Below are 115,343 nucleotides of genomic sequence, written 5' to 3'. Positions count from 1 at the left end.
GTTAAATCGGCCAGGCCTTGTCAATCATAAGGACATAGAAGTTGTGTTTGCCTTTAGCGATCGCCCATGGTGCCAACTACTCTTCTACCCAATTGAGTAACCCAAGAGAAGTAACAGCTCCAAAAAAGTGAGCGCCAATCAGATTGACGTTGGCCATCGTCACAAAAATATCTAGAGAACGAATCACATTTTCTGGCGTATAAGCTGCGAGCGCTTGCGGTTGACTCAGAGTTTTTGCTAGGACTACAGCCACTGTTTCTTCAGATGCGACAAACGCGATTAATACCCCCACCAAACTAGAAACTAATCCAATCCGTAAGGTGTGAGTAATATGTTCTTTGCTGGGATATACCTGGGAATTTTCGGCGTGCAAAAGTCGGCCTAAAAGCCGATAGCGAAAATCCCAAAATATTCTAAACGCCAGCAATAACAGGCCCACTATTGCTAAAACTACCCCGAAACCAATACCTGCATTATTGGTTTGTTCGCCCATGTTGCGACCCAACATAGCAAATAATAAAACAATGCCGGAAACAGCACCCAAGAATAACTGTATCCAGAAGCTAAATCTACTAAACAAGCGAAAAGTTGCGACGAATTCGCTTTGGGTCAGCGGTTGCGGCACGGATTCTGGTTGATTCATTATATCCACCTTATTGCTGAATTGAGCATCAAAATAAACGAGGTAAGAAAGAGGTTCTGCTTGTCTTCCTGTCGCAAGCGATCGCCTGGTGGTTAGCTATTAGACTTCTGCAGAAAACTCGGTTAAGGGCAGGACAGGATGCCTAACCCCTACTCCCCGCAGTAGTTATGAGAGAGGTGTATTGGTTACTGAGGAATGGCTGACGGATATACTCCTGTAGCAACTAAGACAGGTTTGTTGGTATACTCGGCTTCTAGCTTCTGCTTCAAGGTCAAATCCCATTGCAGATCGTAGTCCCGCTCAAGTTCAGCGACGACAAACGAACGCAACTCGCCGGTTACGGCAACCTTCTCACCTTCTTGCACGGTTGGTTTTGGAACTGTGTGTATCACTAACAAGTCTTGTCCGCCAATTAATTTGTCTTCATCCAAAGTGAACGAGTTTGGACTTCTGAGGCTTTCGACTTCACCGCTCACCGCCAGTGTCTTGCCGTAGTATTTTTGGGGGTTTGAGGTGAGTTCACCCGGTGTGGGGGCTAGCGCCATCGATTGTGCAACGATCGCAGGTTTACTTTCGTACTCAGCGTACAAGTTTGGCTCTAAGCCTAATTTGTACTCGCGCTCAATATCTGCAAGGACAAAATTGCGAACTGTTCCTGTTACTTGAACTTCTTGATCTGATTCAGTCGGCAGCACAAAGGGCTTGCCGGTGGCATTGACAACCAAAATCGATTCGGTGCTAAAAAACTCCTTATCGCTAACTGTAAAGGTCGATGGCCCCAATTTTTTGACTGGTTCGCTTCTGATGGTCACAGTTTTGCCAAGCAGTTGTGCTGTGTTATCAACCACATTCTCGGTTGTCGTGGGAACCGTACCGGGTGTTGCAGGTGCAGGTGCAGGTGCCGTTGCTTGTCGCTGTGGGGTAGTACAAGCCGGAAGCAGGATAGCTGCTAGTGCGAGGGCGATCGCTCCTCCCTTAGCATTCGAGAGCTTTTGAGTGTAATTGTTCAAACGATTATTAACCATTGAAAAACCTCCTTGATTTTTTCTGTTTATTTTGTTGATGAAGCTACAGAATTTGTGTTTAAAACCGGGTTTTTTTATAGCCTAATTCAAAAACACTTGACCGTCAGGGTGAACTCTTAAAACTCCTTAATTGCCATCCTATTTAGTCGTTTCATCTGAGGAGTTGCTGATGCAACAAGAGGCATGGTTGGCATACCGATTAATAAACTGCCAGAGATGATTTGTAATATCCCTGGCGTTTTTTTTCAGGGATTTTTTAGTTGATACATAGATATCTCCTGATGGAATCTTTCAAATTTAGTCAGGTGTGCCCGATTTTGCGCGGGCAAATAGTCGCGAGTCACCGCTCAATTTTGAAACAGTACCAAAGTTTCTTCGCTGGTGCGATCGCCTCTGCTAGAAGTGAGATTCACCTCGTATCGGGTTCCTGGTAAAGAAATGGTCGGCTTAAAAGCAAAGCTGAATTTACCTTGTTCATCCGCCCGAATTGTGCGTTCGAGGATATTTCGTTCAACTCCAAATAAACCTGCCACAGAAGAGGTAGCCTGAACGTTGACATTAACTGTCGCATTTGGGGCGCTGCGTCCTTCCACTTCAACCGTCCCGCTGACGCGAGCATTTTCTTCGGGAGTGATAATTTCTAGCGGGATTTCGGCAGTGTTGGAACTGCCATCATCGCCAGCAATTAGTTCTCGATCTAAACGGGAACGAATAACTTGATTTCCCGACTGCAAACTAGCAGTAACCGCCGCACCTGCAGGGGGGAAATAATCTTGGCTGCGGATCGTATATTCCCCTGTGTAAACGCCGTTGGATTCTTCCCGCATGGGAATGTTATAAGCAACTCCTTCAATGGAGAAATTAGCTGTAGCGTTGGGAGTGCCGAGCAATTTGAAATTGAGCGTGGTTCCCGGCTCTAACTGCGGTACGGATTGAGCAGTGAAGCGGTTAATAGACAAAGATTGAAAGCGCCGATCGCTATAACCAGCTACTAGAGGTTGTTGCAAGCGGGTGCTACTGATGCGATCGCCTTGTTGCAAATTTGCCCGCACAACAGTATTTTCGGAAATACGATCGCCCTCGCGAATCATGTAGTTTGCCTCGTAAACTCCGGGTTGAACCTCCCGCATCGGCAGATTTTGCACTGCATTTGGGATAGTCAAGGTAGCTCTAGAGTACGGGGTTCCTCGCAGCACGAAAAAGAGTTGAGTTCCCGGATCTAATCGCTGTACAGGATACGCGGTAAAACTGTCTATATCCGAGCCGACTACTCTTCGTTGAGCTACTTGGATAGAGGGTTTGGGACTAGCTAGGGCAATTTCCGGTAAATAAATGGTTGAACCCAACAGAACCAGTCCAATTGCCGTTGAAAATGATTTTATTTTCATAAAATCCTCCTAAATCGCAACAACCAACCTCTTGCAGTAATGTGAAAAGAAAATTTAAATTATTAAAAATTTACTTTGGCTCAAGGTCGATTGTCTGTGTTCTACGTTCTACATTCTTTCAAAATGTTGCTTATATATCCATTTAACCTCAAGTCTCCAAAGCTTGCCATCTGTCGGAGGCAATAAGAAAATATCTATCTGATGAAAGATGATTGAAGAAAAAATGATAATATTCCTTTCAGTTCAGTTAAGTGCGATCGCTCGGACTATTGGCGATAGATGCTTGATTCCCAACTGTCGCACTGGGACGCATCCATTCTTGCAACGTCCATAAGCCCGTTATGGCAGCTATTGCAGCTCCCAAACTATCCATAATCAAATCAATAATCGTATCATCCAGGCTCCCAATCACTTCGGTTGAGAGAACAATACCAGCCGTCCACTCGGTAACTTCCCACAAAGCACCAATCGCAATCCCAAAACTGGTTATTGTTAGCAAGTACAGCAGTTTATGGTTGCGAAAAATAGTCAGCATTGAACTGTATGCTAAAAAACTCAATGCTAAAGTCACGGCAAAAGTCGTGAAAGCATGAACAATTTCATCATAAGGTCCCGGTTGGTAAAACAGTCCGAAAACCCAGCCTCCGGCGTTGAGTAAGGCAGCAAGCACAAACAGGAAATCAAACAGCGTTGGCAAGCGATCGACCATCACCACAAACGCCAGGGATGCTACTAAGAATAAGGCTAACCCCAAGGCATTTTGCCATTTTCCCTGACTCAGAGCAGCTATTACTGCTATTGTTAATAACGCCTGTCCTACCCAAGCTGCAACTCGATAGCCACGCCAGTTTGTAGTCATCATCACTCTCCTTCTATCTTAAGATCGCACATCCCCGACTTCTTAGAGAAATCGGGGTTCTCCATGCCCTTAATGTGGTTTATTTTAGCTCAATTTCTAGAGGTCATCTTGAGCAACTTGGGCATGGTTTAAGGCAGCCACTAAGGTAACTCCGCCTAAAATATTACCAATTAGGGTAGGTATCATGAATTTGCCAAAATATTCGGGCCACGAAACAGCTTTAATTGCCACTGCATAGAAAACTTCCACCGATCCGGCAATAATATGAGGAAATTCACCTAGCCCAACCAGGGAAGTGATGATAACAATTACCCACAGTTGGGAAGACTCAGCGGCGGGGAGAAGCCACACCATTAAAGCAATTAACCAACCCGCAAAGATTGCCCGCAATAAAGTTATCCAAAATCCTCCATCGATAACTCTTAAACCTATTTCGCCAAACGCTGTTTGAATTTCAGGCGGGAAGACTCCAACCTGTGCAACTATTGAGGCAAATATGAATGCACCTAACAAATTGCTTGCTAACACAATTCCCCATAATCGCAGCACTCGCATAAAAACTTTGGGTCTGCGATCGTTTAACAAAGGCAGAATGACAGTCAGGGTATTTTCAGTGAACAACTGCTGACGCCCCATCACCACAATGACAAAGCCGATACTGTACCCAAGGCTGACAATGATGGAACTCCAAGATTGCTGCGGTAAATTTGCTTGGAGTACACCTTGAGCCACTAGGGAAAATCCCATAGATAGTCCTGCAGCTAATCCAGACCAAGCTAGGGCTGAAACTGGACGCAACAACTCACTTTCACCCTCAATCCTAATCGTTTCGTGAATGATTAAGGCAGTGGGACGGATTCGCTCAATGATCTCTTCACGATCGCGATCGCTTAGTTCCAACTTTTGTTGACCCAGCAATTCTATTGCTTGGCTGGCTCGATCGCTATTTTGTGTCATCTCGCTCTTGTTAAATTATATGAACTTCGTAGTTCTCAGCATACAAACTAAACAATAGCGACGCGCCTAACCTGAGAATGAGCTTTGGGTTTTTCTAAAAAGTGTCTGTAGAGAAAAAATAGTTGTGCAACATCTATCTTAAGTTTGGTGATTTTAAAATTGAATGTAAAAGCAATATATCTTAAGTAAGATATTCCGCTATTTGCTTTAATTTTGCACAATCTTTGCCATACAGAGGTGTAGGGTGAAAATGTAAGAGTGGCAGTGTTAGGAGGCATCTTTGTACAAAATTAATTCCTTGAGTACAAGAAAACCTGACCCATTCAAAAATTCAACCACGAATGCGATTGTGGAGGCTTCTAGCTGGTTCGATCGCTGTAATTGGGAAGGAAAACTCCTCTCTCAAATTTGAGAACCTAGTCAAGCCTGAGTGCGATCGCATTCGTCGTGGACATTGCCATTTTTTTGGGACTAGCAGCAATTTTTTTGGCTTTGCGCGTACCCTCATTTGCAATTGGCCAATACCTGCTGTGAGTTTTACGTTGGCACAATCATGCAAGTGGCTTTGACATTCAGTTCAATCTAACGTTTTTGCAGGCGATCGTAGTTGTCTTTGGTTTAATCGGACTTTGGGTAAAAGCCACCAGCAAGCGTCGTTTTAACAAGCTGTGAAGCACCGCAATATGAAAATCCACAATTTCAACCTCACCATAAATCGTGGGTAAACCATCGGTGTTGACCAGTTACTAATCGAGTAATAACAATGAATAGAGATAGCGATGATCGCAGTTCTTCTGCACAAATAACTAACCAACAGGGTGAAAATACCAGTCAACAAATCCCGCAGCCGCCAGAGGGTTGGGACCGCTTTAAATGGTTGGGACCGAGTTTTTTATGGATGCTGTCGGCTGCTGGTTCTGGTGAGTTACTATTTACACCTCGAATTGCAGCACTTTACGGCTACTCGCTGTTGTGGGCGCTGCTAGCCGCTGTTATCCTCAAGTGGTTTATCAACAACGAAGTCGGGCGGTTTTCGGTTTGTACGGGCGCAACGATTTTAGAAGGTTTTAAGCAAATTCCTGGGCCGAAAAATTGGACGATTTGGCTGATTTTATTGCCGCAGGTGGTAGTAGCAATTTCCACCGTTGCCGGACTTGCAGGTGCCGCCGCTACAGCACTGATTCTAGTAACAGGAGGAACAGTTAAACTTTGGACAGTGATCATTATCGCTGTGACGGCAGCAATTGTGTTCATGGGGCAGTATAAAGTTGTTGAGAAAATTTCCTCAATTATCGGCATCGGCCGCACGTTGGCAGTGGTAGCCGCGGCGATTTTTGTTTTTCCCAACCTTCGACAATTCGCAGCAGGGTTAGTGCCTCAAATTCCCCAAAACGTGCAATATCAAGAAATTCTACCTTGGCTGGGTTTTATGCTAGCAGGGGCAGCAGGATTGATGTGGTATTCCTATTGGGTGGAAGCCAGAGGATACGGTGCTGCTTCTCTCAAACAAGAACAACCCCTTGATTTTAATGAAATCGGCCACGAACAAGTAAAAAGGTTGCAGGGGTGGGTGACTTTAATGAGTTTCTCCAACACCTTAGCAGTCGTAGGTGCGCTGTTAGCGGCACTCGCTTTTTTGATTCTCGGTGGCGAGTTGTTGCGTCCCCAAGGATTAGTGCCAAAAGAACAACAAGTAGCCGAAATTTTGGGTAGTTTGCTAGGCGACCTTTGGGGGCCATTTGGCTTTTGGTTTATGGTGGCAATTGTTTTTATTACTTTTTGTAGCACCACGCTTTCAGTCCAAGATGGCTTTGGGCGGATGTTTGCCGATGGCACGCAAATTTTACTGCAAGGATTTGGCGTGCAGGGTCGTTGGACGAATGAAAAATTTTTGCAGCGATTTTATATTATAGTGCTGTTAACTGCGTTACCCATTGCGATTTATCTGATTTTCGGCGAACCCGTTTCCTTGTTACAAATGGCTGGAGGCATTGAAGCAGCTCACATTCCCATTGTGACTGGATTAACGCTTTATGTGAATCATCGAATGCTGCCCAAGGAATTGCGACCCTCGAAGTTTATCTGGGGTGGAACGGTAATTGCAGGGATCTTTTTTGCCTGCTTTGCAGTTATCTATCTTTTACAACTGACCGGGATAATTGGCACGAGTGGAGGAGGAAGTTAAACAGTGTTTTTCTCAGATATTACAGCATTCGTGCCGGATCTGTAGGGGCGGGTTCACCAATAGTCTTAAAGCTTGCAAACAGGTTAAATAAACCCGCCCGACTCCACGAAAAATCCCATTATTGACATTGGTGCAATATCTCAGTTTTTACACTTTACCTGTTTGGGAACTATTTCCCAAAATTGGGAAAATCGCAACTATCAAGTTGCTGTTGTTAGTTAACCTTCACTTTCAAATTGTTATGACTCTCGCAACCAAACCTTTATCTAACTATATCGCCGTCGTGTTTGACTTCGACGATACCCTTGTCCCGGATACCGTCGATAGTCTGTTAGAAAGCCTCAATATTGATGCCCTCGCCTTTCGTCGCGAGCGAATTCAACCTTTAATTGATAGCGGTTGGGACAATATTCTAGCCAGATTTTACGCAATTATCGAGGAATCTAAGCGTCAAGGGAACAAAATAACCCAGGAATATATAGCAAATTTTGGGAAAAAATTAGCGCCTTTTGATGGCGTTGCAGAAATGTTCGATCGCCTACGTCAAAGCGCTTATGCAATCAACCCCAAAGTGGAAGTTGAATTTTATCTAATTAGCTGCGGTATGGTGGAAATTGCCCGTAATAATTGCATCGCCCCCAAGTTTAAGGCGATGTGGGGTTGCGAGTTCCATTATGGTAAAGAGGGCGAGATTGAGTTTGTCAAAAAAATTGTAACTCACACGGAAAAAACTCGCTATTTGTTCCAACTTGCCAAAGGCGTTGACAACGCTCCAAAAGACGATGGCCAGACATTTGTTTATCGGGATGTTCCGGCGGAAGAATTGCACATCCCGCTAACGCAAGTCATTTATGTGGGTGATGGGGCATCAGATATTCCTTGTTTTTCGCTTTTGAATGAACAACAGGGAATAACGATTGGGGTTTATAAAGATAGTACCGCACAAGATTGGAGTCAGGAAATAGAAATTAGCCAAAGTCAGCGGCTGATGAATTTGGCTTCAGCAGAATACAGTGAGGATTCGGAATTGATGCGATCGCTCACTCTCGCTGTAGAAAGTTTAGCCAAAAAAATCTCCCTGCTAGAGTTAAGTGTTGGTGAATAGAGAGAGGCTTTTGTTGTGAGTTTAGGAAAGTGGATCGGTTTTTTGGCTTTGGTAGCCTCGCTCTATATTTTGTGGAAAATTAGAACGATTGTTTTACTGTTTTTTACCGCCGTAATTTTAGCGATCGCTCTCAACCGTTTAGTGCGAAGATTGCAGCAGTCGGGTGCGAAGCGGGGAGTGGCGATCGCCTTAGCAGCGGCGATTCTAGTCACAGCGAGCGCTGTCTTGCTAACTCTCATCGTAACGCGCCTGAGCAATCAATTTCAAGAGTTGTCCGAACTCGTCCCGCTAGGAATAGAACAACTGCGACTTTGGAGCAATTGGTTGCAAGCAAGATTACCCGGACAAATAGTTGATAACCTTCCCAGTATTGACGATTTAACCCAAGAAATTAAAACGCTTTTTCGGTGGACAAGTTCGCATATTTATCTGTGGTTTTCCAACTATCTAACCTTGATTATCAATACCTTATTAATTACCGTTTTGACAATCATGCTTCTGGTAAATCCGATGCCATACCGCCACGCAATTATCAGCCTTTTTCCGGCTTTTTACCGTCAGCGAGCCGATGAAATTCTCTCAAAATGCGAAGAGGGTTTAATGGGTTGGTTGGCCGGCGTTGCATTAAGCATGAGTTTTATTGGTATTACGAGCATTATTGGTTTGTTGGTTTTGCAAGTTCCCCTGCCTTTTGTGAACGGGCTTCTGGCATTCATATTAGCCTTAATTCCCTATATGGGCGCAATTTTAAGCGTAATTCCACCGTTGCTGCTGGCTTTATTAGATTCGCCTTCAAAAGCAGGCGCGGTGTTGTTGCTTTATTTCCTAATTCAACAAATTGAAGGCAACTTGGTCACACCTATCATTATGGAAAAGCAGGTATCTCTGCTTCCCGCTTACACCTTAGCTCTCGTGACAGCATTCGGATTTTTCTTTGGTTTTTTGGGATTATTTTTAGCGCTACCAATTCTAATTGTTATTCAAATTTGGGTTAAAGAAGTTTTAATCAAAGATATACTAGACCGCTGGCAGACTCCTCCATCATGGAAGCCATCTCATAGCCCCTAAAGCTATATTTGTCAAGCCCAATAAATGTGAAATTTATTACTCAATCAACCGATGAGACTCCCGCTCAAGACAGATTTTAAAAAAATCTAAACAAGCTAATCTTTAAATTAATAAATAATCACATAAATTATCTGTTTAAGAACTCAGTTAGCTGGACAGGAATGCACTATTGGGTATGGCAGCAGTCGTTAACAACTAAATTGTCAAAAAATATGAAACGGGACAACTCACCCACCGACAGCATTAAAGACTCAATTGGACAGGCAGCTTCTCATCCCTGGTTTGAGCGACTGGCAAGATTGGGATATGCTTCCAAAGGCTTAGTTTACTTTATTGTCGGTTTTTTAGCAGCACAAGCCGTCTTCAGTATGGGCGGCCGGACAACCGATACTAGCGGTGCATTATCAGAAATTGTTAACCAACCCTTCGGTAAATTTCTGCTATTTCTTGTAACGATTGGCATTATTGGTTATGCCCTTTTGCGTATCGTTCAGGCAATTCTCGACCCAGAAAACCAAGGACAGAAAATGGATGCCAAGCGAATTGCCCAACGCATTGGCTACGCCTTAAGTGCTTTAGCTTACGCAGGTTTAGCTTTAACGGCTGTAAAACTGATAATGGGTTCAGGCGGCGGCGGTAAGAGCGATACAACCGAAGATTTGACAGCCCAAATTTTAGCGCAACCGTTTGGAGAATGGCTGGTAGGATTGGCAGGCTCAATTGTTATTGGTGTCGGTTTTTCTTATTTCTACCAAGCATATAAAGCCAAATTTCGCCGCCATTTCAAGCTAAATGAAATGAGCCAAACCGAGCAAACTTGGGCGACACGGTTGGGTCGATTCGGAATTGCTGCCCGTGGAGTTGTTTTCGTTATAATCGGTTTTTTCTTAATTCAAGCAGCAAGGCTATCGGATGCCAGTCAAACGAAAGGATTGGGCGATGTGTTGGGAATTGTGGCACAACAGCCTTTTAGTCCAGTGATTTTGGCTCTAGTACCTTTGGGTTTAATTGCCTATGGCATCTACTCGGTAATTGAAGCTCGCTATCGGCGAATTTTCGGTTCATAAGCTTGCCCGTTATGCAGAAAGTTATGAATTTTGAGTACAACAATTTTTTTGAATTAAAAACTTATCTAACTCAAAGCTCAAAACTTTTACAAGGCGTCCTGATTAAATCACCTGCTTTTAAGTCTGGATATTTTAACTCAAAACTCAGGGCGGGCACTCTTGGCACCGCCCCTACTGTACTCAAAACTCCTAAAAACTTATGGCAAAAATTGGTTATCATGCTTCCCACGAACAGTTTAAGCCCAGCGAACTGCTGAAATATGTCCAAATGGCAGAACAAGCTGGCTTTACCCATGCCCTTTCTTCCGATCACTTTCATCCTTGGAGTGAAGCGCAAGGACAAAGTGGTTTTGCTTGGTCTTGGTTGGGTGCAGCAATGCAAGCAACGGCGAGGCTTTCCTATCGGGTTGTTTGCGCTCCCGGACAGCGGTATCATCCGGCTATTATTGCCCAAGCTGCGGCAACGTTGGGAGAAATGTTTCCCAATCGTTTTTGGCTAACGGTTGGCAGCGGTCAAGCGTTGAACGAACATATTACTGGGGATAAGTGGCCTACTAAGAGCGATCGCAACGCGCGCCTCAAAGAATGTGTCGATATTATCCGCGCCCTTTGGACAGGAGAAACCGTCACCCATCGCGGTTTAGTGTGCGTAGAAGATGCAAAACTCTATACCCGCCCGGAAATTCTCCCATTAATTATCGGCGCCGCAGTTACGCCAGAAACCGCAGAATGGGTGGGCAGTTGGGCAGATGGATTAATTACTACTTCTCGCCCACCTGAAAAGTTAAAAAAAGTCGTCGATGCGTTTCGTCGCGGTGGCGGAGAAGGGAAACCAATGATTTTGAAAGTGCAGCTTTCCTATAACAGTAATGCAGAGAAAGCACTACAAGGCGCTCATCATCAATGGCGTAGTAATATCTTCAAAAGTAAAATGCTGACAGAACTGATAACACCCGATCAATTTGATGCGGCCGGGGAGTTTGTGCAACCAGAGGAGTTATATCAACACGTCCGCATTTCGGCAGACCAAGAGCAGCATATTGAGTGGTTGCAACAAGATATGGAATTGGGGTTTGATGAACTAATTTTGCACAACGTTAACCGATCGCAAGAGCAGTTTATTGAGGCGTTTGGCGAAAAAGTAGTGCCAGTGCTGACAAAAACTTGATGTTGGCATCTACCTAATTCAAGACTTTGAATTCTGATTTAATAATTGCTGAATCTCAGCCCGCAAGGCAGCAATTTCCGTTTGAAGTGCTGCAATTGATTTCGCTCCTGCTAATTCTGCCTCGTCATCCTCTGCATCGCGACCAATAAAAAATGTGGCGATGGTCGCAGTTACATAACCAAAAACCGCAAACGCATAGAGTGCCAGAACAAGGCAAAGTATGCGACCTTCTGGCGTTTTGGGCCAATATTCCGAACCCATTGTCATCATTAGCATTGCCGTCCACCATAACGCTGTGCCGTAATTATTTAACCCGGAGGAACCATCGGCGACATCTTTTTCAAAAGCATACATCCCTGCTGCACCTACCAAGGTAATAATTATCGTTAGTCCTACGACATAACCAAATCCGCGACGGCTAACACTCGCAGCTAATGCCCGCATCCCTCGATTCGTACCAGTCATAACTCGCAACAACTGCAAACTTCGCACAGCCCGTGCTGTTTTGAATGCTCGCACCACTCGTACAATCCTCAAGGTACGCAAAGCAGGCAACAGCAGAGAAAAAGCCGTTATCCAATGGCTTTTAATATAGGAAATTTTGCGCGGAGCTAAGGCAAATTTAACTAGAAAATCGGCAATAAAGATAATCCAAATAGTAGTGCTAACGACTTCTAGCAGTGGATTTAATCCCCAAGTTAATTCAATAATAAATAGGGCTAGCCACACAAATGCCAGCACCAGCATGGGAGCTTCCAGCCAATCTTCTAGCTGTTGCAAAATTTCGCCTTGCTCTTGTTCTATGGCTTGTTTTTTGGCTAGGTTGGGGTTGTTCATCTACCTACCAAATCATTAAAAGTTTGTCTTTTACGCTGCATTTTAGTATAAGGTTTCGCCAATGGCACAGCAGTAAACCAGTGGGCTATTATTGACACGCAAATAATTAGGCTACCAATGACCCAAGCTGACTCTAACCCCGTTTTACGTAGCGCCAGCATGGCATAGAAAATCGCTGCCACACCCATTGAACCAAACCATCCTAAAAACAAAGTATCCTGCCAGCTTTTTAGCTGACCCAGCTCATGTGGGCGAAGACAGCGCAACTAACTACAAACCCTTGTTAAATTCATTCGCACTCTAACGCCCTTCCCTCTTCACGTCCAACTCTTCACGACGCAGTGTTTCCGTTGCCTCAACGGTCTCCGTTTCAACTTCTTTCCTGATGTTAACTTCTTCGCGCACGAAAGCTTCTTTTTTGATATCAGCACTTTCTTCGTAAACTTCCATACGCATCACCTTTTCCTGCTTGAAGGGAGTATCCAGATTTACTGGCGCACCTGCCTTTTCTGGAGTTATACTCTCAATTACCACTCGCTCTTTTTCTGTTGGAACGGAAACTCGTGCCGTTTCGGTTTCAACTCGCTTGCCAATTGCTACCTCGCCAGTTTTGTGACGGCTTTTTTCTGCAACCAGTCGTTCTTCGTAGAGTCGGAACTTGTGATGCTCGCGATCGTTCATCTGATACAATTGAGGCTCTTGTTCGTAAGTGTATGTGTTGCGGTCATAACCAGCAGCCTTAGCTTGGTTAGAGACAGAACGCGGCATAGAAACTGGTGCAGATGCTTGTACAGGCAATGAGGTTTCTAAAGGCAATGATGCTTCTACAGGTGCAGACCCTTCTACAGTTAGAGTACGATAAACACCCCGAACTTGTTCTTCATAATCGTAATCAACCACCATCCCATCCTCATACCTGGGTAGTCTTTCTGCTTGGTCTTTACTCCTCAAACCCGTCGCGTAGATGCGTTCTGCATCAACCTCAACTCGACAAAGTGCAACTGGAACTAATACCTTCTTGCCAAATATCCAGAAACCCGTGTCAACCACAAAATATCGGAAACGTCCTGTCTCATCAACTAGCGCTGTATCAATTGAGCCAATCTTCTCATCTGTATTTCCAGCATAGATATCCAGACCTTTGATATCTTCGCCATTAAAAGCAGCTTCGCGGTAGTTGGGATTAAAATCTTCAATTTTGTAAAGTAACATACCAGTCCTTCCTTTTCTATCTATATCAACTTATGACCCCATTTTAGATATATCTCAAATTTGATGCTTCCTTCTTATGAAGGATTAAGTGAAACAAAATAGTAGGATGAGTATATTTATTTTAATTTTTTTCTGTCTTTGGATAGATGACTTTTTAATTTTTCATCCACCTTCCGCACCCTCAAGTTTCACAATCGGTTTCTAACTATTTATATAGAAAAATACTTTTAGAAATTAGACTTTGATACTGTACATTAACGGAGCAAAAAAATATATAGCAACCCTAAATTATTCGCGTAATTATTGTAGGGGCAATCCGACCCCTACTCCCCGTGGTTGCCCCGATAGATAGGGGGTAGGCACGGGGAGTAGGGGTAGCACTACCCTACAAATTTACATGAATGATTTAGGATTGCTATATACATAATTTATTACTTTAAAAATAGACTTTTAGGTGAGATATTTGGGGCAAACACATTTGAAAAACTTTGCCTTGATTATGCTACACCCTATGTTTAAAATCATTATGAATATATGCCCGGTCGCCTCTTTAGCAAGCAATTTGTCCTAACTAATGACTAATGAGTAATGACTAATGAGTAATGAGTAATGACTAATGAGTAATGACTAATGACTAATGAGTAATGACTAATGGCTAATGACTGATGACTAATGACTAATAAAAACAAATTCCCCGGCCTAACCAGGGAAGGAAAGATATTAAAAAAAGTAATGTTGTTTTAATAAATTGAATTTGCCAATAAGCGGCGATAAATTAGTAGCAGCCCTTGTTGAGTTGAGAGCGGACGCCGGGGCGGGCTGTCCTGTGTAGATGCCGCACCCGATCGCATTTTCCAGTCTCAAGAAAACAGTTGCATTCATATTTGAGTACCACTTAAGCTTGGTTGCTGTTGCGAGTCTGGCTAGCCAGCTCCAACAGTTGCGCCCAGCGTTTTTGGACTTGTTTGGGAGTGCATTTGATCGCGGTGGCGATCGCCTTGTCGCTTTCTTGATTCCGCTTCATTTCTAACAATTGCTGCATTTCCGGCGACAGTTGAGCGCGAAAAGCTTCCCATTTGTCCGAAGTCATTCCCAGCTTTTGATCGACATCAGCACCCAGCCATTCGTGGACGAGTTTCCAATTTTGAGTGCGGGCAAATTTTTCGACGTGGTACTTAAACCGTTGTTGCAAGTAGTCGCGCTGGCGGGAAGACAAACCGAGCACGCGGTCAATTTCCGAAGCCGAAAGGTCTTGCAATTTTAAAGTTAAGTAATTCACGCATTCTGGCTGATTTTGCGATTCCAGATAGGCGATCAATTCCGAGACTACTCGATCGCGCAGCACAGCATCAGCAGGATCGACAGTTTCCGATACCATTTGCTCGCGCACTTGTTGCAGCGCCGGAGAGCGGCTGTAAATTTCCGCATCTTCTCCCTTGCCGGATTCTACAGCCATTTCAATGTCGATCGCAGTTTCGGGAGGCTGGCCCTTGGCAAATCCTTGAGCGCGCAACACGATCAGGCGTTGGCGGTTGCGGCCGGGCAAACCGATTTGGCGCTTGGCGTAGTGTTCGGTAAAAGCCATGTACTCAGCCAATTCTAGCTGCGTGCGGGGCTGGTAGGTGACATCGAGTTGATGTTCGCGACGGAAAGCTCGCAGAGATTCGATGTAAAAGCCTTGCAAAAAGTCTTCAATCATGTTGTAGCGAGCTTGGAAGTTCAAGTTCGATCGGAAAGAAGCAACATGGCGGTAAATCATCGCCGCGAGGTGAGAATGCAGTTCGACGCGGCCTTGTTTGGAACCGAGGCGGTAGTATTGCAGGGTTTTTTGCAACCGGTGCTCGGCCAAGGTGATTTGCCAAGCTTCAACTTCGCCGGAAATTTGGATGCGATCGCTTTTTTGGCAAATCCGTTCAACTTCCTTAGCAATCCGCATCGCCACTGCTTGAGCGCTGCGGCTGGCAGTTTTCATTTCCCCTTGCAATTCTTTGAGGGCGAAGTCAGCCAAAGCGAGGATATCGATGCTGGGAACAGTATTGATTTCGGCGTTTGGTTCGCTGGAGGTAGCCGGAATGCAGTTGAAGCCAGAAGCGGTGTTGCAGTTGACGGTGGTGGCAGTTTTGGCAGTCATGGCATTTATCGGGTGGTAGGGCACAGCGGGTGTGCGAGGACATTTGTCAGAGTGTGAGGCGGCAGTTGCTGGCGGTTTCGCTTGCTGTGCTGATTCAACTCTCTATACATTGAATGTTACGGAAGTAGAGATAACCGTAGTTATGCCAGTGTTCCACTCTCTCATGCAACAGTTTTTGGCTGCTGAATCTGATTCTAATCGCTGGCTGTGGAAGATTGGTTTTATTGCCGTTAAAGCCTTACTTTACAAGCATTCTGAGCTGTTATGTGCGTGGGGCGATCGCCAGGAAAACTGAGGGTGCTGCCAGGCCGCTGAGTGGACAATCTAATAACTGGCTATTTGAGGGGGTTTTGGCCGTTAGAGATTGTGGAATCGAGACTTGGCAGAGTGTAGCTATCTGCAATGTCTTCAGAACCTACGCAACAGCAGTTAGGAAACCCGGTTAATCTGAAAATTTGATCTTATCCAAGAAGGAAGAAGGAATCAGAAAGAAGCACACAGAGCTTTGTTTGCAAACAATTCACCCTGATTCTTTCTCTAATACCAAAGTCACCGGCCCGTCATTCTCGATCGAGACTTGCATCATCGCTCCAAACAAGCCTGTTTCGACTTTTAAGCCGCTCTGGCGCAACTTTTCGACAAATTTATCATAAAAAATTTCGGCTCGTTCAGGAGCCGCTGCTCGGTCAAAGGAAGGTCGCCGACCTTTGCGGCAGTCCCCGTAGAGAGTAAACTGACTGACAACCAGCAACTCGCCGCCAATGTCTTGTACTGACTTGTCCCAGCGCCCGGTATCCGTGGCAGAGTCGGGAAACAAACGCAATTCCAGGCATTTGCGAGCCATCCAATCGAGTTCTGTTTCGGTGTCGGTGTCTGCAATACCTACAAGCAAGTTAAGTCCGCGGCCAATTTTGCCAATAATTCGATCGTCAATTTCGACTTGAGATGATTTTACTCGCTGGATGATGACTCGCATGGGAAATCGGTAATTGGTAATAGGTAATTACTCGTTACCAGGCTCTGGCCTGGTAACGCAGATCCAGAGGCTCTGCCTCCTATCTTCCTAAGTACCAGAGATGCAGAGCCTCGCTTACATCGGTTCCCAGGCCAGAGCCTGGGAACCAGTAACCTTTAGTTTTTCCCAAAACCTTTGCCGCGATTGGTTGAAGGCATACAAAGACAGTTTTCGAGTTGCGATCGCAAAGTCTCGGTATCCAAACCCTGACCGATGAGAACAAGCTGGTTTTTGCGATCGCCTTTCCACTGGTCATCGTCCATCGTAAATCGCTTGCCGCTCAAGTGAAAAATATGCCGTTTGGGACTTTCTTCAAACCACATAATCCCTTTCGCGCGAAACACATTTGTTGGCATTTGTTTGTCTAAGAAATATTGAAATTTTCTCAGAGAAAACGGCTTGTCACTCAGGAAAGAAATTGAGGTAAATCCGTCATTTTCTAAATGGTCGGAGTGGTCGTGATGGCTGTGGTCGTGATGGCTGTGGTCGTGATGGTCGTGATGGCTGTGGTCGTGATGGTCGTGATGGCTGTGGTCGTGATGGTCGTGATGGTCGTGATGGTCGTGATGGTCGTGATGGTCGTGACTGCTAGGAGTTTCTTCAGATTGGAAATATTTGTCCGATTCAAACAATCCGACGCTGAGGACAAGCGGTAGGGGAACTTGCGATTTTACTGTTCGCAGAATTCGAGCACCTTCTTTGACATCCCGAATCTTAACTTCCAACAAATCTAAATCTGCTTCTTCAACCAAATCAGTTTTGTTGAGGATAATTATATCGCCGTAAGCTATTTGACTGTAAGCTGCTTGAGAGTTGAATAAATCTAAGCTGTAGTTGGCTGCGTCTACTACTGTAACTATCGAATCGAGACGAGTCAGGTCGCGCAGTTCTGTGCCTAAAAAAGTCATTGCTACTGGCAGCGGGTCGGCGAGTCCGGTTGTTTCGACTACCAGATAATCGAGATTTTCTTGACGTTCCAGAACTTTGTAAACTGCATTAACTAAATCTTCATTAATAGTGCAGCAAATGCAGCCGTTGTTCAGCTCAACCATGTTGTCGTCGGTGGTGACAATCAGTTCGTTGTCGATGCCGATTTCGCCAAATTCATTTACCAAAACTGCTGTTTTCAAACCCTGCTGGTTGGTCAGGATGTGGTTGAGCAGGGTTGTTTTGCCGCTGCCGAGAAATCCTGTAATGATGGTAACGGGTAAGCCGTGTTTGGGAGCGTCCATCGCCGGTTCTGTCTCGGACTGAGTTGTAGATTGCATAGCTTGAATGTCAAATAATGTCGATCGCACTTTCTTTGTGGCTCTTATTGTATCTTAATTAGGACAAGGCCTGGTAAACCCAGTTTCTCGGAGAAATGTTGGGTTTGGTGGCATGGTATCTACGCATCAACCGGGAATCAGCCCGAGAGTGCAAAATAAGTGGGCCGCTAATTATCGGCAATTGCTAACGCGATCGCACTTTTTTATTTTTTTGATAAAATTTTGTCCAGAGTACCTGTCGCAGTTTTTGCCACTAACTCCAGCAGCGACAAATTTGGGACAGACTCAAGCCCAGTGCGATCGGCCAATTCCCCCTACTCTATAGCAATCCTAAATCATTTGTGAATTTCTTACTCCCTCCCCTTACCAAGGGGAGGGTTGGGGTGGGGTAAAAAATTTACGACTCCTGCAAGGATGGCTATATAATAGTTTTAATTATTGAGCAGCCTAAAATATTTAAACCTCAACGAAAACAGGGCGGTGGCTAACAACAGCCACCGCCCTCAAGATAGTATTGCGCTATCTAAATCTGTGCTTACGCAGGAAGCAAGACTGAATCAATAATGTGGATGACACCATTATCAGCAGCAACATCGGCTGTTGTAACGGTAGAATCATTGATTTTGACACCATTGGAAGCATCAATTTTAACTTCTGAACCTTCCACTGTCTTGGCAGATTTCAGCTTGACCACATCAGCGGCCATAACTTTGCCAGAAACGACATGATAAGTCAAGATTTTTGTCAGCTTAGGAATGTCCTTAAGCAGTGCTTCTACAGTACCTGCGGGAAGCTTAGCAAAAGCTTCGTCAGTAGGCGCAAAAACAGTGAAGGGGCCAGCGCCTTTAAGAGTATCTACTAAACCAGCGGCTTGGACGGCAGCAACTAGGGTAGTAAAAGAGCCTGCCGAAACGGCGGTATCAACGATGTCAGCCAAGTGAGTCACCTAGTTTTTGTAATCTGTAAATCACTATAACGCTAAAAAGTTAATTTAGCTACAGATATTTTTTCTCGTTCAGTTTGGTTTTCTTATATAAAATAGAACATTTTTTTATATATAACTCATGTCAGTAAATACCTACCTAAAGGTAGATTATAATTTACCGATTTTACTGTATTTTAATTTAGAAATGTAATCCTAAATACATTGGTAAGCCGATCGCCCCTGCGCGCTGTTTAAACTAAACGCAGGGGCGAGACAGCATCGCCCCTGCTACGACATTTTGATTGACTTGGCAAAACATTCAACCTTCAGCGCAGCGCTAACACATTACAAAAGCCTGCCACCCCGACTGATGGCAACAGTTTGGGAAATCCCGATCTAAACTGTTAACAACCACTAACTAGCGGAAGGGTGACATGAGATACAAACTACTAGGTCACAGCGGACTTCGCGTTTCGGAAATCTGCCTCGGAACCATGACTTTTGGCGAAGATTGGGGTTGGGGCGGTTCCTACGACGAAAGCCGGAAAATGTTCGACGCCTTTGCAGAAGCGGGCGGCAATTTCATTGATACCGCGAATCTCTACACCAACGGTACTAGCGAAAAATATGTCGGTGAGTTCATCGCAGCCGATCGCGAAAAATGGGTAGTTGCCACTAAGTATAGCCTCAACATGAAGAATGGCGAAATCAATGGTTTTGGCAACCACCGCAAAAATATGGTGCAAGCAGTAGAGGCCAGTTTGAAGCGATTGCAAGTCGAATACATAGATTTGCTGTGGCTGCACGCTTGGGATTTTACCACACCCGTCGAAGAAGTAATGCGCGCTTTTGACGATTTGGTACGCGCCGGCAAAGTTCTTTACATCGGCATTTCCGATACGCCGGCTTGGATTATTTCTCAAGCAAATACGATCGCCCACCTGCGCGGTTGGACACCATTTATCGGCTTGCAAATCGAGTATTCTTTAAAAGAGCGAACTCCTGAACGGGACTTGATCCCTATGGCAAAAGCCTTTGATATTGGCGTCACAGCTTGGAGTCCCCTAGCAGGCGGTTTGCTAACAGGAAAATACAACACTTCAGAAACAGCCAGCGAAGCTAAACGGCTGAATTCACCTGAATCGGGAAAAATTAACGAACGCGACCTCAAAATAGCTGACCAAGTTAGCAAAATAGCAGCCGAAATTGGCAAACCTGCTTCTCAAGTAGCCCTAAATTGGCTGATCCAACAGCCAGTCGAAGTTATTCCAATTGTGGGTTCGCGCAAACTCTCGCAACTTCAGGAAAATCTGGCTTGTTTGGAGTTTAAATTAACCCCCGAACAAATGCAGCAGTTAGACAAAGTAAGTGCAATTGAATTGGGTTTCCCTCACGATTTCTTAAAGAGTTCGACGGTGCAAGATTTTGCCTTTGGAGGAGGAATGGCCAAAATTGACAGCCGCCGACTGTAAAGTTGCTGCTATTTTCTAGTTGCGGGTTTACGTGGATATTTGGCGTTTGATTGCAGATATCGGCGAACCCGCCCTTAGAGGGATGATTGACATTGGTGCTGTGGGCGCGAGATTAAACTGACGCCCACAGCGCAAATGTCATCATCTTGGTTTCTTGGCATATACTCGCGCAAAATCTTAGGTTTATCGTTGCCGTTACCTGTTTTATTTGATATTGTTGAGATAGGTGATATTTTGTCAGTTTAACCCCACTGCATAAACTGTTAATTGTTAATCTATCGGAAGTTAGAAATCTTTGACGAAACTGTGTATATTAGGACACAAATTTTCCCTAAGAGCGATCGGATGAGTTAAAAAAAAGCAAGGTTTGTCAAATCAAAAAGCAACATAAACTTGATGGCAAATTTTCTCTCATCTTCAAATAAAGCAATAAAACTCGCTCTTTTTTCACCCCGTACCTGCCAGTTAAGAGTCATTTTACAAGGTCGATCGGCATTTTAAAGGCTTTTGAACCCAGCGTGCAAGCTAGGTGTCTCCTGAGAGAAAAGTCATCCTTCAGATAGAAGTTATGGCAGAAAAACTGGGTTACATTTAACAACAATAGCAAATCTAACAATATTAACTTATCTCAAAGTTTCAATTCTGAAAAAAGCAGATAAGCCGGTTTTTCCCGCAGCTAAACAGTTTCTTTGTTTGGCTCACTGAATGCGGCGCTTGCTCGTAAAACTTCTCACATTTATGCTTGCGACTTTCAGTAAGACCCTGCTGAGAAATATATCCTCTTGACCAATTTTAACTGACAATTTTTCATTGACAAATTCCAGAGGCTAATATGTCGCCCCCAGAAAACTCAGTCAACAATAATTATAGCAATAAAGAGCGAGCATGGGAGATCCGATTTACCTCTATAGATCCCGCCAAATCCCCCTCTCAATTCGCTCCCTCGCCCGCAGTGCGCGCCAACTTATCAAAAACTGAGGCTGTAGAAGCACCAGATTTAGTTTGCTTGTCTCATTTGCGGTGGAATTTTGTCTATCAGCGTCCGCAACATCTCTTGAGTCGTTGTGCCAAAACTCGTCGCGTATTCTTTGTAGAAGAACCTGTATTTAGCGCAGCTACAGATTGGTGGCTTGATGTCAGCATCCACGAAAGCGGAGTCTGGGTAATAGTACCCCACCTGAGCGAAGGAACCAGCGAAGCAACAGCACAAACTGCTCAGCAAGCCATGCTAGATGATTTGTTTAGAGCGGCAGAAATTAGCCAGTACATTCTGTGGTATTACACACCAATGGCTGTCAGCTTCACAAGCCACTTAAAGCCGCTAGCTGTAGTCTACGACTGCATGGATGAATTGTCAGCATTCAAAGGCGCACACCCCGATTTAAAAGCCAATGAAAACCAACTATTAAAGCGCGCCAGCGTAGTATTTACCGGAGGACACAACCTTTACGAAGCCAAACAGCACCAGCACCCAAACATTCACCCCTTCCCCAGCAGCATCGAAAAAGAACACTTTGCGACAGCCAGGAACCTTTCAGAAGAACCGGCGGATCAAAAAGACATTCCTCACCCGCGTTTGGGGTTTTATGGCGTCATAGACGAACGCATGGATATCGAACTGCTGGCGGGCATGGCCCAAGCAAAGCCAGACTGGCATTTAGTCATCATTGGCCCGGTGGTGAAAATCGACCCGGCAACTCTGCCAACTCACCCCAATATTCACTATCTCGGTGGCAAATCTTATCAAGAATTGCCAGCGTATCTTGGCGGATGGGATATCGCCATGCTGCCTTTTGCGATTAACGAATCGACTAAGTTTATTAGTCCGACGAAAACTCCAGAATACCTCGCTGCCGGCAAACCTGTCATTTCTACTCCTATCCGCGACGTGGTGCGGCCCTACGGAGAAAACGGCTTGGTTCGGATTGCTAGCAATTGGGAAGAATTCGTTGCTTGTGCCGAAGAAATCCTTAACGAAAGTTCGGACGTTCGCACCAAGTGGCTGAGTGAAGTAGATGCCTTTTTAGCAGACAATTCTTGGGACAATACCTGGGGCGAAATGCTGGGGTTGATCGAAAGTGCGATCGACGATAAAAAGCAGAAAGCTGAAGGCAGGATGAAAGTTTTAAGTTAGGAATGTTGAGGTTGAAGTTAAAGAGTTACACGTTACGGATTCAAAAATTAACACTCAACACTCCTCGCTGTATGTCCAATTACCAATTATTTCTTACCCTTACCCTTACCCACAATCAGAGGTGTTTCCATGTTTGACTATTTAATCGTCGGAGCCGGATTTGCAGGTAGCGTCATTGCCGAAAGACTAGCAAATGAAGCCGGAAAAACAGTTCTGATAATTGATACCCGCAACCACATCGGCGGTAACGCATACGATCACTACGACAATCATGGCATCCTCGTACACAAATACGGCCCCCACATTTTTCACACCAATTCGCGCCCTGTTTTCGAGTATCTTTCGCGCTTCACCGAGTGGCGGCCCTACGAACACCGCGTCCTCGCCAGCGTTGACGGTCAACTGCTGCCAATTCCGATCAATCTCAACACCGTAAACAAACTTTACGGACTGAATCTCACCTCATTTGAAGTAGAAGATTTCTTCGCGAAAGTAGCAGAACCAAAGGATTATATTCGCACTTCCGAAGATGTCGTTGTCAGCAAAGTCGGCCGCGAACTTTACGAGAAATTCTTCCGCAACTACACCCGCAAACAGTGGGGAATGGATCCGTCGGAACTCGACAACTCAGTGATTGCGCGCGTACCCACTCGCATTAACCGGGACGATCGCTATTTTACCGATACCTATCAAGCAATGCCCCTGCACGGCTACACTCGGATGTTTGAAAAAATGCTTTCTCACCCAAACATCAAGGTGATGCTGAATACCGACTACCGGGAGATTGAGGGTTTTATTCCTTACGGGGAAATGATTTACACCGGGCCAGTCGATTCCTATTTCAATTATTGCTACGGCAAACTTCCTTACCGTTCCTTGGAATTTAAGCACGAAACACTGAACGTAGCCGTACACCAAGAAGCACCGGTGGTAAATTACCCCAACGAGCATTTATATACTCGCTGCACCGAGTTTAAATACCTCACCGGACAAGAGCATCTAAAAACTAGCATTGTCTACGAATATCCCCAAGCTGAGGGAGACCCTTACTACCCGGTTCCGCGTCCAGAAAATGCCGAAATATACAAGAAATATAAGGCTTTGGCTGATGCAACTCCGGGAGTTTCTTTCGTGGGAAGGCTGGCGACTTACAGGTATTACAACATGGATCAAGTAGTCGCTCAAGCTCTAACAACTTACACGCAACTTACTACCAAGCCGATGATTGAATTGGTAGAAAATGTTAACGGTTCTGCCTCTAATGTCAGCTCATCCAATGGAGTCGCCCATCGCCCAGCCGCAGCTTCTCTAGAAGTCGCTGCTGTCAACAACGGCAACGGCAAATCTCCTAGTAAGTAGCTGGAAGCTGCGAGTTACGGGTAAAAAGGTAAGGTGCTCATAGAGCACCTTACTCGGTTTTCATCAAAAGTTATTTAATAATTCAAACAAGCATTGAGGTAAAAATGAACGTTCTAGTTAAAATTGTTTTGTCTCATGAGGTTTTGGAAATTTCTCAGTTTGCTCAGTTTCAGAAAGAAATACAGCGCCTCATTGAAAGCGGTGGCAAAATTCTGATGCTGGACTTCTCAAAAATAAATTTCCTGAAAAATTCCGAGTTAATGGCTGTAGTGGCGATCGTGAAATTAGTGAGAGACAGCCAGTGTATACTTTTGATCTCTGCCATGAGCGAACAAGTTAGAATTCTATTTGAACTCACGGGACTACAGCAAATATTTCAGTGTTTGCCGTTTGCCGAAGAATTTTCTCTCACAAGTGAGCTAACTGAACAGTTAGGAGGTTTGCCAAGTCTTGCTAGCTAGAGGGAGAGGGAGAGAGGGGGGATAGGAAAAATCTTCCTGGTTTATTGTTCCTTCTTCTGACTAATGACTTCAGCACAAGACAGCCTTTAGATGAGGCTGTTTTAATGTGCAGAACTTTGGCAAATTAATTAGCAAAAAACTTGTCAAAGTGGGGGTAATTGTAGCTAACCTATAAATATAACTTTGGGTAGATGTGCCGATGAGTTGGTTAGGTAGAGAACTAGAAAATTGCGAGATAGAAGAGTCTGCAACTCTTGATAGTAAGGTGACAGTTCAAGGACGCAAAACAGGTTATCCGCGCCCCCAACTGCGCCGGAGCAACTGGATTTGTCTCAATGGTAAGTGGAGGTTTGCTTACGATGACGCGGGCCACTGCGTGCAGCCGATCGATATTTCTGAGTGGACTCACACTATAGAAGTGCCGTTTGCTCCAGAATCGGCAAAAAGCGGGATCGGCGACACGAATTTTCACGCCAACTGCTGGTACGAACGCGAATTTGACGTACCCCACACAGAAGGCAGAGTTCTCCTCCACTTTGGGGCCGTAGACTACCGCGCCCGCGTCTGGGTGAACGGTCAGTTTGTCATCGAACACGAAGGCGGACACACTCCTTTCACCGCAGACATTACAGCAATTGTGAACCTCAACGGGATGCAGCGGGTGACAGTCTGGGCCCACGACGACCCCCAAGATTTGGAGCAACCGCGGGGCAAGCAAGACTGGCAAATAGAGCCCCACAGTATTTGGTATCCGCGCACGACGGGCATTTGGCAGACAGTCTGGGTAGAATTGGTGCCTCACACTTATATCGAGCGCATCCGCTGGACTCCCCAGTTTGAACGCTGGGAAATCGGTTTTGAAGCGTTTGTCGCGGGCGATCGCCAGTCGGGAATCCAGATTAAAGTTAAACTGTCGATCGGCTGTTTGCTGCTAGTCAACGACACCTACGAAGTCCTCAACGGCGAAATCCACCGCCGCATCGCCCTCTCCGACCCTGGTATCGACGACTACCGTAACGAATTGCTGTGGAGTCCCGAAAAACCGACGCTAATTAACGCCCAAGTGCAGTTGTGGGCCGACGGCAAACTACTCGACGAGGTTAAATCTTATACCGCCATGCGGACGGTTAGCATCCAGCGCGATCGCTTCATGCTAAACGGCCGCCCCTACTATTTGCGACTGGTGCTCGACCAAGGTTACTGGCCCGACACCATGATGACTGCCCCTTCAGACGAAGCTTTGCGGCAGGATGTCGAATTAGTCAAAGCAATGGGTTTCAACGGCGTCCGCAAGCACCAAAAAATCGAAGACCCCCGATTTTTGTACTGGGCTGACGTGCTGGGGCTCCTAGTTTGGGAAGAAATGCCCAGCGCCTACCGCTTCACTCCCAAAGCCGTGCAACGGCTGACGCGGGAGTGGACAGAAGTCATCGAGCGCGACGCCAGCCACCCCTGTATCGTAGTCTGGGTGCCGTTCAACGAATCCTGGGGAGTTCCGAATTTAGTCGAAGCGGCAGCCCATCGCAACTACGTGCAAGCGCTGTATTTCTTGACAAAAACCCTGGATTCGACTCGCCCCGTCATCGGTAACGACGGCTGGGAAAGCATCGATACCGACATCCTGGCGATTCACGACTACGACAACAACCCGCAAACCCTAGCCAAGCGCTACGGGCCCGAAGTCCAGCTAGCCGATTTGTTCGATCGGGGGCGTCCCGGCGGGCGAGTCCTCACCCTCGACGGCCACCCGCACCAAGGACAGCCGATGATGCTGACAGAATTCGGCGGCATCGCCTGCGCCGGTCGCGAAAACCCTGATTTTTACCGGGTTTGGGGCTACGTGCGCGCGTCGGACACGCTGGAACTGCAAAGGCGCTACTGCGCGTTGTTGAAGGTGGTAAACCGAGTGGAAATGTTCAGCGGATTTTGTTACACGCAGTTAACCGATACTTTCCAAGAAGCTAACGGTTTGCTGTATGCCGATCGCACTCCCAAGTTTCCCCTAGAGGCGATCGCGGCGGCAACTCTCGGCTGGGATATTCCCGAAGAAAGTTCACAGCCGCAAGCTATTACTCAATGCTAAATAGACTAAAGAATCAAGAGGGTATTTAAGTAAAAGTAGGGTGCGTCGCTGCCACAATCCCAGCTATTTACAAAGATTCCTTAGCGACGCACCATAACGCCATAACTAAAAGTAGAGTGCGTCGCTGCGACAATCTCAGCTATTTACAAAGATTCCTTAGCGACGCACCATAACGCCATAAGTCTGACGTAACTTAAGGTTTAGTCTGGTGCGTCGCTACTGAGATTTTTGCTTTGAGTTGAAGCTAGTCGAGGGCGACGCACCCTACGATACTAAAGTCATTACTACGAACCTTAAAACCTCACTGTCAACTGTCAACTGTCAACTATCAACTATTTAACAACGATGTTTCAAAGTTTTTTCATGGGCGGTTTTGAGTGCTCTACCCACAAATTGCGATCGGGAAAACGCCTCGATGTCACAGCCGCCACCGGTCACGATAAATTTGCAGCAGCCGACTACCAACGCTTGCAGGAACAAGGCATTTACACAGTCCGCGAAGGCCTCCGCTGGCACTTAATTGAACAGACACCCGGAAAATATGATTTTTCCAGTTCCCTGCCAATTATCCGGGCCGCCCGCGACATGAAAATGCAGGTAATTTGGGATTTGTTTCACTACGGCTGGCCAGACGATATTGATATTTTCAGCCCCGAATTTGTGTCCAGGTTTGCAAGCATGGTGCGCGCTTTTATGGAAGTGCTAACTGAAGAAACAGACCAAACACCTTTTGTAACACCTGTCAATGAAATTTCATTTATTGCTTGGGCCGGCGGCGATGTCGCCTACATCAATCCGTTTGCGAAAGGGCGGGGAGACGAGCTAAAAATCCAGTTAATCAAAGCTTCGATCGCCGCGATAGAATCAGTTTGGGAAGTCAATCCCAACACCCGGATCGTTCAAATCGACCCCACAATTAACATTATTGCTGACCCTGACAAACCGGAGGATCGGGACGCGGCGGAAGGTTATCGCTTATCTCAATATCAAGCTTGGGATATGTTGGCTGGACGTTTTCGCCCGGAACTCGGCGGTAAGGAAAAATATCTCGATATTATTGGGGTGAATTATTACGATCGCAATCAGTGGATTCACAATGAAGCTCCGATGAAATACACCGATCCGCTGTACCGCCCGTTTCGCGAAATGCTGCAAGAAGTGTTTGAGCGCTACGGCCGCCCCTTATTTATAGCAGAAACAGGCACTGAAGACGATTTTAGACCTGTCTGGTTTAATTATGTGTGCACTGAGGTAGCGGCGGCGATGAAAGCAGGAGTTCCGATAGAGGGAATCTGCTTGTATCCGATTGTCAACCATCCGGGTTGGGACGACGACAGGCACTGTTACAATGGTTTGTGGGATTATTGCAATGATCAGGGCGATCGGGAAATTTACCAGCCTTTGGCGGATGAATTGCAGTTTCAAAGACAGCAGATTGAACCGCTGTTGAAGTTGCAGAATTGATGATTGCTATATAATTCTGTAGGGTGCGCTGCGGCGCACCTTATACTAAATCTGCGTTAAAAATTCCCGATGATTTCCTAATATTTTATTCGCTCAACTCAGCATAAAATAGTCAAGCTCATCTACATTGTGAATAATCTTGGAATCAGGAACGCCATAAGCTTCAGCTAATTCGATACTAGCTTGCAATCTCACTTCGAGGTTTAAGTTAGGATCAAAAGCTGCTTCTGCTAAATTACCTAGTCGTTCATAGGTAGCAAGAAGATTAGCAACGGCTGCCTTGTAAGCTCGGTCAATTTTAGCCAGGGACTGTTGATAATATTGTTCCACTTGTCGAGCAAGATGAGTATCTTGTCCCAATAACTGCTTGCAAAAACCAGTCACGATTCGACCCGCGATCGCACCAATGACAGCGCCAACAACAGGAATCGGAATCAAAGCTTGTCCGATAGTAGCTCCAGCAGCAACAATGGCTGAATCAGCACAAGCAAATAAACTTAATTCAACGAATTGATCGGCAGTAATTTCCCCTCGGTTCAAACTACCGACTAAACTAGCAACTTCCAAGCCGGCACTAACAAAAGCACCAGCTAAGGGTGCAGACATTTGGGTAAAATTGGTTAACCCATAAATAACTGTTGCCGATATACCACTAAGTGCAGCTCCTTTTGCGGTATCAATTCCAATTTCTTGCCAGTCTTCGGGGGTTAACTCACCCTTAAAAACGTTTTTACCTTGCTTATACTTAGCGTAAAGCTTAGTAGCAAATCGAATACTACCACCAATAACCGCGCCTTTAACAGCAACGTTACCAAAATCAGCCAGAGTAGGTTGAGCCTCGTAGCGTATCCCATCCTTAATTTGTTTGTGTTCTTGCTTTAATTCATGCTCTTTGCGGTCTAGCGTATCGTCAACTTTGCCTATTTGCACATCTTCATAGTTAGACGATCCAGCTTGAACAGTCTGACTGAAAGGACGACCCGACATCTGCTCTATTTCTTGAGCTTTTTCTTGTATTTTTTGAGCAGTACGACTTGTTATTCCCTCGACTTGTTGCCCTTTCAATATTTTATCAATAATTTCATATTGGTTTTTAGGGATATGGTAATATGACCCATCTCTGCCAAAGTTTTCGTATTTCTTCATGTGGTCGAGAACGTGGTCTAAATTATTGCCAACCCCATTCACAAATTTAGACTGTACTTTAATACCATCAATTAAATAATCTTCCGGTGCTGTTCTACCCACTCCCTCAAAAGTAGCGCGAGTTTCAGAGGAGTTCAAAAGAGATTTTGCATTGCGAATACCAACTTCCACTTGCTCAGCTATTTCACCGTGTTTTGTGCTTGTGTTTCCCAGAATTTTTTCGGGGCTACCTACAAAATCACGAACTTTATCAATCTCTCCGACCGCTGCAAAAAACGCTCGGTCTTGTTTACTGAGTTCCGTTGCAAGCTGTTCTGCATGGCGCAGATTTTCCTCTGCTACTATTGCAGCAACGAATTGAGTTGTCAGATGTCTATCTTCTCTGTTTTCCATGCTTAAAAAATTGCAGCATTACTCCCTAATTGCTAGAGGATAATGCTGCACTCCAAATTATAATTACATTTTCAGGTCTACGGTCTTTTTAATAGACTCGCTCAGGGAAGTAATGGCATTGATTAAAGTCCCCAGTCTTTGTTTGAGAGCTTGGCTAAAATTCAGGTAATTCAAAGGTGCATTCTGCTTGAAGTATTGCAGTTCACTTTGAATCAACTTAGCTAGTTTGACAGTTTCCCCCTCAAGAAGATTGACTTCTTTCTTGGTTATGTTGACTTTAGCTGTGTCACCTTCAATTTCAAGAGCGCGGTTGTTGGCTTCGTCACCAATTTTTTCATTCTCGTTACTTGCCCAAAAAGCACTACCAGCCAAAGCTACACCACCAATCCCCCAGCCAATCGGCCCTGCTAGTGCCAGCAGTGCATTTCCAGCCACCATACCGCCACCACCCACAGTAAGAGCGCCACCTCCTAACCAGGCTAAAGCAGCATTAACGGCGGCTGCACCGGAAAGAGAAGCAATCGCAGTACCTGTTGAGGCTGTTCCAAAAGTTGTAGCAATTGCCATTGCTGCTGCTGGCCCAAAACAGGCAACTCCTGCTCCAGCCATGACTCCTGCACCACCTGCTGCTGCTACATTGCTGTTATGAGCCGCATAAATTAGATCCCAATCTTTGCCAGTAATTTCCTTGAGCTGAAACTTCAGTTTTGTAACGACTTTGCTAAACTCTTTTGGCGAATTGGCCAACGTGTTAATGTAATTTTCGCATAGTTGGATAATCTCAACCCCACGATTGACTCGCGTTTGATAAAGACTTCCAGCGGCATTTTGTAAATACTCACAATCTCTTTGGTACTTTTCTACTGCACGGCGCAGTCTATCTTGTGCCTCTTTTTTGTATTCGTGGTTAAACATTTACGGGTAAATACCTAATTATGAGGAGTTTGTGTTGATAACTCTGTCGAGCAGAAAACTCTACCGCCCAAGCAGTGAGCCTTCCCCCCACTCCAGGTGTAAAATTAATCACGATCCTGCTTTCATTGATACTAATCTAACTACCTTTAACAAAGAAACTAATCAGCATTAGGAATTGTGCTAGACTTTGATTATAAAAAATCCAGAAACCTATCCCCTGCAATGGCATCCTCTAACGATCGCTTCTCCGAAGCTGCCCGCGACTGGGACTTAGAAACTCTTTACACAGACCTAGCATCCGCCAAGGGAAAGCGGCTCACGCCCACAGAGAAACAACATCTACGGGGTCTACTCTGCGGCTACAGTCCCGCCGAAATTGCCGAAAGACTCAGTAAAAACCCCAAGGGAATTGCCGTAGATTTCTGTAATACTTTATACCAATACGTAAAAAATCTTGTAGGTAAAGCTGATGAAAAGGTAGAAAACTGGAGGAAGATTTGTGAATGGCTGGAGGACGCAGGATATAAAACTCAGCCATCTCCCGAACCTGAATCAGGCGATTGTTTATCCGCAAAAATTATAATAAAAAAAGCAAATGTAGTTCTTGATAAAAATCAAATCATAGTTGATATAAACCTGCGAATAGTCGCCTCCTCACCTTCAGAGATTCCCATTATAGAAAAGTTTGATATCAATAGCAATGGTGCAAACTAACGAAAGTGCGATCGAACTGAGATGTTGCACCATTCTCAATTACTTGTTTATGAACAGGCTTTTCGGCTTGTTCCACAAGAAAATTCACTCTTTGTGGAACAGGCCGAAAAGCCTGTTAAGCGAGAATGGTGCAAGATGTGCGATCGAACGCATCAGCTTAATGTTAGACCGAATAGCAATAAGGGCGGGCAAAATGCCCACCCCACATACTAGATATCGCTTTGATATCAGACTTAAATTTTTAATACCCCCAGGGGAATTCGAATCCCCGTCGCATCCGTGAAAGGGATGTGTCCTAGGCCTCTAGACGATGGGGGCGCGTCGTTGCGTTTGCTTGTGTTCCGCACCTTTATTACCTTAACTAATCTTTCCCAATCTGTCAACTACTTTGCGAAACTTTTTTTTCTACTCGTCCCAAAGCACGTCACAGTAGGCTTTGAGGATGGCGGCGCAATTGCCGATCGCCCCGAGATGAGCAATTTCAAAGCCGTGGGTGTTCTGGGTGGGGAAAGCCAAACAAGCGGCGCGGGCTACGTGGCCAAACTTCATCGCGATCGAAGCATCGCTCCCAAAACCGCTAATTACCGCCAACTGCACCTCTACATCGGCTGCTGCGGCGGCTGCGCGCAATTGGGCGTTTAATCCTTCATCGTAGACTCCATAGCCGTCCTGAACCAGCAAAACCGGGTTTTCGCTGTCACGAATCGGGTATTCCGGCGCCAGAGGGCAAATTTCCAAAGCGATCAGCGCGTCCAACGGCTGGCGCTGGGTGAAATACAAAGCTCCAATCGCCCCAACCTCCTCCTTCGCCGACGCTACCAAATAAACATTCACCGCAGGCTCTTTCAAACATTCCGCCAGAGCCAGCAAAATCGCCACTGAAGCCTTGTTGTCCAGAGTGTAGCTCGCGATCCAGTCCTTCAACCGCAGCGGGCGCTTGCGGTGCTTTCCCACCACCATCCGCGTGCCCGGTCGAATTCCGGCCTCGGCTAATTCCTCGGCGGTACACTTAGTTTCGATCCAGGCATTTTCCCACTTTAAAGAAACATCTTCCTGCTGAGCTTTCTGAGGAGATTCGTGAGAAACATGGCGGGAACCGAAGCTGAGAATGCCGCTAATTGTTTGCTTGTCTCCGAGCAAATCCACCACGCCTTCGCCGTAAACCCAAGGAAATGCGCCGCCCAATCTGCGGACTTCCACCCGGCCACTCTCGCCTATTGTTTTAACTAGGGCGCCAATTTCGTCTTTGTGGGCGGTAATGGCGATCGACTTTTCGGGATTGCGACCCTTAATTAGGGCGATCGCATTGTCCGCGCGATCGACCCAAGCATTCACTCCCAGGGCGGCGAATTTTTCCATCAACCGCTGGTTAATTTCCGATTCCGCACCGCTGGGTGAGTGCAGCATTACTAATTCTTCGATTGTTTGGAATAGGCGATCGAACTCTAACATTTTTTATTTTCGTTTTTAGGAGCGAATTTTGACATATATTAAAGCACATTTACTCACTCTTTCCCGGCGGTACACTTAGTTTCAATTCAGGCATTTTCCCACTTGAAAAAACATCTTCCTGCTGAGCTTTTTGAGGAGCTTAGGAATGAAGCAATTGGAGGCAGCAAAGGGCCATTGAGTAACAAGATTCATGCGATCGCGTGGATGCGTTGGGCAATCCGTTGGAGTTTCACCTCACCCCCCGACAAACTGGTGACGCGAGCAGGAGGCGACCAACTGCAGCCATTACTGGTGGCGGATACACTGCTGGCTAACAAGGGCTATGATCCAGATCAGCGCGTGATTGACCGCCTCAATGCCGAGGGGAAGACCACCGTCATTTCACCTCGCCGCAATTGCAAGACCCTGGAAACTTACGATGCTCAATTGTACAAAGCCCGTCATTTGATTAAGAACTTTTTTCCCAAGCTGAAGCAGTATCAGGGAATCGCGACGCGCTATCACCCTAGGCGGTGAACTTTCCGGCGTGCGATTCTTCTGGTTGCTGCCGTCATCGGGTTGAATTGATGACACCCCCTAAATTAACTTGACAGTGCCGTAAACTAATATGCCTAACCTCTTGAGCACCTTCTTTTCTAGTAATTTCATTCCTCACGGGCATTGTTACCTCTGGAAACCGGGGTTAGTCTGGCTGCACTTAACGTCCGATGCCTTGACTACCCTCGCTTATTACTCGGTGGCGTTTGCCATTGTTTACTTTACGAATGAGCGTAAGGATCTGCCTGCTCACACCGTGATGCTGCTGGTGGGTTTCTTTTTTATTTTTGCCTTATGTGGCACGACGCACCTAATGGGAATAGTGACACTTTGGCACCCCATTTATTGGGTTTCAGGACTGATCAAAGCTGTCACTGGTGTTTGGTCTTTCTATACGTTCACTTTTTTACTGATTCCCTTAATTCCAGTGGCACTCGATACGCCCAGTCCAGCTCAACTTGCCCTTACAAACCAGGAACTAGAAAATAGTCGCCGCCGTATCCAGGCGATTAATGTGGAGCTAGAGCAACGGGTGCAGGAACGCACTGCCCAACTGGAAGCGTCTAATCGCACCAAAGACGAATTATTGAAGCGTGAACAAGTAATTCGGGCAGAGGCAGAGGCCGCCAACCGTGCCAAGGATGAGTTTCTCTCGATTCTTTCTCATGAACTCAGAACTCCTCTCAACGCGATCTTAGGATGGTCAACGATGTTACGGCAAAAAAACCTGAGTGAGGATAAGGTGGCGCGGGCTTTGGAGACGATCGAGCGAAACGCGAAGTCTCAAGCCCAGCTCATCGAAGACATCCTCGATGTTTCTCGCATCATCACAGGTAAACTGCGCCTCCGAGTCCGTCCTGTCAACCTCGTGCCGGTGATTGAATCGGCGATTGAGTCTGTACAATTGGCTGCTGAGGCAAAGTCTATTCGCCTGCAAAGCGTGCTCGATTCTGAAGCTGGCCCGCTCTTGGGTGATGCCGATAGGTTGCAGCAAGTTGTGTGGAATCTACTTTCTAATGCCCTCAAATTTACCCCTAAAGACGGGCGAGTCCAGATTCGTTTGCAGCGGGTTAATTCCCATGTTGAAATTACTGTCAGCGACACTGGAGCAGGCATCAGCTCGGACTTTCTACCGTTTGTCTTCGATCGCTTCAGCCAGCACGACAGCACGACTACTCGCAGTTATGGGGGGTTGGGTTTAGGGTTAGCCATTGTGCGTCAATTAGTTGAATTACATGGCGGGACTGTAACGGTAGTGAGTCCAGGGATAGGACAGGGGACGACTTTTACAGTCAAACTGCCGGTGATGATTATCCATCTACCACCGAGCGATCCAGAGCCATTAAACTCGATCGTCGAGGCGAATGGGAGGTTTCAGGCCTCGCCCACCCTTGAAGGCTTACAAATCTTAGTGGTAGAGGACGAGGCTGACGCCCTAGAGTTGCTGAGCACAATTCTGGAAAAGTATGGTGCTCATGTCATGGCTGTGGCTTCGGTAAAGGAGGCTTTGAGCATTATCGAAACCGCAACTGATCGCAGCCCCGATGTTTTAGTGAGCGATATTGGGATGCCGGATGAGGATGGCTACTCCCTGATCCGCAAGCTGCGTCAACTTGAAGCGCTGCGGGGCGGTAGGCTACCCGCGATCGCGCTGACGGCTTATGCCCGGAATGACGATCGTCAGCAGGCACTATTAGCAGGTTTTCAGATGCATTTGACCAAACCCGTAGATGCTGCCGAGTTAGTGGCGGTGGTGGCCAGCCTCACCGGACGTACAAGCAGGTGCTAAAACCCAGGTGTTCAAGAACAAATGTTGCGTTTGAGAATAATGGGCTTTTTGTCAGCAGCACAAACCTCTGTTAACTTGATTCAGGCAACAAGTCTACTGTATCCAGGATAGGAAGCACTCAGAGTGGTTATCGAGTAGAGCCTGCGTGAGTGCTAGATTCTCTAGGGTGCGAATTTCATCTTTGTCAGCGGTAATGGCGATCGACTTTTGGGGATTGCGGTCGGGAATTAGGGCGATCGCATTGTTTGCACGATCGAGCCAAGCATTCACTCGCGGGCTGGCGAATTTTTCCCTCAACCGCTAGTTAATTTCCGACTCCGCAGCCCTGGCGAAGTGGAGCCTTACTAACTGTTCAATTGTTGGGAGCAGTCGATCGCACTCTAACATTTTTCAATTCCGTGTTTTGCAGCGCCTTTTGACATATATTAAAGCATATTTACTCTTGTGAACAAAAAAATAACTCTCTGTCATGATATCTAGCGCCTTCTCAACAAACTCCGAATCAGCCGGATTGGTTGACTAAAACTATCGCCTTCAGGTTGAATTTGCATAGTTCAACTAGATTTACAAGCGGTGCAAAATGTGAATTAAGCTGTGGAGCATTTAAACCAGTAACGAGGCTAGTAGGGTGCGTCAGGAGTGAACCCTTACGCTGAAACGGAAAACCTTAGATGCTGACGCACCTTACGCAAGCCCTTTAAATGCCGAACAGCTTATTACTTAGGAATGAGAATTAAATAACTTCCACAAGTGTGTGGGATGGGCGTCCCGCCCGTCCCACAATAACAATTAAAATTGTAAGTTATTTAATTCGCGATCCTTAGAGGCTTTTCCATCATCGAACGTTATGTTAAAAAAATGAAAACAAATCTCCATCTCTCCCTATGCTTGTCCATAAACTTCAGCAACTCGTGCAGGGCCAAATTAGAGCAAAAAATTTAGGGATTAAATTTAACAGAGTTGCTAACTTTCAATTACCCGAACAATTAATTGTGCAAGGAAAACTGCATCAAGTAAACGTGCCTTCAGAGAAAGGCATGGACGGAGAATTTATAGAAGTGCTTTTAGACGACTGCTACGGAGTCGAGAAATTATCTGAATTGCTGACGACAATTATTGATATTGGAGCCAATGTCGGCTTATTTCCGATTGCTGCGAGGAACAGATTTCCCCAAGCCGTAATTCACGCCTACGAAGCTACTCCATACCTAGAAAATTATCTCAAACATCAATCTCAAATCGCAAAATTTACATATTTTATGGAAGCAGTAGGATGTCGAGATGGTAAAGTAGTCCTCGACATTCGGGAAGTTTCGGCAAAAACCCGATCGACAGTTAGCGAAAGCGGCGAAATACCAAGGATATAATTTCGTAGGGCGATCGAGCGAATTGGTGGTAGCGTCGATTTAGCCAAATTATACTGCGAAGGTGCAGAATGGCTGTTATTTGAAGATCGAGATACTTGGCAACTTGTGCAAAACCTTTCTTTAGCATCCCGAACCTGCAACCCTCAAGGATATAGCAGATGTTGAAGAAGGAAGTTCGGCAACGGATTCGCTTTCTTCTGATGTAACGGAGCTCAGAAAGAAAGTTGGTTGTGCTGGAGTTGTGGTGATAAGTTACAGCAGAGGGAGATCAGGGTTTGGATCGCGGGCTTACAGTGGCATTTTTTTTGCGGAGTGGCATAACTACTCGGAATCCACAAATATGGCAATTCGTCAAGCGCTAGTGGGAGAGGGTAAATTAGTGTTAGGTAGAGAAAAATCTACAGGCAGTATCGAAGTGCCTGTGCCATTCGGCTTGCCAGCAGGATCGGGCTGGTAAAGTTGGATACGATCGCGCCCAAGTCGTTTAGCTTGATACAGCGCTTGGTCGGCTGCAGCAATCAGAATTTCGGCTCCCGATTCAGATCCAGGAACAATACTCGCTACGCCCAGGCTGAGAGTGACGTAGGGGCTCACCTGAGAACCAGCGTGAGGCAGCTCCAAAGCTGCGATTTTGAGCTGTATGTGTTCGGCTACCAACACCGCGCCTTGAATCGCGGTATTGGGCAAAATAACGGCAAATTCTTCGCCTCCGTAGCGAGCTACTAAATCTGCTGGCCGATTGACTGCATCGGCGATCGCCGCGGCGACTTGTCGCAAACATTCGTCTCCGCCTTGATGCCCGTAGGTATCGTTGTAGCTTTTAAAAGAATCAATATCGCAGAGAATCAGGGACAGAGGCGTTTGTTCCCTGGCTTGTCTGTGCCACTCCATTTCTAAATACTGATCGAAACGGCGGCGGTTGGCTAGCTGCGTGAGTTCGTCTAAAGTTGCCAAGCGCTCTAACTTGAGGTTGGCCGCTTGCAACTGCTGGTAGAGTTCTGCTTGCTTGATGGCGATCGCCAACTGGGTGGCCAGAGAAGACAGCAACTCTACTTCCAACTGCATCCACTGCCGGGGACTGCACTGGTGGGCCATCAGCAGCCCCCACAACTCGTCTCCTTGCACTAAAGGCACAACCAAATAAGCTCTCACCGCGAATTGTGCGAGCAAGTCAATTTGATATTGTGGCAAATCTGCAGCCAAGATATCGGCGATCGGTCGGATCGCTCGATGTTGGTACGCTTCGAGATAAAACTGGTCAAAACAGAAATTTTCCAGGGTTTCCCCCAACATCGGCTGGCAGTTGGCAGCTACAGATTCCACTGTCACCGCCCCCGTCGCCGGGCCGGCGCCGAAACTGCCGGTACAGGTGTTAAAGCGGACGATCATCACTCGATCGGCCTGAAGGAACTGACGCACTTCTGTCACTGTCGTGCGGAGCACTTCGCCCAAATCCAGAGACTGGCGGATGTGCTGAGTAATCGTCGCCATCAGCAGTTCTCGTTCGTTCTGCTGCCGCAGCGTCTCTTCTGCCCGCTTGTACTCAGTGATATCTTGAGCGGTGCCGAAAATTTGTTTGGGACAGCCGTCGGCTGTGCGGGCGAAAACTTGGTCGCGGCAGCGAAACCAGCGCCATTGGCCCGATCGATGTTTGAGCCGATATTCCAACTCCAAAATATGCCCGTCTTGAGTCGAGGGAAATTTTTTCTGGTGGGCTTTGAGCCTCGGCAAATCTTCTGGGTACACCAAACTGGAGTACAAAGCAGTTTGCATCTGTAAAATTTCTTGGGGAGTGTAGCCCAGCAATTTAGAAGCTTGACCGTTGACGTAGACGTTGCGCTGTTGGGTCAAATCGTAGATGTAGAGCAAATAAGGCGCCGCGTCAGCAATTTGCTGGATGAAATGCTGGCTCGATCGCAATTCTTCCTCCACCCGCTGACGCACTTGCACTTCTTCCACAGCTTGATCCCGCATTGTGCGGTAAGCTTGGATGCGATGGGTGAGGTCGGTCACGTCTTGAATCACCAGCAGCGCGTAGAACGATGGGGCATTGACCCCCGGCCATATTGATGACGAAACTGAGGGTGGAGATTCCCTAGACACAAAAGCACTTCTTGACGATCGGGAGCCGACAGTACCGTCTGATTCCAACTCAAGAGTATGGAGAACCCAGTCTCTAATCTCCTGTTCTTCAATGCCAGCCTCTACGGCCGGCACAGCAGTCACAGTAGTTTGCTGAATTCGCTGCTGGCCGTCTTGCCAAGTTGCCGGAATCAGGTGTTTGTGAATTTGAGAAGAAAAAATTGTTGGCGGGCCTCCTGCAAAGATTTGCTTGAAGCGAGTGGCGTACTTTAACTGACTCAGGTGAGGAAAATGGGTTGTGATCTTTGTTCCCAATATTTGGCTGCGGGAAATTTTAGTCCACTCTTCGAGACAAGTGTTCCAAAACAGCACCACAAAATCCTCTTGCAGCAAGCAGGCGCCGACTGGTACGCTGTCGAGAACCCCAAACTTTTCCTTAATACTTTTGCTCTCCTCAATCATAGACCCCCGGCAAGTTGATTGATAGCAGTCAACAAGGTGTCAAAGGAATTAACATTGAAAATAAGAATGATATCTCCTTCAATGTGAAGCCTTTCAATCATGAAACTGGTCTGGGCTAATAAAACAACTGTATCAGTAGCTAAACCGCCAGATATCAGCAAACTAGCAATCGTCCCTTCGCTATAAGTGGGAATTGAATAGTTCAGGCGCTGCTGAAGTACGTTGCTGATTGCACCCATGACCCCATTAATTACAATATTTCCCACTTCACTCAGCGTACCAATTTTGACTGAATCGAGATCCTGAGTTCCAGCTTCTTCCCCTGTCAGCATTGTCACCAGCAGGGCAGCGCTGTTTGTGGGAAAGACTAGCTGGGCAATGCCTCCAAAGGAGCCTGTGAATTTGAGCTGGACAGCGGCGATTTGCTCGCCGTTGAGGTGTTGCTCTAACTCTTCTGCCACGTCGATGGGAGTCAGAATCTGAAGGTAGGGAATTTGCAAGCGAATCGGGGAGTCGATCATGTCGTTCAAAACCCCTGCGGCTTGACCGATCCCGATGTTGACGAGTTCCTGCAAAGCATCGAGCTGTCGAGTGCTTAATTTCATTGGGTGTTCTCCTCGCTGACACTGAGAGCTTTTTTGATCCACCCGATTAGTTCGTCTGAGTTGGGCATTTTGTGAATGACTGCTAGGGCTCCGAGTTCCATGCACTCGGAGCGTGTGCTGGCTTGGATGTCTGCGGTAATGACGATCACTGGAATTTTATATCCTCGATCGCGCATGGCTTGCAGGACTTCCCTACCTTCCATTTCCGGCATCAGCAAATCCAAGAGCATACAGTTTGGGGTTTTAGTGCCGAGCAGTTCTAGAGCTTCTGGGCCGCTGGATGCTTCCCAAGTCTCGTATCCTTCTGCTCGCAGGATTTTGCAGATTACCCTGCGAGTCAACCACGAATCTTCGACAACGAGAATTGATGTCACTACGTTCTCCTCCTTCTATTGTTTAGGACTGACCGGCGTTGCAGGTACTGCTTTTATCTTGACAGTAATTTAAAGTGCTGAGACGGTGTGCGATCGAGCTTCACTTGCAATTCCTGTTCTTAAAAACTAACGCATTAATGTATTGGATAGTTTAGTATCTTGGACTATGTGAAGAAAAAACCCGGTTTCTGAATGAAACCAGGTTTGCGGGATCTCTATTGCTCCTAACATGGGCGCTCAATTATAGATTACCAAACGCTTCCGGAGGGACTCTACTCGCTGTTTAGCCGTGGTATTGTCTGGCTCGCAGGCGAGAGCTTGTTCGTAGATTTCCAAGGCTTGAGCTGTTAATTTTTTGCGCTCGTAGGCGTGACCCAGATTATTGAGAGATGTAACGTATTCTGGCTGCAACTTCAGGGCTTCTTTGTAGTGGCGGATGGCGATGTCGTACTGTTCTTGGCCAAAGTGTGCAAAACCGAGGGCGTTGTAGATAACAGCTTGATTTTCTTCGCCTTCTAAGTCTTTGGCTTTCAGGGCTTTTTGAAACAGTACGATCGCCTGGGAGTAAAGCTTCTTATCTAGATAGATACTTCCTAATTCGTAGTATTCCTGCGCTGTTCCTTTTTCTACGGTCAGCTTATTTTCTAAGCGTTCCAGAGACATTTCCAGCTTCCGAGTTTTGAGAATCTGGCGCACCACAAACCAGGAAGTGCTGCCGAGTATAGCGAGCAGGACTGACAAGTAAATAATGAGCAAATTACTATCCATGTTTTTCTTAAAATTAGGTAGGTCTGTGGAAGGTTTTATTTATTTTAAGGCAGTAGAAATCTCTGATATCTGCTTCTGCAACTGTATAAAAAACAACGAAATAGCGATCGACTGGCCCGATCGCGATTTCTGAAAAAGCAAGAGTCCAGAAGTAAGAACAAAGAAGGAAAGTTTGTCTCAACCTCCTAAATTTATCAGGAGTTTTCCTTCTCTGGCAGACCGTTAAATCTTTCTTACTTCTGCTTTCTGCCTTCTGAAAATCAAGCTAACTTTCAGCCTCCGGCTCGATTAGCCATTTCCACGACTTTACCGAATGTTGCCGGGTCAACGATCGCCATTTGTGCCAGCATTTTGCGGTTGATTTCGATGTTGGCCTTTTTCATGTTGCCGATCAGTCTGCTGTAGCTCGTGCCGTGCTGGCGCGATGCAGCATTGATCCGAGCAATCCACAGGCGGCGGAAATCGCGTTTGCGTTTTTTGCGATCGCGATAACCGTTACGCAGGGCCTGCATCACCCGTTGGTTAGCTGTGCGGAACTGTTTCGACTGTGCGCCTCGGAAACCCTTGGCTAATTTGAGAATTTTTTTGCGGCGCGCTCTGGCGACATTACCGCGTTTTACCCGTGTCATCTTTAATTTCCGTTAAACTTTACAAGTATGGAAGCATTAACCGCACGTTAGCGTCGTTGGTCTCGTCGATGACGACCAGCTTAGAGAGACGGCTTTTGCGAGCTGAACTTTTGTGCTGTAGCAAGTGGCTTTTGTAAGCTTTGCGGCGCACAATTTTACCGCTGCCGGTCGCTCTAAAGCGCTTTGCGGCTGCTTTGCGAGTTTTGAGTTTTGGCATGGACTGGTGTTATTTGGACACAAGCTTCAACCGTATCACATTTGTGGTACTTTCTGCAAGGGAGATTTGCGGGTTGGGGGCGGCACTGTATTTACTGCGATATACAGGAGGGGCGATCGGGCGATCGGCTAATCTTGTGGTTGTTTGCTGCAGTTAACAAATAGTATAAAATGTTATACTGCCGTTGCGGTATCATAAAGGCTTATCAACAGAGTTAATATTTGAAACCTGTTCGTGAGGCAGGATAATTAAATTGAATATCCAACCTTAATTATTGATTCGGGCGCTTACATATCCCATGGAAAAAATCCCTGGAAAATATCCATTGCTCAGTAATGACAACTTCAACGAACATTACTTTGCTAATTATAGCGGTTCTGGGGTAAATGAGGTACACAATTCCACTAAAAAAGCTTGATAACACAGGGTTTTGGCGTACTCCATCTTTCTGAGAAAGGCTATATGTCATAAATGTACTGGCGAAATCAATAAGTGCTTAATTGGAATTACCCGAAATATATAGCGTAAAAGCTTCAGCCGGGAAAGATTCTTGGGCAAAAGTTCCTTGGATAGCAATATTTAACAACCTTGTAACTGAGAGTTTCCAGTCGTGGTTTTACGGGAGCATCTCATATTTGTAAAAACACTTCTTCTGGCTGCTTCCTTCTGACTCTTTCCTCCTGCCTCCTGCTCCGCAGCAAGAGAGCCTCAAAACTCCAATTTCTAGCTTAGCTGCTTTCATTGAGATGCTCCCGGTTTTACTGTGTTTATTTCGCGCCTACTTCTCGGAAATTTATCCTTCTCTCAATCAAGGAATAGCAGATCAAAGAAATACAGCATATTCCATGTATATGTAGTACACACAAGAAGAGAGACGCGAGTAAGGTGCAGATACACCCGTCAATCTACAATCTTTATCAAATATGAAGCAGATCCGCACCCTACCGATTAACACCACATAAGGAATGAGAATTAAATAACTACCACTCTTGAAAGTGGGATGGGCTCTTATAGCCCGTCCACTCATGACGGGCTATAAGAGCCCATCCCACAATAACAATTAAAATTGTAAGTTATTTAATTCCCGATCCTAAGCCTCGTTACTCGTTTAAATGCTCCACAGCTTAGGGGATGTCGCTCACCCGATGCGACCATCCTTATGATTAGGGGTTACTATCGCATTTGAGCAAGACTTAAGTGTCAAATAATTTGCTAAACTTGTCCATAGTTAATCGCCGAGAGAAAGTTCTATGTGGAAAGTGGCAGAATTCGCAAAATTAGTGGGAGTCTCAAGCTCTACGTTACGGCGCTGGGAAAAGGAAGGCAAGTTAATCCCTGAGAGGACACTGGGTAACCAGCGTGTTTATTCAGAAAGTCACCTAAATATAGTCCGGAACCTCAAAACCGGTAAAACGCCACCCCATCGGGTGATCGTATATTGTCGCGTCTCGTCCACTGGACAAAAACAAGACTTACTTCGTCAGACACAAGCTATGGAACAATTCTGCTTGGCGCAAGGAGTTGCTATCACAGACTCCATTCAGGAGATTGGGGGTGGACTTAATTTCAAACGTCCCAAATTTCTGCAAATCTTACAATGGGCGATGCTGGGCGATGTTAGGGTGTTGTACGTGGCCCATAAAGATCGCCTGTGCCGATTTGGTTTTGAACTTGTCGAGCAAATTCTAGAGTGGAATGGCGGGACAATTATCGTCGCCAACGCCGAAAGCCTTTCACCGCATGAAGAATTGACTCAAGACTTGCTTTCGATAATCCACTGTTTTTCTTCCCGCCTCTACGGACTGCGGAAATACAAAGCTAAAGTTAAGAATATTGTAGAGGGTATAGATCCTTGTTCGGATTCCTCTATAGTGAATCAAGTAAGCAGCTCCAAGTAAGTTTAACTATATTTGGCGTCAAACTATCGCTAAAATTGAATAACAATGAAGCAACCTTGGTGGCCAAACACCTAGGATTTTGGCACGTAGTATTTAATTGTGGATTAAGCCGGAGAACCCAAATGTATAGCAATGGGAAGCTTTCTGACTCCAAGGTACTCAACGAAGTCAAAAAAATTCTCACCAACCACGTCAAGAAACAGCCTAAATTCGTTTGGATGAACCAGTTGTATAGTCGAGTTTATCAAAATGCTTTGATTGACTTGAAAGATGCGTTTAGTCGATATCGTTCGGGAAAAGCAGGTTATCCAAAATTCGCTAAGCTGTGGAGCATTTAAACCATTAACGATCCAGGTAAGGTGCGCCATTCGCGAACACTTACTATACATGGGAAACGCTTATTGACCAAGAATTTCTTGATGGTACCCGCCACGTGATTTATCCGTGGAATCAATCCAAAATCTAAAATCTCAAATCCTTGCGTCCCCCGAATTTATCTCGCGCAAGTCAATCCAAAATCTAAAATCTAAAATCTAAAATCGAATGACGCTGGGCCCCCTACTATCCTCCTTTAAAGGTCGAACAGCTTAGCCTCCGGGGAGGTATTTAAGTTGGATATAGTAGTGAACTCTCAATACAAACCTTTCGGGATTTTCGGGATTGGGAATTAGACGCGGATTTTTGCAATCTACTAGCAAATCGAAAGTGTCTAACACAGTGTGACCGATGAATACGATATCGCCTAAAACCATTACCGCATCAATCGTTTCGCGCCCTTGCATTTCAATGATAATCGGCCCAGTAAAACCCACTGTTTCTTGTCGGCTATCAGCATATTTTGCTATTTCCTGACCACCAATTTCTTCATGTGGTAGCCGCCACGTGATTTATCCGTGGAATCAATCCAAAATCGAAAATCGAAAATCCTCAATAAAGAGCATTTATCTGTGGGGTCGCCTCTAAAATCTAAAATCTAAAATCTAAAATCTAAAATCGATTGACTCCTAATTCTTAAACCCAGGTGTTCGCGGACTTCTACAGGAATAGCTGTGCGTACCGTACCAGTATCTATGAGTGCTTCTGCTTCGTACACACGCAACAGATTTGGATTGAGCAATCCTCTTTGGACTACCTCTGCATCAATGGCATTCGTTAGCTTGACTTTGACTCGAACTGCACCCATATTTTTGCGGGATTGAGTTTGAGCGCGATCGAGATTTATCATATCGCCTCTTTTCGTCTAGAAAGTCTACCTTTGATTCTAGCCCTAATTGATGGTTGTAAGGTTCGCAATGCACACCCTACAAGTAGAGTTTGTACGTAAGTCTTACAGCGTATTTCTGGTTTAGGAAGTGCAGTAGGGACAAAGGCTTTCGCCGTATCCCTACGGGCTTCTATCACTCTTGTGGGGAGTAGGGGTTGGGCCTAAGAGCCCGCCCTAAACATACAAGTTAAATGCACAACAGCTTACTCATCTTCTGCATAGATAAACCGATACAATTCGCTAGGATCTGGTTCAGCGCTTTTCTCAGCAAAATCCACTGCATCGTCAATTACTGCTTGAATCTTACGATCGATCTCTTTCAATTCTTCAGCCGTTGCCAAAGTTCGATCGATCAACTCAGCAGCCAACTTCTTAATCGGATCGCGGGGGAACCAATATTCCTTCTCTTCCTTAGAACGCAACTCATCAGGATCGGCCAAAGAATGCCCGCGAAAGCGATAAGTCAAAGCCTCGATCAAAGTCGGTCCCTCGCCGGCCCGCGCCCGCGCCACAGCTTCCTTCGCCACTTCCCGCACCGCCAAAACATCCATCCCGTCAACCTCAAAACCAGCCATGCCAAAAGCATGAGCCTTCTTGTAAATTAGCGGGTCAGAAGTAGCTCGCTCGTGGGCCATCCCGATCGCCCATTTGTTGTTTTCCACAACATAAATAATCGGCAACTTCCACAAAGCCGCCATATTCAAACACTCAAAAAACTGCCCGTTATTTGCAGCACCATCGCCAAAAAAACAAGCAGTCACGCCATCGGAACTCTCATCCCCCAAAGCTTCGCGCCGGTACTTCGATTGAAAAGCCGCACCCGTAGCTACAGGAATTCCCTCAGCCACAAAAGCATAACCTCCCAACAGTCGGTGTTCTGCCGAAAACATGTGCATCGAACCGCCGCGGCCCTTCGAGCAACCCGTTTCCTTCCCGAACAACTCCGCCATTACCTCCCGCGCCGGCACGCCCGCGCTCAAAGCGTGAACGTGATCGCGGTAGGTGCTGCTAACGTAATCAGTGTCATCCCGGCGCATCGATCGAATCACGCCAGTAGACACAGCTTCCTGACCGTTGTACAAGTGGACAAAACCAAACATTTTGCCCCGGTAGTACATCTCAGCACACTTGTCCTCAAAGTAGCGCCCCAAGACCATATCCTCGTAGAGCATTAAGCCCTCATCCCGAGAAATGGTTACGCTTTGCGCGTCAAAAACTGGTAAAGTCCGTTCCTGAACCATAAATAATTAATACCCGACGATCGGCTTCCTAGACATGTGAACTACCCAGCGCTGACATAAAGGTACAGCGTGAGCTTCTGACTTCTACGGGGATTGCGTCAACTTGGACTTGCGTCCCAGTCTCGGACTCACATCCCCTCCATCAGCAGCAGTCCTGGTTCCCAAGACCGATAGCATTCTGATTCCTTCTGCTCTGATATTGGTTGCAGCGTTGCCATCTCTATCGTGATGAGTACCACAACTAGGGCAAGTCCATACCCTAACACCTAATGGCATTTCATTCACCTGATAGTGACAATTTGAGCAGAGTTTCGAGCTAGGGAACCATCGGTCAATCTCTACTAACACTTTACCTTCGCGGTCAAGTTTGTAATGCAAGAAATTGACAAACATTCCCCAACCTACATCAGAAATTGCTTGAGCTAGTTTGTGATTACGAACCATGCCCTTAACGTGAAGGTTTTCGACTACGATGACTTGGTTATCGTCAACAAGCTTTCTTGACAGCTTATGCAAGTAGTCTTGGCGGACATTGCTAATTCGTTCGTGAACCCTAGCCACCAGTTTCGTGGCTTTATTTCTAGACTTGCTTCCTTTCTCCTTTCTGGCTAATTTTTGCTGCTTTCTTTTCAGGTTGCGTTCATGTTTTGCTAAATGCTTGGGATTAGGGTACTTGGATGTCTTGATGCCATCATTAACAACAGCAAAATCTTTCAATCCCAAGTCAACTCCGGCAACTTTTCCATCGGTGCAAGCAACTGGTTTATCTCCTTCGAGTTTTGTCAGCACAGAGGCATAGTATTTCCCCGAAGGAGTAACACTGACTGTTACAGTTTTGATGGTTCCTTCAATCGGTCGATGTAACTTGGCTTTGACAAGGCCGACACGACCGGGAAACTTGAGGGAGCCGTCAACCAGTTTGACTGATTGCGGGTACTGGATTGACTGCCTATTTTTCTTGGATTTGAATCTAGGGTATTTTGGCCTAGACTCAAAAAAGTTCTTGTAAGCAGTTACCAGGTTAAGCGTAGTAGCTTGCAGAACCTGAGAGTAACACTCAGACAACCATTGTGTTTCTTCTTGTTTTTTAAGGTTTGGCAGGAGTTTGTTTAACGCAACTTGGGTCAAGCCTTTACCCGTGGCTTTGTAGGTTTCAATACACATATTTAGTGCGTAATTCCACCACCAGCGGGAACAGCCAAAGTGTTGAGCTAGTATCCCCTGCTGTTGGGTTGTCGGATATAGCCTAACTTTGACGGCTTGATGCTGCATTGTTTTCACATCCCTTTAGAATTATATATATTTCTGATAAAATTATTCCCTCTAGCTTGCAAATTTTACGCCTGATTGACCAGATAAAATTTGCTTGGGGGAGTCCATGTATCCCAACGCTGACCCAACGGGTACAGGGTGGGACTTAGAGCTGCCCCAAACCCCCTCAAAAGTTAAAATGAGTTTGGCCCTCGGGGCGGATTGCCGGGACTCGGAGAACAAACTCCCATCTAAACCCCATGCACACGAATGATATAATTCCATTACTCTCAAACCCGAAAATGCTCAAGAGTCAAACCACTCATTTAGCTGACGGGCAATGGGCCTTGGCATTTTCCTCACTGTAAAACGCCCTAGAGGGAAAAAAATCAGAGTATCTCTACGGCAAGTCCAACATACCGTGAAGGGGGCGGTTGGAAGCCAACACCAGAATTTTTGATTTGGTTTGCGGGAGTATGTCACTTAAGATAGGCTAATTCAGTTGCTAGCGCTTTGGGGAAGTGGACAGTTCTTTAACTTATGTTAATTCCACTAGATTACTACCGGATTTTGGGTCTACCGATTCAAGCTACTGCCGAACAGTTGCAGCAGGCTCACCGCGATCGAACTTTACAGCTTCCGCGCCGGGAGTATTCCGAAGTTGCGATCGTCGCCCGCAAACAACTGCTCGATGAAGCCTGCGCCGTTCTGTCAGACTCAGAGGGGCGCAAAGCTTACGATGCCAGTTTTTTAGCCAAAACTTACGATCGAGAGTCGGAAGCCGCACAGGAAGCCAAGCACCAGAGGTCAAAAACCTCAGCAGGCTCGGCCACCTTCCTGCAAGACGCAGGAGAAACCGCTCCGGCAGAGTCCAAGGCTTTAGAGGCTGCTCCCGACCCCCACACTCCAAGTATTGAAATCGATGACAACCAATTCGTAGGAGCCCTGCTCATACTGCAAGAACTGGGAGAATACGAACTCGTACAGAAGCTGGGTCGCCCGTATCTTAACAATGGCAGCATCGCGATCGCAGAAGGTCGTTTCGGCGACCCGCAGCTCGTGAGGCCAGATATAGTTTTAACCGTCAGCCTTGCCTGTCTAGAACTCGGCCGCGAACAGTGGCAGCAAGGTCAGTACGAAAATGCCGCAAAATCATTAGAAGCAGGTCAAGAATTGCTGCTGCGCGAAAGCCTATTTGCAAGCGTGAGGGGTGAAATGCAAGCCGACATATACAAACTCCGTCCGTACAACATTTTAGAGCTATTATCACTTCCGGAAGAAAAAGTCGCTGAGCGTCGCAAGGGACTGGAAATCCTGCGAGAAATGCTTCAAGAACGAGGCGGTATCGACGGTTCGGGAGACGATCGATCGGGTTTAGGAATAGAAGACTTCCTCCGGTTCGTGCAGCAAATGCGTAAACACCTAACCAGCAGCGAGCAGCAGGCGCTATTTGAAGCCGAAGCCGGCCGCCCCTCCGCAGTCGCCACTTACCTCTCGGTCTACACCTTGTTAGCCCAAGGATTTGCCGCCAGACAGCCATCGATGATCCGTCGGGCCAAGCTGATGCTGATGCAACTGGGTCGCCGCCAAGACGTTCACCTGGAAAAAGCCGTCTGTTCCCTGCTGCTGGGCCAGACAGAAGAAGCCAGCAGAGCCCTGGAACTGAGTTCGGAAAAAGAACCCCTGGCCTTCATTCGCGAACATTCCCAAGATTCACCCGACTTGTTGCCCGGACTGTGCTTGTACGCCGAACACTGGCTACAAGAAGAAGTGTTTCCCCACTTCCGCGACTTGGCCAACGAGTCAGTGTCCTTGAAAGATTACTTTGCTGACCCGAAAGTACAAGCTTACCTAGAAGCTTTGCCACAGGACGCAGAAACCGCCAACGAATGGGTCGTGGTGCAGCCCCGCTCCGGCAAGCTTCCAGGGCGACTGCAACCGACAGCAGGCCGATCGCCCGCTGCCATACCCACACCGGCACCCACAGCCAAGCAGGGAGCCAGTACGGTCACGTTGACCCCCGTACCGGGCGCGGATTCCACCGCAGCCTCTGGCGCGAAATCCCCGGCAACGGTGGCCGCGCCTAGCGCTGTTGCCCCCGTCTCTCTCCCGATAGCTACAGTGCCACACCCTGCAGAATCGACTTCCAAACATCGCAGACGCCAACATTCAGGGCGCAGCGGAGCAAGTGGCAAGGGGCTAAAGGGCGATTTTGTCGATCGAGCGCGCACCAAGGCAACAGAAATTACCGCCCAAGTCAAGTCCATGCCTCCAAACAAGCTGGCTTTGCTTCTAGTGGCAGGTGTCCTGAGCCTGTTATTCCTGTGGTTAATACTCAGTCTGTTGGCTAGCGCGATGCAAGCCCTATCGGGCCCCCTCCAAGGAGAGCAAGCCCTCGTTCGCCTGGAAGAACCGCCCATAGAAATCCCTGCCTTGGCCCCAACCCCAGAACCGAGCGCCACAGGCGCAGTATCGGGAGCAATCACTGAGGAATCAGCCGGACAAATAGTTCAAAGCTGGCTATCGGCGAAAGCAGCGGCTTTGGGCCCCAATCACGCTGTCGAAGAATTAAAGCAAGTTCTCACAGAACCGGCTTTGTCTCGCTGGCAATTAATGGCAGAAGCTCAACAGCGTAACAACGCGCACCAGCGTTATGTACACAAGCTGCAAGTTAATGGAGTTACCACAAATCCGACTAATCCCGATCGCGCCCAAGTAGATGCCCAAGTCGCGGAAAAAGCCGAAGTGTTCGATCGTTCTCAACTCGTTTCTTCCCGCAATGAAAACCTGCGGGTGCGCTACGACTTGATCCGCCAAGAGGGACAGTGGCGGATTATGGATTGGCAAGTGATTAAGTAAGGAATTGGTAATTAGTAATTGAGCAGAAGGAGTCAGAAGTCAGAAGTCATATTATGTCGAGTAGATTACGCCTAATAAGGTAGGGGCGGGTTCACGAAAAATATCTGCCAATAATTGACAATCTCAAAAACCCGCCCTTTTAATCGCTCGATATCCATCCGATATGATATCAGAAGAAAGAAGACTGGATTAAGCATACCTATGCCTGAAGTCAGGGGTAACTGTCACGGAAAGAATTTTTTGGTGTCCACGATTAAAATCGCGGGATTTAAAGCTCGATTCTCCATCCTGTCCCACAGAAACTGTTCTGGATTCTGGCTCCTGAATTATTCGTAATTGGTAATTTATGCTGGCTAATTACTAATTACCAATTTCTGATTATTAGGTGAATTTTTAATTCCAAAAGCGGGAGTTTTGAATTGCAGATTATTGTTGAAGGCTGGCGTTTTATTTATCATTCCTATTGCGTAGCCAATCAATTTCAACTGCTGGAAATGCACGCGCGGCGCAGCTATCCCGTAGGGAATCGCCCGCGAGGACAAATTGAGCTTTTTCACCGCGATATGCCCTACATTGACCCAGCTTGGGAGACGAAAATTAGTTTATTCGATCGCCCAAATGAAACTTTACTCCGCAGCATTAAGAGCCCTGCGGTAAATCAGTCAGCGGATGTTACGCTCCGAATATACTGCCCGTGGGACTTCTCGGCATCCAGCAGCGCTCAAACTTGGGTATTTGCAGCTACAGAATGGGGGATTATTACGAGTTCAGTATTACAGGGGATGGGTGTTAAGTCGATCGCCGAAACTGCGGTTAACTCAGAAACGAAAATTATTACACCTTCAGCTTGGTCAAAAGCTGGCTTAATTCGCAGCGGTGTTGAGGCCGATCGCATTGCCGTCGTACCTTTGGGAGTCGATCCTAAGATTTATTATCCTGCTGCGGGCGATCGGCGTCAATCACTGCGCCAAAGCTTGGGCTGGTCAAACTATTTTATATTTTTAAACATCGGAGGACAAACGGATCGCAAAGGTATTCGCCCTTTATTAAAAGCCTTCGCTGCGGTAGTTGACAAATATCCAGATGCGAGATTAGTTTTAAAAGGTTCTGAACTGCTTTATCCGTCGAGAGACGAGATTGCCCAAGCCTGCCGAGTTGTGCTCAACGATGCGGAAAGAGCGAGGGTTTTACCAAGATTAATTTATACTGGTAGCCAGCTATCTTTTGCTCAAATAGCAGAGTTTTACCAAGCAGCAGATGTTTATGTTTCTCCCTATTTGGCAGAAGGTTTTAATCTGCCGGTGTTGGAAGCTGCCGCTTGTGGTTTGCCGGTTATTTGCACTGCGGGCGGCCCTACGGATGATTTTACGCGATCGAACTTTGCACAGCGGATTGAGAGTAAATTTACGGCTGTGGTGAGTGACGGGGAAACCTTATTTATCTTAGCTCCTGATGGGGAACATTTGATTGATTTGATGTGCAGGGCGATCGAACAGCCTGGATTGGCTGCGAAAGCGAGGGTTGCGGGCCCGGCTTTTGTGGCTGAAAATTTTACTTGGAGGCGTGTAGTCGATCGATTGCTTGAGGTTATGGGAGGAGATAAAAAGAGAGAGGAGAGGTCTATTTTTGAGCCAATAATTTTGTAGTTTGGGCGTTTCAAGCCCTAGATGGGGAAATAGGTTTTTTCCGGCGGATGATTTTTTGTCATTGGTCGTAGTTGCCGTTGAATTCGTTTCAATCCCTGATAGGGTTTTAGGTTTTTTCCGGCTTAAGTGATAGCAGGGTGATAGCAGGGTGATACCAAGTTTCAATCCCTGATAGGGTTTTAGGTTTTTTCCGGCGGGGTTTGCAGATTGTGTCGGAAGTATGAAAGGTTGGTTTCAATCCCTGATAGGGTTTTAGGTTTTTTCCGGCGAATTGTTCTATCAGTGTCGAAAGAGGTTTGGATGGAGGTTTCAATCCCTGATAGGGTTTTAGGTTTTTTCCGGCAATGTGACGGGTCAGTTTTGCCCGTGAACGTGACATTGTTTCAATCCCTGATAGGGTTTTAGGTTTTTTCCGGCAACTTAATCGAATTCAGCCAATTTGTATCGCTGGCAGTTTCAATCCCTGATAGGGTTTTAGGTTTTTTCCGGCTCTAGCTGTCCGTGATCGGTCAGCCAGTTCGTCACGGTCATTAGATCGGTGGGACGTTTCAATCCCTGATAGGGTTTTAGGTTTTTTCCGGCTCATCTCTGCCAACCCCAACAGACACATCAATTCTCGATGTTTCAATCCCTGATAGGGTTTTAGGTTTTTTCCGGCCTACGAATCTGGGCCCCTCACGCCAGAGATAGTGGTTTCAATCCCTGATAGGGTTTTAGGTTTTTTCCGGCGGGAGTTGTCACCCAAAGTGAGTAAAAGCGATCGTCGTTTCAATCCCTGATAGGGTTTTAGGTTTTTTCCGGCCAGAGATGGAATTGCTCAAAGAAACTGAGCCAAAAGTTTCAATCCCTGATAGGGTTTTAGGTTTTTTCCGGCCAAGCAGCACTGCCTGTATATGTGCTCTTCAAGAGATATTAGTGTTTCAATCCCTGATAGGGTTTTAGGTTTTTTCCGGCGTGATGGATTAGCAGTTTCCTGCCGCAAGCCTGGTTTCAATCCCTGATAGGGTTTTAGGTTTTTTCCGGCACAAAAAGGCAGTCATCTTCCTTGTCAATACTTTCGTTTCAATCCCTGATAGGGTTTTAGGTTTTTTCCGGCCGGATATTTACACGGAAACGGAAATAGTCCGTGTGTTTCAATCCCTGATAGGGTTTTAGGTTTTTTCCGGCTGCAGGTGAAATTAGCAAAAGTGCGCGTCTTACTTGTTTCAATCCCTGATAGGGTTTTAGGTTTTTTCCGGCGCTAGCCCGCGCCTGTGAAGAGCATCTGCTGTGCGTTTCAATCCCTGATAGGGTTTTAGGTTTTTTCCGGCGTGACCAATGTTCAGTAATACGAATATGCTTTGTTAAAGTTTCAATCCCTGATAGGGTTTTAGGTTTTTTCCGGCCCACCACACTCCCTAGGGCTTCACCCCATACTCCAGCTTGTTTCAATCCCTGATAGGGTTTTAGGTTTTTTCCGGCCAAATTTGCCGCAGCACTCATTAATGAAATCTTGGTTTCAATCCCTGATAGGGTTTTAGGTTTTTTCCGGCTGGCATCACCTAAAACACTGCACGTGAAAAAAATGAAAGTTTCAATCCCTGATAGGGTTTTAGGTTTTTTCCGGCAAGCTTTTGCAGAGCTTAGCGGGTTGATGATCCAGTTTCAATCCCTGATAGGGTTTTAGGTTTTTTCCGGCCGCGGGCCGCTACATATCAATTGCTTGCCGGCCGTTTCAATCCCTGATAGGGTTTTAGGTTTTTTCCGGCCGTAGGCACGTCTTAGTATAAGGATCATAGGGTGTTTCAATCCCTGATAGGGTTTTAGGTTTTTTCCGGCTAGAGTTATTCGATAAGTATCTAGAGTTAGTACAAGGTTTCAATCCCTGATAGGGTTTTAGGTTTTTTCCGGCAGTAGTAGATGGCTATGTGCAACTCAGACAATCAAGTTTCAATCCCTGATAGGGTTTTAGGTTTTTTCCGGCTAATCGTGAGCAAGTAATAGATTATTTTTTATGGCGTTTCAATCCCTGATAGGGTTTTAGGTTTTTTCCGGCTTTGGAGCCTTCTTCGACCCTAGACAAGGAAGAAGACTGTTTCAATCCCTGATAGGGTTTTAGGTTTTTTCCGGCCTCAAAAACGTGACGGCAGATTCCATACAAACTGGTTTCAATCCCTGATAGGGTTTTAGGTTTTTTCCGGCATGAACGAAGATGCTATCGTACCGTACATCATAGTTTCAATCCCTGATAGGGTTTTAGGTTTTTTCCGGCTTGAAAATCCTGTAAATTGTGTTTGCAGTTGAGCACTGTTTCAATCCCTGATAGGGTTTTAGGTTTTTTCCGGCTGGAATTGTGGGAATCGAGTAAGGCAGATTTGTACCTGTTTCAATCCCTGATAGGGTTTTAGGTTTTTTCCGGCTAAGCAAGTTCCGTCAGACATGATTTCTGTAGGTGTGTTTCAATCCCTGATAGGGTTTTAGGTTTTTTCCGGCTTGAGCCACCTAATATCAACAAAACTCTTAGCAAGTTTCAATCCCTGATAGGGTTTTAGGTTTTTTCCGGCCGCCCGTTCCAGAAGCCAGGGTGTATTTGGTTTTCAAGGTGCAGTTCCGTGAATCTAAAACAAAAGTACCATTCCAGCCTTCGGGTTGTCAATACCAAAAATTTCATATTCACTCCAAAACCTTATCCTGTAAAGCTTTCAGACTTTCCGTGAATCGTTTTTTCAGAGGAGGGGCATCAAACTCTTGCTGCACATGAGTTTGAGCCGAAAAATTTGATACCCCTATTTTAACACCTACCGGTTCACGGAAACTAGGCAAAAAATATTGTGCGATCGACTGGCACTAGCCCACCAATGCGTTCAATCTTACCCTGACAGCAAGCGCACAGCGGAAAAAACCAAATACTGTCTTCCTTGGGTTAGATGACTTTGTTCGGCATGGCGATCGTAACTTAGATTTGAGTCCTAGCCTCCATCCATCTCCTCAACTGGTTGGATGACCTTGTTCGGCGTGGCGATCGTAACTTAGACTTGAGTCCTAGCCGGAATCAATCTCCTCAACTGGTTGGATGACTTTGTTCGGCATGGCGATCGTAACTTAGACTTTTTGGGCTGCGAAATAGGCTTCGCCCCGAGTAAATGACTTTGTTCGGCGGGGCGATCGTAACTTAGACTTGAGTCCTAGCCGAAATCAATCTCCTCAACTGGTTGCATGACTTTGTTCGGCATGGCGATCGTAACTTAGACTTGAGTCCTAGCCGGAATCAATCTCCTCAACTGGTTGCATGACTTTGTTCGGCATGGCGATCGTAACTTAGACTTGAGTCCTAGCCGGAATCAATCTCCTCAAACTATTCCGCCAACCAGAAAGCAAAGCGATTAAAAAACAACTCCGATCTATCAAAAAAAATTAGCTCATATTCAACAGCTAACGGCTTAGACACTTATCTCTAAAATCTCACAAAAGAGCCAGATAAAAGCTGCCAAGTCCTAGACTTATCAAAATCTATGCTTTAGAAAATCACAGACCACAACTTATATTTTACCGAAATTGAATCTCCAATTAATTGCTAGGAGTGATTTTCCCTAACTTATTCAGCGAAACCTAAACATTCAATAAGTAGCGAAGTTTAACCTGCCATATTTGCGGTATTTGTGCTTCGCCGTTCCGAAAAACATTATTGGCAAATTGCATACACAATCCCCAAATTAACTTAAAATCAGTAGAGTGGCATTTACCTTAAAACAACCTATGACAAAAGCCGAAATTAGCACCAAAAATATCACAGTTCCTAACGGGGATTTGCAAATAGCTGCATACCTAGCCCAGCCAACCTCCCCAGGGCAATTTCCCGCAGTTATCGTGATTCAAGAAATCTTTGGCGTCAACTCACACATCCGCGAAGTTACTGAAAGAATAGCAAAAGAAGGATATGTGGCGATCGCCCCAGCCATCTACCAGCGTCAAGCCCCCGGCTTTGAAACCGGCTACACACCCGAAGCCATCCAAATCGGCAGAGAATACAAAGAAAAAACCACCGCTTCCGAACTTCTCGGCGATATCCAAGCCACGATCGATTATCTCAAAACTCTACCCTCAGTCAAACCAGAAGGTTTTGGCTGCATCGGTTTCTGCTTTGGAGGGCACGTCGCCTACCTTGCCGCTACTTTGCCCGAAATCAAGGCTACAGCGTCGTTCTACGGCGCCGGTATCGCCACCCAAACCCCCGGCGGCGGCACCCCCACGATCGCCCGCACAGCAGACATTAAAGGCACTCTCTACGCCTTTTTTGGCACTCAAGACCCCAGCATTCCCTTAGAACAAGTTGACCAAATCGCCGCCGAATTGCAAAAACACAGTATTTCTCACCAAATTTTCCGCTACAATGCCGATCACGGCTTCTTCTGCGACCACCGCGGCAGTTACGACGCTACGGCAGCAGCCGATTCGTGGAGGCAGGTGAAGCAGCTATTTCATCAGAAAATATGGGTGGAAACCCCGTCCTTCTAGGACGGCTTTGCCTTTTTACCGCAATTTAACCAGAAAGTTGAGAGGTTTCGCTGTAGAATAGAATATGCAGCGAGACCAATAGGATGTACCTGACTCAAAAGAACCAAATCCGCAATCTAAACAAGTCTGAGTTTTTGGCACTGCGAGAGTTGTGTCGTCTTAGCAAAAATCTCTACAATGTAGGGCTTTACACTGTTCGACAATACTACTTTCAGGAGCGCAAACACTTGCGTTACGAATCTGCCTACCATCTGTGCAAAGAAAACGAGAACTATCGTTTGCTAAACACGGATATTGCTCAACAGACTTTGAAAGTAGTAGACAGAACGTTTCACAGTTTCTATGCCTTGATTAGCGCTGTTAAATCTGGCCGCTATCAACCGAAGGTGAGATTGCCTCACTACTTACCCAAAGATGGCTACTTTGTATTGATAATTCCTCGGATCGTGGTTAAGGACGGACGGTTTAATGTACCGATGTCAAATGCTTTCAAGAAGCTGTTTGGAGCGGTATCTATTCCATTCCCTGAGAGACTTAATCCTGAAGCTATCAAAGAAGTTCGGATACATTCTAAGTACAATGCTCGATTCTTTGAAGTCGAGTTTGTTTCCCAGGTTGAACCAGAACCTGTTGAAACAGTCGTTGATAGCGCTATTTCCATTGATTTGGGATTGGACAATTTGGCTACTTGCGTTGACACCAATGGGGCATCCTTTATTGTGGATGGTCGTAAACTTAAATCTATTAACCAGTGGTTCAACAAAGAAAATGCCAGATTGCAATCTATCAAAGATAGACAAAAGATTGAGCGGATAACTGAGCGTCAAGCTAGATTGCTTGTCAATCGAAACAATCAAGTTAGGGACTATCTCAGCAAAACGGCAAGGCTGATTATTGACCATTGCATTGCCCAGAAAATTGAGCGCGTGATTGTCGGGTTCAATTTGGGCCAGAAGCAGGAAATCAATATTAGCAGTCGCAACAATCAGAACTTTGTCCAAATTCCTTTTCATACTTTGAGAGGTAAGCTGAAATCGCTTTGTGAGCGTTACGGCTTGCTCTACCTTGAACAGGAAGAATCGTATACAAGCAAAGCTAGCGCTTTGGATGGTGACGATTTGCCTGTCTACAATGCCGGCAAACCAGCAACTTACCAATTTTCTGGCAAGCGTGTTAAGCGCGGATTGTATCGGACTTGGGAAGGACATTTGATTAACGCTGATTGTAATGGTGCTGCAAATATTGGCAGAAAAAGTAAGCAGAATGGTTTTACCGGACTGTCTAGAGGCTGTTTGGCACAGCCATTACGAATCAAGATCCACGCTTGATTGCGGTTCTTAAGAATCCCCTCGCCTTCAGGCAGGGGAGTGTCAACAGCAACTTCAACCAGCTTAGAGAGTGGGAGATGGGGAGATGGGGAGATGGTCCGATAGTCCGATGGTCCGGGTGGGAAAATTTTTCTACTGACAACAGACAACTAAATTACTGACAACTGACAACTAAACTGACATGAATTCCAAATCTACAGGTTCTCAAAGCGCAAAACCATCCTTTTCAATGGATGATTTTGCTAAAGCCCTCGAACAGCACAATTACGAATTCCAGAAGGGACAAGTAGTGCGCGGCAAAGTGTTCGAGTACGACTCAAACGGCGCGTATGTTGATATCGGCGGCAAGTCTTCGGCTTTTTTGCCGATCGAAGAGGCTGCTTTGAGAACAGTAACGGATTTGTCGGAAGTGGTTCCGCTGGACGAGGAACGGGACTTTTTGATTATCCGCGAACAAGATGCCGATGGCCAAGTTACCTTGTCTCTGCGGCAGTTACAAATTCAGCAAGCTTGGGAAGATTTAGTGGAATTGCAGGAAACCGGTAAAGTTCTTCAGGTGCGGGTTTCTGGCGCAAATAAGGGCGGCGTGACTGTAGATGTTCAGGGAATGCGCGGCTTTATTCCCCGATCGCACTTAGTCGATCGCGATAACCTAGAATCGCTGATCGGTCAATCTTTGAGCGTTAATTTCTTGGAGGTCGATCGCGAACGGGAAAAACTCGTACTTTCCCAGCGGATGGCCACTCAATCGAATGCTTTCAAGGACTTGCAAATTGGTCAGTTGGTGGAAGGAAAAGTCAGCAGCATCAAGCCTTTTGGCGTGTTTGTGGACTTGGAAGGAGTTAGCGGTTTGCTGCACATCAAGCAAGTCAGCCAAAAATATATTGATAACCTTGGCAAGGTGTTTGCTCCCGGTCAACCCCTGAAAGCGATCGTGCTTGACCTCGATGAAAGTCGTGGCCGAATTTCACTTTCTACCCGGGTACTAGAAAATTACCCAGGGGAAATGGTGGATAAGATGGCGGATGTTATGGAGACTGCAGAAGAGCGATCGGAACGTGCTAGAAAGACTCTTTCTTAAGTCTTGATCTAATTACCACCCCGACTTTTAAGAAGTCGGGGTGGTAAGAGTGCGATCGTTTTACGTTTAATTAAGTTGATTTACTTATTTTGCATTTTACATCGACTTCTTATACCAGTTTCCCAAAAGAATCCCACTATAGCAATCGTCGCATCATTTAGGAATTTCTTACTCCCTCCCCTTACCAAGGGGAGGGTTGGGGTGGGGTAAAAAATTTACGACTCCTGCAAGGATTGCTATATAGGCTAACTCCAAACCCCTATCCAGTAAGTTAATACCTCTCGCCCATCAAAAATCCCAAATAGTCTTACGTCTTCCTTTCCCTATCTAACTCCATTTTTAGCGTTCGTTATTTAACCCCATTAGCTACTACTCCCAAGACTTTAAAATCTGCTACATTTAGTTGATCTAAAGCTTTATTTACCATCCCGCGATCGGTTTTTTCTATTTTTACTATCAGCACTGTACCATCAGTTTGAGACGCTAGTAAATGGCCGTCTGCTAAACCAATTAAAGGTGGCGTATCGTAAATCACTAAATCAAATAACGCTAGAAATTGTTCCATTAAATAGTGCATCTTTCTCGAAGAAAGTAATGTAATTGGGTCTGAGGGAATAGTACCAGCAGTCAGGACAAAAAGATTGTCATCGTCGGGTAATCGCTGAATAGCCTCATTTAAGCTTAAATCAGAACTTAAAACATTACTTAAACCTTTCATATTTGATAAGCCAAGATATGTGTGCAGTTGAGGCACACGCATATTAGCATCCACTAATAATACTCGTTTACCAACAGCAGAAGCAGTTTTAGCTAAATAAAGTGCTACAGTGGACTTACCCTCACCTTTAATGGTCGAAGTGATGGTTAAAGAACTTATTGGGTGTTCAGCATTTAATAATTGAATATTTGTGTATAAGTAGTGAAATGCCTCGACTACAGGAAAATCTTTGTAATTTGAAACTATTATTCGTTTTAAGCTTGCACTGTTAGTATTTGAACTTACGCTAGTGAATTTAGCTGGAACACGTTCACCTCGACCAGATTTAATTTTCATCGCTTTGGCGATCGGAATGACTCCCAAAATAGGGCGTTTAGTTGCTGATTTAATTTCTTCGGGAGTATGGAAAACAGTATTTAAAACTTCTACTAGGAAACCTATAGCAATGCCTAGTAAAGTGCTAATAACGATCGCAATGGCTAGGTGGCGACGGGTTGGTTTTTCTGTTACTGGGTAAAAATCACCATTTTCGTTTGTGATTAACTGTGGTTTAGATATAATTTGCCAAGAGCCATCAATTTGACCAGCATCTAGTTGTAAAGTTTTTTGTTTTTCGAGGAAGAGTTTGAGATTATCTTTAGCTAGTTCTAGTTTTAATTGTATGTCATCATAGCGAAGTTGAGCTTGAGGCATTTGAGTGATTTTTGCTTGCAGTGAATTTTGGCTATTAGTTATCAATCGCTCGCGAGCTTCCAACTGTTTTAGTTGTGATTGCATCTGCAAGAGGACAATATCAGCTTCTTTTTTGATTAAATCACGCAAACTTTGCTGCTTTTCCCGCAAAGATTGAATGGGAAGGCTATTTTCATAAAATTGAGTAGAGCTTAAAGCTAATTGCGACTCTATTTCATTTACTTTGCTAATTAAATTTTCATAGGATTTGGGGCTAATATCAACAATCCAACGATTATCGCCCGTTAACGCTCTTTTTTTGTAGCTTTCATATTGAAGCCTACTTTCTGCCAGTTGTGCTTGCACTTCTAGGCGACGATTAGTTAAATTATCGAGCTGATCTGATAGGCTGCGGCTGCGTACTTCGGGTTGATTAAAGTTATACTGAAGCCTTAACATTTGTAATTCTTGTTGCAATTTATCGACTCTCTGCTGGAGTGGGGGCAGTTGTCGATCTATAAAATCAATACTTTGTTTGCTAACTTTCAAACGCTCTTTATCCATATATTCTAGGTAATATTTTGCAGTTTCATCCAGCACATATTGGATGCGCTTTGGATCTCGATCGCGATAGCTAATATCTATGAGTTTAGTACCACCCTGCTTCCCATCTCGCAAGAAAGTAATACGTTGGATAGTCAAGCGGCTACTGAGACTTTTATAGTCAAATTTTGGATATTTTGTTTGCAATTTATTGACTAATGGTAGTAACACTTCTGGGCTTTTTAAAACCCGCGCTAAACTTTGATAATCCACCGAGGAACCGTCTTCCGCTGATGATTTAATTTTGTTCAAGTCTGTGATGCCTAAACTGTTATTTTGAGCTTGAACCAATAGTTTTGATAGCCGATCGTCAGCCGTAATCGGTTCTGCTAAAACTGTGAATTTTCCTTCATACTCAGTAATAGAGTTTTTGGCAGCCCTGAGCACGAAACTACCGCTTAAAGTAGCTATGCTGGCAGCTACTATGCCCATCACCAGAAGGCGACGTTTGATGACAGCTAGTACCCAATTCATATCAAGAACTTGGTCATCCTCTGCTGGGGTACTAGCTAGGTAATTAGCGGAGGGAGCAGACAAATATTGACCATTAAGGTCATTTTTGATGGAAGACAACAGTTTTTTATCCATAGCAAGAATCTTATTTAATTCCTAATTTCCGAATAGTCTGAGTAGCTCTATCAGTCGGGTGGGAACGAGAATTCCACCAATAATATTACTAGCTGGTGAGAAAACAGTATTAATGTTGTCTACGAATATAGCAGTCCTCGATCGTGCCACTATAATTATGTCATTATCTTGAATCAGTGGGTTGCTTTGAGCGTCGATTCCTTGATTAAAGTTAATTGATACTTGCGATCGAGATATCGTGCCATTAGGATTTAGCCTGATCAGTTCCACATATCTAGAGTTAGCGCGATTTGGTCGAAAACCTCCCGCACTCATAATTGCTTGATTTAAGGTAGTATTAGGAGGTAATTTGAGTCCACCCGGAGCATTGACTTCTCCGATAACACTTACTTGCAAAGTCGCCGGAGCAAAGCTAGCAGTAGCTAGAACAGAAACTTCTCCGGGGTCGATCGCCGTCGCTGTCGGGACAAAGATGATATCCCCTTCTTGTAGTATAGTATCTTGAGAGGTATCTTGTTCTTGCAAATATTGCCAGAGGTTAATAGTTCTAATTTGTTGTTGGCCACTTCTAGTATAACGTTGGAGTTGGATTTGCCGAATATCAGCGATTGATGTTATGCCACCAGCTAGTTGTAGAGATCGAATGATGGTCGGTTGTCCGCTGGTTCTTTCACCATTTCGGGTATCACCACCAATGGCTACATATCTACCCGGACGCTTCACCTCTCCGAATACTGAGACAGTACGGGGTTGATCTGCTGGTATAGAAAAATTAGATTCACTAAGTTGATTTGTTTCTGCTAAATTAATGGTTTCTTGAGGGGGAACCAAGATTTGATCTCCATCTCGCAACGTGATATCTTGGCTGCTCTGACCAGTTTGTAAATAATCCCACAGATTATAAGTGATAGTTATTTCTTTGTTAGCCGTAAGCCGACGCCGCACAATTACTCGTCGAATATCAGCGCTAGCTCGAATACCCCCAGCTTTTTCTAAAGCTTGAGGAAGCGTGGGAAACTGAATCGATGGTCTAGTTCCACCTCCATTAGCTAGGGGTAATAAGTAAGAGCCCGGACGACTTATTTCACCCGATAACCAAATATTAAGCGGGCGGGCAGCTTGTAAGCTGATTGTAACTAAAGGTCTTTTTACGACCTTACCATAAGCTCTAGTGATAACTTGGGCTGCCTGTTCTAAAGTTAATCCTTGAAGGGAAACACTACCAATAATGGGGATTTGAATAGCTCCCCCAGCGGGAATTTGATACTCCCCACTAAGCTGAGGCAGATCGTAGATATCAATTTTAATATTGTCTCCACCACCTAGATAGTAATCAGTATTAATACTTGTTGCGGGGGCTGGCGACTGAGCGAGGTTGGTTTGAGGGTAGGAGAGAGTGAGTACCAGCGCCAGCAGTGGCAGTTGTAAAGCACGGAGAGTAAGCCATTTCATAGGTAGTAACAAATTTATGATAGAGGTAAAGCCATGAAAGATATTTTAAGAATGCCGATGTTTGCGTTGATGCTATTGTGTTTAACGCTTATCGTGTTTGTGACTATTTATATTTTAGCTGCACGCCATCCGAAATTGAGTGGCACATTAGAAAAGATTTTTGTGGGCATACTTTTTTTTACCATCACTGGTGGTTCGGGGATCACGGCAATGCCCTTTACCAAACTCCATCCTAACGTTTTCTACAACTTAGAAACTACACCCCCAACGATGATTGCTCAAATTGCCATTTATGGGGGCATGATATTAATGCTATTTCCCCGCTTAACTAAAACTACCCAAAAAACAGTTTCTATGTGCATTAAATGGATAGCAGGAGACATTTTTTTAGGTTTGTTTTTGTTGATTATGACTTTATCGGGCTTGTGGTCACAAACTCCTGAAATTACTTTTAGGGCTATTTTTGCTATTTGGGTAGTAACACTGGCTTCTATTTATGTAGGGAAAGTGTATAGTTGGTTAGAAATTTATGGATTATTGAGATGGCTAACTGGTTTATTAGCTTTATGGTCACTTGTGAAAACAAATGCAGCGCCAGACGGTTGTTGGACAGGAGTTTTAGGTCATAAAAACCCTTTTTCTTTTCAAATGGCTAATACAGCTTCTTTATGGCTTTTATATGCTTTTAAGGATCGTAAGTATCGATATTTATCATTATTTATAACTTTAATAGCTTTAGTAGGATTGCAAAAAGGTTGTAGTGGTGCTAGTCGGATTTTGACAGTGGTATTAATCAGTTTGTGGAGTTATTTAGCCCTCTTAAAAAAATTACCTGTAAAATGGGCTTTTCTCTGCTTTATCTTATTTTTGGTCGGTAGTATAGGTATAAGTATTTTGGTATTAAATAATTTAGAGGCTATTATTGTGGATGGTTTGAAAAAAGATATGACTTTAACAGGTAGAACCGATTTTTGGCCTTTAATTATTGATCGAATTAATCAAAACAATCCCATATTTGGTTATGGAATACAAGGATTTTGGCAGTGGTGGCGTCGCTCGGAAAATCCCGCTTACGGAATTGTAGTAGCTAAAACTGGTTTTGTGCCACCCCACTCTCACAATGGTTTTATTGATATACTTTGCGAACTGGGTTGGGCCGGACTCTTGTTGTTTATTGGGTCATTTTTGAATAATATATTTAGAGGTATAAAGTACCTAGTTAAAGGACCTTTTCCAGAGTCAGGTTTGCCTTTGTATTTATTAACATTTATGCTAATGACCAATTTGACAGAGGGGGGACTATTGGGGGTTGGTACTTATTGGTGTTGGTATGTAGTTTTATCGGTAAAATTGAGCTTAGATAGGACAGCTAAGGATAATCCACCCTGATGATGTCAGCGTTTGGTCAGGCCTATTAGGAGAATCTTTACAAAGAATAGGCATATCCCCCACTTCTTAAAGAAGTCGGGGCTTTAACACCGATCGCGTTTTACGTTTAATTAAGTGGGCTCACTTAATATGACTCGCAATTGTTTCACTCTCCACCGTTGCTTCCACGGGCCAAGAATTTTCCATCTCTACTGTTTGTTGCGGCTGATAAACTGCCAAGTCGAACCAGAAAGTCGTACCCACATTAACTTCGCTAACTAAATTAATTTTAGTGTGGTGCTTGTCAATAATGTTTCTGACAATAGAAAGACCTAATCCCGTTCCTTCTAAAGTGTGTACTCGGTTTTCTACCCGGAAAAAGCGATCGAATATTGCTTGTTGGTCTTCAGGATCTATGCCAATCCCAGTATCAGAAATTTCGATCCGCACTACCGGAAAATGTTTAGCATCCGGTGACAAGTTTTGGTTGACGGATTGACCGTCTTTGTAGGTGGGCGTCTCCGACTCTAGCAAATACGCTCGAATTGCCACCTTGCCGCCGGACTCAGTAAATTTTAAGGCATTTCCTACTAAATTTGCAAATACTTGCAGCAGCAAATCGTAATGACCTAAAGCAGGCGGCAAATACGGGTCAACTTCTTGCTCTAATTCAATGCCTTTATCCTTAGCATTTAACTGATAAGTCCGCAGGGTTTGTTCCACAGCTTGCGGTAGGTCAACAGCTTCCAAGTGATAAACTCGACAGGATTCCAGTCGCGACAAGTCTAACACGTCGTTTACTAAACGAGTTAGTCGATCGGTTTCTCGATTGGCAATTTCTAGGAATTCCCGGCGCTCGCTTTCTAGAAGGTCTTCTCCGTACTCGTGCAGAGTCTCGATAAAAGATTTGATATTAAATAAAGGCGTTCTCAATTCGTGAGAAACATTGCTGATAAAATTGCTTTTAGCCTCATTTAGTTCTACTTCCCGAGTAATGTCCTGCACTGTCATTGCAATGCCTTTGAGACTTTCTCGGTAATTTCCGGAACCTTGATGCTTGGAGGTTTGCTCGTAGAAAGTACACTCTACAGCTAGCGGGCGTTGTGGTTCGGTACAGGTATTTTGCTCGTGGCGGATGCAGCTTCTGCACAGCGGTTCGGCACCGGGCGCTTTGTGCAGAATGACTGTAGTTAAAACAATGCGAATTGTACGGTTAACTGGTTCGCTCATGGAGATGCGAAATTCGCCGCCGTCGCGATCGCCCGCAGCTATTTCCTGCAAAGGTCTAGCCAACTCCTGCTGCACTTCCGAAGGCAAAATGTTGAGAACATTTACTCCAAGCGCATTTTTGCCTTCCCATCCAAAAATCCGCATCCCTGTCGGATTAACTAAAATCACCTGCAAATTTGCGTCTAATAAAAGCGCGCCATCAGCAATCGTTGATACCAAAGTTTCTAACTTAGCTTTTTCCGCTGTCAGTTCTTCAATATTTTGTTCTTCATAACTTTCGAGTTTCTGGGCCATTTCATTAAAACTGCCAATTAACTCGCCCAATTCTCCGCCTAAAGGCAGGTCAACTCGCTGCTTAAAATTCCCGCTGGCAATGTTTTTGACCCCGAAGACTAATTGTTTTATCGGCTGAGTAATTGTCAGGGCATTAAATACAGCCCCCAAAATGACCATCACCCAAATAGTCACAAATACTGCTAAAGTGACATCCCTAGTCAGATTTGAAGATATAACTGCTGCGGGATTTGGGTTAATGCCGATCGCCAAAACTCCCAAATATTTGTCTTCATGAATTAACGGCACAAATACATCGGTAACTTCTCCATCGGGGGTCAAATGCTGCCGCACCAAAGGCAAAGAAGTTAAATTTCTCGCCTCAATATCGGCGAGAAAATTATCGGGAAGTTTGATCTGGCGGCGCAGTGTCAGGGAAGTCTCCACCTCGGATTCCGAAAAGGGTATCCCCAGAAAAATATCTCCCGCTTCGTCTGCGTAAAGCATATAGCGGACGCTGGAGGTGCTGCTGTAAAATTGGCGGGAAAAGCGGGCGACTTCGGAGCGATCGTTGTTGGCAATCAGCGGCGCCACATTTGCTGCCAACAGCAAGCCGAGGTCGCGGCCGTAACGAGTATCGTTAAGTCGGGCGTCTTGCTGGATAGTATTCACGGCCCAGAATGTCAGGCCACTCATAATTAACGACACTACGAGGGTAGCAGCGGCCATCAGGCGGGTCTGGAGGGTAAAATCCGACCACCAGCGGGCAATAATTTCTCCGATTTTGTTTAGTATGGCCAGCATTTCACCAGTTCACCCGTTCAATATTAAAAGCAAGATAAATTCAGTTGGCTTCAGATAAAATTTTCTGATGCGACTTGTCCGCTACCGCCACCGCAGAGATACCAAACTTCATTGTTACATTTCTACATTGAGATTGCTTGGCTTTCGGATGGCGGTCGATGTCGCAATTCCTAATTTTTATCGCCCAGAGCTCGGCGACCGATGTCCCGACGGCAGTAGACGCCTTCAAATTGGATGCAATCAACTGCTGCATAAGCTGTGGAGATAGCTTGTTCCAAAGTTTCTCCCGCTGCGGTGACGCCCAAAACCCGGCCGCCGTCGCTCACCAACTGCTGGTGCTTCAACTGGGTGCCGGCGTGAAAGACTTCTGCTCCTTTGGCTTCAGCTTCCTCGATACCTGTAATAACTTTGCCTTTTTGATAACTTCCAGGATAGCCCCCAGAAGCCAAAACTACGCAAACAGAGGCCCCCGACTTCCAGCGAATAGAAGATTCACCGAGACGCTGCTGACAGCAGGCGAGCACCAAATCTTCTAAAGGCGTTTCCAGCAGTGACAAAACCGCTTGAGTTTCGGGATCTCCGAAACGGCAGTTGAATTCTAAGACTTTGGGTTCTCCGTCGGGGGTAATCATTAAACCTGCGTAGAGTACACCCCGGTAGTCGATTTTGCGTTTTTGCAGTGCGGAGAGGGTGGGTTCGAGAATTTCTTCTTGAATCCTTTCCATGAGTTCCGGGGTGACAATGGGCGCTGGGGCGTAGGCTCCCATACCGCCGGTGTTGGCTCCCTGGTCGCCTTCGCCGATAGCTTTGTGGTCTTGGGCCGGCAGCAACGGTTCCACTGTGATGCCGTCGGTGAGGGCGAGAATCGAGACTTCTTGACCGGTTAAGAATTCTTCGACGACGACTCGGATGTTGTCGGTGCCGAATTCGCCTCGGAAAATGGTGTTGATGGCGCTGTGAGCCATTTTGACGGTGGTGGCAACGGTGACTCCTTTGCCTGATGCGAGTCCGTCTGCTTTAATGACTATTGGGGTTCCTTGTTCCAGAACGTATGCTTTGGCTGCTTCTGCGTCTGTAAATACGGCAGCTTTGGGTGTGGGGATGCCTGCTTCGAGCATCAGTTCTTTGGCCCAGGATTTGCTGGATTCAATTTGGGCGCCGGCTTTGGTGGGGCCGAAAATCATCATTTTTCGCTGTTGGAAATAGTCGGCGATGCCTAGCGATAGGGGCAATTCGGGGCCGACGATGACTAATCCGATGTTGTTGACCATCGCAAAGCGTTCGATGCCTTGGAAGTCGTCGATGTTGAGCGACAGATTTTGACAGCCTGGGGTGGTAGCTGTGCCGCCGTTCCCAGGCACGCAGAATACTTGTTTAATCCGCGTAGATTCTAGCAGTTTTTTTGCGATCGCGTGTTCGCGACCTCCGTTTCCCACAACTAAAACTTTCACAGTATCCTCACCTATAAATTGTGTTCCCTGAATGTCTGATTTTCAGTGTTGGCATCTGTCTATCTGCTTTTTGCAGTGCTGTCAATTATGCCATGCTTGGCGCTAGGGAATTGCTAGATGTGGCACTTTTCTGGAGGGGTGGGCTTCGACCGCTGTTTCTCAATGGCTGGGAGCGTGCAATAATTAAAGACTTTAGCCGCCCAATTTTTCTGGGTTCTGCCTCGATTTAATCCTGCAATTCAAACTATTTTCTGGCTTTTAACTCTGCAATTACTGTAATTGAGCCAGGGCCAAATAGCGATAAGATAGGCAGGTTAACTTTGCGGAATTTTACTCACATGAAATCAAATCAAACCGCTGCGAGTTCGTCTGCAAAATTTAAGCGGGTGGGCGTTGTCGGCGGCGGCCAGCTAGCTTGGATGATGGGGGATGCTGCTAGGGGGATCGGTATTGAATTGGTAGTACAAACTCCTAATGCTACTGACCCGGCAGTTTCTGTTGCTGCTGGTGCTGTTTTGGCTGCTGTTGATGATGTTTTGGCTACGGCTCAATTGGCGGATGACTGCGATGTTATTACTTTTGAAAATGAGTTTGTGGATTTGGATGGTTTGCGGCCGCTAGAAGAGCAAGGTGTGTTATTTCAGCCGAGTTTGTCGTCGCTTTCTCCTTTGTTGGATAAGTACGTTCAGCGCTGTTATTTACAAGGTTTGGGTTTGCCAACTCCGAGGTTTTGGGAATGGGATTGCAGCGCGGATTTGCCCCCAGAATTGTTTAAGGCGGTGGCGATCGACTTTCCGGCAATTTCTGTTTCCGACAGCGTGCAGATTGCAGGAGACTCAGATGCTGGATCGATCGACTTTCCCTTTGTCGTCAAAGTTCGCCGCCACGGTTATGACGGCCAAGGTACTTTTATTGTTAAGGATCGGGGGAGTTTTGAGTCAATTCGTGCTAAACTCCAAGGTCAGTCTTTGCTAGTGGAAGAGTTTGTGCCGTTCGATCGCGAGTTGGCTGTGATTGCAGCTCGATCGGCAAATGGGGAAATTGCGACTTATCCGATCGTGGAAACTCAGCAGCAAAATCAGGTTTGTCATCTGGTGATTGCGCCCGCTGATATTAGTTTAGAGGTGAAAAATGAAGCTTGTGCGATCGCCCGCACTCTCCTCAACAGTTTGCAAGCTGTCGGCGTATTCGGCATTGAATTATTTTTAACCGCCGACAATAAGCTGTTAGTCAATGAAATTGCACCCCGCACTCACAACTCGGGACATTTTACGATCGATGCTTGCGAAACTTCCCAATTTGAACAGCATTTGCGCGCAGTTTGTCAACTGCCTTTAGGTAATTCGGCTCTGAAATGTGCAGGCGCTGTGATGGTAAATTTGCTAGGCTACGAGTCTGCCCAGTCCGATTATTTAGCAAAAAGACAACAACTGGCACAAATTAGTGGTGCTTTTGTCCATTGGTATGGTAAGGAAGTATCGCGTCCGGGCCGCAAACTCGGTCACGTTACAGTTGTGCTCGACGCGGACTTGGTGGCTCAGGGGCGATCGCAAGCACTGGCGATCGCTCAAACCGTAGAATCCATCTGGTATGCAAGTTAAATTGCTCGAAGCTTGCCAAAATCGGGTTAGTTGGTATATATTTAATAAAGGTTCTACTGCGACGTTGGTGACTGCCAATAATGTTTTTTTGATCTATAACTCTTAACTCTCGGGAATCAAGATGTTTGGACAGCAGTAAACTGGGCTTGTACCCAGAAACTTTAAGTCCGAGCCAACGGTACCCACCTGGTAAAATACCAGGTCAAAAGCTGAGGTAAGACGGCGTTGCGGGGAACCATTAAAATTTGGATAGAGATAGGCGCTGTGAAATATGGCTAGCCTATTTTTTTTTGAGATAAGCTGTTGCATATTTAAACTATACAAGCATTACCCTTGTTTTTGATTTGGCGACCCCATTTAATTATTAATTGTCCTTCATTTAAGAGGATCTGCAATAAATACTCCAGCTCTTCAATAGATGTAAAAAGTCGATTTGCAATATATTTTATCGAAAAATAACGGATATGGAATGAGAATTAAATAACTTAGAATGCGTGATGGTTCTTGTGGGTTAGGCGTCCCGCCCGCCCTGAATATACAATTTAAATGCGCGACAGCTTAGCAGTCTATTTGCAAATTTGAGATGTTCCCAATCATCTTGCGATCGCCCTGGTAATAATTTCCACAAACTGATGCAGTAAAGCAGTCATTCTATTTTAGATTTTAGATTTTGGATTTTGGATTGAACCCACGGATAAATTCGGGGGCTTGAGGATTTTAGATTTGAGATTTTGGATTGATTCCACGGATAAATTACGTGGCGGGTACCACCTTTGAAATTCTTGGTCAACTCTCAGCAAAATCTCCGGCGTGGAATCGATCGCCCTTCCAATAAAAATATTTAACCAAGGTGGGCAAAAGCCCACCCTAATTCCTACTTCCCTACAGTGAAATACTCATTCTTAGCATACACGCTAATAATGCAGTCTCCCACTTCAAAAAACATCCCCTCTTGCTCATCTTTAGAAAATTGCAAGTTGCCGTATTTAGAATTAATTTCCTCAGCAGTCGCCGCTTTTGCCTCCATTTCATCCGGGATAAGTCCAGTAGAACCGATATAGAAAACCAGCGGTGAAACTTTTTCCCTGTACACTTTTTCAGCATAAGCTTCCAGTCGCTCATTCGCATTAGCTAAAGCAGCGACAAATTCGTCTCGCTTGACATCTTCTCCCTGCCATTTCGCTTGCAAAAGGCGCAGCAAACTATCTGCACCCACTTTGGCTAAAGTAGCGCTAACAATTCCGTTATCCTCCAACCCCAAAAACTCATCAAAAATCAGTTTCATCAAGTCGTCAACTTTGGTGATTTTTGTTCGGGATGACAGCGTTTTGTGGGCGAAGACAACAGGCTCATCTAAGGTGATGTCAAATGTCGGTTTTGCTAGCTTTTCGCCCGTGTTTTTGTGGTAAACTTCATAAAGGCGATCGAGAAATTTGTTGGCCGAGTGCAACTTGCCGAAGTTGAGGATGTTTTTGCTGCCGATGTCGATTTTGTAGCTGACTCGCGAATCTACTGAACCGTTGGCGATCGCACTTTTTAAATCTGTGTATTCTGTCGTCGTCGGAAAGTTGATGTAAAGGCTTTTTGACAGATAATGCTGTTTCACTTCTTCCAATTGTTCCGCAGTGTAAGCCTCAGATTCCTCCTTCAAATGAGCCGAGAGAATGCTAGAGAGAATTTTGATTTCTGCTAGTTCCTCAAACACTCCGTCAATGCTGCCGTAACGCCCGTCAAAAGGCACGAGGGGCAAAGTCTCTAACTTAATATCGTACTCGGAACGGAAGTCAAATTATTGCACGGGCGAACCGTTTTTTTCAAGGAGACCGCATTTTTTGAGCAAATCAAACACAGGTTTGCTGCTGATTTTGGTTCGCAGCGACTTAATATTAACTTCGCCGTCGCTGACAATGGTATAATTGTTGAAAGTATTGAGGTCTGTAACTAGAATTCCCGCCACTTCGGCGATTAAAGTTTCATCCTCAACTTTTACCAGCTTAGCTTTTCGGGTAATCAGCATATTGATGGTAGCGGTATTTTGATTGATGGCAAATGAACCCATTTGCACGTATTCGCCACCATCTAAGAATTCAGTTTTCAGCCAAGGCTTGACAAGGTTGCCGTTTTCGTCTCGCTTTCCTTCAATTCGCTTCAAACCTTTTCGCTGATAATTTTCTTGCAAGTGTTTCAAGTTGATGATGATGCTGTTGCTGTTTTCCTCCAATATCTTGATTAACTCCAGCAGGGAAATTTTATCGCTGACTTTTACCCGATCGCCAATTTCATGATTTTTCAACACATCAGGCGCAAAAACAGCCTGTTCCAAATCTTCCGTAAACTCGGCTATTTGGGCATTTGTCAAAGCTTTCGCGTGTTTTTCCGTCAAAGTAGCATCGAAGGTGCTCGCCAGCGCATACTTAGCCGTATTTAAATTGCCGTCAGCGAGGTTAGCTTTCGCAAAAGCCAACACCGACCACGAATTTCTTCATGTGGTACCCGCCACGTGATTTATCCGTGGAATCAATCCCAAATCGAAAATCGAAAATCACTTATTGCCCCCGCATTTATCCCTGGGGTCAATCCAAAATCTAAAATCTAAAATCTAAAATCGAATGACTCATCAGTTTGAGCAACGGGAACATCTAATTTGTCATACTCATCTTTGGCGACTTTCTGATATTTGTAAAACAGTCCGCGATCGTCTGCTTTCAGCCCGCAGATTTTCAGCGTACTCGATGAACCGTTGATTTTCTTGCCACTTTTGGAAACAAAAACTTGATAATCATATTCCTTAATTAACGGTTCTTCCAGCGGCGGTGCAACGGAACTGCCTAACAGTTTTGTGCTGTCGTAAAGAGCATCATAAACCATTTTAACTTCGCCCGCGCGGATGCAATTTCCCGATAATGTGTTGGCGATTTTGGAGAGAAGTTTGAAGTCAGCAGAGGCATAGGATATGGTGTTGGCAAACACATCCATGTCTTTGAGTTCTTCGCAAATTTCCCCTAGTTTTGCAGCTTCCGAATTGGCACTTGGGTCATTTGCATAGCCGTCTGTGTGCAAATTTATCGCTGTCATTTCTCCCGCTTTAACCAGAGATTTAGCGAGTTGCATCGACTGCGATATGCAGGTAGAGCCAGCCGTGTGGATTTTTTGAATTTCTTTGATGTATGGAGAGTCAAACTTCAGCACTTCTTGAATGGGAATTCGCTGGAAATGACAAATTACGTCCCCATTGCCAGCATAGGAAATCAGGCTGACGATTAGCTTGTAATTGTTGTACTCGTCTAAGGTCAAAAGCTTGATTAGGGTTTCTTTCAGCGGTTCTAAGTCATAATACATTGAGCCGGAACGGTCGATGATGATGATGCTGTGAGCGACGGATTTTTCTGGGATATCGCCTGGTGTTCTCTCTAAATTAATGCGATCGACTAGATAGAATGCCTTGGCGTTTCCGGCAAAATTGTAGAGGGTAAACTTGGTGCGAGTATTGGAGGCTGCTTGGCTGCTGGAACGTTTGACTTGAGATGATTGTTTTGCTTGCCGTGCCATAGTTTTCACCTATGTTGACTTATTCATCAACTTAATCATGACACGCGCTTCTGTGGATGTCAAGGCCTGTGTGGAAAATTATCTGCAAAGCTGAATAAGCATTAATATTTAGCAAAGGTTGCCAAAAGTAGTGGATGTGCATCAAGGCCACAGAAGCCGGGTTTTTTACCGAATCTGCGGGTAACAACAAAATATTTTCGTAAAAAAACCCGGTTTCTAACTTACGGCGCCAGTCCTAAAATATTTAGTCAATCATGGTTTATTTAGAAAATCCGCTGCTCAAACTTTATCTAAATGTAATCGGATGGGTGACGTTGGGATTCATTCTCGGCCGCCTGCTACCGAGAAGCTATTCTACATATTTAGCCAAGTTTCTTTTCTTCTGTGGCACGCCATTGAGCATTGTTGCTTTTATCCGCAGCGCCAATTTGTCGGGCGCTATTTGGATGGCGCCGCTGATAGCTTGGGCGGCAATTCTAGCAGGTGGAGGACTCGCTGGGATTTTGATAAATTTCGGTGTCGGCGAGGAACGTTTCAAGAGTCTTAATCCGGCCCAAAATAGCCCGGAACACACCAGCGCTTGGAGTTTGCCCACTAAAGGCAGCTTTTTATTGGCAACGATGCTGGGTAATACGGGTTTTTTAGGCATTCCCGTCACCTTGTCCTTATTAGGTTCGGAACACTTTGCCTGGGCGTTGTTTTACGACTTGCTAGGCACTACGATGGGAATGAATATACTGGGAGTTGCTATTGCTTCTCACTGCGGTAAAAGCGATCGCCGTCAGGGTTGGTTAACACCCCTGCTGGCAATCTTTCAGAATCCGGCACTGTGGGCTTTTGGTTTAGGATTTATCTCGCGCAGCTTGCCGCTGTCGGCACCAATCGCAGAATTGTTAACAACAGGTGCTTGGACGGTAATTACTTTAGCTTTAATTACGATCGGGATGCAGTTGAGCAAGTTGAATTCCTTGCACAACCTCAAACCAGTTTTGGCTTGTCTGGCGATTAAAATGCTGTTTATTCCCTTGGTAATTGGCACGGGATTAACGTTTTTTGGCATCGCAGGCGCGCCGCGACTCGTGCTAGTGCTGCAAATGGCGATGCCTCCTGCTTTTGGTACTACGTTGTTGGCAGAAGCTTTCAATCTCGATCGCGAATTAGCCGTAACAGCGATCGGTCTCGGCTGCGTTAGTTTATTATTCACTATTCCAATATGGATGAGGCTCTTTAATTTTTAATAAAAATAGGATTGGGTCAGTTTTAAAAGTGTATTTCAGTGATACCCATCACAATTTTTGAGCGCTATATGTCATATTAATTTAACAATCACTGGACAGGGAAAGTGTATTGGCTTCTCCTAATGTGGAAATAGCCCGTGGAGGACGGGAAGAATATAAGTATGGCAAGTATAAATTTTAGATTGACAGGTTATCAAATTCTCGATCGCATTTACTCAGGAACTCGCACCCTAGTTTATCGAGCTTTCCGTATTGACGACAAACAGCCAGTCGCCATCAAAGTCTTGCGGAATAATTATCCCAGCTTCAGCGAACTGGTGCAATTTCGTAATCAGTACACGATCGCCAAAAACCTCAACTTGCCCGGAATCATCGAAACCTACAGCTTAGAAACCTACCACAACAGCTATGCGTTGGTAATGGAAGACTTTGGGGGAATTTCTCTAAAAGAATGGACGGAAGAAAGGGAAACTGGGCCGTCTCTGATGGAGTTTTTGCAAGTTGGGATCGACCTGAGTGATACATTAGATATACTCTATCGCCACCGGATAATTCACAAAGACATTAAACCCGCCAATATTTTAATTAATCCGCATACAAAACAAGTCAAACTCATTGACTTTAGTATTGCATCTTTGCTGCCGCGAGAAACTCAAACCCTGATGAATCCTAACGTACTGGAAGGAACACTCGGCTATTTGTCTCCCGAACAAACGGGAAGGATGAATCGCGGCATAGACTACCGCACAGACTTTTACTCTTTGGGCGTAACTTTTTACCAATTGCTGGCGGGACAATTGCCGTTTCAATCCAACGATGCGATGGAATTGCTACACTGTCATATTGCCAAGCAACCACCATCACTGCATCAAATCAATCCTGAAATCCCGCCCGTACTTTCGGAGATTGTCAGCAAATTAATGGCGAAAAATGCCGAAGACCGCTATCAGAGTGCGTTGGGGCTGAAATTCGATTTAGAATATTGTTTGGAGCAACTTGAAGAAAACGGTAGGATAAAGAGTTTTGCGATCGCGCAGAGGGATGTTGGCGATCGATTCACTATACCAGAAAAACTTTATGGTCGCGAAACAGAAGTAGAAACCCTACTCGAAGCCTTCGATCGCGTCAGTAGTGACCGAACTGAAATGATGCTAGTAGGTGGTTTTTCTGGCATTGGAAAAACTGCAATTGTAAATGAAGTTCAAAAACCAATTGTCCGCCAGCGCGGCTATTTTATCAAAGGTAAATTTGACAAATTTAACCGCAACATTCCTTTCTCAGCTTTTGTGCAAGCATTTCGAGACTTAATGGGACAATTGTTGAGCGAAAGTGACGAGGAGTTGAAAAAATGGCAAACTCAAATATTGCAAGCACTGGGTGATAACGCACAAGTCATTATTGAAGTAATTCCCGAACTCTAAAAAATTATTGGCCAACAATCACCTGCACTAGAATTATCAGGAACAGCGGCAAAAAATCGGTTTAATTTGCTGTTCCAAAACTTTATTAAGGTGTTCACAAAACCCAAACATCCCCTGGTGATGTTTTTGGATGACTTGCAGTGGGCAGATTCCGCCTCGCTGCGGTTAATGGAAATGCTGGTGGCCGATGCGACAATCGGCTATTTATTAGTAATTGGTGTCTACCGAGATAATGAAGTGTTTGCAGCACATCCGTTGATGCTGACACTGGATGCAATGGCAAAAGCTGGGGCGACGGTGAATACTCTGACGCTGGAACCGTTGAGTTCAGAAAGTCTCAATCATTTGGTTGCTGATACGCTCAATTGTGCTCCATATTGGGCAAAACCGTTGGCGGATTTGCTGGCACAAAAAACCCAGGGAAATCCCTTTTTTGCAACGCAGTTTCTCAAAGCACTGCATCAGGATGGGCTGATTGAGTTTGATCGGCTTGCTGGTTATTGGCAGTGCGATATTGTGCGAGTTAGGGAGGCAGCGCTGACGGATGATGTGGTCGAGTTTATGGCGTTGCAGTTGCAAAAATTGCCGCCAGCGACTCAGAATGTGTTGAAGTTGGCTGCTTGTGTTGGTAATCAGTTTGATTTGGGGACTTTGGCAGTTGTTTCCGAGCAATTGGAAACGGAAACGGCGGCGGATTTGTGGAAGGCTTTGCAAGAGGGGTTAATCCTGCCTGAAAGTGAAGTCTACAAGTTTTATATGGGGCGAGAAAGACAGGAGGAGGCCGAAAATTCGGAGGTGGTGAATTACAAGTTTTTGCACGATCGCGTTCAGCAAGCTGCCTATTCTTTAATTCCCGAACAAGAGCGATCGCGCGTTCACTATCAGATTGGACAATTGCCGATCCAGCAAATTTCACCCGCAGCTATAGAAGAGGAAATTTTTTCAGTTGTCAATCAGTTGAATTATGGTATTGCGCTGATTGAAAACCAAACAGAACGATCTGAATTGGCGCAACTCAACCTCACGGCTTGCCGCAAAGCCAGAGGCGCTACTGCTTATCAAGCTGCTCGCGATTATGCTGCGATCGGGCTAAATTTGCTGGGAGAGAGCGCTTGGCAACGACAGTACGAGATGACCTTGAACTTGCACGACATAGCAGCAGAAGTGGCTTCACTCTGTGGTGATTTTGACCAGATGAATCAGTGGATTGACACTGTGATTTATCATACCAGAACTCCCCTAGAGCGAGTGAGCGTTTACATCGTCAAAATTCAGGCATTATCGTCCCAGAACAAGTTTTTAGAAGCAATTGCTATCGGTTTGTTGAGTCTAAAAGAACTAGGAGTTGAGTTGCCCGATCGCCCTACATCAGAAGATATTCAGCAAGCAGTGCAGGAAATTAATAGCTCGATCGGCGATCGACCGATTGAAGAGTTATTCGAGCTGCCAGCGATAGTGGATGCCCAAAAACTGGCCACCATGCAAGTGGCGGCAAGTATGGTGTCAGTTTGTTATGTGGTCGGTTGGTCTTTGTTTGCGTTGGTGACTGCCTTACAGGTAAATTTATCAAAAATTTGGGTTTAAAACCCTGTCCTTCTAGGACGGCTTTAATTTCTTAAAACTTCTTTCAACAAGTCCAGTAAGTTCCTATATTTGTGATATACTATAAAAGTCAAGGTTTAATTCCTTTACCATCGTAAAACAGTTAAGACACACTTTTAGGTATAAACCGGGGGACGCAGAGCAGCGAAAACTCTTTAAACAGCTAGAGGTTGAATTAAACCTTAAACCAGTTAAAACAAACTATTCTTTTAGGATTGTTAAGTAGGGTAGGGCATACCCAAACTCTAGGTAAATATCCTAGTACGCTTTTGGAGATAGACCCGCTGGGGTGGCTGCGAATCAGGCTCGTTAATTGGTAGTTTTCTACGGTTAAAAGGTCTGAATATTGCCTTTCATGACGCAACACTTAAAGGTTAGTCGCTGAATTAAGAATCCTCGCACTTTTAGGTCGGGGAGTGTCAATTGCATAAGTGGCAGTTGGTAGAAGCAGAGAAATACCGAGTTGCCAGACAGAGGGCAGAAGCTATTGAAATGTACGATCGCGCTATTTCTGGAGCGAAAGAAAACAAATACATCCAAGAAGAAGCCCTCGCTAACGAACTAGCAGCTAAATTCTACCTCGACTGGGGCAAAGAAAAAGTGGCCCAAGCCTATATGCAAGAGGCTTATTACTGTTACGATCGCTGGGGTGCAAAAGCCAAAATCGATGACTTAGAAAAACGCTATCCCCAACTTCTTGCTCCCCTATTGCACGCAATAGAAAACCGTTTGGCAATCAGCGAAACTCGCCTCCACCCAATCAATAAATCGTCAATCTTACCTCAAACATTCCCACGAATTTTATCGAGGTGCGACAGTATTTACGAAACCCTCGATTTCGCGGCTATTCTCAAAGCCTCCCAAACTCTATCGAGTGAAATTAAATTAGAAAAATTGCTAGCTGGACTGATGTCTGTGGTGATGGAAAATGCCGGAGCAAAAAAAGCAGTTCTCCTGTTGCTTAAGGATGGGAATCTCGCGATCGAAGCTGTAGCCTCCTTCCATCAAGATGTCATCTCAATATCTGTACCGCTGTCAGCCAGCGACGAGGTTCCCGCTGCTGTGGTCAACTATGTTAAGCGGACTTGGAAAACTGTGGTTTTGGATAATGCTGCAGTACAAAACGATTTTATTGCCGATCCGTATTTGATGCAGAAAAAGCCCAAAAGTGTGCTGTGCGTGCCAATTTTAAATCAGGGTAAATTAATCGGGTTGCTATATCTAGAAAATAACTTGACAATTGGTGCATTTACAGAAAATCGCACTGAAGTCATCCAACTTTTGTGCGCCCAAGCGGCTATCTCTATAGAAAATGCTCGATTGTACCAGCAATCTCAAGCTTATGCACAAGAATTAGAGCGATCGCTCTTTGATTTGCAGCAAGCACAGTTACAGATCGTGCAAAGCGAAAAAATGTCCACATTGGGCAATCTAGTCACAGGAATAGCCCACGAAATAAATAATCCTGTCGGCTTTATTAGTGGCAATATTGAGGAAGCAACCACCACGATCAAATATCTGATTGGCCACTTAAAATTATATCAAGAAAAACTGCCAGATCCCGGCGAGGAAATTGAAGAAGATGCTGAGGATATTGATTTAGAGTATGCCTTAGAAGATTTGCCAAAAATGCTGTTGTCGATGAAAGTCGGGTGCGATCGCATTCGCGGCATTAGCACCAGCCTCCGCACCTTCTCCAGAGCCGATAAAGACTACAAAGTTCCGTTTAATATCCATGAGGGCATTGACAGCACTATCTTAATTTTGAAACATCGGCTGAAAGCCAACGAACACCATCCTGCGATCGAAGTCGTCACAGACTACGGCAATCTCCCTCAAATCGAATGCTTTCCCGGTCAACTGAACCAAGTCTTTATGAACCTGCTTGCTAACGCGATCGATGCTCTAGAAGAATCAAGCCAAGGAGGTAGTTTCGAGGCTCTGAAAGCCTATCCCCACTGTATCACAGTTCGTACCAGTCAGTCGGGCGATCGACACATCAAAATTCAGATTGCCGATAACGGGGCGGGCATGACCGAAGCAGTGAAACAGCGGATTTTTGACCATCTGTTCACAACGAAGGCAGTAGGAAAAGGCACTGGGTTAGGATTGGCGATCGCCCGCCAGATTGTAGTCGAAACCCACGGCGGAACAATTGAGGTGAATTCCCATCAGGGAGAGGGAACTCAATTTGAGATAGTGTTACCTGTTACCGAATAAAAGTTGACTGTTGACTGTTAACTGATGACGGTTGACGGTTGACGGTTGACTGATGACTGAGGAGTGTTGACTGTTAACTGATGACGGTTGACTGTTGACTGTTGACGGTTAACCGTTGACTAATGACTAATGACTAATGACTAATGACTAATGACTGATGACTAATGACTAATGACTAATCGGGCCTTATACCAGCCCCGATCGCAACTCCGAACAGGGACAAAACTTCCCGCGCCCCTTCGCCTGATCCCCACAATCTCAACTATGCTAACGTAGGCAAGCAGCAATCCCTTGTCACGAAGGTGATTAATATAATTTCAAACAATTTATTTGATTTAGGAGCGGTGTATCCCGTATGGCAAACCTGATCGGCACAGACAGCAACGACTTTATTCTAGGAACTCCGCTGAGCGATCGAATTCGCGGCTTAGATGGCGATGACACGGCCCTGGGTGCGGGAGGAGATGACACCCTAGAGGGCGACGGCGGCAACGACCAGCTTCTGGGAGGTGACGGAGCAGATTCGCTGATTGGCGGTGAAGGAAATGACGAACTTATTGGCAACCAAGGCCGCGATTTTGCTTCCGGCGGAAACGGCGACGACTCAATTCGCGGTGGTTTGGGCAACGACATCCTCGAAGGCAACGACGGGATAGACAGCGTGTTGGGAGACGCCGGGGACGACTTAGTTTTTGGCAACGGAGGCTTTGATGTAATTGCCGGCGGTACTGGTAACGACACCCTCACAGGGAATGACGGCGACGATTCCGTGTTCGGCAATGCTGATGACGACTTTCTCTACGGGAATGCGGGGAACGATTCTCTCAACGGCGGCAGTGGTAGAGATCAAATGTTGGGCGCTGAGGGCAACGATTATTTGACCGGCGGCGACGGCGACGACACTTTGTACGGCAATGCTGACAACGATTCGCTTTTCGGAGATGCTGGTAATGACCAGATATTCGGCGGCAAGGCTGACGATACAGTTTTTGGCGGCACCGGTTCCGATACCCTTCGCGGCGATGAAGCCGACGACTCGGTACTGGGAGATGAAGGCAATGACTTTTTGTTTGGTGGCAAAGGTAATGATGGTATCGACGGCGGTTTTGGCGATGACTCCTTGGCTGGAGGTATCGGCGACGATACAATTTTGGGCGGTTTCGGCAATGACAATTTATTTGGAGCAGAGGGTAATGATTCTTTAATCGGAGGCGAGGGTTCGGATACTCTGACTGGCGGCAGCGGCAGCGATGTCTTTGGATTGGGAGCCGGGCCTGGCAGTCTGGCTTTAATTACTGATTACAATGACACAGAGGATTTCTTTGGACTGCCGAGCAATTTATCTTTCGCTCAACTGCTAGTTACCCAAGGCAACGGTGCAAATGTCAGGGATACAGTAATTACGACGCTCGACGGCAAGCTTTTAGCAATTTTGATCGACACTCCGGCGGCGCTAATCGAAGCGAATGATTTTATCGCTGTGACTGGGACGGCTACTCCCAGGCCAACCACCATTACCACTACAACTACAACTACAGTTACAAGCACAATTACAGATCCAACTCAACCTCAAACTTCAACTACAGAATCACTTCCAACTCCGTCTCCAACTCCCACGGAAGCACCGACTCCAACTCCCACGGAAGCACCGACTCCAACTCCCACGGACGAAGCGACGCCTACTCTCACGGAAGCACCGACTCCGACTCCCACGGAAGCACCGACTCCGACTCCCACAGCAGCGCCGACTCCGACGCCAACTGCTGCGCCGACTCCGACTCCCACAGCAGCACCGACTCCGACTCCCACAGCAGCACCGACTCCGACTCCGACGCCAACTGCTGCGAGGATTCCTACTGCACCGACAGTTAGCCCGCCTGATGATTCGCCTCTGGTGTCAATGAGTTCTCTGGCCCCGACTCCGACTCCCGGACTATTGCCAATGCCGGGCCAGACGCCGATATTCCCGACGGTGCCGAACCTGATACCTTTTCCTACACCTGTCCCTCCACCTTTCGGGTTGTAGGTGCGATCGCGCAGTTTAGTGATGAGTTATGAGTTAATGTAAAACTCACTAAACTCATAACTCAAAACTATTTAACGTCCTGGGGAGTTTCGGCCGAGTCTTCTGGCGACTCGGCTGGAGAATCTTCTAGGGGAGATAATTGTTGGCTATACTCCAAGAGCGATCGAAGTTTCATGCGGTGGATGTAAGGCCAGCCGCCATTGGCTTCAATATTCCTGAGCAGTTTGTAAAGTGCTTGGCGGTTGTCGGGAAAAGACGCTTGAAACAAACCGTCCCGAATTTCCCGGTGCGAAGCTTCCAGCCTCCGCAGCAGGGCCAAAAGCAGCAGACTGTCTCCCTGACAACTTTCGCCTAAAGTCCGAATCGCCTCTGTCAGCGATTGCATTTGAGACTGCAACTTTTCTGACTCTAAATCTTTGCCGTTGTCCATACTGCTGCTTCCTTTGAAATCTACAAGGCCTTTGTCCCCAGCCTTTTGGTCAACCGACTAATCGAGCTAGTCGCGATCGCCATTCGGGGTCATAAGCAAAGTAACTTAAGTAGGTTGACTTAAGCAATATTAATTTGCAGTCCAAGTCAGGAAAAGAGCACAACCCGTCGTACCATGTGTATTGGGCTGCGATCCGAACATGATTGAGAAATCATAAGTTCATGCTTATTTTCACGACGCACTAGCTTGATTTTTTGAGTCAATGCCGGTCTCGGTGAAGCGAGGGATCAGGATCTAAATGCTACCCTAAGCGCTGGCCTAGCCTGCCGGCGGGCAATTATATTTTGCTCGAACTAGGGCTTTTTCTTAATATAATCCGATGTTGGATATTGAGGTTTGCAATGAAATATCGTGCTTTAATTGTTGCACTTTTAGCTTTTTGCATGAGTGCGCTGGTTGCTTGTTCTTCTGCTTCTGACACGACGGTGGCAACTACTGAGTTGCTCACCTACGACCAGATTAGAGGTACTGGCTTGGCTAATAACTGCCCTAGCTTGGCAGAAACTTCTCGGGGATCGATCCCCATCGAAGCGGGCGCCACCTATAAACTGACTGGTTTGTGTTTGCAGCCCACAACTTATTTTGTGAAGGAAGAACCAGCAAACAAACGCCAAGAAGCGGAATTTGTGCCTGGTAAATTGCTGACCCGGTTCACGTCGAGCATTGACCAAGTTCAAGGTACGCTCAAGGTCGGTACTGATGGAACTCTGACTTTCACAGAAGAAGACGGCTTGGATTTTCAAGCTATTACGATTCAATTACCGGGCGGAGAGCAAGTACCTTTCTTGTTTACCATTAAACAGCTAGTGGCAAGTTCCGAACCCGGAGTGGTTGCTATCAATACTTCCACCGATTTGAGAGGGGAGTTTAACGTTCCTTCTTACCGCAGCGCAGGCTTTTTAGACCCTAAAGCCCGCGGGGTATCGACTGGCTACGACAATGCTGTAGCGCTTCCGGCTAGTGACAATTCCAAACGGGTGCGGGCTAATGTTAAGGTTGCTGACACTCGCACCAAGGCCGGCAAAATTTCTCTCCAAGTTGCTAAAGTCAACAGCGCCACAGGCGAAGTTGGCGGGATTTTTGAGAGCACGCAGCCTTCTGATACTGATTTGGGAGCTAGACCGGCTCTGGACGTGAAAATTCGGGGTTTGTTTTACGCTCGCATTGAGCCTTCTGTGTCATAAAATTGGCTTTCAGGATCGATCGAATTTGAGCAGTTTCTGGCCGTAAAGCTCCTGCTCCCTCTTCATTAGCCAACAGTCTCGAGCAATATAACTTAGGACTGTTGACTAATGACTAAATTTATGGTTAAACTGTGGTCATTCGCAACTTATTAAGTTGGAATTTTTAATTAATTAAAGTATTGTATTAAAACCGCTTTCAGATTATAATATACTTGGGCAAAATCCCGGTTTAATTCTGGCTTGTCTCGAAAGTCTTCTACCTGATAAAGTTCTGCCTTATGCGGAAAACCTTCGGATAATTCAGCTAAATCCCTGCACCTTCGGAAAGTTAAACGGGTGTGTCCGCTATCACACCGATTAAGTGCTAGGATTACACTACCTAAAAGTGAATTTTTTTAGACTAGATTGGAAACTATATCTAAAGCAACTTCAGTCCTCTGCTCTACCAACCCTTATGTCACCATGTCTACCACAGTGCCGAACGAGCTAAAAAGCGAAAATTTGCAATTGTTGCGCGAGTACCAACTTTCTGGATCGAATGAAATCCGCAATCAGTTAGTTAAACTGAATGTTGGACTGGTCAGAAAAGAAGTTTACCACTGGCTCAACCAGTGCGGTGAAAGCTACGACGATTTGCTGCAAGTCGGATGTATTGGGTTGATCAGGGCGATCGAGCGGTTTGATATCGCCAAGGGACACGCTTTTAGTTCCTTTGCAATTCCCTACATACGGGGCGAAATTCAACACTACTTGCGCGACAAAAGCCCTTCGGTGCGCTTTCCCCGCCACTGGCAGTCCCTGGAACGCAAATCAGTAGCAGCGATCAAGGAGTTGCAGGTGCAGTTAAACCGGAAACCTACGGATGCTGAAGTAGCAGCAGCCCTTGAGGTTTCTGTACAAGAATGGCAAGAAATTAAGTTGGCCCATCTCAACAGATCGCCTCTGAGTTTGGACGCGCCGATGCAAGATGAAGACGAGGGGGCGACTTGTCTGGGAGAATTGGTACCCGATAGCAAGTATCGGAGTTTTCAGTTGGCGCAAGAGGATCAAATTCGCGTACAGCAAGCTTTGGCTATGTTGGAACAACGGACTCGCGAGATATTGGAGTTTGTTTTTCTCTACGATTTGACTCAGAAGGAAACGGCTGAACGCTTGGGTATCAGTGCGGTGACAGTTTCTCGGCGAGTTAAGAAGGGGCTGGATTTGCTCAAAGAGATTATGACTAAACAGCTTTAGTTATTATTAGTCAGTTGTTGGTTGTCAGTTGTCAGTTGTTGGTTGTCAGTTGTGAACAGTTAACAGTTAACAGTCAACCGTTAACAGTTAACAGTTAACCGTTAACAGTCAACAGACTAATTTTTAGATGCTGCGGACAAATTTATCGAGCCTTTCTACGGCTTTTTTAATGGTGCCTAAATCGGTAGCGTAAGACAAGCGAATGTGGTCATCTGCGCCAAAAGCAATCCCCGGAATAACTGCTACTTGCTGCTGTTCTAAGAAAGCGTCGCAAAATTCCAAAGAATTCATTCCAGTCTTGCTGATGTTGACAAACATATAGAAAGCACCGTCTGGTTTGATGCAGCTAATTCCAGGGACAGCATCGAGTAATTCAAATATTACCTGACGCCTTTCGGCAAAAGCTAGACGCATTTTTTCGACAGATTCTTGGCTGCTTTCCAAAGCTGCGATCGCGCCGTACTGTGCAAAGGTACAGACATTTGAGGTACTGTGACCTTGAATGGTGTTGGTAGCTTTGATTAATTCGATCGGCCCGGCCAAATAACCGATTCGCCAGCCTGTCATCGAGTAAGCTTTAGCAAAACCGCTGCTGATCAGGGTGCGATCGAAGATTTCTTTGCCCAGGGAACCGATGCTGACGTGCTGGGCGTCGTCATATATAATTTTTTCGTAAATCTCGTCAGCAACGACTAAAATATCTCGATCGACTATCACCTCGGCCAATGCTTTGATTTCCGCCGGAGTATACACCATTCCCGTCGGATTAGAAGGCGAATTCAGTACAAATAACTTGGTTTTGGGAGTAATCGCTCGACTCAGTTGTTCCGGTGTAATTTTATATCCTGTAGAAGCATCAGTCCGTACAATTACTGGCTTGCCGCTAGCGAGTTTGACCATTTCTGGGTAGCTTAGCCAGTAGGGAGCCGGAATAATTACTTCCTCTCCCGGCTCGATCAGAGCCATCATCAGATTGTAGAGGGAATGCTTGCCGCCGTTGGTGACAATGATATTTTCCGGTTGATAGTTGAGATTGTTGTCGGATTGGAGTTTGCGCGCGATCGCAGCTTTTAACTGCGGTTCCCCAGCCACAGGGCCGTACTTAGTCTTCCCCGCGTCTAAAGCTTGTTTTGCCGCTGCTTTAATGTGTTCGGGGGTATCAAAGTCGGGTTCTCCCGTACTCAAACTACAGACATCAATCCCTTCGGCCTTCATGGCTTTAGCCTTAGCGGCGATCGCCAAGGTTATAGAAGGAGTAACCTCACCCACTCGTGCTGCCAACTTAATCATTGGATTTTAGATATTAGATTTTTGACTTTAGATCATAGGGCGACAAATCGTGATATTCAACCCTGTTGTTAGGGAATTATGACATTTGTTTACATAGTACGTAAAGGATTAAGCAATTAAAGAATAAAAATTAAAAAAGCTCTTAGTTTTAATTTTTATTTTTTAATTTTTCAATTTTGACGTTATTATTGTAGCATTTTTGATGCCTCGTTACCCTCAACGCCGATCTGCAAGCTTATGGATCTCAAATCTCTGATTCGCGACATTCCTGATTTCCCCAAGCCGGGAATTCTGTTTCGAGACATTACAACTTTGCTGCGCGACCCGCAAGGGCTGAGCTACACCATTGACAGCTTAGCGGAAAAATGCTCTGCAATGTCTGTTGACTATGTGGTGGGCATGGAATCGCGGGGCTTCATCTTTGGCGCGCCGTTGGCTTATAAAATGGGAATAGGCTTTATTCCTGTCCGCAAGCCGGGGAAACTGCCAGGTGCGGTTCATTTTGCTGAGTACGAATTGGAGTACGGTGTCGATCGACTGGAGATGCACCGAGATGCCATGACATCCGGCAGCCGGGTGCTGATTGTGGACGATTTAATCGCCACTGGCGGAACAGCAGCAGCGACGGCTAAATTGTTAGAGCAAGCTGGCTGCGAGCTTGTCGGTTTTGCTTTTATCATTGAATTGCAGGCCTTGGGCGGCAGGCAGAAATTGCCCGATGTGCCGATCGTCACGCTAGTGGAATATTAGTTAGTTAACTGTTGGCAGTTGACAGTTGACAGTTGACAGTTGACTGCTGACAGTTGAATAAAAACTCCTGACAAATAATATCCTTGACCTTTGCATCGCAATTATTTATTTCTCTCTTCTCTTTCTCTGCGTTCTCTGCGTTCTCTGTGGTTAAATCATTCCGATGCAACCGGCATTAATATCATTCACAATTCTTCAAATCTAAAATCTAAAATCTAAAATCTAAAATCCTATGACTTCTCTTAAATTGAATCAAAATTGGCGAGGGTTGAGTTCTCTGTTTAGCAGCGAGACATTTACTTATGTTTTCAAGCGACTGTTGCAGGCACTTTTAACCCTATTTTTGGCATCGATGCTTTGTTTTGCAATTATTGAGCTAGCACCGGGAAATTACTTGGATACATTGAGCCAAAATCCCAAGATTTCGCCGGAGACACTCAAGCAACTCGAACAGCAGTTCGGCTTAGATAAACCAGCGATTGTGCAGTATTGGCTGTGGCTGCAACAAATTGTGACGCGGGGGAATTTTGGCACGAGTTTTGTGTATCAGCGATCCGTAGCTTCGCTGCTGTGGGAACGGGTACCGGCGACGTTATTAATGGCGATCGCATCTTTGATTGTAACTTGGGCGATCGCGATTCCTTTGGGAATTGTCGCCGCCGTCAATCAAAACCGCACAGTCGATCGAGTTTTGCAAGTAGTCAGCTACACCGGACAGGGATTTCCGAGCTTTATTACAGCTTTGTTGCTGCTATTTTTCGCACAAAATACTTCGCCTCTGTTTCCCGTCGGAGGAATGACGAGTATTGACCACGCAGACTTACCTTGGTGGGGTCAAATCCTCGATTACGGCTGGCACTTAATTTTGCCAACAGTCGCCCTCAGCCTTACTGGTTTTGCGGGTTTGCAAAGATTGATGCGCGGGCAATTGTTGGACGTGCTGCGTCAAGATTACATCCGAACAGCACGGGCTAAAGGTTTGCCGGACGATCGAGTAATTTACGTTCACGCTTTGCGGAATGCTGTTAATCCGTTGATTACGCTATTGGGTTTTGAGTTTGCTAGTTTGTTGAGCGGTGCGTTTATTGCGGAATTTTTCTTTAATTGGCCTGGTTTGGGAAAGCTGACTTTGGAGGCGGTGAACAATCAAGATTTGTATTTAGTAATGGCAAGTTTGATGATGGGTGCAACCATGTTGATTGTGGGGAATTTGTTGGCAGATTTGCTGCTCAAAGCTGTCGATCCTCGGATTAAGCTGGAAGATTTGAAATAGAAGACTTAATTGAGTAACAGAAGGTACGCAAGGGCGATTTGTAATAGTCAACAGTCAACAGTCAACAGTCAACAGTATTCCGATTATCCATGCCCCATGCCCCATCCCCCATTACCCATCTCGGAGTGTTTTATGTCAGAAAAACAACCAAAGGAGCCAATTAGTTTTAGCAGCTTTGCCGACTGGTGCAGGCATATTGACAGTCTTTCAGAATCGGCAAGGCACACAGTTAAAGTGTTGTTAAAAAAGGCTGGCACTGATGACCCACAAGGAGCGGAGCAGATACTTTCAAGCATGACAGAACTGGATCTGGGCAGCAATCAAATTACCGATATCAGCTTCCTCGGCTCGCTCACCAATCTGACAGAACTGAATCTCTACAACAATCAAATTACCGACTTCAGCTTTCTCGGCTCGCTCACCAATCTGACAACACTGTATCTGGACTACAATCAAATTACCGACATCAGCTTCCTCGGCTCGCTCACCAATCTGACAACACTGTATCTCAACTGCAATCGAATTACCGATATCAGCGCCTTGCGCTCGCTCACCAATCTGACAACACTGAATCTGGGCACCAATCCAATTACCGATATCAGCGCCTTGCGCTCGCTCACCAATCTGACAACACTGGATCTCTTCAACAATCGAATTACCGACATCAGCTTCCTCGGCTCGCTCACCAATCTGACAACACTGAATCTCAGCTTGAATCGAATTACCGACATCAGCTTCCTCGGCTCGCTCACCAATCTGACAACACTGGATCTCTACAACAATAAAATTACCGACTTCAGCTTCCTCGGCTCGCTCACCAATCTGACAACACTGAATCTGTGCGGCAATGAAATTACCGACATCAGCTTCCTCGGCTCGCTCACCAATCTGACAACACTGTATCTGGGCACCAATCAAATTACCGACATCAGCTTCCTCGGCTCGCTCACCAATCTGACAACACTGCATCTGGACTACAATCCAATTACCGATATCAGCGCCTTGCGCTCGCTCACCAATCTGACAGAACTGAATCTCTACAACAATCAAATTACCGCTCTGTGCGTGTTAGGCGAACTCGCACAGAAACGTCTTACTCTCTCGACTAGACCAATTGATGGTCAAAAAGCCACAGAAGCCATCAAAGTTGCCTATGCCGCTATTGGCCTAGAAGAACCCGAAGTTATTATTTGCAGCAGTCCCCGCGACGCTTATCCCCAAATCTTCAACTTGCTCAAACGCGACCATTCACAAAACTGCTCAGACGAATACAGAAATAGATTGGGGAAAAATCTAGACCGGAAATGGATGTCCCCTGGGGGAGAATTTGCAAGTCCGGCGGTGTGGAAGTATGAGCTCGATAGCATGACGATGGAGTCCGAAGCAGACAGTACACTGAGTTCGCTAATGAACGAATTGGTTCACAGCTATGCGCGATCGGAACAAAGGAGCGGGAATGTTTTTCCCGGTCTTTGGTTCCACCTGTCATTCCGTGAAACCCCCACGACTTTGTTTAAAGAAATCTATTTGACCCAATTGTATATATCTTCATTAGGCGTCAATCTTTCCCAAAAGGCACAAGAAATACTTCGCTGCCAAAAGCTGCTTTTCGAGCATTGCGGTTGGATATTTCCCTTTGAAAAGATTTGCGCGGTGTGCGATCGCCCCCGCCACCTTCGCTTTGACAGTCAAAACCGCTTGCACGCGGAAGCAGAACCTGCGATCGAGTTTGCGGATGGATGGAATTTTTACTATTATCACGGCGTCAGATTGCCTGAAGAATACGGCAAAGTCCACCCAAATAAATGGCAATCACAATGGCTTTTAACAGAAGAGAATGCCGAACTTCGGCGAGTGTTAATTGAAGGAATTGGTTACGATCGCATTTGTCAAGAGTTGCAAGCAAAACAAATAGATAGTTGGCAGGAATATGCACTATTACAAATAGATAACGCCGATGTCGAGCCGATTTGTTTGTTAAAAATGACTTGTCCGAGTACGGGATTCATTCACGCTTTGAGAGTTCCACCTAACCTGACATCAGCGAGGGAGGCAATTCGCTGGGTAAATTGGGATATCGATCCAGAGGAATTTTCCGTGCAAACTTGATATTAGCAAGGATTTCAGCGATCGAGAATGTCCTTGTTTTAATTTCAGAAACGAGATGACAATTCCTGGAAGAACGAGCTAGGCTAGCTGTAGACATCTATTTCGATCGGGATTTACGCACGGGTGGCCAGAAACCGGGTTTTTTCTGAGAAGACGTGTTATACCAATTTTTTATCAGGTTGCATAGAATCCGATCCCCCCTAGCCCCCCTTAATAAGGGGGGGACAAGATTCCGATCAAAGTCCCCCTTCTTAAGGGGGATTTAGGGGGATCGAGATATGTGCAACTTCACATTAAATTGGTATTATAGCACCCAAAAGCGACAAAAACCCGGTTTCTTTGGTGTTGATGCGTAATATCCTGTGCGGTAGATTAGCGATTTGTCGTCGAGGGGGCAGGTTTATGAGATTGTCGGTTTTCGGCAATTATTGTCGGTGAACCTGCCCCTACAAGACATGGCGTTTGTAATAACGGATCGGATCTATCTGAGATATTGCAGCATTCTCCATTAGCTGTAGGGGCGGGTTCGCCAGTAGGCTTAAACGTTTGCAGACAGGTTAAATAAACCCGCCCTCCCCCACGAATAATCCCCTCAAGTCAATCGGACTCGATATAACTCCTATTATTCCCAGGAATGCACAGATAAAATTTCATTCACCCTCCAAACATGGCAAAACCACTAGCAATAGAAACTCGCGGGCTGACGAAACAATTCGATCGCCATATAGCCGTCAATGACATCGATTTGCAAGTAGCAGCAGGCGAAGTATGCGGACTGATCGGCCCCAACGGTGCCGGGAAAACTACTTTGCTGCGGATGTTGGCGGCGGCCCAGGAACCGACTACAGGGGAAATTTACATCAACGGGGATAGGTTATTGCGCGATCGATCGCACCCGATTCTCAAACAGCGCATCGGCTTTCTTCCCGATGACTTTCCCCTCTACGACGACTTGACTGTTTGGGATTATTTAGACTATTTTGCCCGACTCTACAACCTCCAGCAACCGCGCCGCCGAGAGCGAATCAACTCCGTGTTAGAACTCGTGCAACTAACCAACAAGCGCAACAGCTTAATTTCCACCCTTTCGCGGGGAATGAAACAGCGCCTGAGTTTGGGGAGAACTATTATCCACGAACCGCTATTGTTGTTGTTAGACGAACCGGTTTCTGGCTTAGATCCGATCGCCCGAATGCAGTTCCGCGAAATTATCAAACTTTTGCAACAAGTGGGCATGACTGTAGTCATATCATCTCACGTCCTCAGCGACTTAGCCGAACTTTGTACCTGGGTTGGTATCATGGAACTCGGATATCTGGTCGAAAGCGCACCTTTACAAGAACTTTACAAACGCCTCAGCCGCCAGCAAATTTTGATGTCGGTTTTAGGAAATAAATTAGAAGCGCTAATATCCGAGTTAAAAAACTTTCCTTGGATAGAAAATTGGGCAATAATCCCGGAAACTCAACAGGTGTGCGTTGATTTTTCAGGAAGCCCGGAAGATGCAGCCAATTTATTACGCGAACTCGTCGCCGCCAACATTCCCCTAACCGAATTCCACTGCACTCAAGAAGATTTAGAAACCATCTTCCTCAAGATGGGACACCAGCAAGCATCTTAATTTAGTCGTTTCCATAATCAAATTAATTCTTTGTGGAACGGGCATCTTTCCCGTTATTGAAAATAATTCAACAGTGAGTTATAACTGAGTTATATTCTTTACGGTTGGACCGGAATTATTTAACCGCAGAGAGCGCAGAGGACACAGAGGAAGAGAAGAGAGAGAATTACCAATTACCAATAACTAATCAACCATGACACTCAACTTACTGGACAAAGTCGGCAACTGGAATCCTCAGTTATTTCGAGAAATCAAAGGCCGCTTGAATACTGGCAATATGGCGATCGCATCTGCTTTCTCGTTAGGGCCTCAACTGCTGCTGTTCATGTATTACAGCGCCCAGTTACCCGTTGCCCTTCGTAATGTCGATCGTACTGAACCGATTTATAACAGATTTTGTGTTTTAAAGACGACCACTAACACGAAACAAGGAACACAATGTCTCACAGATGCCTTGGGTAATATAGTAATTGATTGGCCCAAGTGGTGGGTAGAAATATTTATTTGGCTGAGTATATTTAGCGTGTTAGTCCTATTAGTAGCAGGGACTTATATGCTCGTCAGTGACTTAGACAAGGAGGAACGCCTGGGTACGCTCAACTTTATTCGCCTCAGTCCCCAATCTGCCAACACCATTTTTATTGGCAAAATTCTCGGTGTCCCTATTTTAGTGTATCTAGCAGCAATTCTGGCGATACCACTACATCTATACAGTGGATTAGCTGCTCAAATACCTTTGAATGAAATTTTATGCTTCTACATGGCGATTGCAGCCAGTTGTAGTTTATTCTACAGCACTGCGATGCTATTTGGATTGACAACCAGTTGGTTGGGAGGATTTCAACCTTGGTTGGCTAGCGGTATCGCTTTGTTTGTGTTTGTAATCTCTACCATGAAGTTAACAGTAACTGCTGGGGATTTAGGAACATTTGTATCTGCCATTGGCATCCTAAGATATCTAATTGTTGGAAGAATGGATAACTATGAATTTAATTCATTAGGTGCAGACATACACCAGTTACAATGGTTTTACTTGCCCATCGGTAAAAATATTGTAAGTGGCATTATTTTGTCTCTGTCAATTTGTAGTATCGGAACCTATTGGATGTGGCAGGGATGGCAGCGCCGTTTTCCCAATCCCACTACTACAGTTTTGAGCAAGCGACAAAGTTATTTTGCTGTTATCTGCTGTCAGCCCATTATCTTAGGCTTTGCACTCCAATCTGACCCCCTAGCCTACGGTAAAACTTTTCCTTTGCTAACATTGAATTTGGTGATGTTCTTAATTGTAATAGCATCTTTAACATCTGAGAGACAATCTTTGTATGATTGGGCAAGGTATCGGCAACAAATTGTTCCCAGCGGTCACAAGTTGTGGCGACGTTACCCACTACTCGATTTGGTTTGGAGCGAAAAAAGTCCGGCTGTAGTTGCGATCGCGATTAATCTTCTCAGCTCATCCTTCATTTTACTCAGCGGACTAATTTTAATAGATCGGGGCGAGTTTGAAAAGTCTCACACAAGCATATTTTGGAATGTAATTCTCGGTATCAATCTGATCCTCATCTACGCAACCATCACCCAACTATTCCTATTTCTCAAAACCCGCAATCAGGAAATTTGGGCCGTAGGTACTATCAGCGGTGCTATCTTGTTACCACCTGTGATTTTATCTATGCTCTTGCTCACTCCAGAAAAAAATCCTGTCTTCTGGCTATCTTCAACCTTTCCGATTTTTTGGTCTTTTTCGCCTGACATAGGATCTGGAACTACGATTTTGATTTCGATACTCAGTCAGTGGACTGTGTTGCTGTTGTTGAATCTCAAATTGCGATCGCAACTGAGACTCGCAGGGGAATCAGCTTCTAAAGCACTGCTGAAAGCTTGAAAAAGCAGGGGAAACTTGAAACTCCGATTCAGGCCGGGATTTAAACCCCTGCCTGAAACCTTAAGTCGTCTGAAGACGACTGTTCAACTAACTTAGGAGCGCGAATTAAATAACTTACAATTTTAATTGTTATTGTGAGATGGGCTCTTATAGCCCGTCATGAGTGGACGGGCTATAAGAGCCCATCCCACTTTCAAGAGTGGAAGTTATTTAATTCTCATTCCTTATTATGCCAATTCCGCATTTATACTCGACTTTATATTAAGCGATAGCGGTCGCCGCTACATACAAAGCTCACCTTCGCAGGCTTTAAGATTAAAGTTGAAAAAAAAATCTGACTGTAAGCTGTTCGACATTTAAAGGACGATTGTAGGGGGCCCAGCGTACATAAGCGTTTCCCTTGTAAGCGTAAGTGTTCGCGAATGGCGCACCTTACCTGGTTCGTTAGTCGTTTAAATGCTCCACAGCTTACAGATCCAAAATTATAGAGTCAGCGTATATTACTAATGAACGCAGTACAAAATTTCATAGGTTCGCACCGCTAAAAATTTCAGCTTGCCTGTTTGGAGTTGAGCCGCGCTCCCCCGCCAGCTACACACCCAACTATAAAATACGGCTAAGCGATCTGTCTTTAGGACTGGGTTTATTTGAATCCGGGGGCGGGTTTATATATCATTTTAGCTGCCTGTAATACTTGTATGGCAAGCCCCCCCCTACAGCCGAAAATCATAAAAACTATCCTAAAAGTGCGAATTTGTGATATTTTGACTGAGAATACCACCGCCGTTAGGCAACAGAAGTATCAAATTTAGAGGGTGATTAGAGCATGGCAGAAATTAGAGGCACCGCCCAAGCAGACTTGCTAGCAGGAACTCCAGAAGATGACCTGATTTTTGGTTTGATGGGCACTGACACCATTGCCGGAAACTCTGGTAATGACAGTATTTTTGGAGGTAAGCAAAGCGATTTAATTGATGGCAATTCTGGTCAAGATTCGCTTTTTGGAGATTTAGATAACGACATTATTAACGGCGGCGAAGGTAACGATTTTTTAGTGGGCGGAAAAGGCAGCGATTCCATATCGGGCAACTCCGGCAATGATGTTTTGTCGGGCGATCGAGATACTGATATCCTGATAGGCGGAGACGGGGCAGACCTATTTGTTTTGAGGCGCTACGCTGAGGCTGACCCTTTCCGTACCAGTGGCGGTGTTAGTTTGGCAACTGCTGACCTGATCGCCGATTTTACACCCGGTACAGATTTAATCGGTTTGGGGGAAGGTCTCAGTTTTAGCGACTTAAATATTTTGGAAGCTGGAAACAATACTGTTATTCAAGACCGGGTAACAGGAGAATTTCTCGCTACTCTCCAAGGAGTGAGACAAAGTGCGATTAACCAGGCAAGTTTCACTAATAATATTAGCAGCGTTGTTCCCAATCCCCCGCCTCCAGCGCGGACAACGGCTTATGCTTTAACTCCTGCTAATCGGATTGTCGGTTTTAGTCTTTCCAATCCCGGAAGTGTCCTCACAGATTTGCCCGTAACTGGATTGCCAGCGGGAGAAAGTTTGCTGGGAATTGATTATCGGCCGGCTAATGGTGTGCTTTACGGTGTGGGTTCTAGCAATCGCTTGTATACTATCAATCCGATGACTGGGGAAGCAAGTCCAGTCGGTAACGGGCAGTTTGCTGTTCCTTTAACTCCGGGGGCTGCAGGTTTTGATTTCAATCCGACAGTCGATCGAATTCGCTTTGTCAATGAAGGCGATCAAAACGCCCGCCTCAACCCGGATAACGGGGCACTTGTGGATTTTGACACGGTGGCGGGGGGAATTCAACTCGACGGGAATTTGGCTTATGTTGCGGGCGATCGCAATTTTGGGTCAAATCCGGCGGCAGCAGGGGCTGCGTATGTGAATAACTTTGCCGGGGGAACTTCGACAACCCTGTTTGTAATTGACAGCGATTTGGATGTTTTGGTGCGACAAGATCCGCCGAATAATGGAGGGTTGAATACGATCGGATCTTTGGGAGTTGATGCGAATAGCGTTCTCGGCTTTGATATCAGGAGTATTGGCGGCCGCGAGGTGGCTGTGGCGGCGCTGGAAGTCGGTGGCATTTCCGGCTTGTACAATATCAATTTAAGCAGCGGTCAAGCTTCCTTTGTCGGTCAAATTGCCGACGGAAGACAGATTAACGGTTTGGCTTTGCCTTTGCCTACAGCTTACGCCTTAACTGTCAGAAATGGCGCTGAAACAATTGTCGGTTTTAACGAAGCGGCACCGCGGGCGATTCTCAGTGACGTGTCAGTTACAGGGTTGCAGCCCGGAGAAAGTTTGCTGGGAATTGATTTTCGCCCCGCTAACGGTGTGCTATACGGTGTGGGTTCTAGCAATCGCTTGTACGCGATTAATCCAGTTACTGGGCAAGCCAGTGCCGTCGGTAGCGGGCAGTTTGCTGTTCCCCTAACTCCGGGGGCTGCGGGTTTTGATTTCAATCCGACAGTCGATCGAATTCGCTTTGTCAATCAAGCCGGTCAAAACGCCCGCCTCAACCCGGATACGGGGGCAATTGTCGATGTTGACACGCTGACGGGGGGAGTTCAACTCGACGGGAATTTGGCTTATGCTGCGGGCGATCGCAATTTTGGCAATCCCGGCGCGGCGGCGGCTGCTGCGTATGTGAATAACTTTGCAGGGGCAGCTTCGACGACACTGTTTGCAATTGACACCAATTTAGACATTTTGGTGCGGCAAGATCCGCCGAATAATGGGGTGTTGAATACGATCGGATCTTTGGGAATTGATGCTGGTACTGTTCTCGGCTTTGATATCAGGAGTGTTGACGGTAACGAGACGGCTTTGGCTGCGATCGATGTTGGCGGAGTTTCCAGTCTATACAATATCAATTTGACGACTGGTCAAGCTTCGATTGTCGGTCAAATTGGTGACGGGCAAGGGATTAAAGGCTTAGCACTAACTTTGATTTAAATGGTGCAGTCCGACAGTCCCGCAGTCCAACAGTCCGACAGGGGTTGAAACCCCTGTCTCATAGCGAAAGTCCTCTAAAGAGGACTAAAAATTAGCAACTAAAAATTAGAATTTGAGTCGGTTTTTAACCGACTTTTGCTATTAGCCAGGGAATTCATTCCCTGGCGGGTTTCGGGAGAATGGAACAGCCTTTTTTCTTCAGGAAAGTTGGAAGGTATCGAGAATGTACCTCACACGCACGCAATCCGCTATCAAATAAATTCATCGTTAATTTGATAATAATATCAAGTCGGGTCGATCCATTATAATATAATGCCATATCTTGTAGGGGCGGGTTCACCAGTATTCTCTCCCTCAAAACCAACAAATTCATCAACCCGCCCCCGCCCATAGCAACACTAATCGATCGGACACAACATAAAATGTTATCTCAAGTTTTTTACTTGCTACGTTCCCGCAGTGACGGCAAATATCTGTCCGCGAATCCCAATCCAGATGCGGCAGTGAGTTACCTGCTGATGTTTCGCGAAGACTATGACGCTTTGAGCTATCTCAATGCCCACGCTGCTGATGTTGCCGATCGATTCGGAGTAGAATCGATTTCCGGTTCTCAGGTAAAAAAGCTACTCGAACGTTGGGGCTTTAACGGCGTGGGGGTTGTTCAAGACCCGCTGTTACCGAATATTGAGTTTTTATTGACAAATAATTGACAATTGACAAGATTTGCGCTTCACCCGGTTTCTGGAAGAAATCGGGTTTTTTTGTCAAGTTTTGAGCCGATCGCCCGATCGAGTTTGTACAGTTCTGTGCCCCATATCTAGTGCAAATTGTCAAATATATTAACCTTTTACCCTAAATCTGAATCCTGTTGTATATTCGTAGTCTGTTGATTTATTCCGACACGTCAGTACACAACCTATGGTTAGAGAATTAGAGCGATCGAGTGCCAACGAGAAACGCAACCTGTCCGATTTCCCCGAAACAGCACCCGCCGCCAATCCCGTATTTTTTAGGACTTACAGCCGCCGTACCGAGACGGGAAGGGAGACTTGGGCCGAAGTGTGCGATCGAACAGTCAAGGGGCTGCAAAAGCTGGGAAACCTCACCCCCGAAGAAACACAACTGCTGCACCGAATGCAAAACCAGCTCAAAACCCTCGCTTCAGGCCGCTGGCTGTGGGTAGGTGGCAGCAAATGGATCGAGCAACCAGAGAATTTTTCCGGCGCATATAATTGCTCCTCAACAAATATTCTCGACTGGCGTTCCTTTGGTTTGTTAATGGATTTGGCAATGATGGGCTGCGGCACCGGCGCAGTCTTGGAACCACAATATATCAACCAACTGCCGCCGATTCGCAACCGTTTAACCCTAACCATGCAAGGCGAAATCGGCTCTACACCCGCCCAGTCGCGCCGTCAAGAAACAGAAGTAAAAATAGCAGAAAAAACCGCAACTATTTATGTCGGAGATTCTCGCCAAGGTTGGGTACAATCCTATCAAAGTTTGCTGGAATTATCCACAGATGAAAGATTTGCAGGAGAAGTTCAAGTTTTCATCGATTTGAGCGATGTTCGCCCGGTGGGAGAACCTTTAAAAGGTTTTGGCGGAGTAGCAAATCCGGTGAAATTGCCCGACCTTTATCAGCGCTGCGCGGCAATTTTGAATAAAGCTTTAGGGCGGCAGTTAAATTCAGTTGAATGCTGCGTGTTGATTGATGAAGCGGCGGTCACGATCGTCGCCGGCAACATTAGGCGCAGCGCGGGGATTCGTCAATTTGATTCGAGTGATGAACTGGGCGCAAATGCTAAAAATAATTTGTGGCAGCAAGATGAAAATGGCAACTGGAAAATCGACCCCGATCGAGATGCTTTGAGAATGGCAAATCACTCTCGCGTTTTTCATCATAAACCGACGCGGGAAGAGTGTATTGATGCCGTTCGCCAACAGTATTATTCTGGTGAAGGTGCAATTCAATGGGCTGGTGAAGCTGTAGCTAGAGCTAACGTTGATTTACTTTCAACACCGAGTCTTAAACTTGAGTTTTTGAAAGCTTACGACGAAGGAAAAGCTAAACAGTGGTTCCAGGAACGCTATCCTGACATGACTGCGGAAGAATTAGAACACCGGTCAGTTCGTTTGGGCTTAAACCCGTGTGGTAAGTAATTTTGCCTCACGTTAAAAACCTCGCAAATACGGGGAAAGCTGAAATGCTAATCCCGTGGTAATCAGAAGAACTAAAAAGCTTTTGACACCGTACAGCGTAGAGAGTGAAGCTAGATTACAATGAAAAAAGCAATCTAGAATATAATCTCTCCAAGAGTGTGGGGGCGCGTATGACAAGCACCTTTTATGGCTACTCAGGTTTCTACGGTGAGCATTGTTTAAGGTCAAGTCTTGAGTACATTTACGCGAAATACCTGGACTACATGGAAATTGGCTGGACATACGAAGATAAAACCTATCTACTCTCGAATGAAGTTCGGTACAAACCAGACTTCCTTCTAGAAAATGGTGAGTATGTCGAAATTAAAGGCGTTTTTAATTATCAAAGCGACTTGCCAAAAATTCAGCGATTTGAGTCTGAGTACAATGTAAAAGTTACTATTTTTCAAGAAAAAGATCTAAGACAACTCATTAAGGATACTCCTTTTGTATTTGAGCATTTGAAACAGGAATGGAAATCTCATGCTAAGGTAAGAGGCATGGATAATTTCGGAAAGAGAAACCCTATGTATGGCGTTACTCAATCTGAAACCACCAAAGCCAAAATCAAAGCTAAGGCGAAGGCAAGATTTGCAGATCCTAGTTTCAAGGAAAAGTTTGTCAATAGTGCCAAGCGAAAAGCATACCATGAGTCACGCAAGGGCAAGAAAACAGGTGCATTAGTACCTAGATTTATTCTTACTTGCGAATTTTGTCAGAACAGTTTTGAAGTTATACAACACAAAGTATCGAAGCGTCGTTTTTGCTCCAAAAATTGCTCTGTTCAGGCACAGCATGGAAAAACTTCAACAACTAATTCTGATATTCAAACATTAGCTCATGCTTTTGCCTTGGATAATTATGAGACACTCTTATCTGTAAAGTTGAATAACCTAAAAGAGCTTTTTCAAGCTTTACAGGACTCAATACAAAAAGAAAATAACATTCTGGATATCCGAACAATATGTCAGATTGTTACAGGTAAACCATGTAGCAGAAAGGAACTCCTCTATTATTTGAGGGAATACGCGCAAAAGGTACGCGGAGCTACTGCGAAAAATAAAGCAGTAGAACTAGAGGATAAAAAGCCTTTAGGATAACAAAAATGGAAATTATCGGTTCTAACTTTCACTGTAATTTGGCGGAGGTTCACCTCAATCAACTTGACCCTTACAACTTCAAAGAACAGGAAGAAGCTTTCAGGGCTGCGGCTCTATCTGTCGCGGTACTTCTCAATCACAAATTTCTTGAACCCCGCTATCAATACAGCCGCGAACTCGACCCGATTGTCGGCGTCTCTTTCACGGGATTGTTCGATTTCTTCGTTCACGCTTTTGGCGTTGAGTGGCTGCGCTGGTGGGTGGAAGGTCGCCCGCAAACTCCCCAAGGAATCGCTTTTAAACAGCGGGAAGAAGAGTATTTGAGTGGTTGGCGCGAGATTGTCGATCGGGTAGTATGGGATTATTGCGATCGCCATTCCTTAAAACGCCCAAATCGCTGCACAACGGTTCAACCATCGGGTACTAAATCTCTGCTGACAGGTGCTTCCCCCGGCTGGCATCCGCCGAAAGCCCAGCGTTTCATTCGCCGGATCACTTTCGGCAAAAACGACCCCGTAGCCCTCGCTTGCATCGACTACGGATACAACGTGATTCCGTCTCAATCTGACAAAGATGAAAACGGCAATTTGCTGAACAATCCCTTCGATGAACGCTGTACAGAATGGCTGGTAGAAATACCTGTGGCGGTAAGTTGGGCTGACTTGCCCGGTGCTGATGAAATTGATATTAACAAGTTCTCAGCGGCGGCACAAATGGACTTTTATATGCAGGTGCAAAAGTTCTATGTCAGACATAACACTTCGGCCACGATTGAACTGCGCGAAAATGAAGTGGAAAGTTTGGGCACTCGGATTTATGAAGCGATTCGCGATGATGAAGGCTACATTTCCGCAGCGCTTTTGGCTCGGTTTGATGCACTTGAAACTTTCCCGCGTTTGCCCTTTGAACCGATAAACAAGGAAACTTACACCAAGATGGTGGAAGAGAGTTTAGCGCGCCGCCAAATAGATGTTTTTCATGCGGCACTGAGTCGCTATGACTTGGGTGAAATGATGGATTCAGGGCCGGCGGGCTGCGATTCCGATAAGTGTTTGATGCCAGAGACTAAGGCTATGTAATAGCCAATAGCCAAATCCCCGACTTCTGAAATTACTTCGATATTTCACGAAAATAACCAGAAGAAGTCGGGGATTTTATTTCTCAACCCTTCACATAATAATCCCGCGTTCCCTTCGCATTCATCGCTTCTCCGAGTCGATTTAACCCGTACACGTAAGCAGCAGTTCTCATGGAAACTGACAATTCCTGAGATTTTTTCCAAATTGCCTCAGTTTCTTCGACCATTTTATGCTTCAACCGCTGGTTGACTTCCTCCAGCGTCCAATAAAGTCCGCTGCGGTTTTGCACCCACTCAAAATAACTAACCGTTACGCCTCCGGCATTGACTAAAATATCAGGAATTACCTGAATTCCCCTCGATTCTAAAATTAAATCAGCAGCAGAATCAATCGGCCCGTTAGCTACTTCAAAAATAAACTTAGCCTTAATATCATTAACATTGGCTTCTGTTATTTGATTCTCCAAAGCGGCTGGAACCAGCACGTCTACAGCTAATGCTAAAAGTTGCTCATTTGTCAAGATTTCGTGTTCGATAATATTGCAAACCGAACCTTCGCAGTAAAGAGCTTTGATACCTTTGTTAGAATCTTTAAAACCTCGAATACTGGGGATGTCCAGCCCTTGTTTAGCATAAATTCCCCCTTGGGAATCGCTGACAGCAACAACTTTGTAACCGGCTTTCCAGAGCAGTTCTGCTATTTCTGCACCGGCATTACCAAAACCTTGTACTGCTACAGTCGTATCTTGAGGATTTAGCTCAAATTTGGGTAGAATAGTTTGTACTACAAAAAAAGCACCCATTGCTGTGGCTGTATCTCTGCCCAAACTGCCGCCGATTGTCACTGGTTTTCCAGTCACCACCGCTGGAGAAAGCTGCCGCTTAATAATATTGTACTGATCCATCATCCAACCCATAATCATGGGATTGGTGTAGACATCCGGCGCGGGAATATCGACATCGGGGCCGATGAAATCTGCGATCGCATCGACATAGCCCCGGCTCAAACGTTCCAATTCCAGTTTGGACAATTCCTTGGGATTGAGAGTAATTCCGCCCTTTGCTCCTCCAAATGGCAAGTTCAAAACTGCACATTTAAACGTCATCCAAAATGCTAAGGATTGCACTTCATCAAGGGTTACTCCCGGATGATAGCGCACTCCTCCTTTAGACGGGCCTCTGGTATTGTCGTAGCGCACTCGATAACCTTGGAAAATTCGCAGGGAACCGTCGTCCATCCGCACGGGAATCGATACCACTAAACTGGATTTGGGGTGTTTCAGCCTTTCGATCGTATCCTCGGAAAGGGACACATATTTTAAGGCTCGTTCTAATCGGCGGCTGGCATCGGCAAATAATGATTCAGACATAATTGGAAGGAAGAAGGAAAGCACGACACGGATTTTGACACGGATACACGGATACACGGATTAATTATTTAGTGTCCGTCAGATTTTGAAGTCAGAGGGAAGAAGCAAGAATAGCTGACATCTTAATTTTAAGTGTCTCTGCTGATCTACTGGTTTTCCTATACATTTTAATTTAATCACAATCCAGGTTGAATTCTGTCAACTGTCAATGGTTAACTGTTTACAAACTGCCTTGTGTTGATCGACTTTTCGAGCAGTGCCAAGCAGCTATTAAGCAGATACACTTACAATAGAGGGTGATATTTAAGCTCAAGCCACAATTTGAGTTCGATCGCTCAAATCAGTGCCAGCCATCAGGGGAATTAAATTCTGAAATATATCGAGGCTTTAGCTGACGTTAGAAACTGAATTATTATTATTATGCTTGGACTCCTAGCCGCACTCTCTGCGTCTGCGGCAGGGGGTATGAGAATTGCCATGCCCCTGCTGTTAATTGGTTTGTTGCGGATTGACAAACTTTGGTCGGAAATACCTCTATTGTCTGGGCTTCACCCCCAGGTGGTGATAGCAATTTTAGTGAGTTGGTCGCTGTTAGAGTTATTTGCTTCTAAAACCTTTGTAGGACAGCGGGTACTGCAAATTGTGCAAATTATTTTCAGCCCTATTGTAGGAGCAATTATGGGAATTGCGATCGCTCAAGTAAGTTCGATCGAGGAAATTATTGCTCACCCTTGGATGCTGTGGATAATTGGTATTGTCGGAGGTTTGTTGGCTTTAGTGCTGCAACTGGTACAAGCAGGATGGTTTTATCGGCTGCGGGGTTTGCCGATTTGGGTGATTTTCCTCCAAGATGTTCTGTGCATTTCCTTGGTTTTGTTTGCCTTTGACGCACCGCGGCAGGGAGGGTTAGTGGCGATGATGCTGCTGTGGCTGGCAATTCGCAGTTCAAAAGAGTGGTATCGATGGTATAAAAGTCAGGGAATACCGGGCGACAGGGGAAATCCCCGCCGCCGCAAGCGCGATCCTGATTAATTAGTGATTAGTTATTGGTGATTAGTTATTGGTGATTAGTCATATCGTTTACGGTTGTTTCGGAATGATTTAACCGCAGAGGGCGCAGAGGGCGCAGAGGAAGAGAAGAGAGAGATGAATAATTCCGATACCAACGGATTTTATATCATTAGTCCTTTTTAACAACAGTGAACAGTCAACAGTCAACTGTCAACTGTCAACTGTCAATTTAAAGCAATCCGATCGAGTGTAGCGGGCCCTGACCCGTAATTAACTCTAGCAATAGTGCCACAAAACCAATCATCGCCACACGACCGTTCCAGACTTCCGCCCCCGTGGTCAAGCCCCACTCCCACTGCTCTTGAGGGTACATTTTCACTTTTTTGGAAGGGCGTATAACATCGGAGAATTTAACGCTGGGAGATTCGATCGACTCGATGACTAAATCAGCCAAGGCTTCAATAAACACCGGATGAGTATTCAGTGCGGGCACTCGGTAGAAATTTTTAATCCCCGATTCTTCTGCTAATTCTCGATACTCCATGTCAATTTCTTGAAGAGTCTCGATGTGTTCGGAAACGAAACTAATCGGAACTACCAACAAATCTTGGACTCCATTTTCTGCCAATTCGGTAATGGCGTCTTCGGTGTAAGGCTTGAGCCATTCCACCGGGCCAACCCGACTTTGATAAGCTAGAGTGTGTTCGTTCGATCGATCCAAATGTTCCATAATCAGACGAGTGCAATCTTCAATCTCGCGCTGATAGGGGTCTCCAGCCTCTTCTACGTAGCTGAGGGGGACGCCGTGGGCGCTGAAAAAGATGTGAACTCGATCGGGATTCGGATTGTGGTCTAGTTGTTGGGCTATCAATTCCGACATTGCCTGAATGTAACCAGGCCGCTGATACCAAGAAGGAATAGCGGTATATTCTATATCCTTGAGGGCCGGATCTTTGCCCCACATTTCTTCTAGCTGCCGGAAGCTAGAACCGCTGGTGCTGATGGAAAATTGAGGATACAGCGGCAAGATTGTCAAATGTTCGATGCGATCGCGCTTAATTTTGGCGAGTGCCTCTTCGGTAAAAGGATGCCAGTAGCGCATCCCCACGTATACTCGAGCATCTTGTCCCTTTTCTTGCAAGAGTTCTTGCAGGGAAGCGGCTTGTTCCTCGGTAATTCGCCGCAAAGGAGAGCCGCCACCGATTTGGCGGTAGTTTTCCTGGGATTTTTGAAAGCGCAGGGTCGAAATCAACCAGGCGAGCGGTTTTTGCATCCACGGAAACGGAATGCGAATGATTTCCGGGTCAGCAAACAAGTTGAACAGGAAAGGACGGACATCCTCGATTTGATCTGGCCCGCCCAAGTTTAATAGCAATACTCCCACACGACCCATAGCGGTTACAGCTCTCCCATCGTCTCAGTTCTGTTACTTATCTTTATGATATAACTTAATAATATCTTAAGTCGATAGCAAGGTATACATAATTTTGACTATAGCAACAATTTTTAGAGATTTAAGTTATCGGTATCAGTGTCTCTAGGATTGCGATCGCACCTCTGGCTGCTTTGAGCGTAGGCGGCAATGCTCGTTTGGGTCACAACGGCCAAGGAAAAATGTACCATCAGCCAATTATTATTTAGAAGCTTTTGCCGACTGTCAGTTTGACAGGAGTACACAGCAGCGTTGCGATGCACGAAATGCAACTGGCGCAATTGCGACAATCTTTCAGGAAGTATACCGCGCGGTCAAGTCCGGTGGTCTATTCATTTGGGTAGATTTTCCTCTGCATACAAATCCGGTATTTAGGTCAGGGTTGGCTGTATTTTTGTGGTTGTTTGAGACTGAAACTGACTTGGGGAGTTTGTTGGCAGAGGTGGGATGGCGATCGTACAATTCCGAAGGAACTCCACAACCAAAACTTTATGCTGACGGCAGCATTCAAGTAATCCAAGTTCAAAAGTCAGTTGACAGTTGTCAGTTGACAGTTGACAGTTGTCATTAGCGCGCGGGGAAGAAACCGGGTTTCTACGAATTTTGGGTTGAGTGACGATAAATATCGGGAGAAACCCGGTTTCTGAGGTCGGCGCGCGCATCTTACTATACTTGTCAACTAATGACTAATGACTAATGACTAATGACTAATGACTAAACAAACTTTTTCGCTTCTGCCAAAGCCGCCTCAAACTTGAGCAATACATCCTTTTCTGTGTGAATAGCTTTCTCTTGTTCCAGCAGCGGGCGGCCAAAGCGAAAAATGCCGTCCTGTTCTACGTGGTCTACATAAGGCAGCGTTTCTGGATGCGGCAAAAATTTTCTGCCGATTGGGTACGGCGTGTGGAAAGAAAAACTAAAATCGGGAAACTTGTCGCTTTTGATTTCGAGATAGTAAAGCGAGTAATAATCTTTGATGTCGGAGTACACGCATTCGCGACACTTATTTACCAATTTGCGGTTCTGATAGAAAAAGTCCCACTTATCCCAATAGTAGCCATCTTTCATCATTTCCTGGTGGTCGTCGCACAGTTCGAGATATAATTTGTCAGAATCCGCCGGACGGTAGAAGTAAAGCATGGCGTAGGGCATTTCAATCAGTAACTTGACTGCTTGATTTTTTCGCTGATACCATTCCTGCTGGTGAGTCTCGTAGACTTCCTTATATTTATTAATTGCTTTAAAGCTGTTGAGCTGATTTTCTTTGGCCCAGCGCGACGCCCAAACTGTCCAGTAAGCTAGCTGGAAGGTTGCTGAAATTTCCGCCGAACCTTGTTCTTTCCAGTCGGCAATGATTTTTTCCCACTCGGAACTAAAAGCTACTCGTGATTGTTCGTTTTCTTCAGGCTTTTCTGTATTGATTGGGGTGGGTATTTCGCGATTATTTTTAATCAGCCCTTTGGGCTCTTTGCGCCAATTATTAATATCGGTTGGCGTTAGACTTAAGATGAATCTTCGGTCGTGAACGGGATATTCTAGATGGATTCCTGATTTGCGGAAAGAGCGGTATTCTAAAATAGGAAGTTTGTCTTGTTCAATCCACTGCTGGCGTTCTGCTGGCGAACACTTGAGTATTTTTTCTAATTCTACCGGATCGACCGCTAATTCACTTTTGAATGTCTCCCAAAATCTTTCTTGTTCGGCGGGATTTGCTTCCAGCAGGGATACAATTCGGTTGACGAGATGATCTGTTTGGTCTTGGCAATTTTCGGGAAGTCCTAAGAAGTCGAGGAGTTTGGTCTTGAGTATTCGTCTGGCAGAGATTAGCTCGGCTAACATGAGAAGCTCCAGTAGAGTCATGACTTGCGCCCTTGAACTGGCAAGATTTTTGCAAGTCTTATATATCTTAATAGATTCTTCTGGGTTGTCGGCAATTGAAATGTCCGCGCGAGCGAAGCTACCCCATTGCGCCTGCGGGCCCGTTGCGGTAGGGAATCGCCCAACCTCGGCCCCCTCCCTAAGCCCAAATACTCAAAACAAGGGCAAAAGACCGATCGACCTTTTGGCTAAATTGGCTAAAATCGATAATTGCGATCGCGCACCCACAAACTCACAGGCACAGCATGGCCTGTTTTGTCAACCTTTACTTCTACCAAAAATGATTGTCGCTGCTTCCTTTGAGCTTCGCTAATCTCCTGATTGACTTTTTCCCTTTCATCCTCTGGCATATAATAAGTTTCTAAGCCGTATTCCATCTGCCAACCGTTATATTTGCCCTTAATTGCGATTTGGTTGGCGGGCAAATTAACGGGATTTTCCAGACTGACGCGGACGGGTTTCCAAGCTTGGGGGCGGCCGGGATTAGTCGCGGCTTTTGGCGCTTCTAAGATTACATAAAAACTGGTTTGTGGTTTGAGATTGTGCGTATTTTTTGGACAAACAATTCCGGGCGGACAAGGTTTTTTTTCGGTAGGTAAATCTTTCCAGTCGGGGAGTTTTTGGAGATTTGTGAGATCGGAAATATCATATCTCAAAACTTGGTAATATCCGCGCAAAAAGTCGTAAGGGTCTACTGGTGCTGTTTGCAGGACAACTGTTTTGCCAGTAATAAAAGTGTAAACTGCGGTCGCGGGTACGGCGGCAATTAGTCCGATTTGCAGCAGCAAAGGAACCCACATTCGCCACGCAGGAAGGCGTTTTGCTTCCGGGGGAAGCTGAAACAGATTTGTTGTATCTGGATTTTCAACTAATAAGTCAATGTTGTTTGTGTTCATGTTATGTATGGGTTATATTGTTTACGGTTGTTTCGGAATGATTAAACCACAGAGAACGCAGAGGGCGCTGAGTTAGAGAAGAGAGAGATGAATAATTTCTATTCATCGGGGATTTTTGCGAAGTGGCGCTCGAACCACAAACCAGCAGCAATTACGCCTATTCCACACAAAACAAAGACAAATGATTTGAGCAACAATCCTGTGTTATATTCAAATACTCTGCTGATAATTTGCAGGGTAATTAATACCATGCCTCCCCAAAAAGTCCGGCGGTTTCCTAATGCTAAACCTTCTCGGATTAAGCCGACAGCGAGCAAAAATGATAAAACATTGAACAGAAAAGTTGCTAATTGAGGAAGGGGAGTAAAATTGAGGTGAATAAGCGGTATTAAGGCGCTGGCGAGGATTAAAATGCCGATCGCACTTGTAGTCAAATCCACTGCTTTTTGTCTTGGTCGCCGCAGTTCCAAACGTCCCAAGCGCAGCCACTCAAACACCGTGAAACCGCCCAAAACAGCCACATTTGCCAGCAAAACCCAATCTGGCTGAGTTGAGGCAGGATTCGGCGAATCTTGCCACAACCAGTGGAAAGAAAGAAAATAAAACAAACTGGCGAGAAACAGCAGTGCTAAACTGCGGGCGGTAGGTTGAAACAGCTTGCTGCGTACCTTCGGCCAGATTGCATCGTCGTATCCCCACAGCAAAGCGGGTGGTAGGGCACAAAAAATTGCTGTACCCCAGGTTTGATTTAACCCTTGGACTATAGAAACTTGTAGGGAGAAAATTATCGCGATCGCACCTATGGCAAAAATAGCACGCGATCGACACCAATAAGCCAGCGGCACAAACATTATACTGGCTGCGATCGGCATTTGCCGCACCAAAACTTCCAGCCAAGAAAACTCGACTTTGGAAGACCAATCTAACACGGCAAACCAATAGCCCCAACCGATTAAAAGTGCGGACAAAACGCCCAAAGAAGTCAACCGCAAACTGTAAGCCATTCCGAGCACGCCGATTCCCCAAGCAAGGAAAAGTCCGTATGAAGAACCGCCAATATGGAACATTTGCGCCATCAAAGCCATATTTGCTCCTAAAATCAGAGATCCTAACAGCAACAATCCTTCACCTAGGAGTTTGTTTCGCCCTTTTGTTGCGGGCAAATTGAAATTGGAGTTTTGGCTTCGGGATGGGGGAATTCGCCACAGATAGAAACCCGCTGCATTGACTGCTACGAAAAGACTTAGCAGCAGCGCAACTCTCACTTCCCGCGACCAAACTTGCCAGTTTGCCGCTACAAAGGTGATGACTCCTATACCGAGGAGAATGCCGCCGAGACTCATCAGAATGCTGAGGAAACGGTTGCGGGAGGCGGTTTCGAGTGTGTTGAATTGGTAGCGTTCCGAAAGTTGTTGGTAGAATGAAGTGTCGATGAGTCCTTCTGCTTCCCAGAGTTTGGCTTCTTCCCGCAACTCGCGCCGAAATTTATCTGAAATCATTGTTTATATTCCAGAGGATTTGAACTGTGATAGTTTTTAATATGTCACTTGTGCGTCGATTGTCGATGGAGGCTGGGACACCTGCTGAACTTGCACAGCAGATTTGATTGATATCCTTCGGCTGTTGAAACCGTTTCTACATAAACAAACTCCCAGCAGAAAGGAACGAATAAATCAAGGAATGTAATATTATGGTACAAGCTCAATCTAAAAAATTAACTTTTGACGAGTACCTTAATTACTCACATGATACGGGTCAACGCTATGAGTTAATTGATGGGGAGTTAATAGCTTTGCCACCAGAATATGAACCTAATAATTTCATTGCTAATTATCTATTTTTCTATCTTGCTAGCAGCGGGCTAGTGCCACTCAGGCTGATTAAAACGCATAATTGCGAGGTTCAAGTTGCCGTTTTGCGTTGGCGAAGCCCTCGAAGAGGATCGGGAGATGCGGCCAACCGCTACCCCGATTTGATAATTCTGGAACCTGAACACATTCCGCTGACAGCAACCAGGCTAACTATCACTTTCGATATGCTGCCTCCTCGGTTTGTTGTGGAGGTAGTGAGTCCGGGTAGAGTAGGCAGCGATCGGGATTACGATCGCAAACGAGCTCAGTACGCAGCGCGGGGCATCGCAGAGTATTGGGCGATCGATCCAATTGAACAAGTAGTGACGGTTTTGCGGCTTGAGGAGGGGCAATATGTTGAGGTTGGGGTATTTCGGGATGGAGAGGCGATCGTATCTCCGATGTTTCCACAGCTAAGTTTGACGGTTCAACAGATTTTGAGTGGAGAGGTTTAAGGGCGGATCGATAGCTAATTGGTTAGCATTCATCTAACCACCTACGGATTAGTGAAAATCTCCACCCTCAACCTGATTGAGGCCATGTTTCAATCCCTGATAGGGATTTAGGTTGATTGCAACCTGTAAGTTTCGCTAACAGTCACACCCTTTTTAGATAGTGACGTGAGAATATCACCAACCTTACTTTGCTAAATAAATCTAGGCGGGGAAAATCCTATTGTAAATTTTGACTTAAATAGCAGAAATTATGTATAAGAAATCTTAGGAAAATCTGGAAATTTTGAAAAATCATAATTAGTTACAATAGCTCTGTTGACAAGCGAATTTGGAGGGTTTTTCCCATAATGCTTTCTACATAAATATAAACCTTCTTTTGCTTTCCAGTTTTTAGGAAAATGTTCGGGTAACTTGTCTTTTAAAAACTTCACACCATATTGATCAATCAAATTTTTATTAACCATCTCAGATATTAAATTTTCACGGTTCTCATGCGGGAAAGTCCTAAAACAAACATTTAAGTTATAGGAAGGCTTTTTAGAAGTAAAATCTTCAATAAAAAATTGTTTTTCAATCATATTGTCAATTTCAGTTGAATGAATGCAGAATACATAAATGTTTTTGATTGAATATCCAAAAGGTATCATAAACACAAAAGCCAATGCTGAATTGGGATATTCTTGAAGTATTTCAAGGTTTTCTCGGGTTATTGAATAAAAAAATTGATACTCTTTTCTGTCATTAGGGCCTTTTAATGTGTGCTGTTGTTGCAAGCGATAAGACTTTACTTGAAAACCAAAAGGAAATGAATTATCATAATTTTTTTTACTTTTTAATTTTTTAAACTGATTTGTAGCTACAAGATCAATTCCAAAATCGGCAGGCAACCTAAAAGCCTCAAAACCATACTCAAATAGTTGTGCAGTTATAAAGTTTTCTGCTGAATAACCCCTATACAATTTATCAAAAAAATCACTATTCATGGTTTTTAACTTATAGTTGAGTAGTCCAACACATTTTCTCATATTAAATATAAAGCTAACCACACCTCGTCAACTTGTGAATTACTAGAGCGCCACCGCTCCGACCCTGCCAACCTGTGCGACCGCTAGACCGTGCCAGCCTCTCCGACCGCTCCGACCGCCACCGCTCCGACCGTGCCAGCCTCTCCGACCGCTCCGACCGTGCCAGCGCTGCGATCATAGCAGCATGATGTTTAACGTAAAAAAGCTAGACCGAAAGCTTCGATAGCTCTCACTAAAATTTAGTTGTTGCATAGATATAATATCTTTTTAAAAACTTGTTTTCATTAATGATAGTTTGTATATTAGATTGATTCACTATCTCCTGGATTGTTTTACCACTATCAACTTCTATAAGAAATAAAATATTATATAAGTCTTGATATTTACTGTAAATCTTTTCAATGACAGCATTGTAGCTGTTATTTATTCCTGATGTAGATGTAAATTTTAATATAATTCTATATGAAAGATGTGTAGTAGTATGGTATAAATTTATAACTTTTTCTTTAGGTGCATATTTCACCCTTAAAGGACTATTATTCAAATATTGCTCAAGTAATTCTAATAAAATAAGCTGTCCTTTTTCTTCCTCTTTAGGTTCTCTTCCAGGTCTATAAAAAGCACGCTCTAATCCTAAGTTTACTAATTCACGAAAGTGTTCACATATTTTTTCAACAATTTCTTTGTTATTAATAAAATTTTTACCACTCGAATCGGTAAGTTTCAGAGGAAAACGTTCAGCATAGTTTCTAGCGGTATCATGCCATTTAAACACATCGTTAGGATCGTTTTTAAAGTCGTATGATTTCGCCTCTTTAGCTTTATATTTGCTAATAAAATCCCTCATTATTTCAGGATGTTTAAGAACAACATCTCTAAAAACAGTTTTATTTTTAGTAAGTTGTTTATATGATGGTGATAAATAAGTGTATTTAGTAATCTTTTTATTTATATAATTTCTAAGTTCATAATTATGATATGTTACACGCTCTCTGTCTTCCCAAGAACGAGCAACTGGAAGCGAAGTTAATATATCTTCAGGTACTAAAAGAAAACCTTGACCAGGGTTTGCGTGAATTAGATTTGAACAACAAGGTAAACTATCATAATTTTCCCCACCAATCAATGTTGATTTTTTCGATGTTGGTAAATTTAAATCTTTAGCAATACGACGTGAAAATTGGACTAAATCTGATAACAATATCCAAAATATCATGTCACTAATTCTATCAGCACCATACTTTTGTTCAAAAACTCCTGCTAGTTCAAAAATAATAGGATCTTTTATTCCTTTTTTCACTATATCTATAACAGTTGTTGATAAGTTTGTTGCTAGTATAGGGCCAATCCCTTTACCTGAATTATGATTGATTGAATATCCTAATCCTGTAAGGGGTATTTCAGGAAATTTTAAATTTTCAATAATCTCAGCTTTTTTTAACGTTTTTTCTTCACAATCATCTTGATATTCTAAAAATTTCAATATGTTTTTTAAGACATTATCAAAATAATTTAAAACTGTTTGATCTGTACCTTGTAATTCTTTAACAGATGTGTGTGGTAATAACCTTGGATCTACATACAACTCAGAGTCGATGTCAACGAATCCATTATAAACATTATACTCTCTTAATAATGTTGGAGAAATTTGAAATATATCACTAATTCTTTGAGGCATATTTTTAATAATAACTGTTTAAAACTTTTATGATTTCCCGATTAAAAACCTATAATAATTTATCTGTAATACACATCAACTATTTACTTAACAATTCTAAACTTTATCAGACGGGTCTAGTGTCAGATTTTCACTCACACCTGTGACGCAAAAAAGCTAGAGCGCTCCGACCTCTCCGACCGACACTGCCTGCCACCGCTCCGACACTGCCTGCCACCGCTCCGACTGTTGCGACCGTGCCACCGTGCCAGCCGTGCAGCCGTGCCATCGGTGCGAGTGCAAGTGCGAATGCAGCCGTGCCTATGCCAGCGCTGCGAGTGAAGCCGTGAGAGTCGATCGCCGTGCAGCCGTGAGAGTCGATCGCCCCGTTGCCTCGGAGTCATCCGATCGCCCTGTTGAATCTGGCAATTTGAAGGGGTAACGACAGACTAAAAAAATTACCGCCTCAAAAAAACACCTACCCACAGGCGCAAATTTTATCCATCAACCCGATTTAAATTCCAGTCGTAAGGCAAAAAAACGATCGCCCATCCATCACCCACAGCCGCCTCCGGCCCCAAATAACCGCCCACATAATCAGCCACCGAACCCGCCGCCTTTACAAAATCCTCGCCGTACCACTTAAAAATCTTGCTCAAATAAAGCGTCTTTTTCTCGGCATCATATCGCACCTTATCAGGATTGTGAATAAAACGGCTGGCATCCGCTTCTAGTTGAGTCCGTACCGACTCCGGGAAATAAGCCCCCCGGCGCAGCAGCGGGCACCCGACAGAAGCGCAAACTAATGCAAAATGGATGCGCGGTTCCGCAAATTCCGGCCGCAAAATTGCGTGTTCGATTTGATTGAGACTGTACTTTTTGCCGCCAACAATCGTATTTGAACGAGTGAAAAAATCCAAAAAACTCAGCCAGTTGGGAATTCCCAAAACCTTGGGACGGATCGACGCGATCGGATATACTTCCAGAACTTGAGAAATTGCGATCGCATTATACGCATTCAGCCACAACGCCAGCCGCGCATCCGCATCAGTACCATCCGCCAAATCCACATCGGCCAAACTTTCCAGCCACCCCCTCAAAACATCCGCCCCCTCAGCTTTCCAGCCCCGATAATTGACGCGGCCGAAATCGTCAACGTAGCGTTGCAGCAACTCGTCCCAAATCGTAAAGTCGATCGTACCGATCATTTATTACTATCCCTAATGTAAGGCGGGCATTGCTTTAGCTTCTGCTTCTATTTAATACTAGCCTCAACCCAAATAACACCTGCAACCTGAGCATTTTTTTGATTAACCCCCTCAAACGGGCTCTGGATTAAATTAGCTTGAGTAAAATTAGCGCATTGTAAATTAGCTTGCAGCCAAGCAGCCCCGCTCAAATTTGCCCTGGATCAATTAGCTTGTCTAAAATTTGCTGCTCTCAAATCTGCCCCTTGCAAATTCGCATTTACTAAACTCGCGTACCGCAGGGAATGCTGATCAAATCACCGCCCGGACACTGGTTAGTTTACCACAACTAATTGACTTGCTGCGGCTTAGGTGAAATCACTGGTGTAGCCAACCCAAAAATCATTCCAGATGAAACTGCTCCCAAAGTTACAGATTTCCTGCTCTTTACATTCTACAATCTTAAAAGATTCTTAATTTCAATTTCAACGGGGATCGGTTTCTTCCGGCACAACACCCCTCTCACTTTGAGCTGCATTTTTTTTAATTTCCCTTACCTTCCTAACAAATTATGACGGATCAAACCAACTTTTTCGATAAACTGTTAGCGGCTGTTGAAAGCAATCAAAGTTTGCTGTATTTAGCCCTCGACCCCGACCCGGAAACCTTGCCCCCGCAGGTTTCCATGACTGGGGAAGAGACTCAAATTTATGTAACTGATTTGTTGTCAAAGCTAAAAAGTGCGATCGACCAAACAGCCGATTTAATCTGTGCCTGCAAAATCACCCTCGGTTTTTACCAATCTCTCGGTATTCCCGGTTGGGCATTGCTGCAAGAAATTTTAACAATTATTCCCCCTCACCTGCCAGTAATTTTAGATGCCAAACACTGCGATTTAAATACCAGCACAGTGTTTGCCAAAATTGTATTTCAAGACTGGCGAGTTGACGCTATTACCTTAAGTCCCTATGCCGGATTCGACCAAGTAGCGCCATTTTTGTTATACGCTGGAAAAACTGTTTTTGTCCTCTGTGCTACCGCCAACCCGTCAGGGGCTGCTTTGCAAGAATATCCGACGCAAAACAACCCTTTTTACTTGCAATTAGTCCGACTCTCTCAAACTTGGGGAACTCCCGAAAAACTCGGTTTAGAAGTAGGAGTAATGCCGGATATGTTAGCCCGCATCCGCAAAGAGGCTCCTGAACGCCTAATTTTAGTCGAAGGAGACATCGCCGAAGAAAATGACTTGACAGAAGAAAACGACCTCGCACAACTGCTGGCAGTCGGTTTAAGCACAAATGGTGACGGTTTGCTGCTGCCAGTCCCCCCAAGTTTATTAGCGGGGAAAGAGCCGCGCCAAGAAATTGAGAAATTGCGGGATAGTATTAATAAACAGAGGGTGCGGGCGATCGAAGGTAGTCCCACTTGCGAATTGTGGCTGCCGGATGTTTGCTTTTTGCAACCGGAACCTCACCGCGATTTAATCTTGCAACTTTATGACATCGGCTGCGTAGTTTTTGGCGACCACGTACAAGCATCGGGAGCCGTATTTCCATATTACATCGACTTGCGGAAAATAATTTCTATTCCGCAAATTTTCCATCAAATTGTCAGCGCTTATGCAGACATTCTCAAGGATTTAAAATTCGATCGCATTGCCGGAATTCCCTACGGTTCTTTACCCACAGCAACGGGTTTAGCATTGCGGATGGAACGCCCGATGATTTTCCCGCGCAAGGAGGTGAAAACTTACGGGGCGGGCAAATTGATTGAGGGGCATTTTCAGGCAGGAGAAACGATTGTCGTAGTCGATGATATTTTGATTAGTGGCAAAAGCGTGATGGAAGGCGCGGCTAAGTTAAAATCGGCTGGGTTGAATGTGGAAGATATCGTGGTATTAATCGACCACGAACAGGGAGTCAAAGATAAGATGCAGGCTAATGGTTATCGCGCACATTCTGTGTTAGCGCTTTCGGAAATAGCTGAAGTTTTGTATCGAGCAAATCGCATTGATACCGAGCAATTCAATCTTTTGACAGCGGAACATTAAACCCCAATTCCTGTAGGGGCGGGTTCGCCCGGATCTATAAAACTCACAAAAAATCATCATAAACCCGCCCCCACCAACGAATAATTCACATCAATTCCTGTAGGGGCGGGTTCGCCCGGATCTATAAAACTCACAAAAAATCATCATAAACCCGCCCCCACCAACGAA

The 115,343-nt window shown here is 45.4% G+C and carries 89 protein-coding genes, 1 tRNA gene, 1 other RNA gene, 4 pseudogenes and 1 CRISPR repeat array; of the genes and pseudogenes, 48 read left to right on the top strand and 47 right to left on the bottom strand.

Annotation, left to right across the window (positions count from 1 at the left end):
• Positions 1 to 76: 76 nt before the first annotated feature.
• From QT973_RS01750 to QT973_RS01730, 5 genes are all read right to left on the bottom strand, one after another.
• Positions 77 to 643, bottom strand: coding sequence for a DUF3611 family protein (locus QT973_RS01750; RefSeq protein WP_333053759.1), 567 nt, complete (start codon positions 641 to 643; stop codon positions 77 to 79).
• A gap of 185 nt (positions 644 to 828) precedes the next feature.
• Entirely contained in the window at positions 829 to 1,668 is an 840-nt protein-coding gene (locus QT973_RS01745; protein ID WP_333211185.1) for a hypothetical protein, read from the bottom strand.
• A 347-nt stretch (positions 1,669 to 2,015) separates the two neighbouring features.
• Complete coding sequence (locus tag QT973_RS01740; RefSeq protein WP_333390424.1) at positions 2,016 to 3,056, bottom strand: hypothetical protein; 1,041 nt, start codon at positions 3,054 to 3,056, stop codon at positions 2,016 to 2,018.
• Positions 3,057 to 3,303: 247 nt separating this feature from the next.
• The gene (locus QT973_RS01735; protein ID WP_333390421.1) at positions 3,304 to 3,918 is read right to left on the bottom strand and encodes a hypothetical protein; all 615 of its coding nucleotides are present in this window, start codon (positions 3,916 to 3,918) and stop codon (positions 3,304 to 3,306) included.
• A gap of 93 nt (positions 3,919 to 4,011) precedes the next feature.
• Positions 4,012 to 4,872 carry a formate/nitrite transporter family protein gene (locus QT973_RS01730; protein WP_333259151.1) on the bottom strand — a complete coding sequence of 287 codons (861 nt, stop codon included), beginning with the start codon at positions 4,870 to 4,872 and terminating at the stop codon, positions 4,012 to 4,014.
• Positions 4,873 to 5,635: 763 nt separating this feature from the next.
• On the opposite strand from QT973_RS01730, the gene QT973_RS01725 reads away from it, so the two are divergent.
• The 5 genes from QT973_RS01725 (at position 5,636) to QT973_RS01705 (ending at position 11,465) form a co-directional block, all read left to right on the top strand.
• Complete coding sequence (locus tag QT973_RS01725) at positions 5,636 to 7,057, top strand: Nramp family divalent metal transporter (protein ID WP_333231736.1); 1,422 nt, start codon at positions 5,636 to 5,638, stop codon at positions 7,055 to 7,057.
• 241 nt (positions 7,058 to 7,298) lie between these two features.
• Positions 7,299 to 8,162, top strand: a complete 864-nt coding sequence (locus QT973_RS01720) for an HAD hydrolase-like protein (RefSeq protein ID WP_333390417.1) — start codon at positions 7,299 to 7,301, stop codon at positions 8,160 to 8,162.
• Between the two features lie 15 nt (positions 8,163 to 8,177).
• Positions 8,178 to 9,230, top strand: a complete 1,053-nt coding sequence (locus QT973_RS01715; RefSeq protein WP_333314041.1) for an AI-2E family transporter — start codon at positions 8,178 to 8,180, stop codon at positions 9,228 to 9,230.
• A gap of 212 nt (positions 9,231 to 9,442) precedes the next feature.
• Positions 9,443 to 10,297: a DUF1206 domain-containing protein gene (locus QT973_RS01710; protein WP_333053745.1), complete on the top strand. Its 855-nt coding sequence runs from the start codon at positions 9,443 to 9,445 to the stop codon at positions 10,295 to 10,297.
• A gap of 199 nt (positions 10,298 to 10,496) precedes the next feature.
• Entirely contained in the window at positions 10,497 to 11,465 is a 969-nt protein-coding gene (locus tag QT973_RS01705) for a TIGR03885 family FMN-dependent LLM class oxidoreductase (protein WP_333231741.1), read from the top strand.
• 18 nt (positions 11,466 to 11,483) lie between these two features.
• Here the strand turns inward: QT973_RS01705 and QT973_RS01700 are convergent, their stop codons facing one another.
• The 3 genes from QT973_RS01700 to QT973_RS01690 form a co-directional block, all read right to left on the bottom strand.
• Positions 11,484 to 12,302 (bottom strand): ion transporter, encoded by an 819-nt coding sequence (locus tag QT973_RS01700; RefSeq protein WP_333053743.1) that lies wholly within the window; start codon positions 12,300 to 12,302, stop codon positions 11,484 to 11,486.
• A 300-nt stretch (positions 12,303 to 12,602) separates the two neighbouring features.
• Positions 12,603 to 13,514, bottom strand: coding sequence for a DUF2382 domain-containing protein (locus tag QT973_RS01695; protein WP_333390414.1), 912 nt, complete (start codon positions 13,512 to 13,514; stop codon positions 12,603 to 12,605).
• Positions 13,515 to 14,409: 895 nt separating this feature from the next.
• Complete coding sequence (locus QT973_RS01690; protein ID WP_333053741.1) at positions 14,410 to 15,645, bottom strand: HetZ-related protein; 1,236 nt, start codon at positions 15,643 to 15,645, stop codon at positions 14,410 to 14,412.
• 43 nt (positions 15,646 to 15,688) lie between these two features.
• Here QT973_RS01690 and QT973_RS01685 point away from each other — a divergent pair, with 43 nt between their 5' ends.
• Positions 15,689 to 15,940: a hypothetical protein gene (locus QT973_RS01685; RefSeq protein ID WP_333053739.1), complete on the top strand. Its 252-nt coding sequence runs from the start codon at positions 15,689 to 15,691 to the stop codon at positions 15,938 to 15,940.
• A 225-nt stretch (positions 15,941 to 16,165) separates the two neighbouring features.
• On the opposite strand, the gene dtd is transcribed toward QT973_RS01685, so the two are convergent.
• The 3 genes from dtd to QT973_RS01670 form a co-directional block, all read right to left on the bottom strand.
• The gene (gene dtd, locus QT973_RS01680; RefSeq protein ID WP_333053738.1) at positions 16,166 to 16,621 is read right to left on the bottom strand and encodes a D-aminoacyl-tRNA deacylase; all 456 of its coding nucleotides are present in this window, start codon (positions 16,619 to 16,621) and stop codon (positions 16,166 to 16,168) included.
• 155 nt (positions 16,622 to 16,776) lie between these two features.
• A complete protein-coding gene (locus tag QT973_RS01675; RefSeq protein WP_333053737.1) occupies positions 16,777 to 17,928 on the bottom strand; it encodes a GTP-binding protein in 1,152 nt (383 codons plus the stop codon).
• Between the two features lie 535 nt (positions 17,929 to 18,463).
• Positions 18,464 to 18,865 carry a fasciclin domain-containing protein gene (locus QT973_RS01670; protein WP_333053794.1) on the bottom strand — a complete coding sequence of 134 codons (402 nt, stop codon included), beginning with the start codon at positions 18,863 to 18,865 and terminating at the stop codon, positions 18,464 to 18,466.
• 422 nt (positions 18,866 to 19,287) lie between these two features.
• On the opposite strand from QT973_RS01670, the gene QT973_RS01665 reads away from it, so the two are divergent.
• The 6 genes from QT973_RS01665 to QT973_RS01640 all read left to right on the top strand — a co-directional run bounded on the left by QT973_RS01665 (position 19,288) and on the right by QT973_RS01640 (position 27,826).
• Positions 19,288 to 20,325: an aldo/keto reductase gene (locus QT973_RS01665; RefSeq protein WP_333053736.1), complete on the top strand. Its 1,038-nt coding sequence runs from the start codon at positions 19,288 to 19,290 to the stop codon at positions 20,323 to 20,325.
• 832 nt (positions 20,326 to 21,157) lie between these two features.
• The gene (locus tag QT973_RS01660) at positions 21,158 to 22,459 is read left to right on the top strand and encodes a glycosyltransferase family 1 protein (protein ID WP_333053735.1); all 1,302 of its coding nucleotides are present in this window, start codon (positions 21,158 to 21,160) and stop codon (positions 22,457 to 22,459) included.
• 129 nt (positions 22,460 to 22,588) lie between these two features.
• The gene (gene glf / locus QT973_RS01655; protein ID WP_333390411.1) at positions 22,589 to 23,818 is read left to right on the top strand and encodes a UDP-galactopyranose mutase; all 1,230 of its coding nucleotides are present in this window, start codon (positions 22,589 to 22,591) and stop codon (positions 23,816 to 23,818) included.
• A gap of 104 nt (positions 23,819 to 23,922) precedes the next feature.
• The gene (locus QT973_RS01650; protein WP_333053731.1) at positions 23,923 to 24,279 is read left to right on the top strand and encodes an STAS domain-containing protein; all 357 of its coding nucleotides are present in this window, start codon (positions 23,923 to 23,925) and stop codon (positions 24,277 to 24,279) included.
• A gap of 199 nt (positions 24,280 to 24,478) precedes the next feature.
• Positions 24,479 to 26,362 carry a glycoside hydrolase family 2 TIM barrel-domain containing protein gene (locus tag QT973_RS01645; RefSeq protein WP_333259168.1) on the top strand — a complete coding sequence of 628 codons (1,884 nt, stop codon included), beginning with the start codon at positions 24,479 to 24,481 and terminating at the stop codon, positions 26,360 to 26,362.
• 345 nt (positions 26,363 to 26,707) lie between these two features.
• Entirely contained in the window at positions 26,708 to 27,826 is a 1,119-nt protein-coding gene (locus QT973_RS01640) for a beta-glucosidase (RefSeq protein ID WP_333390408.1), read from the top strand.
• 93 nt (positions 27,827 to 27,919) lie between these two features.
• On the opposite strand, the gene QT973_RS01635 is transcribed toward QT973_RS01640, so the two are convergent.
• The gene (locus QT973_RS01635; protein ID WP_333390406.1) at positions 27,920 to 29,365 is read right to left on the bottom strand and encodes a hypothetical protein; all 1,446 of its coding nucleotides are present in this window, start codon (positions 29,363 to 29,365) and stop codon (positions 27,920 to 27,922) included.
• 63 nt (positions 29,366 to 29,428) lie between these two features.
• The gene (locus tag QT973_RS01630) at positions 29,429 to 30,280 is read right to left on the bottom strand and encodes a hypothetical protein (RefSeq protein WP_333270946.1); all 852 of its coding nucleotides are present in this window, start codon (positions 30,278 to 30,280) and stop codon (positions 29,429 to 29,431) included.
• A gap of 222 nt (positions 30,281 to 30,502) precedes the next feature.
• Between QT973_RS01630 and QT973_RS01625 the strand changes: the two genes are divergently transcribed.
• The gene (locus QT973_RS01625; RefSeq protein ID WP_333259253.1) at positions 30,503 to 30,994 is read left to right on the top strand and encodes a helix-turn-helix domain-containing protein; all 492 of its coding nucleotides are present in this window, start codon (positions 30,503 to 30,505) and stop codon (positions 30,992 to 30,994) included.
• Positions 30,995 to 31,239: 245 nt separating this feature from the next.
• Here the strand turns inward: QT973_RS01625 and QT973_RS01620 are convergent.
• Together QT973_RS01620 and QT973_RS01615 are read right to left on the bottom strand one after the other, a co-directional pair.
• Positions 31,240 to 31,312 (bottom strand) — tRNA-Glu (locus QT973_RS01620).
• 87 nt (positions 31,313 to 31,399) lie between these two features.
• On the bottom strand, positions 31,400 to 32,446 hold the full coding sequence (locus QT973_RS01615; RefSeq protein WP_333298212.1) for a M42 family peptidase: 1,047 nt from the start codon (positions 32,444 to 32,446) through the stop codon (positions 31,400 to 31,402).
• A gap of 102 nt (positions 32,447 to 32,548) precedes the next feature.
• On the opposite strand from QT973_RS01615, the gene QT973_RS01610 reads away from it, so the two are divergent.
• On the top strand, positions 32,549 to 32,962 hold the full coding sequence (locus tag QT973_RS01610; protein WP_333053721.1) for a hypothetical protein: 414 nt from the start codon (positions 32,549 to 32,551) through the stop codon (positions 32,960 to 32,962).
• A 91-nt stretch (positions 32,963 to 33,053) separates the two neighbouring features.
• Positions 33,054 to 34,772, top strand: a complete 1,719-nt coding sequence (locus tag QT973_RS01605) for an ATP-binding protein (RefSeq protein WP_333053720.1) — start codon at positions 33,054 to 33,056, stop codon at positions 34,770 to 34,772.
• Between the two features lie 93 nt (positions 34,773 to 34,865).
• On the opposite strand, the gene QT973_RS01600 is transcribed toward QT973_RS01605, so the two are convergent.
• Entirely contained in the window at positions 34,866 to 35,069 is a 204-nt protein-coding gene (locus QT973_RS01600; protein WP_333053719.1) for a hypothetical protein, read from the bottom strand.
• A 587-nt stretch (positions 35,070 to 35,656) separates the two neighbouring features.
• Between QT973_RS01600 and QT973_RS01595 the strand changes: the two genes are divergently transcribed.
• A complete protein-coding gene (locus QT973_RS01595) occupies positions 35,657 to 36,139 on the top strand; it encodes a hypothetical protein (protein ID WP_333053718.1) in 483 nt (160 codons plus the stop codon).
• Positions 36,140 to 36,490: 351 nt separating this feature from the next.
• On the opposite strand, the gene QT973_RS01590 is transcribed toward QT973_RS01595, so the two are convergent.
• From QT973_RS01590 to rpmI, 6 genes are all read right to left on the bottom strand, one after another.
• Positions 36,491 to 38,683, bottom strand: a complete 2,193-nt coding sequence (locus QT973_RS01590; protein ID WP_333053717.1) for a diguanylate cyclase domain-containing protein — start codon at positions 38,681 to 38,683, stop codon at positions 36,491 to 36,493.
• Positions 38,680 to 39,288 (bottom strand): chemotaxis protein CheC, encoded by a 609-nt coding sequence (locus QT973_RS01585; RefSeq protein WP_333053716.1) that lies wholly within the window; start codon positions 39,286 to 39,288, stop codon positions 38,680 to 38,682. The genes QT973_RS01590 and QT973_RS01585 overlap by 4 nt, the downstream gene beginning before the upstream one ends.
• Positions 39,285 to 39,662 carry a response regulator gene (locus tag QT973_RS01580; protein ID WP_333053715.1) on the bottom strand — a complete coding sequence of 126 codons (378 nt, stop codon included), beginning with the start codon at positions 39,660 to 39,662 and terminating at the stop codon, positions 39,285 to 39,287. The genes QT973_RS01585 and QT973_RS01580 overlap by 4 nt, the downstream gene beginning before the upstream one ends.
• A gap of 237 nt (positions 39,663 to 39,899) precedes the next feature.
• Positions 39,900 to 40,430 (bottom strand): tetratricopeptide repeat protein, encoded by a 531-nt coding sequence (locus QT973_RS01575; protein ID WP_333053714.1) that lies wholly within the window; start codon positions 40,428 to 40,430, stop codon positions 39,900 to 39,902.
• A gap of 272 nt (positions 40,431 to 40,702) precedes the next feature.
• A complete protein-coding gene (rplT, locus tag QT973_RS01570; protein WP_333053713.1) occupies positions 40,703 to 41,059 on the bottom strand; it encodes a 50S ribosomal protein L20 in 357 nt (118 codons plus the stop codon).
• Positions 41,060 to 41,078: 19 nt separating this feature from the next.
• On the bottom strand, positions 41,079 to 41,276 hold the full coding sequence (rpmI, locus tag QT973_RS01565; protein WP_006634164.1) for a 50S ribosomal protein L35: 198 nt from the start codon (positions 41,274 to 41,276) through the stop codon (positions 41,079 to 41,081).
• 500 nt (positions 41,277 to 41,776) lie between these two features.
• On the opposite strand from rpmI, the gene QT973_RS26990 reads away from it, so the two are divergent.
• The 3 genes from QT973_RS26990 (at position 41,777) to QT973_RS01555 (ending at position 43,512) form a co-directional block, all read left to right on the top strand.
• Positions 41,777 to 41,917 carry an MrcB family domain-containing protein gene (locus tag QT973_RS26990; RefSeq protein ID WP_445243015.1) on the top strand — a complete coding sequence of 47 codons (141 nt, stop codon included), beginning with the start codon at positions 41,777 to 41,779 and terminating at the stop codon, positions 41,915 to 41,917.
• A gap of 609 nt (positions 41,918 to 42,526) precedes the next feature.
• Positions 42,527 to 43,174 (top strand): IS607 family transposase, encoded by a 648-nt coding sequence (locus QT973_RS01560; RefSeq protein WP_333053712.1) that lies wholly within the window; start codon positions 42,527 to 42,529, stop codon positions 43,172 to 43,174.
• 122 nt (positions 43,175 to 43,296) lie between these two features.
• Complete coding sequence (locus tag QT973_RS01555; RefSeq protein ID WP_333053711.1) at positions 43,297 to 43,512, top strand: hypothetical protein; 216 nt, start codon at positions 43,297 to 43,299, stop codon at positions 43,510 to 43,512.
• Positions 43,513 to 43,761: 249 nt separating this feature from the next.
• Here the strand turns inward: QT973_RS01555 and QT973_RS01550 are convergent, their stop codons facing one another.
• The 4 genes from QT973_RS01550 to QT973_RS01535 form a co-directional block, all read right to left on the bottom strand.
• A complete protein-coding gene (locus tag QT973_RS01550) occupies positions 43,762 to 43,956 on the bottom strand; it encodes a hypothetical protein (RefSeq protein WP_333338503.1) in 195 nt (64 codons plus the stop codon).
• Positions 43,957 to 44,147: 191 nt separating this feature from the next.
• Entirely contained in the window at positions 44,148 to 44,399 is a 252-nt protein-coding gene (locus tag QT973_RS01545; RefSeq protein ID WP_333053709.1) for a hypothetical protein, read from the bottom strand.
• A gap of 242 nt (positions 44,400 to 44,641) precedes the next feature.
• Positions 44,642 to 45,679: a pyruvate dehydrogenase (acetyl-transferring) E1 component subunit alpha gene (gene pdhA, locus QT973_RS01540; RefSeq protein ID WP_333053708.1), complete on the bottom strand. Its 1,038-nt coding sequence runs from the start codon at positions 45,677 to 45,679 to the stop codon at positions 44,642 to 44,644.
• A gap of 84 nt (positions 45,680 to 45,763) precedes the next feature.
• Positions 45,764 to 46,951, bottom strand: coding sequence for an RNA-guided endonuclease TnpB family protein (locus tag QT973_RS01535; RefSeq protein WP_333053707.1), 1,188 nt, complete (start codon positions 46,949 to 46,951; stop codon positions 45,764 to 45,766).
• 519 nt (positions 46,952 to 47,470) lie between these two features.
• Between QT973_RS01535 and QT973_RS01530 the strand changes: the two genes are divergently transcribed.
• From QT973_RS01530 to QT973_RS01510, 5 genes are all read left to right on the top strand, one after another.
• Complete coding sequence (locus QT973_RS01530) at positions 47,471 to 49,789, top strand: IMS domain-containing protein (protein WP_333053706.1); 2,319 nt, start codon at positions 47,471 to 47,473, stop codon at positions 49,787 to 49,789.
• 419 nt (positions 49,790 to 50,208) lie between these two features.
• Positions 50,209 to 51,435 (top strand): glycosyltransferase family 4 protein, encoded by a 1,227-nt coding sequence (locus tag QT973_RS01525; RefSeq protein WP_333259183.1) that lies wholly within the window; start codon positions 50,209 to 50,211, stop codon positions 51,433 to 51,435.
• 85 nt (positions 51,436 to 51,520) lie between these two features.
• A CRISPR array of direct repeats spans positions 51,521 to 53,978; the repeat unit is 37 nt; unit sequence GTTTCAATCCCTGATAGGGTTTTAGGTTTTTTCCGGC.
• A gap of 1,192 nt (positions 53,979 to 55,170) precedes the next feature.
• On the top strand, positions 55,171 to 55,929 hold the full coding sequence (locus QT973_RS01520; RefSeq protein WP_333231760.1) for a dienelactone hydrolase family protein: 759 nt from the start codon (positions 55,171 to 55,173) through the stop codon (positions 55,927 to 55,929).
• Positions 55,930 to 56,012: 83 nt separating this feature from the next.
• The gene (locus QT973_RS01515; RefSeq protein WP_333053702.1) at positions 56,013 to 57,257 is read left to right on the top strand and encodes a transposase; all 1,245 of its coding nucleotides are present in this window, start codon (positions 56,013 to 56,015) and stop codon (positions 57,255 to 57,257) included.
• Positions 57,258 to 57,438: 181 nt separating this feature from the next.
• A complete protein-coding gene (locus QT973_RS01510) occupies positions 57,439 to 58,338 on the top strand; it encodes a S1 RNA-binding domain-containing protein (protein WP_333053701.1) in 900 nt (299 codons plus the stop codon).
• A 349-nt stretch (positions 58,339 to 58,687) separates the two neighbouring features.
• Here the strand turns inward: QT973_RS01510 and QT973_RS01505 are convergent, their stop codons facing one another.
• On the bottom strand, positions 58,688 to 60,919 hold the full coding sequence (locus QT973_RS01505) for a polysaccharide biosynthesis tyrosine autokinase (protein ID WP_333373289.1): 2,232 nt from the start codon (positions 60,917 to 60,919) through the stop codon (positions 58,688 to 58,690).
• 21 nt (positions 60,920 to 60,940) lie between these two features.
• Positions 60,941 to 62,371 (bottom strand): SLBB domain-containing protein, encoded by a 1,431-nt coding sequence (locus tag QT973_RS01500; protein ID WP_333053699.1) that lies wholly within the window; start codon positions 62,369 to 62,371, stop codon positions 60,941 to 60,943.
• A 33-nt stretch (positions 62,372 to 62,404) separates the two neighbouring features.
• On the opposite strand from QT973_RS01500, the gene QT973_RS01495 reads away from it, so the two are divergent.
• Positions 62,405 to 63,760, top strand: coding sequence for an O-antigen ligase family protein (locus QT973_RS01495; protein WP_333053698.1), 1,356 nt, complete (start codon positions 62,405 to 62,407; stop codon positions 63,758 to 63,760).
• 120 nt (positions 63,761 to 63,880) lie between these two features.
• On the opposite strand, the gene QT973_RS01490 is transcribed toward QT973_RS01495, so the two are convergent.
• Together QT973_RS01490 and purD are read right to left on the bottom strand one after the other, a co-directional pair.
• Positions 63,881 to 66,046, bottom strand: coding sequence for an ATP-binding protein (locus QT973_RS01490; RefSeq protein ID WP_333312632.1), 2,166 nt, complete (start codon positions 66,044 to 66,046; stop codon positions 63,881 to 63,883).
• A gap of 170 nt (positions 66,047 to 66,216) precedes the next feature.
• Positions 66,217 to 67,497: a phosphoribosylamine--glycine ligase gene (gene purD / locus QT973_RS01485; protein WP_333208178.1), complete on the bottom strand. Its 1,281-nt coding sequence runs from the start codon at positions 67,495 to 67,497 to the stop codon at positions 66,217 to 66,219.
• Positions 67,498 to 67,835: 338 nt separating this feature from the next.
• Here purD and QT973_RS01480 point away from each other — a divergent pair, with 338 nt between their 5' ends.
• Complete coding sequence (locus QT973_RS01480) at positions 67,836 to 69,098, top strand: 5-(carboxyamino)imidazole ribonucleotide synthase (protein ID WP_333390400.1); 1,263 nt, start codon at positions 67,836 to 67,838, stop codon at positions 69,096 to 69,098.
• Between the two features lie 50 nt (positions 69,099 to 69,148).
• Positions 69,149 to 69,336, top strand: a non-coding RNA gene (gene ssrS, locus QT973_RS01475) — 6S RNA.
• A gap of 73 nt (positions 69,337 to 69,409) precedes the next feature.
• Here the strand turns inward: ssrS and QT973_RS01470 are convergent.
• From QT973_RS01470 to QT973_RS01455, 4 genes and pseudogenes are all read right to left on the bottom strand, one after another.
• Positions 69,410 to 69,544: pseudogene (locus QT973_RS01470) on the bottom strand (IS630 family transposase); the annotation flags it as partial.
• A gap of 428 nt (positions 69,545 to 69,972) precedes the next feature.
• Entirely contained in the window at positions 69,973 to 70,848 is an 876-nt protein-coding gene (locus QT973_RS01465; protein WP_333390397.1) for a hypothetical protein, read from the bottom strand.
• 39 nt (positions 70,849 to 70,887) lie between these two features.
• Positions 70,888 to 71,562: a hypothetical protein gene (locus tag QT973_RS01460; protein ID WP_333390394.1), complete on the bottom strand. Its 675-nt coding sequence runs from the start codon at positions 71,560 to 71,562 to the stop codon at positions 70,888 to 70,890.
• 128 nt (positions 71,563 to 71,690) lie between these two features.
• Complete coding sequence (locus tag QT973_RS01455) at positions 71,691 to 72,647, bottom strand: hypothetical protein (RefSeq protein WP_333053692.1); 957 nt, start codon at positions 72,645 to 72,647, stop codon at positions 71,691 to 71,693.
• 254 nt (positions 72,648 to 72,901) lie between these two features.
• Between QT973_RS01455 and QT973_RS01450 the strand changes: the two genes are divergently transcribed.
• The 4 genes and pseudogenes from QT973_RS01450 to QT973_RS01435 all read left to right on the top strand — a co-directional run bounded on the left by QT973_RS01450 (position 72,902) and on the right by QT973_RS01435 (position 81,154).
• Positions 72,902 to 73,885 carry an AEC family transporter gene (locus QT973_RS01450; RefSeq protein ID WP_333390390.1) on the top strand — a complete coding sequence of 328 codons (984 nt, stop codon included), beginning with the start codon at positions 72,902 to 72,904 and terminating at the stop codon, positions 73,883 to 73,885.
• A gap of 161 nt (positions 73,886 to 74,046) precedes the next feature.
• Positions 74,047 to 76,875 (top strand): annotated as a pseudogene (locus QT973_RS01445) (ATP-binding protein); the annotation flags it as partial.
• 456 nt (positions 76,876 to 77,331) lie between these two features.
• Positions 77,332 to 79,128: pseudogene (locus QT973_RS01440) on the top strand (GAF domain-containing sensor histidine kinase); the annotation flags it as partial.
• A 355-nt stretch (positions 79,129 to 79,483) separates the two neighbouring features.
• Entirely contained in the window at positions 79,484 to 81,154 is a 1,671-nt protein-coding gene (locus QT973_RS01435; RefSeq protein ID WP_333053689.1) for a calcium-binding protein, read from the top strand.
• 67 nt (positions 81,155 to 81,221) lie between these two features.
• Here the strand turns inward: QT973_RS01435 and QT973_RS01430 are convergent, their stop codons facing one another.
• A complete protein-coding gene (locus QT973_RS01430; RefSeq protein WP_333053688.1) occupies positions 81,222 to 81,584 on the bottom strand; it encodes a hypothetical protein in 363 nt (120 codons plus the stop codon).
• Positions 81,585 to 81,985: 401 nt separating this feature from the next.
• Here QT973_RS01430 and QT973_RS01425 point away from each other — a divergent pair, with 401 nt between their 5' ends.
• Together QT973_RS01425 and QT973_RS01420 are read left to right on the top strand one after the other, a co-directional pair.
• Positions 81,986 to 82,828, top strand: coding sequence for a photosystem II manganese-stabilizing polypeptide (locus QT973_RS01425; protein WP_333053687.1), 843 nt, complete (start codon positions 81,986 to 81,988; stop codon positions 82,826 to 82,828).
• Between the two features lie 462 nt (positions 82,829 to 83,290).
• Positions 83,291 to 84,064, top strand: coding sequence for an RNA polymerase sigma factor SigF (locus QT973_RS01420; RefSeq protein ID WP_333053793.1), 774 nt, complete (start codon positions 83,291 to 83,293; stop codon positions 84,062 to 84,064).
• 123 nt (positions 84,065 to 84,187) lie between these two features.
• On the opposite strand, the gene QT973_RS01415 is transcribed toward QT973_RS01420, so the two are convergent.
• Positions 84,188 to 85,354 (bottom strand): pyridoxal phosphate-dependent aminotransferase, encoded by a 1,167-nt coding sequence (locus QT973_RS01415; RefSeq protein ID WP_333390388.1) that lies wholly within the window; start codon positions 85,352 to 85,354, stop codon positions 84,188 to 84,190.
• Between the two features lie 237 nt (positions 85,355 to 85,591).
• Between QT973_RS01415 and QT973_RS01410 the strand changes: the two genes are divergently transcribed.
• The 11 genes and pseudogenes from QT973_RS01410 (at position 85,592) to nrdJ (QT973_RS01365) (ending at position 100,365) form a co-directional block, all read left to right on the top strand.
• Positions 85,592 to 86,104, top strand: a complete 513-nt coding sequence (locus tag QT973_RS01410; protein WP_333040475.1) for an adenine phosphoribosyltransferase — start codon at positions 85,592 to 85,594, stop codon at positions 86,102 to 86,104.
• Positions 86,105 to 86,336: 232 nt separating this feature from the next.
• Complete coding sequence (locus QT973_RS01405) at positions 86,337 to 87,377, top strand: ABC transporter permease (RefSeq protein WP_333390385.1); 1,041 nt, start codon at positions 86,337 to 86,339, stop codon at positions 87,375 to 87,377.
• A 96-nt stretch (positions 87,378 to 87,473) separates the two neighbouring features.
• Positions 87,474 to 88,427 (top strand): annotated as a pseudogene (locus QT973_RS26985) (leucine-rich repeat domain-containing protein); the annotation flags it as partial.
• Complete coding sequence (locus QT973_RS26980; RefSeq protein WP_445301249.1) at positions 88,407 to 89,486, top strand: DUF6745 domain-containing protein; 1,080 nt, start codon at positions 88,407 to 88,409, stop codon at positions 89,484 to 89,486. The pseudogene QT973_RS26985 and the gene QT973_RS26980, both read left to right, overlap by 21 nt.
• 667 nt (positions 89,487 to 90,153) lie before the next feature.
• Positions 90,154 to 91,107, top strand: coding sequence for an ABC transporter ATP-binding protein (locus QT973_RS01395; protein ID WP_333053682.1), 954 nt, complete (start codon positions 90,154 to 90,156; stop codon positions 91,105 to 91,107).
• Between the two features lie 193 nt (positions 91,108 to 91,300).
• A complete protein-coding gene (locus QT973_RS01390) occupies positions 91,301 to 92,995 on the top strand; it encodes a hypothetical protein (protein ID WP_333239969.1) in 1,695 nt (564 codons plus the stop codon).
• A gap of 826 nt (positions 92,996 to 93,821) precedes the next feature.
• Positions 93,822 to 95,984 carry a DUF4394 domain-containing protein gene (locus QT973_RS01385; RefSeq protein WP_333053680.1) on the top strand — a complete coding sequence of 721 codons (2,163 nt, stop codon included), beginning with the start codon at positions 93,822 to 93,824 and terminating at the stop codon, positions 95,982 to 95,984.
• A 422-nt stretch (positions 95,985 to 96,406) separates the two neighbouring features.
• Positions 96,407 to 96,694, top strand: a complete 288-nt coding sequence (locus tag QT973_RS01380; RefSeq protein ID WP_333053679.1) for a hypothetical protein — start codon at positions 96,407 to 96,409, stop codon at positions 96,692 to 96,694.
• Between the two features lie 208 nt (positions 96,695 to 96,902).
• Positions 96,903 to 98,147 (top strand): ribonucleoside-triphosphate reductase, adenosylcobalamin-dependent, encoded by a 1,245-nt coding sequence (nrdJ, locus tag QT973_RS01375; RefSeq protein WP_333053677.1) that lies wholly within the window; start codon positions 96,903 to 96,905, stop codon positions 98,145 to 98,147.
• A gap of 104 nt (positions 98,148 to 98,251) precedes the next feature.
• Positions 98,252 to 99,286, top strand: a complete 1,035-nt coding sequence (locus QT973_RS01370) for an NUMOD3 domain-containing DNA-binding protein (protein ID WP_333053676.1) — start codon at positions 98,252 to 98,254, stop codon at positions 99,284 to 99,286.
• A 5-nt stretch (positions 99,287 to 99,291) separates the two neighbouring features.
• Entirely contained in the window at positions 99,292 to 100,365 is a 1,074-nt protein-coding gene (nrdJ, locus tag QT973_RS01365; RefSeq protein ID WP_333338483.1) for a ribonucleoside-triphosphate reductase, adenosylcobalamin-dependent, read from the top strand.
• 82 nt (positions 100,366 to 100,447) lie between these two features.
• Here nrdJ (QT973_RS01365) and QT973_RS01360 read toward each other — a convergent pair whose 3' ends face one another.
• Positions 100,448 to 101,734, bottom strand: coding sequence for a Glu/Leu/Phe/Val dehydrogenase (locus QT973_RS01360; protein WP_333053674.1), 1,287 nt, complete (start codon positions 101,732 to 101,734; stop codon positions 100,448 to 100,450).
• 420 nt (positions 101,735 to 102,154) lie between these two features.
• Here QT973_RS01360 and QT973_RS01355 point away from each other — a divergent pair, with 420 nt between their 5' ends.
• A complete protein-coding gene (locus QT973_RS01355) occupies positions 102,155 to 102,766 on the top strand; it encodes a DUF4126 domain-containing protein (protein ID WP_333053673.1) in 612 nt (203 codons plus the stop codon).
• Between the two features lie 208 nt (positions 102,767 to 102,974).
• On the opposite strand, the gene hemH is transcribed toward QT973_RS01355, so the two are convergent.
• The gene (gene hemH, locus QT973_RS01350; protein WP_333053672.1) at positions 102,975 to 104,138 is read right to left on the bottom strand and encodes a ferrochelatase; all 1,164 of its coding nucleotides are present in this window, start codon (positions 104,136 to 104,138) and stop codon (positions 102,975 to 102,977) included.
• A 421-nt stretch (positions 104,139 to 104,559) separates the two neighbouring features.
• Here hemH and QT973_RS01345 point away from each other — a divergent pair, with 421 nt between their 5' ends.
• A complete protein-coding gene (locus QT973_RS01345; protein WP_333053671.1) occupies positions 104,560 to 104,748 on the top strand; it encodes a hypothetical protein in 189 nt (62 codons plus the stop codon).
• Between the two features lie 143 nt (positions 104,749 to 104,891).
• On the opposite strand, the gene QT973_RS01340 is transcribed toward QT973_RS01345, so the two are convergent.
• The 3 genes from QT973_RS01340 to QT973_RS01330 form a co-directional block, all read right to left on the bottom strand.
• Entirely contained in the window at positions 104,892 to 106,016 is a 1,125-nt protein-coding gene (locus QT973_RS01340) for a hypothetical protein (RefSeq protein WP_333373267.1), read from the bottom strand.
• Between the two features lie 236 nt (positions 106,017 to 106,252).
• The gene (locus tag QT973_RS01335) at positions 106,253 to 106,951 is read right to left on the bottom strand and encodes a GDYXXLXY domain-containing protein (protein ID WP_333208158.1); all 699 of its coding nucleotides are present in this window, start codon (positions 106,949 to 106,951) and stop codon (positions 106,253 to 106,255) included.
• A 98-nt stretch (positions 106,952 to 107,049) separates the two neighbouring features.
• Complete coding sequence (locus tag QT973_RS01330; RefSeq protein WP_333338474.1) at positions 107,050 to 108,450, bottom strand: DUF2157 domain-containing protein; 1,401 nt, start codon at positions 108,448 to 108,450, stop codon at positions 107,050 to 107,052.
• A 191-nt stretch (positions 108,451 to 108,641) separates the two neighbouring features.
• Here QT973_RS01330 and QT973_RS01325 point away from each other — a divergent pair, with 191 nt between their 5' ends.
• Complete coding sequence (locus tag QT973_RS01325) at positions 108,642 to 109,256, top strand: Uma2 family endonuclease (protein ID WP_333390379.1); 615 nt, start codon at positions 108,642 to 108,644, stop codon at positions 109,254 to 109,256.
• Between the two features lie 248 nt (positions 109,257 to 109,504).
• Here QT973_RS01325 and QT973_RS01320 read toward each other — a convergent pair whose 3' ends face one another.
• From QT973_RS01320 to QT973_RS26970, 6 genes are all read right to left on the bottom strand, one after another.
• Positions 109,505 to 110,239 (bottom strand): hypothetical protein, encoded by a 735-nt coding sequence (locus QT973_RS01320; protein WP_333390376.1) that lies wholly within the window; start codon positions 110,237 to 110,239, stop codon positions 109,505 to 109,507.
• A gap of 274 nt (positions 110,240 to 110,513) precedes the next feature.
• On the bottom strand, positions 110,514 to 111,959 hold the full coding sequence (locus tag QT973_RS01315) for a hypothetical protein (RefSeq protein ID WP_333390374.1): 1,446 nt from the start codon (positions 111,957 to 111,959) through the stop codon (positions 110,514 to 110,516).
• A gap of 134 nt (positions 111,960 to 112,093) precedes the next feature.
• The gene (locus QT973_RS01310) at positions 112,094 to 112,342 is read right to left on the bottom strand and encodes a hypothetical protein (protein WP_333390372.1); all 249 of its coding nucleotides are present in this window, start codon (positions 112,340 to 112,342) and stop codon (positions 112,094 to 112,096) included.
• A gap of 93 nt (positions 112,343 to 112,435) precedes the next feature.
• A complete protein-coding gene (locus tag QT973_RS01305; protein ID WP_333390369.1) occupies positions 112,436 to 113,146 on the bottom strand; it encodes a DUF547 domain-containing protein in 711 nt (236 codons plus the stop codon).
• A gap of 47 nt (positions 113,147 to 113,193) precedes the next feature.
• Positions 113,194 to 113,337, bottom strand: a complete 144-nt coding sequence (locus QT973_RS26975) for a pentapeptide repeat-containing protein (RefSeq protein ID WP_445305683.1) — start codon at positions 113,335 to 113,337, stop codon at positions 113,194 to 113,196.
• Positions 113,338 to 113,349: 12 nt separating this feature from the next.
• Complete coding sequence (locus QT973_RS26970) at positions 113,350 to 113,427, bottom strand: pentapeptide repeat-containing protein (RefSeq protein ID WP_333293403.1); 78 nt, start codon at positions 113,425 to 113,427, stop codon at positions 113,350 to 113,352.
• 269 nt (positions 113,428 to 113,696) lie between these two features.
• On the opposite strand from QT973_RS26970, the gene QT973_RS01300 reads away from it, so the two are divergent.
• Positions 113,697 to 115,175, top strand: a complete 1,479-nt coding sequence (locus tag QT973_RS01300; RefSeq protein WP_333390366.1) for a bifunctional orotidine-5'-phosphate decarboxylase/orotate phosphoribosyltransferase — start codon at positions 113,697 to 113,699, stop codon at positions 115,173 to 115,175.
• Positions 115,176 to 115,343 lie beyond the last annotated feature (168 nt).

Origin of the sequence: Microcoleus sp. Z1_A1 (assembly GCF_036700305.1) — a bacterium.
GTDB lineage: Bacteria > Cyanobacteriota > Cyanobacteriia > Cyanobacteriales > Microcoleaceae > Microcoleus.
This window is presented reverse-complemented; position numbering and strand designations above follow the sequence as displayed.

Bases quoted from the DNA above. Each gene is read 5' to 3' on its own strand.
- QT973_RS01750 (WP_333053759.1), bottom strand. From the start codon at position 643: ATGAATCAACCAGAATCCGTGCCGCAACCGCTGACCCAAAGCGAATTC.
- QT973_RS01745 (WP_333211185.1), bottom strand. From the start codon at position 1,668: ATGGTTAATAATCGTTTGAACAATTACACTCAAAAGCTCTCGAATGCT.
- QT973_RS01740 (WP_333390424.1), bottom strand. From the start codon at position 3,056: ATGAAAATAAAATCATTTTCAACGGCAATTGGACTGGTTCTGTTGGGT.
- QT973_RS01735 (WP_333390421.1), bottom strand. From the start codon at position 3,918: ATGATGACTACAAACTGGCGTGGCTATCGAGTTGCAGCTTGGGTAGGA.
- QT973_RS01730 (WP_333259151.1), bottom strand. From the start codon at position 4,872: ATGACACAAAATAGCGATCGAGCCAGCCAAGCAATAGAATTGCTGGGT.
- QT973_RS01725 (WP_333231736.1), top strand. From the start codon at position 5,636: ATGAATAGAGATAGCGATGATCGCAGTTCTTCTGCACAAATAACTAAC.
- QT973_RS01720 (WP_333390417.1), top strand. From the start codon at position 7,299: ATGACTCTCGCAACCAAACCTTTATCTAACTATATCGCCGTCGTGTTT.
- QT973_RS01710 (WP_333053745.1), top strand. From the start codon at position 9,443: ATGAAACGGGACAACTCACCCACCGACAGCATTAAAGACTCAATTGGA.
- QT973_RS01705 (WP_333231741.1), top strand. From the start codon at position 10,497: ATGGCAAAAATTGGTTATCATGCTTCCCACGAACAGTTTAAGCCCAGC.
- QT973_RS01700 (WP_333053743.1), bottom strand. From the start codon at position 12,302: ATGAACAACCCCAACCTAGCCAAAAAACAAGCCATAGAACAAGAGCAA.
- QT973_RS01695 (WP_333390414.1), bottom strand. From the start codon at position 13,514: ATGTTACTTTACAAAATTGAAGATTTTAATCCCAACTACCGCGAAGCT.
- QT973_RS01690 (WP_333053741.1), bottom strand. From the start codon at position 15,645: ATGACTGCCAAAACTGCCACCACCGTCAACTGCAACACCGCTTCTGGC.
- dtd (WP_333053738.1), bottom strand. From the start codon at position 16,621: ATGCGAGTCATCATCCAGCGAGTAAAATCATCTCAAGTCGAAATTGAC.
- QT973_RS01675 (WP_333053737.1), bottom strand. From the start codon at position 17,928: ATGCAATCTACAACTCAGTCCGAGACAGAACCGGCGATGGACGCTCCC.
- QT973_RS01665 (WP_333053736.1), top strand. From the start codon at position 19,288: ATGAGATACAAACTACTAGGTCACAGCGGACTTCGCGTTTCGGAAATC.
- QT973_RS01660 (WP_333053735.1), top strand. From the start codon at position 21,158: ATGTCGCCCCCAGAAAACTCAGTCAACAATAATTATAGCAATAAAGAG.
- glf (WP_333390411.1), top strand. From the start codon at position 22,589: ATGTTTGACTATTTAATCGTCGGAGCCGGATTTGCAGGTAGCGTCATT.
- QT973_RS01650 (WP_333053731.1), top strand. From the start codon at position 23,923: ATGAACGTTCTAGTTAAAATTGTTTTGTCTCATGAGGTTTTGGAAATT.
- QT973_RS01645 (WP_333259168.1), top strand. From the start codon at position 24,479: ATGAGTTGGTTAGGTAGAGAACTAGAAAATTGCGAGATAGAAGAGTCT.
- QT973_RS01640 (WP_333390408.1), top strand. From the start codon at position 26,708: ATGTTTCAAAGTTTTTTCATGGGCGGTTTTGAGTGCTCTACCCACAAA.
- QT973_RS01635 (WP_333390406.1), bottom strand. From the start codon at position 29,365: ATGGAAAACAGAGAAGATAGACATCTGACAACTCAATTCGTTGCTGCA.
- QT973_RS01630 (WP_333270946.1), bottom strand. From the start codon at position 30,280: ATGTTTAACCACGAATACAAAAAAGAGGCACAAGATAGACTGCGCCGT.
- QT973_RS01625 (WP_333259253.1), top strand. From the start codon at position 30,503: ATGGCATCCTCTAACGATCGCTTCTCCGAAGCTGCCCGCGACTGGGAC.
- QT973_RS01615 (WP_333298212.1), bottom strand. From the start codon at position 32,446: ATGTTAGAGTTCGATCGCCTATTCCAAACAATCGAAGAATTAGTAATG.
- QT973_RS01605 (WP_333053720.1), top strand. From the start codon at position 33,054: ATGCCTAACCTCTTGAGCACCTTCTTTTCTAGTAATTTCATTCCTCAC.
- QT973_RS01595 (WP_333053718.1), top strand. From the start codon at position 35,657: ATGCTTGTCCATAAACTTCAGCAACTCGTGCAGGGCCAAATTAGAGCA.
- QT973_RS01590 (WP_333053717.1), bottom strand. From the start codon at position 38,683: ATGATTGAGGAGAGCAAAAGTATTAAGGAAAAGTTTGGGGTTCTCGAC.
- QT973_RS01585 (WP_333053716.1), bottom strand. From the start codon at position 39,288: ATGAAATTAAGCACTCGACAGCTCGATGCTTTGCAGGAACTCGTCAAC.
- QT973_RS01575 (WP_333053714.1), bottom strand. From the start codon at position 40,430: ATGGATAGTAATTTGCTCATTATTTACTTGTCAGTCCTGCTCGCTATA.
- rplT (WP_333053713.1), bottom strand. From the start codon at position 41,059: ATGACACGGGTAAAACGCGGTAATGTCGCCAGAGCGCGCCGCAAAAAA.
- rpmI (WP_006634164.1), bottom strand. From the start codon at position 41,276: ATGCCAAAACTCAAAACTCGCAAAGCAGCCGCAAAGCGCTTTAGAGCG.
- QT973_RS01560 (WP_333053712.1), top strand. From the start codon at position 42,527: ATGTGGAAAGTGGCAGAATTCGCAAAATTAGTGGGAGTCTCAAGCTCT.
- QT973_RS01555 (WP_333053711.1), top strand. From the start codon at position 43,297: ATGTATAGCAATGGGAAGCTTTCTGACTCCAAGGTACTCAACGAAGTC.
- QT973_RS01550 (WP_333338503.1), bottom strand. From the start codon at position 43,956: ATGCAAGGGCGCGAAACGATTGATGCGGTAATGGTTTTAGGCGATATC.
- QT973_RS01545 (WP_333053709.1), bottom strand. From the start codon at position 44,399: ATGATAAATCTCGATCGCGCTCAAACTCAATCCCGCAAAAATATGGGT.
- pdhA (WP_333053708.1), bottom strand. From the start codon at position 45,679: ATGGTTCAGGAACGGACTTTACCAGTTTTTGACGCGCAAAGCGTAACC.
- QT973_RS01535 (WP_333053707.1), bottom strand. From the start codon at position 46,951: ATGCAGCATCAAGCCGTCAAAGTTAGGCTATATCCGACAACCCAACAG.
- QT973_RS01530 (WP_333053706.1), top strand. From the start codon at position 47,471: ATGTTAATTCCACTAGATTACTACCGGATTTTGGGTCTACCGATTCAA.
- QT973_RS01520 (WP_333231760.1), top strand. From the start codon at position 55,171: ATGACAAAAGCCGAAATTAGCACCAAAAATATCACAGTTCCTAACGGG.
- QT973_RS01515 (WP_333053702.1), top strand. From the start codon at position 56,013: ATGTACCTGACTCAAAAGAACCAAATCCGCAATCTAAACAAGTCTGAG.
- QT973_RS01510 (WP_333053701.1), top strand. From the start codon at position 57,439: ATGAATTCCAAATCTACAGGTTCTCAAAGCGCAAAACCATCCTTTTCA.
- QT973_RS01505 (WP_333373289.1), bottom strand. From the start codon at position 60,919: ATGGATAAAAAACTGTTGTCTTCCATCAAAAATGACCTTAATGGTCAA.
- QT973_RS01500 (WP_333053699.1), bottom strand. From the start codon at position 62,371: ATGAAATGGCTTACTCTCCGTGCTTTACAACTGCCACTGCTGGCGCTG.
- QT973_RS01495 (WP_333053698.1), top strand. From the start codon at position 62,405: ATGAAAGATATTTTAAGAATGCCGATGTTTGCGTTGATGCTATTGTGT.
- QT973_RS01490 (WP_333312632.1), bottom strand. From the start codon at position 66,046: ATGCTGGCCATACTAAACAAAATCGGAGAAATTATTGCCCGCTGGTGG.
- QT973_RS01480 (WP_333390400.1), top strand. From the start codon at position 67,836: ATGAAATCAAATCAAACCGCTGCGAGTTCGTCTGCAAAATTTAAGCGG.
- QT973_RS01455 (WP_333053692.1), bottom strand. From the start codon at position 72,647: ATGGCACGGCAAGCAAAACAATCATCTCAAGTCAAACGTTCCAGCAGC.
- QT973_RS01450 (WP_333390390.1), top strand. From the start codon at position 72,902: ATGGTTTATTTAGAAAATCCGCTGCTCAAACTTTATCTAAATGTAATC.
- QT973_RS01435 (WP_333053689.1), top strand. From the start codon at position 79,484: ATGGCAAACCTGATCGGCACAGACAGCAACGACTTTATTCTAGGAACT.
- QT973_RS01430 (WP_333053688.1), bottom strand. From the start codon at position 81,584: ATGGACAACGGCAAAGATTTAGAGTCAGAAAAGTTGCAGTCTCAAATG.
- QT973_RS01425 (WP_333053687.1), top strand. From the start codon at position 81,986: ATGAAATATCGTGCTTTAATTGTTGCACTTTTAGCTTTTTGCATGAGT.
- QT973_RS01420 (WP_333053793.1), top strand. From the start codon at position 83,291: ATGTCTACCACAGTGCCGAACGAGCTAAAAAGCGAAAATTTGCAATTG.
- QT973_RS01415 (WP_333390388.1), bottom strand. From the start codon at position 85,354: ATGATTAAGTTGGCAGCACGAGTGGGTGAGGTTACTCCTTCTATAACC.
- QT973_RS01410 (WP_333040475.1), top strand. From the start codon at position 85,592: ATGGATCTCAAATCTCTGATTCGCGACATTCCTGATTTCCCCAAGCCG.
- QT973_RS01405 (WP_333390385.1), top strand. From the start codon at position 86,337: ATGACTTCTCTTAAATTGAATCAAAATTGGCGAGGGTTGAGTTCTCTG.
- QT973_RS01395 (WP_333053682.1), top strand. From the start codon at position 90,154: ATGGCAAAACCACTAGCAATAGAAACTCGCGGGCTGACGAAACAATTC.
- QT973_RS01390 (WP_333239969.1), top strand. From the start codon at position 91,301: ATGACACTCAACTTACTGGACAAAGTCGGCAACTGGAATCCTCAGTTA.
- QT973_RS01385 (WP_333053680.1), top strand. From the start codon at position 93,822: ATGGCAGAAATTAGAGGCACCGCCCAAGCAGACTTGCTAGCAGGAACT.
- QT973_RS01380 (WP_333053679.1), top strand. From the start codon at position 96,407: ATGTTATCTCAAGTTTTTTACTTGCTACGTTCCCGCAGTGACGGCAAA.
- nrdJ (WP_333053677.1), top strand. From the start codon at position 96,903: ATGGTTAGAGAATTAGAGCGATCGAGTGCCAACGAGAAACGCAACCTG.
- nrdJ (WP_333338483.1), top strand. From the start codon at position 99,292: ATGGAAATTATCGGTTCTAACTTTCACTGTAATTTGGCGGAGGTTCAC.
- QT973_RS01360 (WP_333053674.1), bottom strand. From the start codon at position 101,734: ATGTCTGAATCATTATTTGCCGATGCCAGCCGCCGATTAGAACGAGCC.
- QT973_RS01355 (WP_333053673.1), top strand. From the start codon at position 102,155: ATGCTTGGACTCCTAGCCGCACTCTCTGCGTCTGCGGCAGGGGGTATG.
- hemH (WP_333053672.1), bottom strand. From the start codon at position 104,138: ATGGGTCGTGTGGGAGTATTGCTATTAAACTTGGGCGGGCCAGATCAA.
- QT973_RS01340 (WP_333373267.1), bottom strand. From the start codon at position 106,016: ATGTTAGCCGAGCTAATCTCTGCCAGACGAATACTCAAGACCAAACTC.
- QT973_RS01335 (WP_333208158.1), bottom strand. From the start codon at position 106,951: ATGAACACAAACAACATTGACTTATTAGTTGAAAATCCAGATACAACA.
- QT973_RS01330 (WP_333338474.1), bottom strand. From the start codon at position 108,450: ATGATTTCAGATAAATTTCGGCGCGAGTTGCGGGAAGAAGCCAAACTC.
- QT973_RS01325 (WP_333390379.1), top strand. From the start codon at position 108,642: ATGGTACAAGCTCAATCTAAAAAATTAACTTTTGACGAGTACCTTAAT.
- QT973_RS01320 (WP_333390376.1), bottom strand. From the start codon at position 110,239: ATGAATAGTGATTTTTTTGATAAATTGTATAGGGGTTATTCAGCAGAA.
- QT973_RS01315 (WP_333390374.1), bottom strand. From the start codon at position 111,959: ATGCCTCAAAGAATTAGTGATATATTTCAAATTTCTCCAACATTATTA.
- QT973_RS01310 (WP_333390372.1), bottom strand. From the start codon at position 112,342: ATGACTCCGAGGCAACGGGGCGATCGACTCTCACGGCTGCACGGCGAT.
- QT973_RS01305 (WP_333390369.1), bottom strand. From the start codon at position 113,146: ATGATCGGTACGATCGACTTTACGATTTGGGACGAGTTGCTGCAACGC.
- QT973_RS01300 (WP_333390366.1), top strand. From the start codon at position 113,697: ATGACGGATCAAACCAACTTTTTCGATAAACTGTTAGCGGCTGTTGAA.